Origin of the sequence: Pseudomonas sp. MWU13-2862 (assembly GCF_023242495.1) — a bacterium.
Lineage (GTDB): Bacteria > Pseudomonadota > Gammaproteobacteria > Pseudomonadales > Pseudomonadaceae > Aquipseudomonas > Aquipseudomonas gingeri_D.
Genome location: NZ_JALMEZ010000008.1, coordinates 113,908 through 226,812 on the forward strand (window position 1 = coordinate 113,908; position 112,905 = coordinate 226,812).

At 62.2% G+C, this 112,905-nt stretch carries 104 protein-coding genes and 2 pseudogenes (2 of these 106 cut by a window edge); 38 read left to right on the forward strand and 68 right to left on the reverse strand.

All coding sequences use genetic code 11. From position 1 onward, the window contains the following. The 10 genes from M5C56_RS16065 to M5C56_RS16110 all read right to left on the reverse strand — a co-directional run. Window positions 1-1,136: the 5' portion of a sigma-54 dependent transcriptional regulator gene (locus M5C56_RS16065; RefSeq protein WP_103494183.1), read on the reverse strand. It extends 190 nt beyond the left edge of the window; 1,136 of the gene's 1,326 nt are visible here — the first part of the coding sequence; it begins with the start codon at window positions 1,134-1,136; its stop codon lies off the left edge, out of view. Continuing rightward, a complete protein-coding gene (locus M5C56_RS16070) occupies window positions 1,133-3,034 on the reverse strand; it encodes an ATP-binding protein (protein WP_103494182.1) in 1,902 nt (633 codons plus the stop codon). The genes M5C56_RS16065 and M5C56_RS16070 overlap by 4 nt, the downstream gene beginning before the upstream one ends. A gap of 172 nt (window positions 3,035-3,206) precedes the next feature. Beyond that, on the reverse strand, window positions 3,207-3,941 hold the full coding sequence (locus tag M5C56_RS16075; RefSeq protein ID WP_103494181.1) for an amino acid ABC transporter ATP-binding protein: 735 nt from the start codon (window positions 3,939-3,941) through the stop codon (window positions 3,207-3,209). Continuing rightward, window positions 3,938-4,609: an ABC transporter permease subunit gene (locus tag M5C56_RS16080; protein WP_103494180.1), complete on the reverse strand. Its 672-nt coding sequence runs from the start codon at window positions 4,607-4,609 to the stop codon at window positions 3,938-3,940. The genes M5C56_RS16075 and M5C56_RS16080 overlap by 4 nt, the downstream gene beginning before the upstream one ends. Next, the gene (locus M5C56_RS16085) at window positions 4,609-5,355 is read right to left on the reverse strand and encodes an amino acid ABC transporter permease (protein ID WP_103494179.1); all 747 of its coding nucleotides are present in this window, start codon (window positions 5,353-5,355) and stop codon (window positions 4,609-4,611) included. Before M5C56_RS16085 ends, M5C56_RS16080 begins: the two co-directional genes overlap by 1 nt. 199 nt (window positions 5,356-5,554) lie before the next feature. After that, on the reverse strand, window positions 5,555-6,469 hold the full coding sequence (locus M5C56_RS16090; protein ID WP_103494178.1) for a glutamate/aspartate ABC transporter substrate-binding protein: 915 nt from the start codon (window positions 6,467-6,469) through the stop codon (window positions 5,555-5,557). 442 nt (window positions 6,470-6,911) lie between these two features. Next, window positions 6,912-8,450, reverse strand: coding sequence for a glycerol-3-phosphate dehydrogenase (glpD, locus tag M5C56_RS16095; RefSeq protein ID WP_103494177.1), 1,539 nt, complete (start codon window positions 8,448-8,450; stop codon window positions 6,912-6,914). 300 nt (window positions 8,451-8,750) lie between these two features. Then, entirely contained in the window at window positions 8,751-9,506 is a 756-nt protein-coding gene (locus M5C56_RS16100) for a DeoR/GlpR family transcriptional regulator (RefSeq protein ID WP_103494176.1), read from the reverse strand. 289 nt (window positions 9,507-9,795) lie between these two features. Next, window positions 9,796-11,301 (reverse strand): glycerol kinase GlpK, encoded by a 1,506-nt coding sequence (gene glpK / locus M5C56_RS16105; RefSeq protein WP_103494175.1) that lies wholly within the window; start codon window positions 11,299-11,301, stop codon window positions 9,796-9,798. 94 nt (window positions 11,302-11,395) lie between these two features. Next, window positions 11,396-12,247 carry an MIP/aquaporin family protein gene (locus M5C56_RS16110; protein ID WP_103494174.1) on the reverse strand — a complete coding sequence of 284 codons (852 nt, stop codon included), beginning with the start codon at window positions 12,245-12,247 and terminating at the stop codon, window positions 11,396-11,398. 372 nt (window positions 12,248-12,619) lie between these two features. Here M5C56_RS16110 and ybaK point away from each other — a divergent pair, with 372 nt between their 5' ends. Beyond that, window positions 12,620-13,090, forward strand: coding sequence for a Cys-tRNA(Pro) deacylase (ybaK, locus tag M5C56_RS16115; protein ID WP_103494173.1), 471 nt, complete (start codon window positions 12,620-12,622; stop codon window positions 13,088-13,090). Between the two features lie 13 nt (window positions 13,091-13,103). Here ybaK and M5C56_RS16120 read toward each other — a convergent pair whose 3' ends face one another. After that, complete coding sequence (locus M5C56_RS16120) at window positions 13,104-14,153, reverse strand: ABC transporter ATP-binding protein (protein ID WP_103494172.1); 1,050 nt, start codon at window positions 14,151-14,153, stop codon at window positions 13,104-13,106. Next, on the reverse strand, window positions 14,150-15,070 hold the full coding sequence (argF, locus tag M5C56_RS16125; RefSeq protein WP_103494192.1) for an ornithine carbamoyltransferase: 921 nt from the start codon (window positions 15,068-15,070) through the stop codon (window positions 14,150-14,152). The genes M5C56_RS16120 and argF overlap by 4 nt, the downstream gene beginning before the upstream one ends. Window positions 15,071-15,489: 419 nt before the next feature. Between argF and M5C56_RS16130 the strand changes: the two genes are divergently transcribed. The 3 genes from M5C56_RS16130 to grxD all read left to right on the forward strand — a co-directional run bounded on the left by M5C56_RS16130 (window position 15,490) and on the right by grxD (window position 18,472). Continuing rightward, on the forward strand, window positions 15,490-15,780 hold the full coding sequence (locus M5C56_RS16130; protein WP_103494171.1) for a hypothetical protein: 291 nt from the start codon (window positions 15,490-15,492) through the stop codon (window positions 15,778-15,780). Window positions 15,781-15,915: 135 nt separating this feature from the next. Beyond that, entirely contained in the window at window positions 15,916-18,021 is a 2,106-nt protein-coding gene (locus M5C56_RS16135; protein WP_103494170.1) for a molybdopterin oxidoreductase family protein, read from the forward strand. Between the two features lie 109 nt (window positions 18,022-18,130). Further along, the gene (gene grxD, locus M5C56_RS16140) at window positions 18,131-18,472 is read left to right on the forward strand and encodes a Grx4 family monothiol glutaredoxin (RefSeq protein WP_103494169.1); all 342 of its coding nucleotides are present in this window, start codon (window positions 18,131-18,133) and stop codon (window positions 18,470-18,472) included. A 184-nt stretch (window positions 18,473-18,656) separates the two neighbouring features. Here the strand turns inward: grxD and bfr are convergent, their stop codons facing one another. Continuing rightward, a complete protein-coding gene (bfr, locus tag M5C56_RS16145) occupies window positions 18,657-19,127 on the reverse strand; it encodes a bacterioferritin (RefSeq protein WP_103494168.1) in 471 nt (156 codons plus the stop codon). Between the two features lie 200 nt (window positions 19,128-19,327). Next, the gene (locus M5C56_RS16150) at window positions 19,328-19,546 is read right to left on the reverse strand and encodes a bacterioferritin-associated ferredoxin (RefSeq protein ID WP_103494167.1); all 219 of its coding nucleotides are present in this window, start codon (window positions 19,544-19,546) and stop codon (window positions 19,328-19,330) included. A 287-nt stretch (window positions 19,547-19,833) separates the two neighbouring features. Between M5C56_RS16150 and M5C56_RS16155 the strand changes: the two genes are divergently transcribed. Next, window positions 19,834-20,436, forward strand: coding sequence for a peroxiredoxin (locus M5C56_RS16155; protein WP_103494166.1), 603 nt, complete (start codon window positions 19,834-19,836; stop codon window positions 20,434-20,436). Between the two features lie 76 nt (window positions 20,437-20,512). Here the strand turns inward: M5C56_RS16155 and rnt are convergent, their stop codons facing one another. Both rnt and pyrC read right to left on the reverse strand, forming a co-directional pair. Next, window positions 20,513-21,190, reverse strand: a complete 678-nt coding sequence (gene rnt, locus M5C56_RS16160) for a ribonuclease T (protein WP_103494165.1) — start codon at window positions 21,188-21,190, stop codon at window positions 20,513-20,515. Continuing rightward, window positions 21,187-22,233, reverse strand: coding sequence for a dihydroorotase (gene pyrC / locus M5C56_RS16165; protein ID WP_103494164.1), 1,047 nt, complete (start codon window positions 22,231-22,233; stop codon window positions 21,187-21,189). Before pyrC ends, rnt begins: the two co-directional genes overlap by 4 nt. A gap of 158 nt (window positions 22,234-22,391) precedes the next feature. Between pyrC and M5C56_RS16170 the strand changes: the two genes are divergently transcribed. Further along, window positions 22,392-23,315 carry an OmpA family protein gene (locus tag M5C56_RS16170; protein ID WP_103494163.1) on the forward strand — a complete coding sequence of 308 codons (924 nt, stop codon included), beginning with the start codon at window positions 22,392-22,394 and terminating at the stop codon, window positions 23,313-23,315. Between the two features lie 129 nt (window positions 23,316-23,444). Continuing rightward, entirely contained in the window at window positions 23,445-24,662 is a 1,218-nt protein-coding gene (locus M5C56_RS16175) for an argininosuccinate synthase (protein WP_100944481.1), read from the forward strand. Window positions 24,663-24,725: 63 nt separating this feature from the next. On the opposite strand, the gene M5C56_RS16180 is transcribed toward M5C56_RS16175, so the two are convergent. Continuing rightward, window positions 24,726-25,268 (reverse strand): hypothetical protein, encoded by a 543-nt coding sequence (locus tag M5C56_RS16180; RefSeq protein ID WP_103494162.1) that lies wholly within the window; start codon window positions 25,266-25,268, stop codon window positions 24,726-24,728. 891 nt (window positions 25,269-26,159) lie between these two features. Here M5C56_RS16180 and M5C56_RS16185 point away from each other — a divergent pair. Next, window positions 26,160-26,786, forward strand: coding sequence for a response regulator transcription factor (locus M5C56_RS16185; protein WP_040070340.1), 627 nt, complete (start codon window positions 26,160-26,162; stop codon window positions 26,784-26,786). 187 nt (window positions 26,787-26,973) lie between these two features. Here M5C56_RS16185 and M5C56_RS16190 read toward each other — a convergent pair whose 3' ends face one another. From M5C56_RS16190 to metG, 8 genes and pseudogenes are all read right to left on the reverse strand, one after another. Further along, on the reverse strand, window positions 26,974-27,153 hold the full coding sequence (locus M5C56_RS16190; protein ID WP_100944479.1) for a hypothetical protein: 180 nt from the start codon (window positions 27,151-27,153) through the stop codon (window positions 26,974-26,976). 107 nt (window positions 27,154-27,260) lie between these two features. Then, window positions 27,261-27,899, reverse strand: a complete 639-nt coding sequence (gene nth, locus M5C56_RS16195; RefSeq protein ID WP_103494161.1) for an endonuclease III — start codon at window positions 27,897-27,899, stop codon at window positions 27,261-27,263. Continuing rightward, entirely contained in the window at window positions 27,896-28,519 is a 624-nt protein-coding gene (locus M5C56_RS16200) for an Rnf-Nqr domain containing protein (RefSeq protein WP_103494160.1), read from the reverse strand. Before M5C56_RS16200 ends, nth begins: the two co-directional genes overlap by 4 nt. Beyond that, entirely contained in the window at window positions 28,512-29,111 is a 600-nt protein-coding gene (locus tag M5C56_RS16205) for an RnfABCDGE type electron transport complex subunit G (protein ID WP_103494159.1), read from the reverse strand. The genes M5C56_RS16200 and M5C56_RS16205 overlap by 8 nt, the downstream gene beginning before the upstream one ends. Next, window positions 29,108-30,100, reverse strand: coding sequence for an RnfABCDGE type electron transport complex subunit D (locus M5C56_RS16210; protein WP_103494158.1), 993 nt, complete (start codon window positions 30,098-30,100; stop codon window positions 29,108-29,110). Before M5C56_RS16210 ends, M5C56_RS16205 begins: the two co-directional genes overlap by 4 nt. 19 nt (window positions 30,101-30,119) lie before the next feature. Further along, window positions 30,120-30,917: pseudogene (gene rsxB / locus M5C56_RS16215) on the reverse strand (electron transport complex subunit RsxB); the annotation flags it as partial. After that, window positions 30,914-31,501, reverse strand: a complete 588-nt coding sequence (locus M5C56_RS16220; RefSeq protein ID WP_103494191.1) for an Rnf-Nqr domain containing protein — start codon at window positions 31,499-31,501, stop codon at window positions 30,914-30,916. The gene M5C56_RS16220 and the pseudogene rsxB, both read right to left, overlap by 4 nt. Window positions 31,502-31,613: 112 nt before the next feature. After that, the gene (gene metG, locus M5C56_RS16225) at window positions 31,614-33,665 is read right to left on the reverse strand and encodes a methionine--tRNA ligase (RefSeq protein WP_103494156.1); all 2,052 of its coding nucleotides are present in this window, start codon (window positions 33,663-33,665) and stop codon (window positions 31,614-31,616) included. 142 nt (window positions 33,666-33,807) lie between these two features. Here metG and apbC point away from each other — a divergent pair, with 142 nt between their 5' ends. Then, a complete protein-coding gene (apbC, locus tag M5C56_RS16230) occupies window positions 33,808-34,902 on the forward strand; it encodes an iron-sulfur cluster carrier protein ApbC (RefSeq protein WP_177102760.1) in 1,095 nt (364 codons plus the stop codon). A gap of 185 nt (window positions 34,903-35,087) precedes the next feature. Here apbC and M5C56_RS16235 read toward each other — a convergent pair whose 3' ends face one another. Continuing rightward, complete coding sequence (locus M5C56_RS16235; protein ID WP_002554837.1) at window positions 35,088-35,297, reverse strand: cold-shock protein; 210 nt, start codon at window positions 35,295-35,297, stop codon at window positions 35,088-35,090. 374 nt (window positions 35,298-35,671) lie between these two features. On the opposite strand from M5C56_RS16235, the gene dcd reads away from it, so the two are divergent. From dcd to M5C56_RS16250, 3 genes are all read left to right on the forward strand, one after another. Continuing rightward, window positions 35,672-36,238, forward strand: a complete 567-nt coding sequence (gene dcd, locus M5C56_RS16240; protein WP_100944471.1) for a dCTP deaminase — start codon at window positions 35,672-35,674, stop codon at window positions 36,236-36,238. 108 nt (window positions 36,239-36,346) lie between these two features. Next, on the forward strand, window positions 36,347-36,580 hold the full coding sequence (locus tag M5C56_RS16245; protein ID WP_103498263.1) for a hypothetical protein: 234 nt from the start codon (window positions 36,347-36,349) through the stop codon (window positions 36,578-36,580). A gap of 188 nt (window positions 36,581-36,768) precedes the next feature. Continuing rightward, the gene (locus M5C56_RS16250) at window positions 36,769-37,614 is read left to right on the forward strand and encodes a transporter substrate-binding domain-containing protein (RefSeq protein ID WP_103498264.1); all 846 of its coding nucleotides are present in this window, start codon (window positions 36,769-36,771) and stop codon (window positions 37,612-37,614) included. A gap of 13 nt (window positions 37,615-37,627) precedes the next feature. On the opposite strand, the gene M5C56_RS16255 is transcribed toward M5C56_RS16250, so the two are convergent. The 6 genes from M5C56_RS16255 to M5C56_RS16280 form a co-directional block, all read right to left on the reverse strand. Beyond that, the gene (locus tag M5C56_RS16255) at window positions 37,628-38,392 is read right to left on the reverse strand and encodes an ATP-binding cassette domain-containing protein (RefSeq protein ID WP_103498265.1); all 765 of its coding nucleotides are present in this window, start codon (window positions 38,390-38,392) and stop codon (window positions 37,628-37,630) included. Window positions 38,393-38,399: 7 nt separating this feature from the next. After that, on the reverse strand, window positions 38,400-39,518 hold the full coding sequence (locus tag M5C56_RS16260; RefSeq protein ID WP_103498266.1) for a succinylglutamate desuccinylase/aspartoacylase family protein: 1,119 nt from the start codon (window positions 39,516-39,518) through the stop codon (window positions 38,400-38,402). An 11-nt stretch (window positions 39,519-39,529) separates the two neighbouring features. Then, window positions 39,530-40,240 carry an ABC transporter permease gene (locus M5C56_RS16265; RefSeq protein ID WP_100944466.1) on the reverse strand — a complete coding sequence of 237 codons (711 nt, stop codon included), beginning with the start codon at window positions 40,238-40,240 and terminating at the stop codon, window positions 39,530-39,532. After that, entirely contained in the window at window positions 40,237-40,965 is a 729-nt protein-coding gene (locus tag M5C56_RS16270) for an ABC transporter permease (RefSeq protein WP_103498267.1), read from the reverse strand. The genes M5C56_RS16265 and M5C56_RS16270 overlap by 4 nt, the downstream gene beginning before the upstream one ends. A gap of 58 nt (window positions 40,966-41,023) precedes the next feature. Then, a complete protein-coding gene (locus M5C56_RS16275) occupies window positions 41,024-41,803 on the reverse strand; it encodes a transporter substrate-binding domain-containing protein (protein ID WP_103498268.1) in 780 nt (259 codons plus the stop codon). A gap of 312 nt (window positions 41,804-42,115) precedes the next feature. Continuing rightward, entirely contained in the window at window positions 42,116-44,569 is a 2,454-nt protein-coding gene (locus tag M5C56_RS16280) for a penicillin acylase family protein (RefSeq protein ID WP_103498269.1), read from the reverse strand. Between the two features lie 122 nt (window positions 44,570-44,691). On the opposite strand from M5C56_RS16280, the gene M5C56_RS16285 reads away from it, so the two are divergent. Beyond that, the gene (locus tag M5C56_RS16285) at window positions 44,692-45,252 is read left to right on the forward strand and encodes a cysteine hydrolase family protein (protein WP_103498270.1); all 561 of its coding nucleotides are present in this window, start codon (window positions 44,692-44,694) and stop codon (window positions 45,250-45,252) included. Between the two features lie 4 nt (window positions 45,253-45,256). On the opposite strand, the gene M5C56_RS16290 is transcribed toward M5C56_RS16285, so the two are convergent. The 3 genes from M5C56_RS16290 to M5C56_RS16300 are packed head-to-tail and all read right to left on the reverse strand — an operon-like array spanning window position 45,257 to window position 48,855. Next, window positions 45,257-46,354 carry a DUF1513 domain-containing protein gene (locus M5C56_RS16290; protein WP_103498294.1) on the reverse strand — a complete coding sequence of 366 codons (1,098 nt, stop codon included), beginning with the start codon at window positions 46,352-46,354 and terminating at the stop codon, window positions 45,257-45,259. Window positions 46,355-46,356: 2 nt separating this feature from the next. Next, window positions 46,357-47,421 (reverse strand): imelysin family protein, encoded by a 1,065-nt coding sequence (locus tag M5C56_RS16295; RefSeq protein WP_103498271.1) that lies wholly within the window; start codon window positions 47,419-47,421, stop codon window positions 46,357-46,359. A 12-nt stretch (window positions 47,422-47,433) separates the two neighbouring features. Then, window positions 47,434-48,855, reverse strand: coding sequence for a di-heme oxidoredictase family protein (locus M5C56_RS16300; protein ID WP_103498272.1), 1,422 nt, complete (start codon window positions 48,853-48,855; stop codon window positions 47,434-47,436). A gap of 146 nt (window positions 48,856-49,001) precedes the next feature. On the opposite strand from M5C56_RS16300, the pseudogene M5C56_RS32490 reads away from it, so the two are divergent. Beyond that, a pseudogene (locus M5C56_RS32490) lies at window positions 49,002-49,079 on the forward strand (outer membrane lipoprotein carrier protein LolA); the annotation flags it as partial. A gap of 20 nt (window positions 49,080-49,099) precedes the next feature. On the opposite strand, the gene M5C56_RS16305 reads toward M5C56_RS32490, so the two are convergent. The 5 genes from M5C56_RS16305 to M5C56_RS16325 form a co-directional block, all read right to left on the reverse strand. Then, entirely contained in the window at window positions 49,100-50,440 is a 1,341-nt protein-coding gene (locus M5C56_RS16305; RefSeq protein WP_103498273.1) for an imelysin family protein, read from the reverse strand. A 172-nt stretch (window positions 50,441-50,612) separates the two neighbouring features. Then, window positions 50,613-52,664, reverse strand: coding sequence for a bifunctional diguanylate cyclase/phosphodiesterase (locus tag M5C56_RS16310; protein ID WP_103498274.1), 2,052 nt, complete (start codon window positions 52,662-52,664; stop codon window positions 50,613-50,615). 286 nt (window positions 52,665-52,950) lie between these two features. Next, window positions 52,951-53,547, reverse strand: coding sequence for a superoxide dismutase [Fe] (sodB, locus tag M5C56_RS16315; RefSeq protein WP_103498275.1), 597 nt, complete (start codon window positions 53,545-53,547; stop codon window positions 52,951-52,953). A gap of 179 nt (window positions 53,548-53,726) precedes the next feature. After that, window positions 53,727-54,329: a LysE/ArgO family amino acid transporter gene (locus M5C56_RS16320; protein ID WP_103498276.1), complete on the reverse strand. Its 603-nt coding sequence runs from the start codon at window positions 54,327-54,329 to the stop codon at window positions 53,727-53,729. Window positions 54,330-54,334: 5 nt separating this feature from the next. Beyond that, window positions 54,335-54,736 (reverse strand): ACT domain-containing protein, encoded by a 402-nt coding sequence (locus M5C56_RS16325; protein WP_103498295.1) that lies wholly within the window; start codon window positions 54,734-54,736, stop codon window positions 54,335-54,337. 95 nt (window positions 54,737-54,831) lie between these two features. Here M5C56_RS16325 and M5C56_RS16330 point away from each other — a divergent pair, with 95 nt between their 5' ends. The 4 genes from M5C56_RS16330 (at window position 54,832) to M5C56_RS16345 (ending at window position 58,329) form a co-directional block, all read left to right on the forward strand. After that, entirely contained in the window at window positions 54,832-55,725 is an 894-nt protein-coding gene (locus M5C56_RS16330; RefSeq protein ID WP_103498277.1) for a LysR family transcriptional regulator ArgP, read from the forward strand. A gap of 52 nt (window positions 55,726-55,777) precedes the next feature. Then, window positions 55,778-56,776 (forward strand): NAD-dependent epimerase/dehydratase family protein, encoded by a 999-nt coding sequence (locus tag M5C56_RS16335; RefSeq protein ID WP_103498278.1) that lies wholly within the window; start codon window positions 55,778-55,780, stop codon window positions 56,774-56,776. Window positions 56,777-56,890: 114 nt separating this feature from the next. Next, window positions 56,891-57,739, forward strand: coding sequence for an ATPase (locus M5C56_RS16340; protein WP_103498279.1), 849 nt, complete (start codon window positions 56,891-56,893; stop codon window positions 57,737-57,739). 260 nt (window positions 57,740-57,999) lie between these two features. Further along, complete coding sequence (locus M5C56_RS16345; RefSeq protein ID WP_103498280.1) at window positions 58,000-58,329, forward strand: hypothetical protein; 330 nt, start codon at window positions 58,000-58,002, stop codon at window positions 58,327-58,329. Between the two features lie 15 nt (window positions 58,330-58,344). On the opposite strand, the gene M5C56_RS16350 is transcribed toward M5C56_RS16345, so the two are convergent. Beyond that, entirely contained in the window at window positions 58,345-59,463 is a 1,119-nt protein-coding gene (locus M5C56_RS16350) for an enoyl-CoA hydratase/isomerase family protein (RefSeq protein ID WP_103498281.1), read from the reverse strand. A 130-nt stretch (window positions 59,464-59,593) separates the two neighbouring features. On the opposite strand from M5C56_RS16350, the gene ung reads away from it, so the two are divergent. Next, entirely contained in the window at window positions 59,594-60,286 is a 693-nt protein-coding gene (gene ung / locus M5C56_RS16355) for a uracil-DNA glycosylase (RefSeq protein ID WP_103498282.1), read from the forward strand. A 129-nt stretch (window positions 60,287-60,415) separates the two neighbouring features. Here ung and M5C56_RS16360 read toward each other — a convergent pair whose 3' ends face one another. The 3 genes from M5C56_RS16360 to M5C56_RS16370 are packed head-to-tail and all read right to left on the reverse strand — an operon-like array spanning window position 60,416 to window position 63,428. Further along, entirely contained in the window at window positions 60,416-61,930 is a 1,515-nt protein-coding gene (locus tag M5C56_RS16360) for a tripartite tricarboxylate transporter permease (RefSeq protein WP_103498283.1), read from the reverse strand. Between the two features lies 1 nt (window position 61,931). After that, a complete protein-coding gene (locus M5C56_RS16365; protein WP_103498284.1) occupies window positions 61,932-62,390 on the reverse strand; it encodes a tripartite tricarboxylate transporter TctB family protein in 459 nt (152 codons plus the stop codon). A gap of 57 nt (window positions 62,391-62,447) precedes the next feature. Continuing rightward, the gene (locus M5C56_RS16370; protein ID WP_103498285.1) at window positions 62,448-63,428 is read right to left on the reverse strand and encodes a tripartite tricarboxylate transporter substrate binding protein; all 981 of its coding nucleotides are present in this window, start codon (window positions 63,426-63,428) and stop codon (window positions 62,448-62,450) included. Between the two features lie 244 nt (window positions 63,429-63,672). Here M5C56_RS16370 and M5C56_RS16375 point away from each other — a divergent pair, with 244 nt between their 5' ends. After that, complete coding sequence (locus M5C56_RS16375) at window positions 63,673-64,344, forward strand: response regulator (RefSeq protein WP_103498286.1); 672 nt, start codon at window positions 63,673-63,675, stop codon at window positions 64,342-64,344. Then, a complete protein-coding gene (locus M5C56_RS16380; protein WP_103498287.1) occupies window positions 64,337-65,728 on the forward strand; it encodes a sensor histidine kinase in 1,392 nt (463 codons plus the stop codon). The genes M5C56_RS16375 and M5C56_RS16380 overlap by 8 nt, the downstream gene beginning before the upstream one ends. Here M5C56_RS16380 and M5C56_RS16385 read toward each other — a convergent pair. Together M5C56_RS16385 and M5C56_RS16390 are read right to left on the reverse strand one after the other, a co-directional pair. Then, window positions 65,725-66,546 (reverse strand): HDOD domain-containing protein, encoded by an 822-nt coding sequence (locus M5C56_RS16385; protein ID WP_103498288.1) that lies wholly within the window; start codon window positions 66,544-66,546, stop codon window positions 65,725-65,727. The two genes, M5C56_RS16380 and M5C56_RS16385, sit on opposite strands and share 4 nt — an antisense overlap. A gap of 23 nt (window positions 66,547-66,569) precedes the next feature. Beyond that, on the reverse strand, window positions 66,570-67,511 hold the full coding sequence (locus tag M5C56_RS16390; RefSeq protein WP_103498289.1) for a folate-binding protein YgfZ: 942 nt from the start codon (window positions 67,509-67,511) through the stop codon (window positions 66,570-66,572). 151 nt (window positions 67,512-67,662) lie between these two features. Between M5C56_RS16390 and M5C56_RS16395 the strand changes: the two genes are divergently transcribed. Together M5C56_RS16395 and M5C56_RS16400 are read left to right on the forward strand one after the other, a co-directional pair. Beyond that, on the forward strand, window positions 67,663-67,917 hold the full coding sequence (locus tag M5C56_RS16395; RefSeq protein WP_100944438.1) for a succinate dehydrogenase assembly factor 2: 255 nt from the start codon (window positions 67,663-67,665) through the stop codon (window positions 67,915-67,917). Beyond that, complete coding sequence (locus M5C56_RS16400; RefSeq protein WP_103498290.1) at window positions 67,901-68,353, forward strand: protein YgfX; 453 nt, start codon at window positions 67,901-67,903, stop codon at window positions 68,351-68,353. The genes M5C56_RS16395 and M5C56_RS16400 overlap by 17 nt, the downstream gene beginning before the upstream one ends. On the opposite strand, the gene nadB is transcribed toward M5C56_RS16400, so the two are convergent. Next, entirely contained in the window at window positions 68,322-69,938 is a 1,617-nt protein-coding gene (gene nadB, locus M5C56_RS16405; protein ID WP_103498291.1) for an L-aspartate oxidase, read from the reverse strand. The genes M5C56_RS16400 and nadB overlap by 32 nt on opposite strands. A 541-nt stretch (window positions 69,939-70,479) precedes the next feature. Here nadB and rpoE point away from each other — a divergent pair. The 4 genes from rpoE to M5C56_RS16425 all read left to right on the forward strand — a co-directional run bounded on the left by rpoE (window position 70,480) and on the right by M5C56_RS16425 (window position 74,313). Further along, complete coding sequence (rpoE, locus tag M5C56_RS16410) at window positions 70,480-71,061, forward strand: RNA polymerase sigma factor RpoE (protein ID WP_017127586.1); 582 nt, start codon at window positions 70,480-70,482, stop codon at window positions 71,059-71,061. A gap of 31 nt (window positions 71,062-71,092) precedes the next feature. Then, on the forward strand, window positions 71,093-71,686 hold the full coding sequence (locus M5C56_RS16415; protein WP_103498292.1) for an RseA family anti-sigma factor: 594 nt from the start codon (window positions 71,093-71,095) through the stop codon (window positions 71,684-71,686). An 8-nt stretch (window positions 71,687-71,694) separates the two neighbouring features. After that, window positions 71,695-72,672: a MucB/RseB C-terminal domain-containing protein gene (locus tag M5C56_RS16420; RefSeq protein ID WP_103498293.1), complete on the forward strand. Its 978-nt coding sequence runs from the start codon at window positions 71,695-71,697 to the stop codon at window positions 72,670-72,672. A gap of 207 nt (window positions 72,673-72,879) precedes the next feature. Continuing rightward, on the forward strand, window positions 72,880-74,313 hold the full coding sequence (locus tag M5C56_RS16425; RefSeq protein ID WP_247263209.1) for a DegQ family serine endoprotease: 1,434 nt from the start codon (window positions 72,880-72,882) through the stop codon (window positions 74,311-74,313). A gap of 63 nt (window positions 74,314-74,376) precedes the next feature. Here the strand turns inward: M5C56_RS16425 and M5C56_RS16430 are convergent, their stop codons facing one another. The 18 genes from M5C56_RS16430 to M5C56_RS16515 form a co-directional block, all read right to left on the reverse strand. After that, a complete protein-coding gene (locus M5C56_RS16430) occupies window positions 74,377-74,862 on the reverse strand; it encodes an RDD family protein (protein WP_103494224.1) in 486 nt (161 codons plus the stop codon). 115 nt (window positions 74,863-74,977) lie between these two features. Beyond that, on the reverse strand, window positions 74,978-75,190 hold the full coding sequence (locus tag M5C56_RS16435; RefSeq protein ID WP_003175786.1) for a cold shock domain-containing protein: 213 nt from the start codon (window positions 75,188-75,190) through the stop codon (window positions 74,978-74,980). 426 nt (window positions 75,191-75,616) lie between these two features. Further along, a complete protein-coding gene (gene gcvT, locus M5C56_RS16440) occupies window positions 75,617-76,741 on the reverse strand; it encodes a glycine cleavage system aminomethyltransferase GcvT (protein ID WP_103494223.1) in 1,125 nt (374 codons plus the stop codon). Between the two features lie 59 nt (window positions 76,742-76,800). Continuing rightward, window positions 76,801-78,177, reverse strand: a complete 1,377-nt coding sequence (locus M5C56_RS16445; RefSeq protein ID WP_103494222.1) for an L-serine ammonia-lyase — start codon at window positions 78,175-78,177, stop codon at window positions 76,801-76,803. Between the two features lie 265 nt (window positions 78,178-78,442). After that, complete coding sequence (gene gcvP / locus M5C56_RS16450; RefSeq protein WP_103494220.1) at window positions 78,443-81,292, reverse strand: aminomethyl-transferring glycine dehydrogenase; 2,850 nt, start codon at window positions 81,290-81,292, stop codon at window positions 78,443-78,445. Window positions 81,293-81,301: 9 nt separating this feature from the next. Then, the gene (gene gcvH, locus M5C56_RS16455) at window positions 81,302-81,679 is read right to left on the reverse strand and encodes a glycine cleavage system protein GcvH (RefSeq protein WP_103494219.1); all 378 of its coding nucleotides are present in this window, start codon (window positions 81,677-81,679) and stop codon (window positions 81,302-81,304) included. A 310-nt stretch (window positions 81,680-81,989) separates the two neighbouring features. Next, entirely contained in the window at window positions 81,990-83,498 is a 1,509-nt protein-coding gene (locus tag M5C56_RS16460; RefSeq protein WP_103494218.1) for a sigma-54-dependent transcriptional regulator, read from the reverse strand. 111 nt (window positions 83,499-83,609) lie between these two features. Continuing rightward, entirely contained in the window at window positions 83,610-83,969 is a 360-nt protein-coding gene (locus M5C56_RS16465; RefSeq protein ID WP_103494217.1) for a DUF5064 family protein, read from the reverse strand. A 55-nt stretch (window positions 83,970-84,024) separates the two neighbouring features. Beyond that, a complete protein-coding gene (arcC, locus tag M5C56_RS16470; RefSeq protein ID WP_103494216.1) occupies window positions 84,025-84,954 on the reverse strand; it encodes a carbamate kinase in 930 nt (309 codons plus the stop codon). Window positions 84,955-85,104: 150 nt separating this feature from the next. Then, on the reverse strand, window positions 85,105-86,115 hold the full coding sequence (locus M5C56_RS16475; RefSeq protein WP_103494215.1) for an ornithine carbamoyltransferase: 1,011 nt from the start codon (window positions 86,113-86,115) through the stop codon (window positions 85,105-85,107). Window positions 86,116-86,273: 158 nt separating this feature from the next. Then, window positions 86,274-87,530 (reverse strand): arginine deiminase, encoded by a 1,257-nt coding sequence (arcA, locus tag M5C56_RS16480; protein WP_103494214.1) that lies wholly within the window; start codon window positions 87,528-87,530, stop codon window positions 86,274-86,276. 34 nt (window positions 87,531-87,564) lie between these two features. Further along, complete coding sequence (arcD, locus tag M5C56_RS16485; protein WP_103494213.1) at window positions 87,565-88,992, reverse strand: arginine-ornithine antiporter; 1,428 nt, start codon at window positions 88,990-88,992, stop codon at window positions 87,565-87,567. A 665-nt stretch (window positions 88,993-89,657) separates the two neighbouring features. Then, the gene (locus M5C56_RS16490; protein WP_103494212.1) at window positions 89,658-91,010 is read right to left on the reverse strand and encodes a CoA transferase; all 1,353 of its coding nucleotides are present in this window, start codon (window positions 91,008-91,010) and stop codon (window positions 89,658-89,660) included. 199 nt (window positions 91,011-91,209) lie between these two features. Beyond that, on the reverse strand, window positions 91,210-91,617 hold the full coding sequence (locus M5C56_RS16495) for a YbaN family protein (RefSeq protein WP_103494211.1): 408 nt from the start codon (window positions 91,615-91,617) through the stop codon (window positions 91,210-91,212). 199 nt (window positions 91,618-91,816) lie between these two features. Beyond that, on the reverse strand, window positions 91,817-92,425 hold the full coding sequence (locus tag M5C56_RS16500; RefSeq protein ID WP_103494210.1) for a biliverdin-producing heme oxygenase: 609 nt from the start codon (window positions 92,423-92,425) through the stop codon (window positions 91,817-91,819). A gap of 114 nt (window positions 92,426-92,539) precedes the next feature. Beyond that, entirely contained in the window at window positions 92,540-95,125 is a 2,586-nt protein-coding gene (locus M5C56_RS16505) for a TonB-dependent receptor (RefSeq protein ID WP_103494209.1), read from the reverse strand. Window positions 95,126-95,243: 118 nt separating this feature from the next. Continuing rightward, window positions 95,244-96,149 carry a FecR domain-containing protein gene (locus M5C56_RS16510; RefSeq protein WP_103494208.1) on the reverse strand — a complete coding sequence of 302 codons (906 nt, stop codon included), beginning with the start codon at window positions 96,147-96,149 and terminating at the stop codon, window positions 95,244-95,246. A 164-nt stretch (window positions 96,150-96,313) separates the two neighbouring features. Then, on the reverse strand, window positions 96,314-96,832 hold the full coding sequence (locus tag M5C56_RS16515) for an RNA polymerase sigma factor (protein WP_103494207.1): 519 nt from the start codon (window positions 96,830-96,832) through the stop codon (window positions 96,314-96,316). 282 nt (window positions 96,833-97,114) lie between these two features. Here M5C56_RS16515 and M5C56_RS16520 point away from each other — a divergent pair, with 282 nt between their 5' ends. Then, entirely contained in the window at window positions 97,115-97,549 is a 435-nt protein-coding gene (locus M5C56_RS16520) for a hypothetical protein (RefSeq protein ID WP_247263208.1), read from the forward strand. Between the two features lie 312 nt (window positions 97,550-97,861). On the opposite strand, the gene M5C56_RS16525 is transcribed toward M5C56_RS16520, so the two are convergent. Together M5C56_RS16525 and gap are read right to left on the reverse strand one after the other, a co-directional pair. Next, window positions 97,862-98,326, reverse strand: coding sequence for a methylglyoxal synthase (locus M5C56_RS16525; RefSeq protein ID WP_103494225.1), 465 nt, complete (start codon window positions 98,324-98,326; stop codon window positions 97,862-97,864). 35 nt (window positions 98,327-98,361) lie between these two features. Continuing rightward, window positions 98,362-99,363, reverse strand: a complete 1,002-nt coding sequence (gap, locus tag M5C56_RS16530) for a type I glyceraldehyde-3-phosphate dehydrogenase (protein ID WP_103494206.1) — start codon at window positions 99,361-99,363, stop codon at window positions 98,362-98,364. Window positions 99,364-99,575: 212 nt separating this feature from the next. Between gap and edd the strand changes: the two genes are divergently transcribed. From edd to M5C56_RS16550, 4 genes are all read left to right on the forward strand, one after another. Next, window positions 99,576-101,402, forward strand: coding sequence for a phosphogluconate dehydratase (gene edd, locus M5C56_RS16535; protein ID WP_103494205.1), 1,827 nt, complete (start codon window positions 99,576-99,578; stop codon window positions 101,400-101,402). After that, complete coding sequence (locus M5C56_RS16540) at window positions 101,399-102,358, forward strand: glucokinase (protein ID WP_103494204.1); 960 nt, start codon at window positions 101,399-101,401, stop codon at window positions 102,356-102,358. The genes edd and M5C56_RS16540 overlap by 4 nt, the downstream gene beginning before the upstream one ends. A 216-nt stretch (window positions 102,359-102,574) precedes the next feature. After that, window positions 102,575-103,306: a response regulator transcription factor gene (locus M5C56_RS16545; RefSeq protein ID WP_100944075.1), complete on the forward strand. Its 732-nt coding sequence runs from the start codon at window positions 102,575-102,577 to the stop codon at window positions 103,304-103,306. Beyond that, complete coding sequence (locus M5C56_RS16550) at window positions 103,296-104,756, forward strand: HAMP domain-containing sensor histidine kinase (RefSeq protein ID WP_103498587.1); 1,461 nt, start codon at window positions 103,296-103,298, stop codon at window positions 104,754-104,756. The genes M5C56_RS16545 and M5C56_RS16550 overlap by 11 nt, the downstream gene beginning before the upstream one ends. Here the strand turns inward: M5C56_RS16550 and M5C56_RS16555 are convergent. After that, complete coding sequence (locus M5C56_RS16555) at window positions 104,725-105,369, reverse strand: AP2/ERF family transcription factor (protein WP_103498588.1); 645 nt, start codon at window positions 105,367-105,369, stop codon at window positions 104,725-104,727. The genes M5C56_RS16550 and M5C56_RS16555 overlap by 32 nt on opposite strands. Before the next feature lie 303 nt (window positions 105,370-105,672). On the opposite strand from M5C56_RS16555, the gene M5C56_RS16560 reads away from it, so the two are divergent. The 6 genes from M5C56_RS16560 to M5C56_RS16585 form a co-directional block, all read left to right on the forward strand. Beyond that, a complete protein-coding gene (locus tag M5C56_RS16560; RefSeq protein WP_103498589.1) occupies window positions 105,673-106,911 on the forward strand; it encodes an AGE family epimerase/isomerase in 1,239 nt (412 codons plus the stop codon). A gap of 150 nt (window positions 106,912-107,061) precedes the next feature. Then, window positions 107,062-108,348 (forward strand): ABC transporter substrate-binding protein, encoded by a 1,287-nt coding sequence (locus M5C56_RS16565; RefSeq protein WP_103498590.1) that lies wholly within the window; start codon window positions 107,062-107,064, stop codon window positions 108,346-108,348. Between the two features lie 155 nt (window positions 108,349-108,503). Further along, complete coding sequence (locus M5C56_RS16570; protein WP_103498591.1) at window positions 108,504-109,412, forward strand: sugar ABC transporter permease; 909 nt, start codon at window positions 108,504-108,506, stop codon at window positions 109,410-109,412. Continuing rightward, complete coding sequence (locus M5C56_RS16575) at window positions 109,405-110,250, forward strand: carbohydrate ABC transporter permease (RefSeq protein ID WP_103498592.1); 846 nt, start codon at window positions 109,405-109,407, stop codon at window positions 110,248-110,250. The genes M5C56_RS16570 and M5C56_RS16575 overlap by 8 nt, the downstream gene beginning before the upstream one ends. 2 nt (window positions 110,251-110,252) lie before the next feature. Then, window positions 110,253-111,413, forward strand: coding sequence for a sn-glycerol-3-phosphate ABC transporter ATP-binding protein UgpC (gene ugpC / locus M5C56_RS16580; protein ID WP_103498593.1), 1,161 nt, complete (start codon window positions 110,253-110,255; stop codon window positions 111,411-111,413). 161 nt (window positions 111,414-111,574) lie between these two features. Continuing rightward, window positions 111,575-112,905 carry the 5' portion of a carbohydrate porin gene (locus M5C56_RS16585; RefSeq protein ID WP_247263207.1) on the forward strand. The gene runs 16 nt beyond the window's last position, so only the first 1,331 of its 1,347 coding nucleotides appear in the window; its start codon is at window positions 111,575-111,577; its stop codon lies off the right edge, out of view.

Genomic DNA, 112,905 nt, shown 5'->3' on the forward strand with positions numbered 1-112,905 from the left:
GGCGGCAGGCCGAGGGCGAAGCGCTCGGCGACGTTGCGCAGTTCGCGCACATTGCCCGGCCAGTCGTGGCTCATGAGGCTGGACAAGGTCTGGTTGTCCAGCTCCGGCGCGATACGGTCGAAACGCAGGGAGGACTGCTGCAGGAAGTGTTCGAACAATTGCAGGATGTCTTCGCGCCGCTCGCGCAGGGGCGGTAGCTCCAGGGTCACCACGTTCAGCCGGTAATACAGGTCGCTGCGAAACTCGCCGGCGCGGCCCCTTTCGTCGAGGTCGAACTTGGTGGCGGCGATGACCCGGCAATCGACGACCACGCTCTGGTTCGAGCCCAGGCGTTCCAGGGTGCGCTCCTGCAAGACCCGCAGCAGTTTGATCTGCATGGGGATCGGCATGCTTTCCACTTCGTCGAGGAACAGCGTGCCGCCATGGGCATGCTCGATCTTGCCGATGCGGCGTTTGCCGGCGCCGGTAAAGGCATTGGCCTCATGGCCGAAGATCTCGCTCTCGAACAGGTTTTCCGGCAGCCCGCCGCAGTTGAGCGCGACGAACTGTTGCGACTTGCGCCGGCTGAAGTCATGCAGGCAGCGGGCGACCAGTTCCTTGCCGGTGCCGGTCTCGCCTTCGATCAGCACGTTGGCCGAGGTATCGGCGACATTGGCGATCAGTTCCCGCAGGTTCTGCATGGCCGGCGAGCGGCCGATGATCCGGCCCTCCAGCGAGTCGCGCTCGGCCAGTTGCCGGCGCAACGACCAGACTTCCCGGGCCAGGCCGCGTTGCTCCAGGGCGCGGCGGGCGACGTCCACCAGGCGCTCGGGGGAAAAGGGCTTTTCCATGAAGTCATAGGCGCCGTTGCGCATGGCGCCGACAGCCATGGAGATATCGCCGTGGCCGGTAATCAGCACCACCGGCAGGCTGCTGTCGCGAGCCTTGAGCCGGGTCAACAGCTCCAGGCCGTCGATGCCCGGCAGGCGGATGTCGCTGATGACGATTCCGGGGAAGTTGTCGCCGATCCGTGCCAGGGCTTCCTCGGCACTGCCGACGCCTTCGCTGGGGATATCTTCCAGGGACAGCGCCTGCTGGCAGCCGAGCAGGACATGGGGGTCGTCCTCGACAATCAGGACAGTGAGGTCGTTGTTCATATCGGCTCGGCCTTGGCAGGGTTGACCCGCGGTAAAGTGAGGACGAAGGCGGTACCGCCCGTGAGGGGGTGTTCGACCCCGAGGTGGCCGCCGGCCGCCGCCGCGAGGCTGGCGGAGAGGGTCAGGCCGAGGCCCAGGCCCTGTTCTCCCGGCTTGGTGGTGAAGAAGGGTTCGAACAGGTGCTTGCGCGCCTCAGGCTCGATGCCATGGCCGTTGTCGCGTACCAGCAGGCGGTATTTGCCTTCGACGAAGTCGCCTTCCAGCCACAGTTCCGGCAGCGGTTGGGCCTGCATGGCGTCGAGGGCGTTGCCGACCAGGTTGACCAGGATCTGCTCCAGGCGGGTCTGGTCGATGGCCAGTTGCACGTCGTCGAAGTCGCGATGGACTTCCAGGTGCAGGGTTTCGACCCGGCTGCCGAGGACCTGCAGGGAGGCGTCGACGGCCTTGGCCAGGCTCGACTCGCCCTTGTCGTCACCGCGCCGGGCAAAGGCGCGCAGGCTGGCGGTGATCCGGCCCATGCGGTCGATCAGGTCGTTGATGGTGCGCAGGTTGGTGCTGGCGGTGTCCAGTTCGCCGCGTTCGAGGAAACGCACGGTATTGCCGGACAGGGTGCGCAACGCGGCCAGCGGCTGGTTGAGTTCATGGGCGATGCTGGTGGACATCTGGCCGATGGCGGCCAGCTTGCCGGCCTGGACCAGTTCGTCCTGGGCGCGGCGCAGGGTTTCCTCGGCCTGGCGCCGTTCGCGGATCTGGTCCTTGAGCCGATCATTGCTGGCGCGCAGGTCGACCGTGCGCTCGGCGATCCGTCGTTCCAGCTGGCTGTTGGCTTCCTGCAGGGCTTCGCGGGCGGCCAGGCGGGTGGCGATGACCTTGCGCCGTTCGTTCCAGGCGATCAGCAGGAAGGCCACCAGGGCAAAGGCCACGGCCACCAGCATGCCCTGGTTGGCGGCTTCGCGGCGCAGGTCCTGCAAGGGGGTGAGCAGGGTGAGATGCCAGGGCGTGTCGCTCAGGCGCCGGGTCTGGGCCAGGTAGCTGACGCTGTCGCCGTCCTTGGCCAGCTCGGTGTTGGCCGGGAAGGTCAGGGTTTCGACGCCCTCGGCCAGGCGTTCGCGGGCCAGGGGTTGCAGCTCGTTCAGCGGCCACCAGTAATATTGCAGGCTGCGGGCCAGGCGTTCCTTGATCTCCGGGGTCAGCGGGCGCACGGACTTGAGGCGTCGGGCCGGGTCGCTGGAGAGGATGATGATGCCGTTCTCGTCCGTGACAAAAGCTTCCAGGCGGGCCCGTTGCCAGCGCTCTTCAAGGGCTTCGAGGCGGACCTTGATCACGGCTACGCCGATGATCTTGCCTTGTTCTTCCAGGCCGTGGGCCAGGTAATAGCCGGGTTCGCCGCTGGTGCTGCCGATCCCGTAGAAACGCCCCGGCAGACCGCGCACGGCGTCCTGGAAATAGGCGCGAAAGGACAGGTCTTCACCGAGGTAGCTGTCGGCATCGCGCCAGTTGCTGGTGGCCAATACCCGACCGCTGGTGTCCATGACATAGATGGCCCGACTGCGGCTGCGCCGGTTCAGGCCTTCGAGGTAGGCGTTGACCGCCTGGCGGTGTTCGGCGTCGGGCTCCTTGAGCAGGGCCGAGACGCTGGATTCAAGCTCCAGCAGGCTGGGCAGGTAGGTGTACTTGCTGATCTCGCTTTCGACGGTGCGGGCGTGCAGCTCCAGCTGGCGTTCGCCGTTTTCGCTGAGGGTGCGGATGCCATAGTGTTCGCTGATGCGATAGCCGGCGTAGCCCAGGCCGATCATCATCAGGATGATCAGGGGCGGCAGGAACAGTTGGCGGATCAGGCGGGGTTTCACGGCGAATGAGGGCGGCGTCGCGCGATAGAGGTTGGGGTCGCATTTCATCACGTTTGCCTTGGGTCAACCAGACCGCGTGTCTGCACGGCCATCACCTGAACCCTGTAGGAGCGAGCTTGCTCGCGATGGTGGAGCAGGCGCCATGGGGCATCAGGTACCCCGTGTTATCGTTGACGTCCATCGCGAGCAAGCTCGACTCCTACAGGGGGAGCCTGGGGTTTTAGTGCTGCAGGATCTTCTCGAGGAAATGCTGCGCACGTTCCGAACGGGCACTGATGTCGCCGAAGAACTCGTCCTTGTTGCAGTCCTCGATGATCTTGCCCTGGTCCATGAAGATCACACGGCTGGCGACCTTGCGGGCAAAGCCCATTTCGTGGGTCACGCACATCATGGTCATGCCTTCCTGGGCCAGTTGCACCATCACGTCGAGCACTTCGTTGACCATTTCCGGGTCGAGGGCCGAGGTCGGTTCGTCGAACAGCATCACCACCGGGTCCATCGCCAGGGCACGGGCAATCGCCACACGCTGTTGCTGGCCGCCGGAGAGTTGCCCCGGGTGCTTGTGGGCGTGGGCCGACAGACCGACGCGATCCAGCAGTTGCAGGCCTTTGCTGGTCGCTTCTTCCTTGCTGCGGCCGAGGACCTTGATCTGCGCGATGGTCAGGTTTTCGGTGATGGTCAGGTGCGGGAACAGCTCGAAATGCTGGAACACCATGCCGACCCGCGAACGCAGCTTCGGCAGGTTGGTCTTCGGGTCGGCGATGGAGGTGCCGTCGACCACGATGTCGCCTTTCTGGAAGGGTTCCAGGGCGTTCACGCATTTGATCAGGGTGGACTTGCCCGAGCCCGAAGGACCGCAGACCACCACCACTTCACCCTTGCTGACCTCGGTGCTGCAATCGGTCAGCACCTGGAAGTCGCCATACCACTTGTTGATGTTCTTGATAGAGATCATACGGCAAACCTTTTTTGCAGACGCTTGACCAGCAGCGAGGCGGCAAAGCTGATTGTGAAGTAGACCAGACCTGCGAAGATCAGGAATTCATTGGAACGGCCGATGATGTCGCCGCTCGAGCGCGAGGCGTTGAGGAAATCCACCAGGCCCACGGTGTAGACCAGCGACGTGTCCTGGAACAGGATGATGCTCTGCTGCAACAGCAGCGGGGTCATCTTGCGGAACGCCTGGGGCAGGATGATCAGGCGCATGGTCTGGCCATAGCTCATGCCCAGGGCCTGGGCGGCGCCCATCTGGCCCTTGGCGATCGACTGCACGCCGGCGCGGACGATTTCGCAGAAGTACGCCGCTTCGAACATCATGAAGGCCACGATGCAGGAGGCGAACGCGCCGATCGGCGTGTCTTCTCCGGTGATCCAGCGCAGGACGAAGGGTACCGCCAGGTAGAACCAGGTGATCACCAGCAGCAGCGGGATCGAGCGGAAGTAGTTGACGTAGGCACCGGCGACGTTGGCCAGCAGCTTGTTCGAAGACAAGCGCATCAAGGCCAGGAGCGTACCGATGACCAGGCCGCCGACGACACCCAGCACCATCAGCTGCAGGGTCATCAGCATGCCGTTCCAGAGACCCGGAATGGCCGGGACGATGCCACTGAAATCGAAGTCCATTATTTACCCCCCACGGAGATCAGGCCGGGCACCGCGACTTTCTTCTCGACCAGGCGCATCAGCAACATCAGGCTCATGTTCAGGGTGAAGTAGATCAGCGTCGCCAGGGTGAAGGCTTCGAACAGGTTGGCGGAGAACTCGGCGGTCTGCTTGGTCTGCGCGAGCAGTTCCATCAAGCCGATCAGCGAGGCCACGGAGGAGTTCTTGAAGACGTTGAGGAATTCCGAGGTCAGCGGCGGAATGATGATCCGGTAGGCTTGCGGCAGCAGCACGTTCCAGTAGATCTGCGGCAGCTTGAAGCCCATGGCGCGGGCCGCCGATTCCTGGCCGCGGGGCAGCGCCTGGATGCCGGTGCGGACTTGTTCGCAGACCCGGGCGGCGGTGAACAGGCCCAGGCAGACGACGACGCTCAGGTAGGCCGAGGTGGTCGGATTGAGGTCCTGTTTGTACCAGTCCTGCAGGTTTTGCGGCAGCAGATCGGGTATCAGGAAGTACCAGATGAACAGTTGCACCAGCAGCGGCACGTTGCGGAAGATTTCCACGTAGATCGTGGCAATGCCCGATACCACGCGGTTCGGTACGGTACGCATCACGCCCAGCAGCGAGCCGAGGATCAGTGCAACGATCCAGGCCACCACGGCGATGGCGATGGTCCAGCCCAGTCCGGAGATGAACCAGTCGAGATAGGTCTCGCTGCCCACACCGGTGGACTTGAAGAACACGCCCCAGTCCCAGTTGTAATTCATTCGGGTCTCCCCTCGGATCAATCAGTGGTCACGCACGTGCTTCCCGGGACTCCGCCCCGCCTGACGTGCTTCGTCAGGCACACACGTTCCGCTCGCGGTCCGAGTGTCTTTCCCATCTCAATAGAAGAAGCCAGTACAGCAGATATCAACAAACTCCCGGATATGCGTTCGTGCCACCGGGAGTTCGCTCAGAGGTGCATCAGATCTTTTTGTCCGGTGCAGGCTTGTCGTTCGGATTGGCCAGCAGGGCCTTGAGCTCGTCGCTCATCGGGAAGTTCAGGTTCAGGCCTTTTGGTGGAATCGGCTGGGTGAACCACTTGGCGTAGATCTTGTTGATCTCGCCGGACTTGTAGGTTGCGACGATGGCGTCATCCACGGCTTTCTTGAAGGCCGGGTCGTCCTTGCGGACCATGCAGCCATAGATTTCGTAGGATTGCGGGGTGCCGGTCACGGCCCAGTCATCAGGCTTCTTGGCCTTGGCCATTTCCCCGGCGAGCAGGGCGTCGTCCATCATGAAGGCTACGGCGCGGCCGCTTTCGAGCATGTTGAAGGCTTCGCCATGGTCCTTGGCGGAGATGACGTTCATGCCCATCTGCTTGTCGGCGTTCATCGCCTTGATGATGCGCTCGGACGTGGTGCCGGCGGTGGTCACGACGTTCTTGCCCTTGAGGTCGGCGAAGTCCTTGTAGGTGGAGTCTTTCTTCGACAGCAGGCGGGTGCCGATTTCGAAGATGCCGACCGAGAAGTCCACTTGCTGGCCGCGTTCGGCGTTGTTGGTGGTGGAACCACACTCGACGTCGACGGTGCCGTTCTGCACCAGCGGGATACGGGTCTGGGAAGTGACCAGGTTGTACTTGACCTTGAGGTCTGGCATGTCGAGGTCTTTCTTGATGCCTTCGACGATGGCCAGCTGGATATCGTGGGAGTAGCCCACTGGCTTGCCGGACGCATCCGCGATATAGGAGAACGGAATGGAGCTGTCGCGATGCCCGAGGGTGATGGTGCCGGACTCTTTGATCTTCTTCAGGGTGCCGGTCAGTTCAGCGGCGAAAACTGGAGTACTGATCAGAGCAACAGCGATAGCTGCGCCCAGAAGCTGGGGAACGATGCGCATCAGATGGTTTCCTCGAGATTGTTTTTCTTATGGAGTCGGTCAGCCGACTCTCGGGTACTTCGAAGCGCTCATCCGACCCCAAGGGCGGCCTGAGCATTCGGTATCGAGTGTAGAGCACGACTCATGCCAGGCTTGGGGGTGAGGTTTTAGTCATTGATTTTAAAGGGGAATCTGATTGTTTCGAGAGGTTTCGGAGCGTCTGGCGTCCGGTTTGCCGAATGGTTGGCGAAGGGCTGTTCGGAAAACCGAATGGGAAGGGGCTGTAGGAAGGGGCTTGTTTTTGAGGGGGTTGGTGATCGCAAGGGCCTCTTCGCGGGCAAGCCCTGCTCCTACAATGTGGTGTCGTACACAAAATGGGTGAACGACGATGAACTGTAGGAGCAGGGCTTGGTCCGGGCGGCGTTCCGACGAAGCTCTTGGCGGCTTTGAGACGTGCCCGAAATCAGGCCGCTTCGATCTTGCCGCGGTGCTGCTCGACCTTGTCCAGATAGTGCTGCAACTGTTGCTGCTCGGCCGCCGTGGTGAACAGGCCCAGCTTGCTGCGCCGCCACAGGATATCCACGGCCGCGCAGGCCCACTCTTCGCTGCACAGGTAATCGACTTCGCGGGTATAGAGGCCGCCACCCAGGTGTTCGCCCAGGTCGCTCAGGTTCTGCACGCCCTCCAGCAGGCGCCAGGTGCGGCTGCCGTAGGTGCTCGCCCAACGCCGGGCGATCTCGGTTGGAATCCAGTCGAAGCGGGTACGGATCTCGTGGCTCAGGGCCTGGCGCGTGGTCATGTCTTCGCCGCCGGGCAAGGTCGAGGTGGCGGTCCAGCTCGGTTTCATGTTCTTGAAGAACGGTGCCAGCTGGGCCAGCGCCGATTCGGCGAGCTTGCGGTAGGTGGTCAGCTTGCCGCCGAACACCGACAGCAGCGGGGCTTCATCGTTGCCGCCGGAGAGCGCCAGGGTGTAATCGCGAGTCACCGCCGAAGGGTTGTCGGACTCGTCGTTGCACAGCGGACGGACGCCGGAATAGCTGTGCAGGATATCGCTGCGGGCCAGCTGCTTCTTGAAGTGTGCGTTGACCACCTTGAGCAGGTAGTCGGTTTCGGCTTCGGTGATACTGACCTTGGCCGGGTCGCCCTGGTATTCGCGGTCGGTGGTGCCGATCAGGGTGAAACGGTCCAGATACGGAATGGTGAAGACGATGCGCTGGTCCTCGTTCTGCAGGATGTGCGCGTGTTCGCCTTCGTACAACCGGGGCACGATCAGGTGGCTGCCCTGGATCAGGCGGATGCCGTAGGGCGATTCCAGCTTCAGGTCGTCCTTGATGAACTTGGCGACCCAGGGGCCGGCCGCGTTGACCAGGGCCTTGGCCTGGATCGAGAAACGCACGCCATTGCCGTGTTCCATCTCCAGATGCCACAGGCCATTGCCGCGACGGGCGCTGACGCAGCGGGTGCGGGTGTGTACATGGGCGCCGTTCTCCCGCGCGGCCATGGCATTGAGCACTACCAGGCGCGCGTCGTCGACCCAGCAATCGGAGTATTCGAAACCCTTGGTGATTTCCGCCTTGAGCGCGCTGTCGGCGCCGAACTTCAGGCTTTTCGAACCGGCGAGCTTCTCGCGCTTGCCCAGGTGGTCATACAGGAACAGGCCGGCACGAATCATCCAGGCAGGACGCAGGTGCGGACGATGGGGCAGGACGAAACGCATCGGCTTGACGATATGCGGGGCCTTGGCGAGCAGCACCTCACGTTCGGCCAGGGCTTCGCGCACCAGACGGAATTCGTAGTGTTCCAGGTAACGCAGGCCACCGTGGATCAGCTTGCTGCTGGCCGAGGAGGTGTGGCTGGCCAGGTCGTCCTTTTCGCAAAGGAACACCGAGAGACCGCGACCGGCTGCGTCCGCGGCAATCCCGACACCATTGATACCACCGCCAATCACGGCGATGTCATAGAGCTCGGCAAGGGGTGGGGCAGGCAAGGTGCTGGGGTTCATCGGTGAGCCTCGCAGGGTCTTCTCTATATTTGAATTCGAACATTAATGTTCACTTTCGAAAATAGTAGCGGATAAACGTGCTCACGACCAGTCAACCCTGATTGAAAAAATCCATCAGGATAGGTGGAAAGGAAAATTATCGAACATTGTAGGGCGAGAGAGGTGGTGCGCCCTTGTTACTGTAGGAGCAGCCTGTCGACGCTCGATTGCTCGTGATGGTCGCCAACGCCAACGCGGGGTATCTGAATAATCGCGGTGCCTTTACGTCCATCGCGAGCAAGCTCGCTCCTACAAGGGGGGTCAGACCACTTCCAGGCGGATCTTGTGCTGCTGCAGCAGTTGGGCCAGCGCCGGTACGGGCGCCTGGTCGGTCACCAGGGCGTCGATCAGGGTGATGGGCCCCAGGCGAACCATGGCATTGCGCCCGAACTTGCTGGAGTCCGCGGCCAGGATGACCTTGCGCGCATTGGCGATGATCGCCTGGGAAACCCGCACTTCCTGATAATCGAAGTCCAGCAGGCTGCCGTCTTCGTCGATGCCGCTGATGCCCACCAGGGCAAAGTCGACCTTGAACTGGTTGATGAAGTCGACGCTGGCCTGGCCCACTACACCGCCGTCACGGCGCACGTTACCGCCGGCCAGCTGGACTTCGAAATCATCCTTGGCGCTGAGGATCGACGCCACGTGCAGGTTGTTGGTGATGATCTTCAAATGGTTGTGATTGAGCAGCGCCCGGGCGATGGATTCGGTGGTGGTGCCGATATTGATGAACAGCGAGGCATGATCGGGGATATGGGCGGCGATGGCTTCGGCTATGCGTTGCTTTTCATCGCGCATCTGGTCGGCGCGCATGGCGTAGGCGGTGTTTTCCACGCTGGAGTCGTAGGCCGCGCCACCGTGGTAGCGACGGAGCAGATTGGAGTCCGCCAGCTGGTTGATATCGCGGCGGATGGTTTGCGGGGTCACGACAAAAAGCTGGGCCATTTCCTCGATGCTGACATAACCGCGTTCGCGGACCAGTTCGAGGATTTGTTGCTGGCGGGGAGGCAGATTCATTGGGCGTCCTTTGGGCTGCCGTACAAATTCTTCCATCATGCCGCAGGAAGGACCTGTCTGCCACTTGCGGGGCCAATCAATCGCGGATGTGCGGTGGGGGTGTCGTACGTTGTTGCTGTTGAGGTCGCTCTTGTTTCTGCGGCCTGTTGAGCGTCGTCCGATCTCGGGAGCGCCACAAAACCTGTAGGAGCTTGGCTTGCCAGCGAAGCTTTTGGCGTCTTCAAGGACGCCTTCGCGGGCAAGCCCTGCTCCTACAGGGCCGTGTTCAGCCTAATGAACAGCGTTCGGCTTAGTTGCTTTCTTCGTGCGGTTCCCAATCGCGGGTACGGCTAACCGCTTTCTGCCAGCCGGCGTAGAGTTTTTCCTTCTCGGCCTCAGGACGCTGCGGCTCGAACTCGCGCTCGATCACCGCCTTGCCCCGCAGTTCTTCCAGGCTGCCCCAGAAACCGCACGCCAGGCCGGCCAGGTAGGCCGCGCCGAGTGCCGTGGTTTCGCGCATTTGCGGGCGCTCGACCTGGGTCCCGAGAATGTCGGCCTGGAACTGCATCAGGAAGTTGTTGGCCACCGCGCCGCCGTCCACGCGCAGGGCCTTGAGGCGTTCGCCCGAGTCCTGTTGCATGGCGTCCAGCACGTCGCGGGTCTGGTAGGCGATCGACTCCAGGGCGGCACGAATGATGTGATCCACCTTCACCCCACGGGTCAGGCCGAACAGTGCGCCACGGGCATAGGGGTCCCAGTACGGAGCGCCCAGGCCGGTGAAGGCCGGTACCAGGTACACGCCGTTGCTGTCCTTGACCTTGCTGGCGAAGTATTCGGTATCGAAGGCGTCGTTGATCAGCTTCAGTTCGTCACGCAGCCACTGGATGGTCGAGCCACCGTTGAATACCGCGCCTTCCAGGGCGTAAGCCACTTCGCCGCGAGGGCCGCAGGCGATGGTGGTGAGCATGCCGTGCTTGGAGCGGACGGCCTTGGTGCCGGTGTTCATCAGCAGGAAGCAGCCAGTGCCGTAGGTGTTTTTCGCCTGGCCCGGTTCCACGCACATCTGGCCGAACAGGGCCGCTTGCTGGTCGCCGGCGATACCGCCGATGGCGATGCCGCTCTTGGTGTGGCCGTAGATTTCCGAGGACGACTTCACTTCCGGAAGCATTTCCCGGGGAATGTCGAGGATCTCCAGCATCTTCGCATCCCATTCCAGGGAGTGGATGTTGAAGAGCATGGTGCGCGAGGCGTTGGTGTAGTCGGTGACGTGGGTCTTGCCGCCGGTGAATTTCCAGATCAGCCAGCTGTCGATGGTGCCGAACAGCAGCTCGCCGCTGCGTGCGCGTTCACGGCTGCCTTCGACGTTGTCGAGGATCCACTTCAGCTTGGTGCCGGAGAAGTACGGGTCGGTGACCAGGCCGGTGGTTTCGCGGATGTACTCTTCGTGACCGTCGCGCTTGAGCTGTTGGCAGATCTCGGTGCTGCGGCGGCACTGCCAGACGATGGCGTTGTAGATCGGACGGCCGCTGACCTTGTCCCAGACCACGGTGGTTTCACGCTGGTTGGTGATGCCGATGGCGGCGACCTGGTCGTGGTGCAGGCCGGCTTGCGCCAGGGCTTCAACCATGACCGCGCTCTGGGTGGCGAAGATTTCCATCGGGTCGTGTTCGACCCAGCCGGCTTGTGGATAGTGCTGCTGGAATTCGCGCTGGGCGGTGCCGACCACATTGGCGTCGCGATCGAAGATGATCGCCCGCGAGCTGGTCGTACCCTGATCGAGGGCAATGATGTAGTTCTTATTCTGAGTGTCGGTCATTTTCGATTGCCTTGATGAATATAGGGAAAAAAGTGCCGGGATGAGTGCCCTCAGGGAGAAGGGCGCTCACAGGGAGTGGCGTCTTGCAGGTGTTTCAGGAAGCCTGGACCTTTTTGGCCGCGGTCGCGGGTTCTTCCTGTAGCGCGGGTTGGGCGCTGGGCAGATGGCGGGCAATCATCCCGCGATACAGCACGGCGCCCAGGCAGGCACCGACAATCGGTGCAAAGATCGGAATCAGGAAGTACGGAATGTCGCGTCCGCCGGTGAAGGCGATATCACCCCAGCCGAAGAGGAAGGTCATCAGCTTGGGGCCGAAATCCCGTGCAGGGTTCATCGCAAAACCGGTCAACGGACCCATCGCGCTGCCGATCACGGCGATCAGCAGGCCGATCAGCAGGGGCGCCAGCGGGCCATTGGGCAGGCCGTTGTTGTCGTCAGTCAGGGACATAATCACGCCCATCAGGATCGCGGTGATCACCACTTCCACCAGGAACGCCTGGGCAGTGCTCAGGGCCGGGTTGGGGTAGGTGGAAAACACCGATGCCAGTTCCAGGCTGGCCTGGGAGCCGCGGATCATATGGTGGGTTTGTTCGAAATCGAAGAACAGGTTGCTGTAGAGCGTGTAAACCAACGCGGCGGCACAGAAGGCCCCGGCGACCTGGGCAAGGATGTAGAACGGCAGTTTGCGTTTATCGAAATCGGCGAACAGGCACAGCGCAATGCTCACGGCCGGGTTCAGGTGAGCGCCGGAAACGCCGGCGGTCAGGTAGATCGCCATGCTCACGCCCATGCCCCAGATGATGCTGATTTCCCACAGACCAAAGGTGGCACCCGCGACCTTGAGCGCGGCAACACAGCCGGTGCCGAAAAAGATCAACAGCGCGGTGCCGAGGAATTCGGCGATGCATTGGCCCGAGAGCGATGGTTGTTTCAAAGCGGTACTCATTGGACACCTCGATTTTTGTTGTTGTTAGACGTCCGTCCCAATGACGGACGTGGATTTGCACCGAAGCTCAGGAATCCCCATCTCTGATTTCGGCTTACCGCTCGTTGCTGCTGAGTGTAGGACTGTAATCTTCAGTTTCGAAAAAATATAGACAAGAAACGCTGATGTCAAAGGTCGAAAATGAACGATAGTCCACTTTTTGGGGAATAGCTGCGTAAATGAGGATGATTTGTATGTAGGATCAAGGTGTTTTTTACGCATTTATTGGCTCTGGTGAGCCTAGGAAAATCTTGAGGCTTGGCTTGTCATAGAGCCTTTTCGTTGCGAATAGCCTAAAATCCACGCCTGTCTTTCGAGCCGACTGGACCTGCCATGACCCCCGCATTGGACCTGCTGAAAAAAGTTCGTGCCGAACATCGCGTACACAGTTATGAACACGATCCGAAAGCCGCTTCTTATGGTCTGGAGGCCGCGGAAAAACTGGGATTGGCTCCGGCGCAGGTGTTCAAGACGCTGCTCGCCAGTACGGAAAAGGCCGAATTGCTGGTGGCGGTAGTGCCGGTCGTCGGAAGTCTGGACCTGAAGGCGCTGGCCCAGGCGGCGGGGGCCAAGAAGGTCGAGATGGCGGATCCGGCGGCGGCCCAGCGGGCCACCGGCTATCTGCTGGGTGGGATCAGCCCGCTCGGGCAGAAGAAGCGCTTGCGCACGTTTATCGACCAGAGCGCGCAGCCCTTCGCGAGTATTTTCGTCAGTGCCGGCCGTCGTGGCCTGGAAGTTGAGTTGGCGCCGGCGGTGCTGGCCGAGCATACCCAGGCGAAGTTCGCCGATATCGGCCGTGCCTGATCCCGCTCACGGTCTACGCGGCGGGCTGGAACAGCACCAGATGCTCGGCTGTCACGCGAATACCTACCGATGTTCCCGGCAGGTGATCGACGTGACTGGGGAAAATCGATTCCAGCTGGCTGCCGCTGGGCAGTTGCAGGCGATACAGGGTCGAGGCGCCGAGGAAGGTCTTGCCGAGGACCGTGGCCTTCAGCGCGCTGTCCGGGGCATGGACGATGTCATCCGGCCGTAGCAGCACATCCACTGCACCGCCCAGCGGCCAGGCGTAGGCCCGATTGCCGCGCAGCACGCCCAGTTCGGTCTGCACTGACTCCTGGCTGCTCAGTTGCCCACGAATGAAGTAGCCCTGGCCGATAAAGCTCGCGACGAAAGGCGTCTGCGGTTGGTGATAAAGGTTGTAGGGCGTATCCCACTGTTCCAGACGGCCCTCCTTGAACACACCGACCTGGTCGCTGACGGCGAAGGCTTCTTCCTGGTCGTGGGTCACCAGGATCGCGCTGGTGCCGCGCTGCTTGAGGATGTCCCGGACTTCCTGGCTGAGCTTGCGCCGCAACTCCACATCGAGGTTGGAAAACGGCTCGTCGAGCAACAGCAGTTGCGGCTCCGGCGCCAGGGCGCGGGCCAGGGCCACCCGTTGCTGCTGGCCGCCGGAGAGTTCATGGGGATAACGCTTGCCCAGTCCCTTGAGGTTGACCAGCTCGAGCATTTCCTCGGTGATCCGAGTCTTGCGCGGGTGCAGGCGAATGCCGAAGGCGATGTTGTCGGCGACGCTCAGGTGCGGAAACAGCGCGTAGTCCTGGAACACCATGCCGATCCGGCGTTTCTCCGGCGCGAGGGTGAAACCGGCGCGGGAGATGACGTCGCCCGCCAGCTGGATTTCGCCCTCGTGCACCGGCTCGAAACCGGCAATGGCTCGCAGGGTGGTGGTCTTGCCGCACCCGGACGCACCGAGCAGGCAACCGATGTCCCCGCTGTTGAGGTGCAGGTTGAGGTTCTGCACGACCCGTTGCGCTTGATAGCCGCAGGCCAGGTCATGCAGGTTCAACAGCGGCGAATGACTCATGCAGGGCGATACGCCGGCGCAACCAGGAATTCGAGCAGGGCCTTTTGTGCATGCAGGCGGTTCTCGGCCTGGTCCCAGGCGACCGAACGCGGGTCGTCGAGCAGGTCGAGGCTGATTTCCTCACCCCGGTGGGCCGGCAGGCAGTGCAGGAACAGCACCTCGGGCGCGGCCAGGTCGAGCAGTTCGCGGGTGACTTGCAGGGGCGCGAACAGGGCCAGGCGCTTGGCGGTTTCTTCTTCCTGGCCCATGGAGGTCCAGACATCGGTGCTCACCAGGTGCGCGCCGCGTACCGCTTCACGTGGATCGCGGACCAGTCGGACCCGCTCACCGGCCTGGGCCAGCAGCGCCGGGCTGGGGTCATAACCTTCGGGGCAACTGACCCGAAGCTGGAAGTCGAACTGGATGGCCGCCTCGATATAGCTGTTGCACATGTTGTTGCCGTCGCCGATCCAGGTCACGGTCTTGCCCTGGATCGAGCCGCGATGTTCGAGGAACGTCTGCATGTCGGCGAGCAACTGGCAGGGATGCAGGTCATCGGACAGGCCGTTGATCACCGGGACCCGGGAGTTGGCGGCGAACTCGGTCAGGGTGCTGTGCTTGAAGGTGCGGAGCATGACCACATCGAGCATGCGCGACAGGACGATGGCGCTGTCGCCGATCGGCTCGCCCCGGCCCAGTTGGGTGTCGCGCGGCGAGAGGAAAATCGCCTGGCCGCCCAGCTGGATCATGCCGGCTTCGAAGGAGACGCGGGTGCGCGTCGAGGATTTCTCGAAAATCATCCCGAGAATCCGACCCTTGAGTGGCTCGAAGAGTACGCCGCGGTCACGCAGGTCCTTCAGCTCGATGCCTCGACGAATCACGCTGACCAGCTCTTCGGGCGTGCAATCCATCAGGGAGAGAAAGTGCCTTGCGCTCATCATTAACTACCTTTTTGCAACAGACCGCAGATACTCAAAGCCGGGTTTTACGGAAAAACGGGCGAGACCTGCGGCGTAAGCCGCACGGGGCGACGAAATAGGGGAAGACGCGATCGTATAAGAAAATGTCGCGTGTTACCAATAGGAGGCTTAGTTTAAGGGCGGTTGAGGTCTGCATCGTCTTGCTGGGCATGACCTTTTCCCTGTCCGATACACGCCGGCCCACTGGCGACAGCGGGTCTTTGTACACTGTGCCCGGAACCCTTGGCAATCGAGGGCGACGGGCGCAGGCGGGTCCTGGTCGCTTTCTGACTGTCCGGGCGGGGTATTGGCGTGCAAGATGGCCGGTGTGGAAACATTTCCTAAACTAATCCGCTAGGTTGTAAAATGTGTCACCGCGGACACATGGAGGCTTTGGAATGGAATCGAAAGAGCAACAATTGATGGAATTGCTGAAGCTGACGGCGCAGGCACTGACCCATATGACCGCCTCCGTGACCTCGATGTCGTTCGAGTTGTTGCGCAGCGAAGATGAAGTGACCCGGGCGGCCGGTCGTCGGATGATCGATCGCATGGCGACCATCAGTTCCGGTCTCGACGAGCATTGGCGCCTGATCGGCGAGCTGACCGGGGTCCATATGGGCCAGGAGCAGCTCGAGACGATTGAGGAGATCCAGTTGCAACCTGCTCCCATGCTGCCCTCGGCCTGATTTCAGGGCTGCCATCGGCAGGCCTGATGCCCCCCGATTCACAAGATGAACGTCGCTGGCATGCTGCCCGGCGTAGGGCCATAGTTTTGTTCTCGCAACCGATCCGGGTTGCCTTGAACAAGACAGAGACTGGCCATGACCAAGACTCTCCACCACCGTGCCTGCCACCTGTGCGAGGCCATCTGCGGCCTGACCATCGAAACCACCACCACCGAAGCGTCGGTGCAGATCACCTCGATCAAGGGCGATCCGCTCGATACCTTCAGTCGCGGGCATATCTGTCCCAAGGCGGTGGCGCTGCAGGATATCCAGAACGATCCGGATCGTCTGCGCCAGCCGATGCGTCGAGTGGGCAGCGAATGGTTGCCGATCGAGTGGGATGAGGCCTTTTCCCTGGTGGCCGAACGCCTGTCGGCGATCCAGGCCCGGCATGGCCAGAATGCCGTGGCGATCTATCAGGGCAACCCCAGTGTGCACAACTATGGGTTGATGACCCACAGCAACTACTTTCTCGGCCTGTTGAAAACCCGCAATCGTTTTTCCGCGACCTCCGTCGATCAATTGCCGCACCACCTGAGCAGCCACCTGATGTATGGCCATGGCCTGTTGCTGCCGATTCCGGATATCGATCACACCGATTTCATGTTGATCCTGGGCGGCAATCCACTGGCTTCCAACGGCAGCATCATGACCGTGCCGGATGTGGAAAAGCGCCTGAAGGCGATCCAGGCCCGGGGCGGCAAAGTCGTGGTGGTCGATCCTCGGCGCAGCGAAACGGCGGCCATGGCCGACCAGCACCTGTTCGTGCGTCCGGGCGGGGATGCGGCCTTGCTGTTCGGCCTGCTCAATACCTTGTTTGCTGAAGGGCTGACGCGTGCCAGCCATTTGCCGGTGGACGGCCTCGATGAAGTGCGCCAGGCCGTGGCCGGTTTCAGCGCCGAATCCATGAGCCCGCTGTGTGCGGTGCCGGCGGCGCAGATCCGCCAGTTGGCCCGGGACTTCGCCGCGGCGGACAAGGCGGTCTGCTATGGACGGATGGGCGTCTCGACCCAGTCGTTCGGCACCTTGTGTCACTGGCTGGTGCAGTTGATCAACCTGGTGACTGGCAATCTCGATCGGGTCGGCGGGGCCTTGTGCACCGAGCCTGCGGTGGACCTGGTGGCCTCGACCTCCGGCGGCCACTTCAATCGCTGGCAGAGCCGGGTGTCCGGGCTGCCGGAGTACAGTGGCGAATTGCCGGTGTCGGCCCTGGCCGAGGAAATGCTCAGCGAAGGGGAAGGGCAGGTGCGGGCCCTGGTGACGATCGCCGGCAACCCGGTGTTGTCCACGCCCAATGGCCGGCAACTGGAGCAGGCACTGGACGGCCTGGAGTTCATGGTCAGTATCGACCTGTACATCAACGAAACCACCCGTTATGCCGACCTGATCCTGCCGTCGACCTCGGCCCTGGAAAACGATCACTACGACACCACCTTCAATATGTTCGCGGTGCGTAACATCAGCCGTTTCAACAAGGCGATCCTGGCCAAGCCTGCCGGTGCGTTGCACGACTGGGAGATTTTTGTCGGCCTGGCCAAGGCGTTTTCCAGCCTGACCGGCCAGGTGCTCAAGCCGACCATGGCCCCGGCGCAGATGATCGACATGGGCTTGCGCATGGGGCTGTATGGCGATGCCTCGTCGCACCAGCTGTCGCTCAAGACCCTGGAGGACTTTCCCCATGGCGTCGATCTCGGCGCGCTCAAGCCGAACCTGGCGCCACGCCTCAAGACGCCCGGGCAGCGGGTCCAGGCGGCACCGGCGGTGATCCTCGCCGACCTCGCTCGCTTCGCCGCGCAACAGGCACCACAAGTCGGGGAGTTGCTGATGATCGGCCGCCGGCATGTACGTAGCAATAATTCGTGGATGCACAACTATCACCGCCTGGTGAAGGGCAAGCCGCGCCATCAACTGCTGATGCACCCCGATGACCTGGCCAGCCGCAGTCTCGAGGATGGGCAGCGGGTGCAGGTCAGCTCGCGGGTCGGCATGATCGAGGTGGAGGTGCTCGCCAGCCTGGAGATGATGCCCGGCGTGGTGAGCCTGCCCCATGGTTGGGGGCATGCGCGGCCCGGGGTGAAGATGGCGATTGCCAGTGGCCAGCCGGGCTCCAGCGCCAACGACCTGACCGATGAACGCCAATTGGACGTCTTGTCTGGCAACGCGGCGCTGAACGGCGTGCCAGTCACGGTGGCGGCGGCCTGACAACGGCCATGGTGGCGGATATCGGGCAGACCGAGCACCACGCTCGGCTTTCCGTTACAATGCCTCACCGTGCCGACAACAGAGTCGGAAAGTTCAGAAGAGGTGCCTTGTGGATATCATCGAAACGATTAAAGAGCAGATTGCCAACAACACCATTCTGCTTTACATGAAAGGCTCGCCGAATGCTCCACAGTGCGGCTTTTCCGCCAAGGCCGCGCAGGCCGTGATGGGCTGTGGCGAGAAGTTCGCCTACGTGGACATCCTGCAGAATCCGGAAATCCGCGCCAACCTGCCGAAGTACGCCAACTGGCCGACGTTCCCACAACTGTGGGTCGGTGGCGAACTGGTCGGCGGCAGCGACATCATGGCGGAAATGTTCGCCAACGGTGAGTTGCAGGCCCTGGTCAAGGATGCAGCGACCAAAGCGGCAGCGGCCAAGACCGAAGCCTGAGTCGATTGCACGCAATCCTGTAGGAGCCGGCTTGCCGGCGATGACGTCCGCAAGATCGATACAAGACTTACGGGCCTCATCGCCGGCAAGCCAGTGCCTACAGGGATAGGTGTTTGTTTATTCGGCACCTGTAAAAAAGCCCCGCACTCTGAACAAGAAGGCGGGGCTTTTTAATGGGCGCTGTTTATTCGCCCATTTGCGACTGCAGGTAGTTCTCGAGACCGACTTTGTCGATCAGGCCCAGTTGGGTTTCCAGCCAGTCGATATGCTCTTCCTCGGATTCGAGGATATCCTCCAGCAGTTCGCGGCTGCCGAAGTCGCCCATGGCTTCGCAGTGGGCAATGGCCGCTTTCAGGTCGGCATGGCCGCTACGTTCGATGCGCAGGTCGCACTCGAGCATTTCCTTGGTGTGTTCGCCGATGTGCAGCTTGCCCAGGTCCTGCACGTTGGGCAGGCCCTCGAGGAACAGGATGCGCTTGATCAGCTTGTCCGCGTGCTTCATCTCGTCGATGGACTCGTGGTACTCGTGCTTGCCCAGCTTGTTCAGGCCCCAGTCTTCATACATGCGTGCGTGCAGGAAGTATTGGTTGATCGCGACCAGCTCATTGGCAAGGATCTTGTTGAGATGCTGGATGACCGTGATATCGCCTTTCATGGTGTGGACCTGTCCTGTAATAACTGACTATAAGGCAGAGTTTGATCCCGGCAACTTCGAGTGTCAAACCTAAGTTGTTGAATCATATATAAAAATTAATCGGAATAAGAATGTTTGTGTTCCGCGTCTTAGTCCTAAGCGATTGAATTACAGGCATAAAAAAACCGGACGCGAGGTCCGGCTCTTTTAAAGTTCGTTCTTTACGCGGCGGAAAATTCTACCGGGTAAGGGATCGCCGCCTGCTGGCTTTGCAGCTCGGTCAGGGTCTCGCGCACCACCTGCTTGGCCAGGCACGCACATTTGCCGCATTGGCTGGCCACGCCGGTGGCTTGTCGCACTTCGCGATAGCTGCAGCAACCTTCATAAATCGCTTCGCGGATTTGCCCATCGGTGACGCCAGTGCAGAGGCAGACATACATAAGGTGAGAACCATCGCTGATTAAGGCTCGATTGCGCTGGATCTTAATGTTAACGAGAATGATTGTCAAAGTGCTTTCGGTAAAGCTTTTGTCAGCGCGCTGCTTGTCTGACGAACGGTGTCACCGCCTTGGCGGGCGAGTTTGTAAAAAGCGTTGGGGACAGTCGAAAAACGCGGTGTATGATGGTCGGTCCTTAGGAAGGTAGGTCACGTCACAGTCTTGTCGTCTGCTTATGGCAGGCTGGGCTGGACCTTGTTCTTTACCGCATCAACACCAGGAGATATCCAATGAGCGTACTCGTAGGCAAACAAGCCCCCGACTTCACCGTCCCTGCCGTACTGGGCAATGGCGAAATCGTTGAAAGCTTCACCCTGTCCTCGGCCATCAAAGGCAAATACGGCCTGGTGTTCTTCTACCCGCTGGACTTCACCTTCGTCTGCCCGTCCGAGCTGATCGCCCTGGACCACCGCATGGACGACTTCAAGGCGCGCAACGTTGAAGTCGTGGCCGTTTCGATCGACTCGCACTTCACCCACAACGCCTGGCGCAACACCGCCATCAATGACGGCGGCATCGGCAAAGTCAAATACACCATGGCTGCCGACATGAAGCACGACATCGCCAAGGCCTACGACGTTGAGTCCGAAGGCGGCGTGGCCTTCCGTGGCGCGTTCCTGATCGACGACAAGGGCGTTGTCCGCTCGCAGATCATCAACGACCTGCCGCTGGGCCGTAACATGGAAGAACTGATTCGTCTGGTCGACGCCCTGCAATTCCACGAAGAGCACGGCGAAGTCTGCCCAGCCAACTGGAAAAAAGGCGACAAGGGCATGGACGCTTCGCCAGAAGGCGTTGCCAAGTACCTGACCGAGAACGCCGGCAAGCTGTAAGCGCCAGCTTCATGCATAAAAAAACCGGTCTTGATGACCGGTTTTTTTATGGGCGGTGATTGCTTCGTCGACCGGATCAGTCGTTGTAGTCTTCCCAGCCACCCATTTGTTTCCAGCGGTTGACGATGCCGCAGAACAGATCGGCGGTCTTCTCGGTGTCGTAGCGGGCCGAGTGGGCTTCGCGTCCGTCAAAGTCGATATCGGCCGCCTGGCAGGCCTTGGCCAATACGGTCTGACCGTAGGCGAGACCGGCGAGGGTGGCGGTGTCGAAGCTGGAGAACGGGTGGAACGGGTTGCGCTTCATGTCCAGCCGCGCCACGGCGGCGTTGAGGAAGCCCAGGTCGAAGCTGCTGTTGTGACCGACCAGGATCGCGCGTTTGCAACCGTTGGCCTTCAGGGCCTTGCGCACACCACGGAAAATGTCGGTCAGTGCGGCTTCTTCGCTGACCGCCATGCGCAGTGGGTGATCGAGCTTGATCCCGGTGAACTCCAGGGCAGCGGCTTCGATATTGGCGCCTTCGAACGGTTCGACGCGGAAGAAATAGGTGTGCTCCGGGAACACAAAGCCTTTTTCGTCCATGCCGATGGTGGTCGCGGCGATTTCCAGCAGGGCGTCGGTGGCGGCGTTGAAACCTCCGGTCTCGACATCGACGACAACCGGCAGGTAGCCACGAAAGCGTGCGGCCATCGGGTGCCGGGAACCGGTACCGCCGCCATTGCCTTCTTGTTCGTCGTCGAAATGCTCTTCACTCACAGCGTTTTCTCCAGCAGGCGCCAGCGCAGTTTTTCACCGGCGCGCAGCGGGATGACTGACAGCTCGCCGAATGGCAGGCTGGTCGGGGCGGTCCATTCTTCACGGACCAGGGTGATCTGTTCGGTGTTCGCCGGCAGGCCGTAGAAGCGCGGGCCATGCAGGCTGGCGAAACCTTCGAGCTTGTCCAGCGCATTGCGCTGTTCGAAGGCTTCGGCATACAACTCGATCGCGGCATAGGCGGTGTAGCAGCCGGCGCAACCGCAGGCGGCTTCCTTGGCGTGCTGGGCATGGGGCGCCGAGTCGGTGCCGAGGAAAAACTTCGGATTGCCGCTGGTCGCCGCCGTCAGCAGGGCTTCCTGGTGCGTGCCGCGCTTGAGGATCGGCAGGCAGTAGAAGTGCGGACGGATACCGCCCACCAGCATGTGGTTGCGGTTGTACAGCAGGTGATGGGCGGTAATGGTCGCGCCGACGTTGGCCGGGGCCTCGCTGACAAACTGCACCGCATCCGCCGTGGTGATGTGTTCGAACACCACCCTCAGGCTCGGGAAACGCTCGACGACGCGGCGCATATGCTCGTCGATGAAGAGTTTCTCGCGGTCGAACACATCGACCTCGCCACGGGTGACTTCACCGTGGATCAACAGTGGCATACCGACTTCGGCCATGGCTTCCAGGACCGGGAAGATCGTGTCGATGCGGGTCACGCCGGAGTCCGAGTTGGTGGTCGCGCCGGCCGGGTAGAGCTTGGCGGCGTGGACGAAACCACTGGCCTTGGCGGCGCGGATGTCCTCGGGCTGGGTCCGGTCGGTGAGGTAGAGCACCATCAACGGTTCGAAGCGGCTGCCGGCCGGGCGCGCAGCGAGAATACGCTGGCGATAGGCGTCGGCTTCCGCGGCGTTGCGCACCGGTGGCAGCAGGTTTGGCATGATGATGGCGCGGCCGAAGGTGCGCGCAACATCCGCGACAGTGTGGGGTAACGCAGCACCATCGCGAAGATGAATATGCCAGTCGTCGGGACGCAGCAGGGTCAGGCGGTCGGACATTGGGGATTCCAGGCGGGTCGAACTGAAGGGAATGCTACCGGAAAAGACGGCCTCAGGCACTCGCTATCAAGTTTTGCCACGGGCAACCGATACCACAGAGGTAGGGCGTGGAATCGGCATGCCTGTCTTGACGATGTAGACATTCAGTGGAGCCTCCCGTGCGCCAGCGTTATTTAGCCTTGCTCAGTATGTTCGCCAGCCTGCCCGCCATGGCCATGACTTTCCAGACCCGTCTGGAGAGCATCGAGTGGAAGGTGGAAGGGGACAAGTTCGAGTGTCGGCTGAGCCAGCCGATCACCGACTTCGGTGCCGGTGAGTTCGTGCGCCGGGCCGGCGAGCAGGTGACCTTTCGCCTGAAATCCTACAACCACGTACTCGGTGGCGGTTCGGCGACCCTGCTGGCCGCTGCGGCACCGTGGCAGCCGGGGCGCGGCGACATCAACCTGGGCTCGGTGCAGATCGGCAGTGGCGATGTGCTGTTTAACAGCTCCCAGGGCCAGGCCGGGCGTCTGGTCAGTGGCCTGATGGAGGGCCGCAGCCCGTTGGTTCGTCACTACTCCAGAGACGGTGGCGTTTCGGAAATACGCCTGCTGCCGGTGAAGTTCAGCAAGGCCTACAGCGACTACCAGGAGTGCACCGCGAAACTGCTGCCGAAGAATTTCGAGCAAGTGAAACAGGCGCAGATCGGTTTTCCCGGCACCGGCGTCGACCTCGATGCCCAGGCCAAGGCCGAGTTGCAGGTGATGCTCGACTTCATCAAGGCCGACCCGACCGTCAACCATATCGAGCTCGACGGGCACTCCGACAATGCCGGCAATCGCCTGGCCAACCGTGACCTGTCACGCCGCCGGGCGCTGGCGGTGATGGACTTCTTCAAGGCCAATGGCATCCCCGAATCGGAGATTGTCATGCGCTTCCACGGCGAACGTTATCCGCTGGTGCCGAACAACAGTGCGGCCAACCGGGCGAAGAATCGCCGGGTCAATATCCATCTGGAGCGTGTCCCGGTCGCCGAGAAGTCCGCGCCGGCTCCTGCTCCCGCGCCTGTCGCCAATGCGGCGAGTGCCGCGAAGACCTCCTGAAGCGGCTGTTTTCGTCGCCGCCTCGACATTATCTGTCGCTTTGCCGTCCTAAGCTGTCGCGCCTCTGTAAATCCACCGGTTTGAGCGTTAGAATCGACGCCTTTCCGTACAACCCCGTGGAGTGATGGCATGGCCGACGTAAACAAGGTCGTTCTGGCGTATTCCGGCGGCCTGGACACTTCGGTGATCCTCAAGTGGCTGCAGGATACTTATAACTGTGAAGTGGTGACCTTCACCGCTGACCTGGGTCAGGGCGAAGAGGTCGAACCTGCACGTGCCAAGGCGCAAGCCATGGGCGTGAAAGAGATATACATCGACGACCTGCGCGAAGAGTTCGTGCGCGATTTCGTGTTCCCGATGTTTCGTGCCAATACCGTCTACGAAGGCGAGTACCTGCTGGGTACTTCCATTGCGCGTCCGCTGATCGCCAAGCGCCTGATCGAAATCGCCAACGAAACCGGCGCCGACGCCATTTCCCACGGCGCTACCGGCAAGGGCAACGACCAGGTCCGTTTCGAACTGGGTGCCTATGCCCTCAAGCCCGGCGTGAAAGTCATTGCTCCGTGGCGTGAATGGGACCTGCTGTCCCGTGAAAAGCTGATGGATTACGCTGAAAAGCACAACATCCCGATCGAGCGTCACGGCAAGAAAAAATCCCCGTACTCGATGGATGCCAACCTGCTGCACATTTCCTATGAAGGCGGCGTGCTGGAAGACACCTGGACCGAGCACGAAGAAGACATGTGGCGTTGGACCGTCTCCCCGGAGAACGCGCCTGACAAGCCGCAGTACCTGGAACTGACCTACCGCAACGGCGATATCGTCGCGCTGGACGGCGTCGAAATGACCCCGGCCACCGTGCTGGCGACCCTGAACCGTATCGGTGGCGAACACGGTATCGGTCGTCTGGACATCGTCGAGAACCGTTATGTGGGCATGAAGTCCCGCGGCTGCTACGAAACCCCGGGCGGCACCATCATGCTGCGCGCGCACCGGGCGATCGAGTCGATCACCCTGGACCGCGAAGTCGCTCACCTGAAAGACGAGCTGATGCCCAAGTACGCCAGCCTGATCTACACCGGCTACTGGTGGAGCCCTGAGCGTCTGATGCTGCAGCAGATGATCGATGCTTCCCAGGCCCACGTGAACGGTGTGGTTCGCCTGAAGCTGTACAAGGGCAACGTCATCGTCACCGGCCGCAAGTCCGACGAGTCGCTGTTCGATGCCAACATCGCCACCTTCGAAGAAGACGGCGGCGCCTACAACCAGGCCGACGCGGCCGGCTTCATCAAGCTCAATGCGCTGCGCATGCGCATTGCGGCGAACAAAGGCCGTCGCTTGTTCTGATCGGTTGTTGCCCTGAAAAGCCCCGGCCACTGGCCGGGGCTTTTTTTTGCCGTCGGGACGGTATTATTCATCCCGATTGTCGTTGCGGTGATTGAGTTCGAAGCGGTAGTTTTTCCCGAGTTCGCAGACCTGGCGCACGGTCAGGTCGAGTTTTTGTGCGATTTCGATGGCGGTGTAACCGAGCGCGCAATAGTGCATGGCATGTCCGGCTATCGCATCCTGGGCGAACTCCGCGGTGGCGGAGTGCGACGCCCGGCATTTTCGAGTGAGGTGCAGCGAGCGGCTCTGGACGATCTTCAGACCGTTCTCCCGGGCCATGCGCTTTATCTCGTTCTTGTTCATCTTGAGCGAGTACTGCAGGGCGCAGATGCCCGCTCCTTTGGTAATCAGCTCGCGCAGCAGTTCGGTTTTGCGGGCTCTTTCCTGTTCCTCTTCCTCCGATGTGGGGGCGTGATCACCAGTGTCCGGCGGTGCTTGCTCGCAGACCGGGCCTTGCACGCGATCAATGGTGCCGCCGCGTTTGAGGAAGTCGTCTATGGCCAGATCCAGGTCAAGATCCAGAGGTTTGTGTGGGCTGAGATGCTTTTTGAAGGTGTGGTCGTTCATTATATATGGCCTGCTCGTCCGAGTCGTAGGATAGACCTTTGCTAATGTCATTCGATGTTAGGAATTGAATAAACGATTGGGTGGTGTTCGAAGGTCTTGAAGTGAGTCAGCAAGTATCGAGTTTGCAGCCCGCCAGGAAAGGATCAAGTCAGAGGGGGTTGCTTTCGGGCGATGCTTGTAGAATTGAAGGTAAGCGTTCTTGGCGGGGTGTAGTCCATTTCCTGTTCTTTTTATCGGTTGTGGATTGGCGTTTTTAAAGTGTGAGGTTTTACGGCTGTTAATGATGATGGTCAGGCGATATGGAGGTTGAACGACTCGGGGCAGATTGTGTAGGGACGCGCGAAGAGCGCATGCAAGTTGTCAAACGTTTCTGGTGACTGAGTCTTAGAATAAACATATTTTTGATAATGCGGTCTTTACTTATGTGTATGCCGGAGCGTTTTATGGCCACTTCCCGAGCCTGGCCCCGTGTGGCCCATGGGCACGGGTGTCACCTGTCCAGGCAACGAGCGCGGGGGCGCGGCCAGGGCAGGGCTTGCCACACAGGAATGCATTATTTCTTGTTGCAGAAATCCATTAGACACACCATCGCCTTGCGTTCTAATGTTTGAAACCGGCAAAACGAAGCAAGAGGATGTCGTTCTGCTGGGGCCATAATGAAACTCTTCCGGGGAGGGGTGTTTATCATGGACTGTATGGCGCCCGGACGACTGGTTGTCCTCTGAGGCGTTGCACTTTTTATGATGGTGCTTTTTTTGTAGGGCAAATCTCTGTTGTTTGTAGGGAATGTCTTTGGCTGGTACTGCCCGGTGGAGGCGCTATGCCCAGGAGGGTATGACTAGGCTATTGTGCTGACTCTGAAAATTCGAACAGCGAAAATTGGACTTGCCCATGAATAAAGTGCTGATCGTGGATGATCATCCCGTCATTCGTCTTGCTGTACGTATGCTGATGGAACGTCATGGCTACGAAGTCATTGCGGAGACGGATAACGGTGTAGATGCTTTACAGCTGGCGCGGGAACATGCGCCGGACATTGTTATACTCGATATCGGGATCCCCAAACTGGACGGGCTGGAAGTCATTGCCCGTTTAACGTCTATGGGACTTTCTTTCAAAGTTCTGGTGTTGACCTCGCAGGCCCCGGGGCATTTCTCCATGCGTTGCATGCAGGCCGGCGCCGCGGGTTATGTGTGCAAACAGCAGGACCTGACTGAAATGCTCAGTGCCATCAAGGCGGTGCTATCCGGCTACAGCTATTTCCCCAACCAGGCCTTGCACACGGTGCGCTCCAGCCTGGGGAATGCCAGCGAGGCCGATATGGTCAACCGGCTTTCCGGCCGTGAAATGATGGTGTTGCAGCAATTGGCGAGAGGGAAGAGCAACAAGGAAATTGCCGATGGCATGTTCTTGAGCAACAAGACCGTCAGTACCTACAAAACGCGTTTATTGCTCAAGCTCAATGCCCGCTCGCTGGTTGACCTGATCGAGCTGGCACAGCGCAACGGCCTGGTTTAACGGCTGGCATTTGGCAGAGGACGCTTGGAGAAGGGGGAAGGCAGCAGGGACGACAAGGAGAGCCCCTGGTATTTAGCCGGCAGGAGAGGGCCGCCGGTGCGGCATCGATGATGCTCCGTGTGAACAACGACACCTCTATAAACCGAAAAGCCTCCGCAAAGGAGGCTTTTGAGTGGGCGCATGTTAATTACAAGTCGAAATCATAATCTGCCAATTGCCTTTTCAGGCGGCGCTCTTCCAGCAGGTTATCGATGGTGCGGCGCTTGCTGAGGTTGGTTTTGGCGACTTCCACCACGGGTTCGCTGTCCTCGGTTTCGGCAGCGATGAAGTCGTCTTCTACGTCCAGTTGCTCTTTGTCGGTGCTCATAAACATAACTCCGGGCTAAGACTGCCGTTGGCGCCCCTTATATCGATAAATGCCCGTCTGGTAAAAAAGATTTTTTCAATCGCCTCATCAATAAAACCAATAGCGCCTCAATCGTCCGAGGTCTTGTCCTTGTAATCGCACAGGTCTTCGATCCGGCAACTGCCACAACGCGGTTTGCGCGCCTGGCAGACGTAACGCCCGTGGAGGATCAACCAGTGGTGGGCGTCGAGCAGGTAAGGCTTGGGTACAAACTTCATCAATTGCTTCTCGACCGCCACCACATCTTTGCCTGGCGCCAGGCCGGTGCGGTTGCTGACCCGGAAAATATGCGTGTCGACGGCCATGGTCAGCTGCCGGAACGCGGTGTTGAGCACCACATTGGCGGTCTTGCGGCCGACGCCGGGCAGGGCTTCCAGGGCCTCGCGGGTTTGCGGCACTTCGCCGCCGTGGTTTTCCACCAACAGGCGGCAGGTCTCGATCACGTTCTTGGCCTTGCTGTTGAACAGGCCGATGGTCTTGATATACGCCGACAGCCCTTCGACCCCGAGGGCGTGGATGGCTTGTGGGGTGTTGGCCACGGGATAGAGCTTGGCGGTCGCCTTGTTCACGCTGACGTCGGTGGCCTGGGCGGAGAGAATCACCGCGATCAACAGTTCAAAGGGGCTCGAGTAAGCCAGCTCGGTCTTGGGATCGGGATTGTCTTCGTGGAATCTGCGAAAGATCTCCAGGCGTTTGGCGGCGTTCATGGGGCGGTGGATTCCTTTGAAATTGAGGTTGGGCCCGGCTTGGCTGGCTGGCGCTGGCTCCAGGCCTGCCTGGCGGCCAGCAGCAGGCCCAGAAGGATAAAGGCCCCCGGCGTCAGGCTGGCCAGGTGCAGCCCGTCCTGGGTGGTCCACAGGCGTGGCAGCTCGCTCGCGCTCGGGACCAGCCAGCGCATATGATCCAGCAAGGTGCCGTTACCCAGCAGTTCTCGTAGCGTTCCCATGAGCAGCAGGCCTACCCCGAGGCTGGCGAGCAGGGTGGCGCTGGTCGTCAGGTGACGGCGCTCGAATGCTCCCAGGCGTTCCAATAGCAGGCATTGCAGGCTGATCAGGGCCGGGTAGATGCCCAGGGCCTGGTGCAGTTCCCAGGCCCAGGCCTGAAGGCCGAGCGACAGGCAACTGACCAGGGTGGCGGCGAGCAGGATGCTGCCCAGCGCGGCCAGCCCCGGGTGAATCCAGGGCTTGAGAGCCCGGCTCAACAAGCCATAGGCGCTGATCGTGATCAGGCTCAGGAGCCCGATCGAGAACGCCTTGAGCAGCGAGTCGCTGGCACCGAGCAACGGCGTCAGGACCAACGTTCCCTGGAACATCGCGGGTCTATTCATGAGCAGCTGTCCCCATGAGTGGCGCCAGGTGTTCATCGAAGTAGCGCAGGGCATCATGAATGGCGTCGACGGCGGCGCGGGAGGTGATTGTTGCGCCGGCAATCTGGTCGAATTGCCCGCCATCTTTTTTCAGTTTCCAGTCGTTATCGGGGGTATCCGCACTGGATTTGCCCAACCACTGTCGCCACCAGAGATTACCCGGGTCAGCGATTTTTGCTCCCAGCCCGGGTGTTTCCGAGTGCGACAAGGTCTTGACCCCGAGCAACCTGCCGTTGGCGCCAATCCCGATCATCAGTTCCAGCGGGCCACCGTAACCCTGGGTCCGACTTTGCAGGACAACCGCTGCCGGTTGTCCATCCTTGAGCATCAGGACGGCGCTGATCAGCAGGCTGTGGGGTTGCTGCGGCGCCTCCAGCAACAGTGGGCGGTTCTGGTATTGCCCTGGCGGCAAGACATCGAGCAGCCTGCGGTTTTCAATCGCCTCGCGTTGCTCCTGGATCCGCGGCCACGCGTGTTGCCGTGCCTGCCAGGTCAGGCCGATCCCCAGCCCGGTGATGGCCAGCAGGATAAGTGCCGAGGCGGTTCTGTTCATGCTGTCGGCTCCTTCACAGGGCTGGCCGTCAGGCGTTCCAGGGACGGTACCGCGAGGTTCATCAGCAGCACGGCAAAGGCCACGCCATCGGGGTAGCTGCCCCAGGTGCGGATCACGTAGGTCAGCGTGCCGACGCCGATGCCGAACAGCAGGCGTGCCCTGGGGCTTCTGGCGCCGGAGACCGGCTCGGTGACGATGAAAAATGCACCGAGCATGGTCGCGCCAGTCAGTAGGTGAAACAGCGGCGAGCCGTGGGAATCCGAGCCGGAACCATTCCAGAACAGCAGGCTGAGGATAAACAGGCTGCCCAGCATCCCCGCCGGCGCATGCCAACTGAAGACTTTTTGCCTGAGCAGAAAGGCGCCGCCGGCAAGAAAGGCCAGATTGAGCCATTCGCTGCCCTTGCCGCCAAAATGCCCGAACGCGGGGTTGCCGGCAAAGAGCTCGTCCATGGTCAGGCTTTTGTTGATACGCAGGGTATCGAGTGCGGTGGCCTGGACCCAGGCGTCCGGCTGCCCGTCGAGATGCACGCCGAAGACCGATTGCAGGCCGCCGAGCAGGTCCAGGCCATGGTTGATCGACCAATGGGTCATGGTGCCGGGAAAGCTGACGAGGACCAGGGCATAACCGAGCATGGCCGGATTGAATGGATTTTTCCCCACCCCGCCATACAGGTGTTTGCCCAACAGCAAGGCGCTGGCCGCCGCGGTGATGGTCAACCACCAGGGGCAATAGGGCGGCAGGGCGATGGCCAGCAGGACGGCGCTGACCAGGGCGCTGCCGTCCATCAACGCGGGGCGTACCGGACGGCGACGCAAACCGAGGGCCAGCGCTTCGGCTGCCAGCGCTGTGGTACCGGCCAGCAGCAGGTTGATCAGGATGGCCCAACCCGTGAGCCAGAGCAGCACCGCGATTCCAGGCAAGGTGGCGAGCAACACCCATTGCATGGCCTGGCGGGTGCGTTCGTCTGGCGTTTCAAGGGGCCGCATGGGCTTTCTCGGCGTCGCGCAGGGCCTGTTCCGCCGCCTCGAATTGCTCTTGCAGCAGCACCAGTTGCGCGGCCTGTTCGGCAATGGGCGGGTGGCCGAAAGCTTTCAGCGATTTGTTCAACTGCGCCCGGCTCATGGCCAGAGTGATCTTGGCTTTTTTCAGGGCCGCGTCGGCGGCCTCGGCTTTCTGCGCCTTGATCCGCGCAATGGCGTCCTGCACCGGGTTGGTCGCAACGGGCTCGGGTTGCGCCGCACGCTGCGTACGGGCCAGGCGTTCGGCCTGCTTGCGCTGTTCTTCGGCGTGCAGCCGGGCGTTACGGTTTTCGAAGCGCCGCCGGGCGCGATTGCGTTTTTCCGTGCGCGCCTGTCGTTCTTCGGTGCTGTTGGCCAGGCCGCCGACCACCGGCACGACCTGGGCGATGGGCAGCGGATGCATTTCGATGCAATCCACCGGGCAGGGCGCCACGCACAGGTCGCAGCCGGTGCACTCGTCGACGATCACGCTGTGCATCCACTTGGCCGCGCCGACAATGGCATCCACCGGGCAGGCCTGGATGCACTTGGTGCAACCGATGCACTCGGCCTCGCGGATAAACGCGACCTGGGCCGGGGCGCTGCCGCGTTCCGGATCCAGCAGCAGGACCGGCACGTGCAGCAGTTCGGCCAGGGCGGCAATGGTTTCGCCACCGCCCGGCGGGCATTTGTTGATCGCTTCGCCCTGGGCGATGCCTTCGGCGTAGGGCTTGCAGCCCGGGTGCCCGCATTTACCGCATTGGGTCTGCGGCAGCAGGGCATCGATACGTTGAATCAGGCTCATGGTTTGACCAATGCAGTTAAACCGAGGAAAGCCACGCCCATCAAACCGGCGCCGATCAGCTCGATCGGCAGGCCGCGAAAGGGTAATGGAACCTCCTCGTGGAAAGTACGTTGGCGCAGGTCGTTGAACAGGTTCAGGACCAGCCAGAAACCCAGTCCGGCACCCAGGCTGGTGAGGAGCGCCTGGGCCAGTCCCTGGTCATTGGCGGCGTTGAGCAGGCTCAAGCCGAGGATGCCGGCATTGCCCAGCAGCAGCGTTGTGAGTCCGGCAAACGGCAGGCGTGGCAGGCAGCGCGCAAGCAGGGTCAGGACCGGGCCGATCAGCAATACGCTGGTGGGCAGGAAGACGAACAGCTTGAAGGCCTCCAGGCCCTGGGGCAGCAGCACATAGTGGTAGAGGCTGTGGCTGATCAGCGTTGTGATCAGCATCAGGGTGCTGGTGGCAATTCCCAGCGCGTGGAGTGCCAGGCGTTCGCCGGCGGCGTCTGGCCTGGCCTGCAGCAGTGGATCGACGCCCAGGGGCCAGTGCAACACGAAATTGTTGAGCAGGGCTGCACTGACGAGGGGAAAAACAAAATCGATCATGATCATGCCGGATTAGCGAACAACACTGATTATCCGGCAAGGAGGGACTGCGTACCAGTTTTGCGACATCGCGGGCCATGAATGCACATGGCCCGCGAGCAGGGGCGGACGGTTACTTGATCCGCTGGCCTGGCTTGGCGCCGGTGTCCGGGCTCAGCAGGTAGATTTCTTCACCGCCGGGGCCGGCCGCCATCACCATGCCTTCGGAGATGCCGAAGCGCATTTTCCGTGGCTTGAGGTTGGCGATCATCATGGTCAGGCGACCTTCCAGTTCGGCCGGGTTCGGGTAGGCGCTCTTGATCCCGGAAAACACGTTGCGTTGCTCATCACCGATATCCAGGGTCAGGCGCAGCAGCTTGTCCGCGCCCTCGACGGCTTCGGCCTTGAGAATCAGCGCGACGCGCAGGTCGACGGCGGCAAAGGCGTCGAAGTCGATTTCCGCCGACAGCGGGTCCTTGGCCAGCTCGCCGTTGCCTTGCGGGGCGGCGCTACCGGTGTCGGTCTGGCTGGCGGTGAGGTCTTCCTTCGAGGCGTCGGTCATGGCTTGTACTTTTACCGGGTCGATACGGGTCATCAAGGGCTTGAACTCGTTCAACTGATGGTTGGCGAGCAAGGTGGCGTGATCGTTCCAGGTCAGCGGCGCGACATTCAGGAAGGCCTCGGCATCGGCGGCCAGCAGCGGCAGCACCGGCTTGAGGAAGATGATCAACTGGCGGAACAGGTTGATGCCCACGGCACAGACGGCCTGGACTTCATCCTGCTTGCCTTCCTGCTTGGCCAGGGACCAGGGTGCCTTGTCGGCGATCCAGGCGTTGGCGCGGTCGGCCAGACCCATGATTTCGCGCATGGCCCGGGCGAAATCCCGTGCCTCGTAGGCCTCGGCGATGCTCGGGGTGGCGGCGAGGAAGGCGTCGGTCAGTTCCGGCGCGGCGTTGCCGGCCACCAGCACACCGGCATTGCCCTTGTGGATAAACCCGGCGCAACGGCTGGCGATGTTGACTACCTTGCCCACCAGGTCCGAGTTGACCTTCTGCACGAAGTCTTCCAGGTTCAGGTCGAGGTCGTCGACGCCTTTGCCCAGCTTGGCCGCGTAGTAGTAACGCAGGTATTCCGGTGACAGGTGGTCCAGGTAGGTACGGGCCTTGATAAAGGTGCCGCGGGACTTGGACATTTTCTGGCCGTTGACGGTCAGGTAGCCGTGCACGTTGATCCCGGTCGGCTTGCGGTAGCCCGCGCCTTCGAGCATCGCCGGCCAGAACAGGGCGTGGAAGTTGACGATGTCCTTGCCGATGAAGTGGTACAGCTCGGTGGTGGAGTCCTTGCCCCAGAACGCGTCGAAGTCCAGTTCCGGACGCCGTGCGCAGAGGTTCTTGAAGCTGGCCATGTAGCCGATCGGCGCGTCCAGCCAGACGTAGAAATACTTGCCAGGCTCATCCGGGATCTCGAAGCCGAAATACGGCGCATCGCGGGAGATGTCCCACTGTTGCAGGCCGGCATCCAGCCATTCGGCGATCTTGTTCGCCACGGCGTCCTGCAAGGTGCCGCTGCGGGTCCAGGTTTGCAGCATGGCCTGGAAGTCCGGCAGCTTGAAGAAGAAGTGCTGGGAATCCTTGAGCACCGGCGTCGCCCCGGAAATCGCCGATTTCGGGTCTTTCAGGTCGGTCGGTGCATAGGTGGCGCCGCATTTCTCGCAGTTGTCGCCGTACTGGTCTTCGGTGCCGCATTTCGGGCAGGTGCCCTTGATGAAGCGGTCGGCCAGGAACATCTGCTTTTCCGGGTCGAAATACTGGGTGATCGAACGCGTGGCGATATGCCCGGCGTCGCGCAGGCGCAGGTAGATCTGAGTGGACAGTTCGCGGTTTTCCTCGGCGTGGGTCGAATGGAAATTATCGAACTCCACGAGGAAGTCGGCGAAGTCGCCGCTGTGCTCGACCTGGACGTTGGCGATCAACTGTTCCGGGGTGATGCCTTCCTTCTCGGCGCGCAACATGATGGCCGAGCCGTGGGCGTCGTCAGCGCAGACGTAGATGCATTGATTGCCGCGGTGCTTCTGGAAGCGCACCCACATGTCCGTCTGGACATACTCGACCATGTGGCCAAGGTGAATGGAACCATTGGCATAGGGCAGGGCGCTGGTGACGAGGATCTGGCGTGGCTCGGACATGGGGCTCGGCTACTTGAAGTGAAACGGAGATCGGCCACTATAAAGCCCCGGCGCACATAATTCACCCCTTGTGGAATGTCTCTGCGCTTCAGAACGGTTAGGATAGCTGCCTGTTTTACTCAGTCTTTTTCGGGAGTTGCCCATGAGCGCAGTCAATCGCGCAGCGGTGGAGGCCGTCCTCCGCCAGTACACCGACCCTTATCTGAACCAGGACCCGGTCAGCGCCGGCTGCGTGCGGGCCATCGATATCCAGGGTGATCGCGTAACGGTCCGGCTGGAGCTGGGTTATGCCGCCGGCCTGTTCAAGAGTGGCTGGGCGCAGATGCTGCAGATGGCCGTCGAAGGCCTGGACGGCGTGGCTTCGGCCAAGGTCGAGATCGATTGCGTGATCGCCGCGCACAAGGCCCAGGCGCAGATCCCGGGCCTGGCCAACGTGAAGAACGTGGTGGCAGTGGCCTCCGGCAAGGGCGGGGTGGGCAAGTCGACCACGGCGGCCAACCTGGCGCTGGCGCTGGCTCGCGAAGGGGCTCGGGTGGGGATTCTCGACGCCGATATCTACGGGCCGAGCCAGGGCATCATGTTCGGCGTCGCCGAAGGCACACGGCCGAAGATCAAGGACCAGAAATGGTTCGTGCCCATCGAGTCCCATGGCGTGGAAGTGATGTCCATGGCTTTCCTCACCGACGACAACACGCCGATGGTCTGGCGCGGTCCGATGGTGTCCGGGGCTTTGTTGCAATTGGTGACCCAGACCGACTGGGGCAACCTGGACTACCTGGTGATCGATATGCCGCCCGGGACTGGCGATATCCAGCTGACCCTGGCGCAGAAGGTTCCGGTGGCCGGCGCGGTGATCGTCACCACTCCCCAGGACCTGGCCTTGCTGGATGCGCGCAAGGGCGTGGAGATGTTCCGCAAAGTGAATATCCCGGTGCTGGGTGTCGTGGAGAACATGGCGGTACACATTTGTTCGAACTGCGGTCATGCCGAGCACCTGTTCGGCGAGGGCGGCGGTGAGAAGCTGGCGAGCCAATATGGTGTCGAGCTGCTGGCTTCGTTGCCGTTGTCGATGCTGATCCGTGAGCAGGCCGATGGTGGCAAGCCGACGGTGATCGCCGAGCCGGACAGCCAGATCGCCATGGTCTATCAGGAGCTGGCACGGCACGTGGGCGCGCGGATCGTGTTGCAGGAAGCGGCCAGCCAGGCGATGCCGAATATCACCATCAGCGACGATTGATGCCGTTGCGCCTCAATCGAGGCGCAGCGCGGTCCCTGTAGGAGCCAGCAAGCCGGCTCCTACAGGATTTGTGTCGTACGCTGGGTTGGCGTAGGTCCCGATACCTGGCGCAAGCTGGCAAAAACACCCGGGCACAAAAAAGCCCCGCTTTTGAGGGCGGGGCTTTTTTACTGGATCAGTACAAGTTAGATAACTTGAACTTCTTCAGCTTGCATGCCTTTCTGACCGCGGGTAGCGATGAAAGAAACCTGTTGGCCTTCTTTCAGGCTTTTGAAGCCGTCGGATTGGATTGCTTTGAAGTGTACGAACAGGTCGTCACCGGATTGTGGAGTGATGAAGCCGAAGCCTTTTTCATCGTTGAACCACTTAACGGTACCGGTTTGGCGATTAGACATTTGATGTCTCCTTGGACAAAGTTAACTGCGACTCAGGAAAAGCCCTGGCCGAGACTGAGTGCAAAGAGCAGGAAAAATTCTTGGAGATGGTTGGATCGAAATTCAACATCGTGTAGAGATTCTCAGTGACACAAGCAGCACAGTGGCGCCACCATACCCCACTTTCCGAGACGTGCCAATGGTCTTCAACAAGGTTTCGCCTATTTCGTGACTGACGGCGGCCGGTCAGGGGGACAACCCCGCTCAAATAGCCGATTTGTCAGGCAGGGGGACAGCGTCATCGCGAGAAGCGGCGTCGGCGCTTTAACCCGGCGGCGCACCCCGGTAAGATGCCGGACAGAATTTCTCCACCTCGCTATATCAGGACACCCGCCATGAGCATCAAATCGGACAAGTGGATTCGCCGCATGGCGCAAGAACACGGCATGATCGAGCCTTTCGTCGAGCGCCAGGTGCGTGGCGAAGCCGACAACCGGGTGATTTCCTTCGGTGTCTCGAGCTATGGCTACGATGTGCGCTGCGCCGACGAATTCAAGGTGTTCACCAACATCAATTCGGCGACCGTCGATCCGAAAAACTTCGACGCGGGCAGCTTCGTCGATGTGAAGAGCGACGTCTGCATCATTCCGCCCAACTCCTTCGCCCTGGCCCGCACCGTCGAATACTTCCGTATTCCGCGCAATGTGCTGACCATCTGCCTGGGCAAGAGCACCTACGCCCGTTGCGGGATCATCGTCAACGTCACGCCGCTGGAACCGGAATGGGAAGGCCACGTGACCCTGGAGTTCTCCAACACCACCACGCTGCCGGCGAAGATCTACGCCAACGAAGGCGTGGCGCAGATGTTGTTCCTGGAGTCCGACGAAGAATGCGAAGTGTCCTATAAGGACCGTGGCGGCAAGTATCAGGGCCAGCGTGGCGTGACCCTGCCGCGGACCTGACGAAGGGCGCGTCGAAACAGGGAATTCCTCGGCGCGGGTGCACTCTACTGGGTGCACTGTCCCGGTTTGTGCAAGACAGGCCGGGCTTCCACGCTCAGGAGTACCCCCATGAAGAACGATCCAAGTATCAGCGCTCAACTGGCGAAACTTGAACCCAATCAAGTGGGTCTGTTGGCCTGGTCGTTGCTGGCGCATCCCCAGGGCATGACCAGTGGCATCCCGGGTATCCCGGGGCAGCCTGATCCGGATACGCCGCAACCCTCCGAGCCCACCACGCCCACCCAGCCGCCCGATAACGGCGAGCCGCTGATTCCCGACAATACGCCGTCTCCCGACGCCTGAGCCCTGTTTTGGCCTTTCGACGGGCTTCGATCGAGCGCGACTCCTGTAGGCGCATGGCTTGCCAGCGACTTTTTTGGCGGCCTCAAGGGCCATTTCGCGGGTAAGCCATGCTCCTGCAGGACGGTGTCGACTCTCGATCATCTATACGATACAAAGCTGTGGCCAAGACCCAGAAAAAAAGGCCACCCATGACGTTTGCCATTCCCGCGTATTTTTCCCGCTGCCTGTTCGCCGGGTTGTTACTGACCGGCACTGCCATTGCCGCGCCACAGCCGCTGACCAGTAGCGCTGTTTCCCAACAGGAAGCCACCAGCAGCCGACTTGACCGTATCGTTCAGCAGGGCGTATTGCGCGTTGGCACCACCGGTGACTACAAACCGTTCAGCTACAAGAATGCGGATGGTTTTATCGGCCTGGATATCGAGCTGGCCGAAGGGCTGGCGGCATCCCTGGGGGTCAAGCTGGAACTGGTGCCGACCACCTGGCCGACGCTGATGGGCGATCTGCTGGCCGACAGGTTCGACCTGGCGATCAGCGGAATCTCGGTGAACATGGAGCGCCAGAAGCTGGCGTTTTTCTCACAGCCTTACCAGCGTGACGGCAAGACGCCGATCACCCTCTGCTCCCGGCAGCAGGACTTCCAGACCCTGGCCCAGATCGACCGGCCGAATGTCCGGGCTATCGTCAATCCCGGCGGGACCAACGAGAAGTTCGCCCGTGCCAACCTCAAGCAGGCGCAGATCCTCGTGCATCCGGACAATGTGACGATTTTCCAGCAGATCGTCGACGGCAAGGCCGACCTGATGATGACCGACGCGGTGGAGACCCGGGTGCAGCAGAAACTGCACCCCGAGCTGTGCGCGGTGCATCCGGACCAACCTTTCGATTTTTCCGAGAAGGCCGTGTTGCTGCCCCGTGACATCGTGCTCAAGCAGTATGTCGACCAGTGGCTGCACCAGGATATGGAAAGCGGCCGCTTCGCCAAGCGCCTGGAGACGTGGCTGGCCTATCCATGGCCGGCGGCGCACGGCTGAAGAGCCGTTTTGATTACTTCAGATTGCCACTGAGGAACTGCCGCAGCCGCTCGCTCTGCGGATTGCCCAACACATCGTCCGGCGCGCCCTGTTCTTCCACCAACCCCTGGTGCAGGAACAGCACCTGGCTGGAAACCTTGCGGGCGAAGCTCATTTCGTGGGTCACCATGATCATGGTCCGGCCTTCCTCGGCCAGCCCCTGGATCACCTTGAGCACTTCACCCACCAGCTCCGGGTCCAGCGCCGAGGTCGGTTCGTCGAACAGCATCACTTCCGGCTCCATCGCCAGCGCCCGGGCAATTGCCACGCGCTGCTGCTGGCCGCCAGACAGGAATGCCGGGTACTGATCGGCAACCCGCGCCGGCAGGCCGACCTTGTCCAGGTAGCGACGGGCACGGTCCTCGGCGTCTTTCTTGCTCACCCCCAGCACCCGGCGCGGGGCCATGGTGATGTTTTCCAGCACGCTCATGTGGCTCCACAGGTTGAAGTGCTGGAACACCATGGCCAGGCGGGTGCGCAGGCGCTGCAACTCGGCGTCGTCGGCGACGCGCATGCCGTGCTTGTCGCTGACCATGCGGATCGCCTGGCCGTCGAGGCTCATGGCGCCGTCATTGGGCGTTTCGAGAAAGTTGATGCAGCGCAGGAAGGTACTCTTGCCCGAGCCGCTGGCGCCGATCAGGCTGATCACGTCGCCGGTCTTGGCCTTGAGCGAGACGCCCTTGAGCACCTGGTGTTCGCCATAGCTCTTGTGCAGGCCTTCAATGGTCAGTTTGTACATGGGCACCTCAAGGAGAAAGTAGATAGCCGCTGCGATAGGCTTCGCGGCCGGCGACATGGGCAATCACCATGCCGGCCGTGGCCATGCGGCGTAGCGAGCGGGCATAGAGCAGGCCCGCCGCGCTGCAATGAACAGGGGTGACGCGGTCGCTGAGCGGGTCGATGATCTCGGCGATCAACTCTCCGGCTTCCAGGTATTGCCCCGGCACGGCGCTGAACACCAGCAGCCCGCCCAGCGGCGTGCTCACCGGCTCGACACCGGCCAGCGGCGTTGCCGGGTGCGGCAGCTCCGGCAAGGGCGCGGGCTCGCCGGCGATGGCGCCGAAGTGCGTCAGATAGTCGAGGATCGCCTGGCAGTCGAGACGTGCCTGGGGATGATTCACATCGCCCTGGCCGCGCAGTTCCACGGTCACCGAAAAACTGCCCTGGGGAATCGCGAACCGTTCGCCGAAGCGCTGGCGCAGGTCCCACCAGAGGAGGGTGAAGCATTCGTCGAACGACTGGCCGCCGGAATCGGTCGCCAGCAGGCTGGCTTGCGAGCCGATATAACGGGCCAGCGGTTCAACCTGCGGCCAGGCTTCGGGCGTGGTGTACAGATGGGCCACGGCTTCGAAGTCGCAGTGCAGGTCCAGGACCATGTCCGCGTCGCAGGCCAGTCGTTGCAACGCCAGGCGCTGGGATTGCAACTGGGTCGCCGGCACCTCCGCCGCCAGGGCGGTCTTGAGGTGGCTGCGGATCAGTTGCAGGTTGTGCGCCGGATCGTCGCTGAGTTGCTCTTCGATCTGGTTGCCGATCTCGTCACTCAGATCGACGAACCAGCGATTGAAGTTCTGCCCGCTTTCCAGCTCATAGCGCCCCAGCGGCACGTCCATCAGCACCTGTTCCAGGCCGATCGGATTGGCCACCGGTACCAGCACGATTTCGCTGCGCAGGGCGCCGGCCTGTTCCAGCTCGGCCAGGCGTTGCTTGAGGTGCCAGGCCACCAGCATGCCGGGCAGTTCGTCGGCGTGCAGGGACGACTGGATGTAGATCTTGCCCGCGGACCGCGACGGACCGAAATGAAAGCTGTGGATCTGCCGGGTCGTGCCCGGCAGGGGAGCCAGCAGCTCGTGAGTCAGATGACGCATGCTCTGGAGTCCTAGTGTGCCGGGCCGAGAAAGGCCAGCCAGCGGCGCTCGGCCAGACGGAACAGACCGACCAGGGTAAAGGTGATCGTCAGGTAGATGATCGCGGCGATACCGAACGACTGGAAAGTCATGTAGGTCGCCGAGTTGGCGTCCCGGGCGATTTTCAGGATGTCCGGGATGGTCGCGGTGAACGCCACGGTGGTGGAGTGCAGCATCAGGATCACTTCGTTGCTGTAGTAGGGCAACGAGCGGCGCAGGGCCGAGGGCATGATCACATAGGCGTAGAGCTTCCAGCCGCTCAGGCCATAGGCCTTGGCCGCCTCGACTTCACCGTGGTTCATGCTGCGGATCGCCCCGGCAAAGATCTCCGTGGTGTAGGCGCAGGTGTTCAGGGCGAAGGCCAGGATGGTGCAGTTCATCGCATCGCGGAAGAACGAGTTCAGCAGCGGCTGTTCGCGGACCGCTTCCAGGCTGTAGATCCCGGTGTAGCAGATCAGCAGTTGGATATACAGCGGCGTGCCACGGAACAGGTAGGTGTAGAACTCCACCGGCCAGCGGATGCGGCGCTTGGGCGAGACCCGGGCGATGGACAGCGGGATCGACACCAGGAAACCGAAGAAGATCGAGGCGCTGAGCAGCCACAGGGTCATGGCCAGGCCGGTGATGTGCTGGCCGTCGCTGTAGAGGAACGGCCGCCAGTATTGCTGCAGGAGTTCGATCATCGCACGGCCTCCCGGGCGCCCGCGGCGTAGCGGCGTTCCAGCCAGCGCAGGACATAGTTCGAAGCACTGGTAATAAGCAGGTAGATCAAGGCGGCGAGTACCAGGAAGTAGAACAGTTGATAAGTGCTCTTGCCCGCGTCCTGGGCAGCCTTGACCAGGTCGGCCAGGCCGATGATCGAGACCAGCGCGGTGGCCTTGAGGATCACCATCCAGTTGTTGCCGATCCCCGGCAGGGCAAAGCGCATCATTTGCGGAAAGGTCACGAAGCGGAACCGCTGGGCCCGGGTCAGGCCATAGGCGGTGGCGGCTTCAAGCTGTCCGCGTGGCACGGCGAGAATCGCACCACGGAAGGTTTCGGTGAAATAGGCACCGTAGATAAAGCCCAGGGTGATGACCCCGGCGGCAAACGGGTCAATCTCGATGTAGTCCCAGTCCATGGCATCGGTCAGGGTCGAGAGCCAGGTTTGCAGGCTGTAGAAAATCAGCAGCATCAGCACCAGGTCGGGCACCCCGCGAATCAGCGTGGTGTAGAGCTGGGCCGGAATGCGCAACAGGCTGAAGCTGGATAATTTGGCACTGGCGCCGAGCAGGCCCAGTAGCACGCTGACCAGCAGCGAGAGGATGGAGAGCTGGACGGTCATCCAGGTGCCTTGCAGCAGGATCGGGCCAAAGCCCTTCAGGCTGAAGGCCGAAAGCCCCAGAATTTGCAGGAGGTTGTCGAACATGAAAAATCAGACCTTTGGCAGTCGAAAAGGCGCCCCTCGGGCGAGGGGCGCCAAGGGATCACTTCCCGCTGTACAGGTTCAGCTCACCAAAGTTCTTCTTCTGGATTTCCGCGTACTTGCCATCTTTGTGCAGTGCTGCAATACCCTTGTCCAACAGGGCTTTCAGCTCTTTGTTGCCTTTTTTGATACCCACTGCGGTTTTAGCCGGCAGCAGCGGATCGTCGATCGGCTTGCTGACTTCGTAGCCGGCGCCCGCTGGCGACTTCAGGAAGCCCAGCTCGGCTTGCAGCATATCCTGCACCGAAGCGTCGAGACGGCCGGAGGTCAGGTCAGCGTACACCTGGTCCTGGTTGGCGTAGGCCTTGGTGGTTACACCAGCCTTGTCCAGTACGGCCTTGGCGTAGGCTTCCTGGATGGTGCCTTGCTCGTAGCCCACGGTTTTGCCCTTGAGGGACTCAGGCGTGGAGAAGTTCGCACCCTTTTTGAACACCAGGGAGGTTGGGCCGGAGAACAGCTCGTTGGAGAAGTCGATGGCCTTCTCGCGGGCTTCGGTCACGGTCATCGACGAAATCACACCGTCGAACTTGTTGGCATTCAGGCCCGGGATCATGCCGTCGAAGTCACTTTCGACCCATTTGCACTTGACCTTCAGCTCGGCACAGATGGCGTTGCCCAGATCAATGTCGAAGCCGACCAGGCTGCCGTCTGCGGCCTTGGATTCGAATGGCGCGTAGGAAGGATCGACGCCGAAGCGCAGTTCCTTGTATTCCTTGGCCATAGCGGAGCCGGCGGCCATGCAGAGAGCCAGTGCAGAAAGGGTCAGCAATGCTTTTTTCATTATTTATTCCCTAAAAACCAATATGAGCGCTTGTGGCGCACTGAGTACTGTTACTGGAACGCGTATGACCTGATAAAAGTAGCAATTTCCGAACCAGAGTCACGAACAAGTGTTTTAAAAGGCAGGAATATGGCTCCGAGCCAGCTAATCATGCCCGAAATTGGGCGGCTGAAATAAATTGCACAATATTGGTGCGTTCGCGAGTGAGAAAAGAGTGCAGTTACGCGGCGGGAAGGGTGACATCCGTAACTTTAGGAACCGACTTGCCAGCGATGAGGCCATCGCTGGCAGGCCGGACCCGGCCGTGGAGTGTTACTTGCCGGGCGTCAGGGTCAGGCGCGTGGTGCCGTAGGCCTTGTCGAAGTTCTGCTGCTGCATCGGGAAGCTGACGTACTGGGCCTTCAGCCAGCCATCGATACCGCTGGCGTAGCTCGGACTGGCCGGGTTGCCGGACTGTCCGGGGCTCTGCTGGCCGCTCATCGGTTCGATCTGGCCGAAGTCGACGATCATGCGCACCCCCGGCACCTGGGTGACGTCGAAGCTTGCGCCGCCCCAGGCATAGGCCGAGGTGTTCAGCGTGGTGTGGTCGCCGCCGGCCTGGATCGGTCCGCGAATCACCTGGCCGGCGCCGTTCTTCCAGCTATAACGGTGCAGCGTGCCCCATTGCCAGGTCTTGTGATCGCTGCCCAGCAGGCTGTCACCGGCGCTGATCGCCGCCGCCAGGCTGCGGGCCAGGATCGCCGGCTTGTCTTCCTTCTGTGGCGTGCGGCTGTCATCCCAGAACGGGCTGTCTTCGCGGCCCAGCAGGTGATCGGCCTGGGCGGAGTAGGACAGCTTGCCGTTGGCGACAAAGGCCTGCCACACCGGACCGTTTTCCGGGCCGAGCTTGTCGAGGAAGATCTGCTTCATGCTTTCCTGCAGGAACAGCTCGTACAGCGCGGCATCGGCCGAGGTCGCGCTGAGCCTGCCGTCGAACGCCATCAACCGGCTGAGGGCTTCGCGTGCCTTGCCGCGTTCGGCTTCCGGCAGGGCGTCGATGGCCTGCTTGAGCGGCAAGGCCATGCCCGGTGCTTCGAACATCTTCTTCAGCTTGTTGGCGAACGTGGTGCTCTGGTCGTATTGCATGGCGATGGTGCTGCGGCTGTCCTGCTTGCCGGCCGCGGCCAGTTCCGCCAGGCGTTCGCCGCGTTCCGGGTAGTACCAGGCGTTGGACAGTTGCATGCCGTAGCCGCGCGCCGCCGTGCGCTGGTTGGCGGTGCCCAGCCAGCCCTGGCCCGGGTCCTGGTCATAAGGGTGGAGCATCGCGTCGGCGTAGCCGTCCCAGTCGAAGCGGCTGTCCCAGCCCGGCGACGGCAACAGGCCTTCGCCTTCGCGGCGGTTGGGGAAGCGCCCGGTGACCTGCCAGCCGATATGGCTGGCGTCGGCGAAGACCATGTTCAGCGCGATGGCGCGGATTTCCCGGCTGGCATCCGAGGCTTTCTCGGCGCTCTGGGCACGGGACAGGTCGAAGAACGCATCCAGGCTCTTGTCGTCCTTGAACGAGGCGCTCTGCAGGGCCAGGCCGTAGCCGCCGGTCAAGGCAGTGTTGTCCAGTGCACTGTTGAGCAGCGGGCCGTGGCGGGTTTCGAACACCGTCTCGCGGATCGAGCGCTGGCCCTTGATGAAGTAGGTTTCGTTGCGCACGATGGCCGGCAGCCATTTGCCGTCGGCTTCGTAATAGAGCGCGTTGCCCTGGCGCTTGAGTTTTTCCAGGAACAGGTCCTGGTTGTCCCCCGGGACGGCGGCCATGCTCCAGGCCACCTTGCCGTTGAAACCGGACAGCAGCATCGGCAGGCCGGCGATCGAGGTCCCGGCGGCCCGGTACTTCGGCGCGTAAATCTGTACGTAGTTCCAGGCGGCGGGGGCGCTGGTCGGCTGTTGCAGGTCGGCGGCCAGCAGGCTCTTGCCGCTGCGGGCGCGTTGCGGGCCGATGGCCCAGTTGGTCGAGGTGCCGGAGCCGAGGATATTCAACGCGGCGACTTGCTCGGCGGCCTTGTTCAGCGCGCCGAGGCCCGAGACCTGGCTCAGGGCGATGCCCTTGAGTTTCTCGGCTTCGGCCAGGGGCAGCGGTTCGTCCGGGGCGGCCGGGGTCAACCAGGCGAGCTTGTCGACGCCGACTTTCTGCGCCAGGACCAGGCTGGCAATCTCTTGCTGCAGGTTGGCCGACAGGTTGAAGTTGAGCAGGCAGAAGATCAGCGCCGAATCTTCCGGCTTCCAGTATTCCGGCTGGTAGCCGCTGCTGGCCAGGTCCGGCGGCAGCTTGTCGCGGTAGCGGAACAGGTAGGCGTTGACGCCGCGCGCATAGACTTCGAAGAAGCGCTTGAGCCGTGGCGACGAGGCGTTGTACAACTCGCCGGCGCTTTTCTTCAGGTTGACGGCGCGCATGAATCGGTCGCTGTCGAGGGCGTCCGGGCCGTTGATTTCGGCGAGCCGGCCCTGGGCGAGCAGGCGCAGGGTGACCATCTGGGTGATGCGGTCGCTGGCGTGGACATAACCGAGGGTGAACAGCGCATCGTGAAAGCTGTTGCTTTCGATCAGCGGCATGCCGAGGCTGTTGCGGCGTACCGAGACGTTCTGTGCCAGGCCCTTGATCGGCTGTACGCCGGAGGTCGGTGGCAGGCTGTCCTGGGAGTTCCAGGTCTGGCAACCAGTCAGGCCGAGCAGGCCCGCCATGGCGGCGGCAACGCCACATTGCTTGAGAGAGAAGGAAAAGGCTGGCGAGGCCATGGCAAAGCTCCTGCGGGGGGTAGCGTCAGTAAAGGCGCTACGTTAGTGAGCAGGAGGAAGGCGCGCAAGACAGCGGGCGGGCTTATTTCGAATTTTGAGCGATAAATCGGAAGGGAAAAGGCATGAACAGGGATATCCAGGTAAACGCGGCGTTGATCCTGATCGACCAGCAGCAAGGCATTCTTCATCCGCGGCTGGGACCACGCAACAATCCCGAGGCCGAGGCGCGCATGCTTGAGCTGTTGCAACAGTGGCGTGAAACCGCGCGTCCGATTGTGCATGTCCAGCATCTGTCGCATTCGCCGGAGTCGGTGTTCTGGCCCGGACAGTCGGGAGTCGAGTTCCAGCAGCGCTTTGCGCCGGGGGAGGGCGAACGGCTGGTGCGCAAGCGGGTGCCGGATGCGTTTTGCGCGACCGGGTTGGAGGCTTGGCTGCGCGAGAGCGGTATCGAGCAGTTGGTGATTGTCGGCGTAGCGACCCATAACTCCGTGGAGGCGACCGCGCGGACGGCCGGCAACCTCGGGTTTGAGACCTGGGTGGTGGAGGATGCGTGCTACACCTTCGACAAAACCGACTATTTTGGTACGCCCCACACTGCCCAGGAGGTCCATGCCATGTCCCTGGGCAATCTGCACGGCGAGTATGCGACGGTGGTGTCCAGCCGTTTGGTGCTTGGGGTGTGATCCATCAGACCAGATGCAGATGGTTGTCCCACAGCCCGGCCGGCAGCTCCAGCGGCTGGGCTGTCAATTCCTTCTGGCGACAATCGTAGAAGCGACAGCGGCCCTGGCCAGAGGTGACCACGAAACCGTCTGCCACCGCGCCGACGCCCGCGCAGTCCGGTAATGGTGCATCCAAGCGTACGGCGCCGCTGTCCAAATCCCAGATAATGAAGCGGTTGCCCCGAGGCGCGGTCAACGCCACCAGGCGCAATTCGCTGTGCACCGCAACACTGGCGGTGTAATGCGCCATGGCCTGCAACTGTTGCTCGGCCACCGGGAAGGCGACAAAGGGCTGGCCGGGACGCTTGATCGCCAGCAACTCGGATGACTCGTGGGACGGGCCCATGAACTGTTGGCCTGCAACGATGGTGCCGTCACTGGCCACGCCCAGGTGGCGTACGCTGTTCATCTGCTGTGGCAGGGTTTCCTTGCTCAGCAGGGTGCCGTCGCGGCGCATCAGCACCAGGCTCGGCTCCATGGCATCGAGGTTCATCTCCACCCGGCTTTCTGCTTCGGTGCGAATCCCGCCGTTGGCGACGACCAGGGTCTCGCCATCGGGCATCCACGACACCTGGTGTGGGCCGATGCCATGGGTCGAAATCTCGCCACTATGAACCAGACGCTCACCTTCGAAACGATACACACCCAACAGGCCACGGCCCGGATCGGTGGTGTCATTCTCGGTGGCGTACAACCAGTCGCCGCTCCTGTGGATTACCGCATGCCCATAGAAATGCCGGTTCGGCTGCGAGGCGAGGGTCTGGAGCAGGCGGCCATCCCGCAGGTCGATCAGGTAACTCTCGGTGCCGGGACGTCGCGCGACGAACAGCGCCAGGGGCTGGCTCGGGTGGTTGATGATGTCGTGGCAACGCTGGCCGACCCGGGTGGCGAAGACCTGCGTACCGTCCAGCCGATAGCCCACGGCATAGTGCCCGCCGTCGCTGTCGTCACGGGCAGAGAGCAGCAGCGGGCTTTGGTCTTTTTGCCGGAGCAGGCGCCAGCCGCCCAGCGTCAATGCGCTGAGCAGCAGGCTGCCGAAAGTCAGGGCCTGGCGTCGCAACATCATCAATCCCCGTCGTTGGCGTTGAAGCCCAGTTGGATACCCAGCGCCTTGGCCAACTCGCCTTCGTGCAGGCGGTGGACGACGTTGAGGCTGTCGTAGAGGTCGTTGAGCTGCTGGCGCCCGGCGTCGTCGCCGAGCAGGTCGGTCAACGAACGCTTGGTACTGTCGAACAGCTTCAGGGACGCGGCGTAGGCGGCGTCGATCTTGTCCGCCAAGGCTTTTTGTTCCGCCGGCAGCAGGTTGCGCAGGCCCTTGTTGTCGACCCCGACCCAGACGGTCCGGGCGGCGGCCAGGCTGGCACGCATGCCTTGCAGTGACGACTGGCTGCGCCAGGCCTCGGCCTGGAAAGGTTGTGGGATGCCCTTGGTCTGGCGACCCATGGGCGTGCCGAGCTTTTTCTTCAGGGTATCGAGGGCGGTGACCTGGACCCGCAGCAGATCGGCGATGGCTTCGTGGGAGTCGGCGTAGCGCTGGTTGGGGAACTTGCTCATCTGCGCGAGCATGCCGTCGCTGGTTTCCCAGCGCGAGAGGATCTGTTCGGCGAGGACTTTCTGACGTTTGCCGATGGCCGTCAGCAGTGGGCAGTAGCGGGCTTTCTGTGTGCTGTCGGCCAGGTCGATCTTGCTGTCGTAGAGGATGTATTCGTAGGCCGAGAGGCCCTGGACCACGACGCTGGACTTGGCCAGGGCGTCGGCGTCGATCTGCGGCTGGGCGCTGACCAGTTGCTCGACCTGGCGGCCCACCAGGTTTTTCTTGTCCGGCCAGAACTGCACCTGCCAGGAACGATTACCCTCGGCCAATGGCCCGATCAGCAGCGGCTGCAATTCCGCCCAGGCTTTCTGCGCATGGAGGAAGTCGGCGCGGGCGGTTTCCAGGCTCTCCTTGCCTTCGCAGAAGGCCAGGGCGCTGATGGCCAACTGGCGGTCAGCGTCGACCCAGCGGCTATAGGTCGGCAGGATCACCTGCTTGGCGATCGCGGCGGAGGTCAGCGCCTGCGGGTCCTGGGGCGAGCAGGCGCCGAGGACGAGGGCGGCCAGGCTGGTGAACAACAGTTTCGGGCGGAACATGTCCGTGTCCTCTTACAAAGAATTCAGGAATGCCAGCAACGCGGCGCGTTGTTCGGCATTGAAGGACAGCACCTGCTGCTGCGCCGGCAAGGCCTCGCCGCCATGCCAGAGCACGGCTTCGAGCAGGTTGCGGGCGCGGCCGTCATGCAGGAACTGGGTGTGGCCGCTGACGGTCTGCGTCAGGCCGATGCCCCACAGCGGCGGGGTGCGCCAGTCGTTGCCGTCGGCGAGGAACTCGCTGCGCTGGTCGGCGAGGCCGGGGCCCATGTCATGCAGCAGCAGGTCGCTGTAGGGCCGGATCACCTGGTTGGCCAGCTCGGGTTCGGCGGTCGTGGCCGAGGTGGTGAACTGCGGGGTGTGACAGGCCTGGCAACCTACCTGGTAGAACAGGCTCTTGCCGGCCAGCACCTGCGCCGCGCCGACGTCACGCCGTGCCGGTACCGCGAGGTTGCGGGTGTAGAAGGTCACCAGGCGCAGGATGTTGTCGCTGACTTCCGGCTCGCCGTCCGGACCGCCGCCGTGGGGCGCTTGCAGGCAGTCGGTCTGGGTCGGCGTGCAGTCGTCGAAGGGGCGCAGGCTGGTGGTCAGGCCCATGTCGCTGGAAAACGCGTGGACGTTCTGTTGATTGATATTCGGTTGCCCGGCCTTCCAGCCGAAGCGGCCGAGGACGGTCTTGCGCTGGGCATCGTCCCAGACCCGGTTCGGCCGGCCATTGACCCCCAGCCGTTGTTGCTGCCGGGCATTGGCCAGGATCGCTTCTTCGGGAATCGCTTCGAGCAGGCCGAGGCCGATCATCGGCGGGGCGATGCGCGCGGAAAACAGCGTTTGGGGGTGCATCGGGCCGTAGCCCAGCTGGGTGATGCGCAGCGTCGGTCGGCGCAGTTCGATTTCGGTGCCGTCCTTGAAACGTATCGGCACTGCTTCGTAGTCGACCCGCACCTTGCCTTCCGGGGTGACACCGGGGATGGCCATGTCCTGCAACTGTCCGCCATAGGCGGGTTCCGGTACCACGCCCTGGCGTTCGATCAGATTGGCGTACATCGGGTTGTTGGGAATCGACAGGCGCACCAGCATCGACACCGCGTTATCCGCCCCCGGCGCCGGCGGATGGCCGCGGCCGTCCTTGATATGGCAGTTCTGGCAGGCGTTGGTATTGAACAGCGGGCCGAGGCCGTCGCGGGCTGTGGTGGTTGAAGGCGCGATGACCCAGGGGCTGCGGAAGAAACTGTTGCCGACGCTGAAGTCCAGGCGCCGTTCCGGCGAGAGGTTGGCCGAGGGTTGCGAGAAGGCATTGCGATCGTGTTTGCCCACCGTGGTGGTGCCACCGGATCGAGCTTCGCCGGGTTCGGGCTTGGTAAAGCGCGGGGCGTCGTCGCAGGCGGCCAGGCCAAGGGCCAGGAGCAGCGTCGACAGGCGAAGGGGCAGCGAGGGCATCGGTGTCCAGGGGGTGAGAGGGACCGGGCGCGAGTTTATCAGTCCCGATACAATTGAATAAGAGGGATTAGCATTTACTTGATTTATGACACTGCGTGGCTTTGTGGGGGCTGGCTTGCCCTCATGTAGGAGCGAGCTTGCTCGCGATGGTCGTCAACGATGACACGGGGCATCTGATACCCCGCGGTGCCTGGGCTACCATCGCGAGCAAGCTCGCTCCTACATGAGGGGGGACAAGGGCCGATCAGAAATCGTGATCGGCGTTATCCGGGTTCAGGTCGCTGATGCCCAGCTTGGCCGCCGCCTGCTCGATGGAACCGGTCTGCTTGACCAGCGCGGAGATGGCGTCACGCACGATCTTGTTGCCAGGCTCGTTGCCGGACGCGATCAACTGGTCGTAATGCTCACCCTTGTTGGCGTGGTCGACCATGATCTGGATCTTCGCTTCGGTGGCCTGCAGGTCGTTCTTCAGTGCTTCGTCGGTCGCCGGGTCGGCCTTGGCCACCAGGGAGGACAGGCTCGGGCCGGTCAGCTTGGTGCCGTCGACACGGGTGTATTCACCCAGGTAGACGTTGCGAATGCCCTTGGCATCGTAGAAGTGCGAGTTATGGGTGTTGTCGCTGAAGCAGTCTTGCTCGTCTTCCGGCGAGTTGGCCTCCAGCGACACCTTCATGCGCTCGCCCGCCAGTTCACCGAGGGACAGGCTGCCCATGCCGAACAGCATCTTGCGCAGGCCACTTTCCGCCGGCTCGGCTTCCAGGCTGGCGCGATAGTTGTCGGCCACACCCGGTTTCCAGTTGCCGACCATCTCTTCCAGGTCGTTGACCAGCAGTTGGGTCACGGCCTTGAGGTAGGCACGCCGACGATCGTTGTGCCCGCCAGTGGCGCCGGCACCTTCCAGGTAGTCCGAGGCCGGACGGTTGCCGGCGCCCGGGCCGGTGCCGTTCAGGTCCTGGCCCCAGAGCAGGAATTCGATGGCGTGGTAGCCGGTGGCGACGTTGGCTTCGGAGCCACCCAGCTCGTTCAGGCTGGCGAGTTTTTCCGGGGTGATCTCGCTGACATCGACCTTGTCTTCGCCGACCTGGATCTGCGGATTGGCGATGATGTTGGCGGTCGCGGCCGGATTGCCCAGGGCATGTTCGTAGGAGCTGTCGACGTAGTCGATCAGGCCTTCATCCAGGGGCCAGGCGTTCACCTGACCTTCCCAGTCGTCGATGATGGTGTTGCCGAAGCGGAACACTTCGCTTTGCAGGTACGGCACGCGGGCGGCGATCCAGGCGGCGCGGGCGGCCTTGAGGGTCTCTTCGTTCGGCTTGGCGAGGAAGGCGTCGACAGCGGCTTGCAGGTTCTTCGCGGTGGATTCGGCATCGCTGAACACGGCGAAGACGATCTCGGTGTAGTGGGCGACCACGGCCTTGGCGGCGGCTTCATCGACCTTGGCGGCGGCATCGTCGGCGGGCACCTGGGCGGCCGCGGCAGGGGCCTGGGTGGCCGCTGTGGATTTTTCCTTGTCCTTGTCGCCACAACCGGCGAGGGTGATGGCGATGGCCAACAGACTGGCGGTGGCCAGAGGCATGCGAATCATGGCGAACATCCTGCTTCGAGAGGGGGGATGGGGGCGCACGGCCCCGCAAAACCGGCACATAATGCGAAGGATTTGCATTCTGTGTAAAGGGCTTAGTGATTGAAATATTTGGTATTAAAACCCCGGTTGATCCCGGCGGATTTTGCAGGTGCGAGCTTGTTGGCCCCGAGCCTTACAAGATCGCCGCATTGCTGCGCTGTGCCTGCTTGAGATACGCCGCCAGCTCCCGGGCCGGCAGCGGCTTGCTGTAGTGGTAGCCCTGGCCCTCGTGGCAGCCTTCGGAAATGATGTAGGCCTCCTGCTCGACGGTCTCCACGCCTTCGGCGATCACCTGCATGCCGAGGCTCTTGCCCAACTGGATGATCGCCCGGACGATGGTCGCGTCGTCGTCGTCATCGAGCAGGTCCTGGACGAAGCTCTTGTCGATCTTGATCTTGTCCAGCGGCAGGCTCTTGAGATAGCTCAGCGACGAGTAGCCGGTACCGAAGTCATCGATGGCGATCAGCGCGCCGGAGCGGCGCAGGCTCAGCAGGTGCTGGGCGGCGGTGCTGATGTCTTCCATCAGGCCGGTTTCGGTGACTTCCAGTTCCAGGCTGCGCGGCGGCAGGCGGTACATCTGCAGGAGGTTGTTGACCACCCGCGGCAGCTCGGCGTGGTGCAGTTGCACGGTGGACAGGTTGACCGCCATGCGCAGGTCGCTGAAGCCCTGGTCGTGCCATTCGCGCAACTGGCGGCAGGCCTGGTCCAGCACCCATTCGCCGATGGCGATGATGGTGCCGTTCTGCTCGGCCAGGGGAATGAACAGGTCCGGCGGTACCAGGCCGTGTTCCGGGTGCTGCCAGCGGATCAGTGCCTCGACGCCCACCACCCGGTGGTCGCGGTAGCTGATCTGTGGCTGGTAGACCAGGTAGAACTGATTGCGGTTGAGGGCTTCGCGCAGGTCTTTTTCCAGTTCGCGACGGCGGCGCATTTCGCTGTCGACGCTGGCGATATAGAACTGGTAGCGGTTGCGCGAGCGGGTCTTGGCCAGGGTCATGGTCTGTTCGGCTTTCTGCAGCAGCTTCTCGGTGCTGTCGCCGTCTTCCGGGAACAAGGTGATGCCGATGGTGGCGCGCAGGCGGATTTCCTGGTGATCCAGGGCAAACGCTGCTTCCAGGTCGTCAAGGATACTCTGGGCCAGCTCGGCCGCTTCATAGGGTTGTTCGATATCGGCCTGGACCAGGGCGAACTGGTCGCCACCCAGCCGGGCCAGGGCGCCGAGGCGACCGCTGTGGGCGCGCAGGCGGTCGGCCAGGGCGAGCAACAGTTGGTCGCCGACCTGGTAGCTGAATTGTTCGTTGATGCCCTTGAAGTCGTCCAGACCCACGCAAAGTACCGCGACCCGACGTTGCAGGCGCCCGGCGTCCACCAGGATCTTGTCCAGTTGCTGTTGCAACTGCTGGCGATTGGGCAGGCCGGTGAGGAAGTCGTACTGGGCCATGCGCAGCAGGCTGTTTTCCGCTTCGTGACGCAGGTGGGTGTTGCGCTCGATGGATGCCAGCAACTGGTTGGCGGTGTTGACCCAGATGCCCAGTTCGTTCTTTTCATGGCCCTTGAGCTGCGGCAACAGGTGTTCGCTGGGGCGGTCCGGGTTGACGGTACTCAGGTGCCCGATGATCCGCGACAGCGGTTTGGTCAGCAGCCAGTGATAGACCAGGTACAGCACCAGGCCGAGGAACAAGGCCCGCAGCACGCCGGAGATGAAGATGATCACCGAGTTGACCAGGAACCCCTGGCCGTAGGTGGCGGTGTCGAGGGTGATGCTCAGGTCGCCGTAATATTCGCTGTAGGGGCCGCGACCGACCAGTTGTGTGCTGAAGGTGCTTTCCTGGCCAAGGATAGGATCGGTCAGCCAGCGGCTGGAAGTCTTTTGCAGATCGCGGGATTTTTCCGCGAGCATGGCCTCGTTGGGATGGCCGATGGAGGCCATGCGCACGGCGTCATCCTGGAACAGGCCTTCGATCACTTGCATGCCCATCTCGCGGTCGAGGCTGTAGACGGCCTGGGTCGAGGGGTCGCGGAACATATCGAGAATGCGCTGGGCATCGCTGGCCACGGCCTGCCGAGTCTTGTAGGCATCAAAGACGATCTGCGCACAGCTCAGTACGGCGCCGACAATCAGCGCCGACAGCAGCACGACCCGGAGCAACTTCACCGACAAGCTGTTCTTGAGTTCCAGCTTCAAAGGGCTATTCCTTGTTCCGTGCGGATGGCATCAAGTTGCCATGAGTATTGGCAATCCGGCCCGGTCAGTCAAAGGGACAATGCAAGCGGCGAGAACCCGTGCTCATGCTTGGCCGATCAGGTGGCTCCCGGACTCTTCAGGCCATGGAGACTGTGTCGGTCGCTCAAGCCGTCTACTTGAGGGGCTAGCGCGTCATTTTCCCGGATTATTCAGGTTAGTTCCTGTCGGCGTGGCAGGCATAAAAAAACCCGGCGAGGCCGGGTTTTTTTGCGCAGCGGGTTCAGTCTCAAGCGGTGAAGGCTTTGCCTTCGAACTGCTCGGCGACGAATTTCCAGTTCACCAGGTTCCAGAACGCCTCGACATACTTCGGACGGACGTTGCGGTAGTCGATGTAGTAGGCGTGTTCCCAGACGTCGCAGGTCAGCAGCGGGGTGTCGCCGCTGGTCAGCGGGTTGCCGGCGCCGATGGTGCTGGCCAGGGCCAGGGAGCCGTCAGCCTTTTTCACCAGCCAGCCCCAGCCGGAACCGAAGGTGCCGACGGAAGTCTTGGTGAACTCTTCCTTGAACTTGTCGAAGGAACCGAACGCGGCGTTGATGGCTTCAGCCAGCTTGCCGGTCGGTTGACCGCCGGCGTTTGGCGCCAGGCAGTTCCAGTAGAAAGTGTGGTTCCAGACCTGAGCGGCGTTGTTGAAGATGCCGCCGGAGGAAGACTTGACGATTTCTTCCAGGGTCTTGCCTTCGAACTCGGTGCCTGGCACCAGGTTGTTCAGGTTCACGACATAGGTGTTGTGGTGCTTGTCGTGGTGATACTCCAGGGTTTCCTTGGAGATGTGCGGCTGCAGGGCATCATGTGCATAAGGCAGCGGAGGCAATTCGAAAGCCATGGTGATTCTCCTAATCAGGTCAGTTGCGGTGAGCGCAAGGCCGATCACGGCGGCCATACAGGCGTGCGCCGGGGAGTTTGTACTCTTTGCGGCGCAAGACTCGGATCATAGCACCGGGGTGGCGGCTTAACCACGCAACAACTGTGTGGAATAGAGGTTCCAGAGCCTTTTGGAATAAGTCAGCCGGCGCCGATCAACTGGGCGGCGACGCTGAACATCATCACGGCCACCAGCAGGTCGAGCAGGCGCCAGGTGGCCGGGCGCGCCAGCCACGGGGCCAGCCACGCCGCGCCTAGGGCCAGGCTGAAGAACCACAGCAGCGAAGCGCTGGCGGCGCCCATCACGTAGGCGCCGGGCTCGGTCTGCTGGGCGCCGAGTGAACCGATCAGCAGCACGGTGTCGAGGTACACGTGGGGGTTGAGCAGGGTCACGGCGAGAGCGCTGAGCAGTACGGCGCGCAGTGAGCGCACGGTCTGGCCTTCGCCTTGTTGCAGGCTCTGGCGGGAAAAGGCCCGGCGCAGCGCCAGGCTGCCGTACCAGAGCAGGAAGGCCGCGCCACCCCAGCGGGCGAACGCCAGCAGCGTCGGGTTGTGTGCCAGGACGGTGGCGAGGCCGAAGACCCCCGCGGCCACCAGGATCGCATCGCAGAGTACGCACAGGGCCGCCACCGGCAGGTGGTGTTCGCGACGCAGGCTCTGGGCCAGGACAAAGGCGTTCTGTGTGCCGATCGCCATGATCAGGCCGGCGGCCACCAGCATGCCATTTAGATAGCTCTGCCACATGACGCTTACTCCCCGTGTTCGGCCAATTGCCGCAAGACCTGCAGGGCGCGTTCGGCGTCGTCGCGGCCGACGAACAGGTGGTCGTGGTAATAACCGGCGATCACGTTGCAACTGATACCGGCTTTGCCCAGGGCGCCGGCGAAAGCGGCGGTGAGGCCGACCGCTTCCAGGGCCGAGTGCACATTGAGGGTGATCCAGGCCGCCAGATAGTCGAACGGCAGGCCGAGGGCCTGGGCGTCTTCGCGACGCAGGATGACGGTCAGGCCTTCGCGTTCGCGAAAGCTGCCGATGGGCTCGCGGCCATTGAGCCGGCTGGCGTCGGTCAGGCTGCAGAAAACGTAGTCGCCCTCGTTGAGTTCGGGGCTCATGCTGCGCAGCAGCACGCTCAGGGAAGTTTCGCCGGCCATGTCGGTGTCCTTGGATAAACAGTGGATGTGGGCATTCTGCGGGGCGATGTTGTATAAGAAAAACCAATAGTGCTGATCGCCCATTAGGAAAACTGATGTTCGACTATAAATTGCTCTCCGCCCTGGCGGCCGTGGTCGAGCAGGCCGGCTTCGAACGGGCGGCCCAGGTGCTGGGGTTGTCGCAGTCGGCGATTTCCCAGCGGATCAAGTTGCTCGAAGCCCGGGTCGGCCAGCCGGTGCTGGTGCGGGCCACGCCACCGAGCCCGACCGAGATCGGCCGGCGCCTGCTCAATCATGTGCAGCAGGTGCGTCTACTTGAACGCGACCTGCAGAGCCAGGTGCCGGCGCTGGACGAGGAGGGCCTGCCGGAACGCCTGCGTATTGCCCTGAATGCCGACAGCCTGGCGACCTGGTGGGGCGAGGCGGTGGGGGATTTCTGTGCTCGTCAGCACCTGCTGCTGGACCTGGTGGTGGAAGACCAGACCGTGGGCCTCAAGCGCATGCGTGCTGGCGAGGTGGCCGCGTGTGTCTGCGCCAGCGAGCGCCCGGTGGCCGGCGCCCGCAGCGTATTGCTGGGGGCAATGCGCTATCGCGCGCTGGCCAGCCCGGCGTTTATTGCCCGGCACTTTCCCCAAGGCATCGATGCGCAGACGCTGGCCCGCACGCCGGCGCTGGTGTTCGGTCCGGACGACTTTCTGCAACACCGTTACCTGGCGGCACTGGGCGTGGAGGGTGGTTTCGAACATCATCTATGCCCCTCATCGGAAGGCTTTATCCGCCTGACCGAGGCTGGCCTGGGTTGGGGGCTGGTGCCGGAATTGCAGGTGCGCGGGCAGCTGGCCCGGGGCAGCCTGGTGGAATTGATCGCGGATAAAACCATCGATGTGCCGTTGTACTGGCATCATTGGCGCAACGGCGGGCAATTGCTCGGGCAGTTGACCGAGCACCTGGCGCGTTCGGCGGCGCAATGGCTGGTGCCTCTGGCATGATCGGCGGCGTCCAGGTAGCAGGCAGGACGAATCAAGGTATGTGGAGCAATCGATGAAAATTCTGGTTACCGGCGCAAGCGGCTTTATCGGCGGGCGCTTTGCGCGTTGCGCCCTGGAGCAGGGCCATGAGGTGCGGGTCAATGGCCGCCGGGCCGAGAGTGTCGAGCATCTGGTGCGGCGTGGCGCCGAGTTTATCCAGGGCGACCTCAGCGACCCGCAGTTGGTGCGCGAGCTGTGCCACGATGTCGAGGCCGTGGTGCATTGCGCCGGCGCGGTGGGTTTGTGGGGGCGCTACCAGGACTTCCACCAGGGCAATGTGCTGGTCACCGAGAACGTGGTCGAGGCCTGCCTCAAGCAGCAGGTCCGGCGCCTGGTGCACCTGTCGTCGCCGTCGATCTATTTCGACGGTCGTTCGCACCTGGGTTTGACCGAGGAACAGGTGCCCAAGCGCTTCAGGCATCCGTACGCCGCTACCAAGTACCTGGCCGAACAGAAGGTTTTCGGCGCCCAGGAGTTCGGCTTGGAGGTACTTGCCCTGCGTCCGCGCTTTGTCACCGGTGCCGGCGATATGAGCATCTTCCCGCGCCTGCTGAAGATGCAGCGCAAAGGCCGGCTGTCGATTGTCGGCAACGGCCTGAACAAGGTCGATTTCACCAGCGTGCACAACCTCAACGAAGCCTTGCTGAGCAGCCTGCAGGTCGGTGAATCAGCCCTGGGCAAGGCCTACAATATCAGCAACGGCACCCCCATTCCGTTGTGGGATGTGGTGAACTACGTGATGCGCCAGATGCAGGTGCCGCAGGTGACCCGCTACCGCTCCTTCGGCCTGGCCTACAGCGTCGCGGCCTTGAACGAAAGTGCCTGCGCCCTCTGGCCGGGACGCCCGGAACCGACCCTGTCGCGCCTGGGCATGCAGGTGATGAACAAGGATTTCACCCTCGACATCAGCCGCGCCAGGCATTATCTCGGATACGACCCCAAGGTCAGCCTGTGGGCGGCCCTCGACGAGTTCTGTGCCTGGTGGAAAGCCCAGGAGCCTGCGGCCGTTTAAATATTCGGTTACCACAACTGAACCGAGTTCCGGGTTCAGGGTCGATCAGAGCGGCGGGTTGGGGGGTTATACTCGCCGTATTTCGCTATCACTGCGGTTCAGAAAGGTTCCTTCATGCGTAACGATGCCAACGACGATTTCGATGATGTGCCCAGCCTGCGTGCCGATGCGGACGACCATGAGGAACATGTGGGCACCGCGCCCGTGCGTGAACGCACGCGTACCCAGGTCGCCGCCACGCCACGGCTCAAGGTCAAGGTGCCGAGCACCGGGCCGCTGTGGGCGCTGGTCGGGGCCTTGTTCATTGCCTTCGCTGGCCTTGCCTGGTGGAGTTTCCAGCAGATCAGCCTGATGGAGCAGCAACTGGTGGCGACCCAGGAAAGCTTTGCGCGTATCAGCGAGGAAGCGGCTGGGCGTTTGCAGGCGATTTCCGGGAAAGTGGTCGCCAGCGAGTCAAGCGTCAACAGCGACAGTGAAGCGCTGAAGTTGCAGATCCGTCAGCTTGAAGGCAAGTTGCTTGAGCAGGGCCGCCAGCAACAGGGCGTTGCCGGGCAGGCCACCGGCCTTGAGCAGCGGCTGCAACAGATGAGCGCGCTGACGGCGGACCAGCAGACCGCCAACACCCAGTTGCAGGCCCAGGTCAAAAGCCTGACGGCGGAACTGGCCAGCCTGAAGGCCGGCCAGGGCGACGCGGGCAAGCTCGACGCGCAGGTAAAGAGCAACGCCGCCGAGATTGCCGCCTTGAAAAAGCAGGGTAATAGCAGCGCGGCGGTCGAGCGTATCGAACAGGAACTGATCGTGCTCAAGAGCGAGCAGGACAACCGTCAGGCCGCGGGTGGGCAGGCGGGCTCCAATACGGCGGAGTTCGATGCTTTCCGTGGGCAGGTCACGCGCAATATCACCACCCTGCAGAACCAGATCCAGAACCTGCAGGAGCAGATCAGCGCCAAGCCCGGAGCATAGCGCCTGGCTTCAGGGCCTCTTCGCGGGCAAGCCCTGCTCCTACAGTTTCGTGTCGTACACAAGATTTGTATTCGACGCTGAACTGTAGGAGCAGGGCTTGCCCGCGAAGCTTTTGGCGACCACGCGGTATGGCGGGGGAATTTTTGGTTTCAGGGCACTCGCCAAGGGTTTCACGGTCTGATCAGGTGTAGGCGGGCATTGGCCCGCCTACGTCGGTCAGCGTCGCTGTCCGGCGCCCCTTAGCGGTCCAGGAGGCCGCCATGTACCCTCGAATCCTTCTCGCTGCAAGCCTGTCCCTGCTGCTGTCCGCGTGCGTGCCCTACTACGATGGTGGGGCCACCTACTACCGCTCCGATGTCTACACCGCCCCGGCCCCGGCCTATTACTACGGCGACGGCTCCTACTACCGGCGCGACTATTATGTACCCGCGCCACGCTATTACGCACCGACCTATCGCCCTTACCCGAACCGGGGTTGGGGTTGGGATCGGCATCAATGGAGCGGTGACGACCATGGCGGCCGCGGTGGTCACCGTGGCGACGGTGGCCGTGGACACGGCAACGGCAACGGCAACGGCAACGGACGCTGACCCGGGCAACTTCGATCAGTAGTCCGACAAGTCCGCCAGCGGGTGACGTCCCTCCCAGGCCTTGTGGAAGTGCGCCTCGACCACCGCTTCCGGCACGGCGGCGATATCCGGCCAATGCCAGCGCGGTTCGCCGTCCTTGTCGATCAGCCGTGCCCGCACGCCTTCGCTGAACTCCGGATGACGGCAGCAGTTGAGGCTCAGGGTGTATTCCATCTGGAACACCTGCGCCAGCGACAGGTGCCGGGCCCGGGCGATCTGTTCCCAGACCAGGTGCGCGGTCAGCGGGCAGCCTTCCTTGAGTTGCCTGGCCGCCCGGGCCAGGCGTTTGTCGGCGTCTTCGGCCAATTGCGCAATGGCCTTCCAGGCACAGTGCACATCGCTGACATCCAGCAATTCATCGATGCGATCGCGTAGCGGCAACCATTGCGCCTGCGGCTGCGGTTGCTGATCGCGGGCCTGACGCTCCAGGGCCTTGAGCAGGCTGTTGAGCTGCATCGCCGTCTGTTCCTGCCAATTGAGTTGCAACAGCCCTTCGATCAGCTCTTCCTGTTGATCGTCGGCCAGGAGCCGGTCAGCCAGGCCCAGGTCGATGGCGTCGCGTGCGTTCATCTGCGCGCCGGTCAGGCCGAGAAACAAGCCCAGCTTGCCCGGCAGTCGCGAGAGGAACCAACTGGCGCCGACATCCGGGTACAAGCCGATGCCGATCTCCGGCATCGCCAGGCGGCTGCTCGGGGTGACGATACGAATGGATGCGCCTTGCAGCAGGCCCATGCCGCCGCCGAGGACATAACCATGGGCCCAGCACAGCACCGGCTTGGGATAGGTGTGCAGGCGATAGTCGAGGCGGTACTCCGAGGCAAAGAACACGCTGGCCAGCGGAGGTACGGCGCCGGGGTGCGCCTGGCAGGCCTGGGCCAGGCTGCGCACTTCGCCGCCGGCGCAGAAAGCCCGGGCGCCGTTGCCGCGCAACAGCACGCAGGCAATGTTCGGATCCCGCGCCCAAGTCTCCAGACGTTCGTCCAGAACCTGGATCATCGGCAGGGACAGCGCGTTGAGGGTGTGTTCGGCATCCAGGGTGGCGATACCCAGGCGGGCACCGTTGATACCGGTGAGCTCTTCGAAATGCAGGTTCATCGTGACCTCGCTACTCGTTGAATGCACAGTATGATCCTTGTGTGGGAAAGTGCCGGTTCTGTCGCGGATCAATTGACAAGCGTGATGGGCTTTCCTAGTGTCCGCCCCATTGTTATTTCCGGACACGATCATGACCGACGAAGACCGCATCAAACTCGAGCCCAGCTGGAAGCAGGCGCTCCGTGAAGAGTTCGACAAGCCCTACATGAGCGAGTTGCGAGAATTTCTGCGCCAGGAGCGTGCCGCCGGCAAGGAAATCTATCCGCCGGGCCCGCTGATCTTCAATGCCATGAACACCACGCCGCTGGATCAGGTGAAGGTGGTGATCATCGGCCAGGACCCCTACCACGGCCCCGGTCAGGCCCATGGCCTGTGCTTTTCGGTGCAGCCAGGTGTTCCGGCGCCACCGTCGCTGGTCAATATCTACAAGGAATTGCAGCGCGACCTGAATATCGACATTCCCAAGCATGGCTACCTGCAAAGCTGGGCCGAGCAGGGCGTGTTGTTGCTCAACACCACCATGACCGTGGAACGCGGCATCGCCGCCTCACACGCCAATCGTGGCTGGCAGTTCTTTACCGATCGGATTATCGAGGTGGTCAGCGAGCGCCAGGACAAACTGGTGTTCCTGCTGTGGGGTGCCCATGCCCAGGGCAAGCAGAAGCTGATCGACGCGACCAAGCACCTGGTGTTGAAGTCGGTGCATCCGTCACCGTTGTCGGCCTATCGCGGGTTTATCGGTTGCGGGCATTTCAGCCGGACCAACAAGTTCCTCGAGCAGAACGGCCTGGCGCCGATTCAGTGGGCCTTGCCGCCGCTCTGACGGTCTTGCCTACCCCCTGTAGGAGCGAGCTTGCTCGCGATGGACGGGGCATCAGACTACCCGCGTTATCGTTGACCACCATCGCGAGCAAGCTCGCTCCTACAGGGAGAAGTTACAGTTCGTCAGTTCTCAAGCATTCGCCAATGCGCGGCGCTGGGCCGAACGCTTGCGCCAGATCCGCAGCAACGGCATCAGCAGCATGATCGCCGTCAGTGCCCAGACACCCGCCGTGATCGGGCTCGACCAGAGAATTTCCAGCGCACCGTTGGAAATCGACAGCGCCCGGCGCAGGTTCGACTCCATCAATCCGCCGAGGATAAAGCCGAGCAATACCGGCGACAGCGGGAAATCCAGTTTGCGCAGGATATAGCCGAAGATACCGATGCCGACCATCAGGAACAGGTCGAAGGTGGTGGCGTGGACGGCGTAGACCCCGATCGCGGTGATGATGGCGATCACCGGCACCAGCGCCCAGTTCGGCACGGCGAGGATGCGGGTGAAGATACGGATCATCGGGATATTGAGGATCACCAGCATGACGTTGGCGATAAACAATGACGCGATCAGACCCCAGACGATGTCCGGCTGCTGCTGGAACAACAGCGGGCCGGGAGTGATGTTGTACAGCGAGAGGGCGCCGATCATCACCGCCGTGGTCCCGGAACCGGGGACGCCGAGGGTCAACATCGGCACCAGGGCACCGCAGGCCGAGGCGCCGATGGCGGTTTCCGGTGCGGCGAGGCCACGTTTGTCACCTTGGCCGAAGGTGCCGCTGGCACCCGCCAGGCGTTTTTCCGTCATATAGGCCACGGCACTGGCCAGTGTCGCGCCGGCACCTGGCAACACGCCCATGATGAAACCCAGCAGGCCGCAACGGATATTCACCACGAACACCGAGGCGGCTTCCTTGAAGTTGAACATCATCCGCCCGGTAGCTTTCACCGCTTCCTGGCCGCGATGGGTCTTTTCCAGCAGCAGGAGGATTTCACTGATGGAAAACAGGCCCAGCACCAGCACCACGAACTGGATGCCGTCGGTGAGGTGGATATTGTCGCCGGTGAAACGGTACACACCGCTGTTGGCATCGATCCCGACACTCGACAGGAACAGGCCGATCAGCGCCGCGATAAAAGTCTTCAGCGGTCGGTCGCCGGCCATGCCGCCAAGGCAGACGATGGCAAAGACCATCAGCACGAAGTACTCCGCCGGACCGAAGGCAATCGCCCATTTCGCCAGCAACGGGGCGAACAGCACCATGCCGCAGGTGGCGATAAAGGCGCCGATGAACGAGCTCCAGGCCGACAGCGACAGGGCTACGCCGGCCAGGCCCTGGCGGGCCATGGGGTAGCCGTCGAGGGTGGTCATCACGGTGGAGGCTTCGCCGGGGATATTGAGCAGGATCGAGCTGATCCGCCCGCCGTATTCGCAACCCAGGTACACCGCCGCCAGCAGGATCAGCGCCGACTCCGGCGGCAGGCCGAGGGCGAAGGCAATCGGGATCAGCAGCGCCACGCCGTTGATCGGGCCCAGGCCCGGGAGCAGGCCGACGACGGTGCCGATCAGGGTCCCGCACAGCGCGGTCACCAGGTTGTAGGGGCTCAGGGCGACGCCGAAGCCCTGGCCCAGATAGCCGAAAGTATCCATGTCAGTTCTCCAGTACGTCGAGCAATCCGAGGGGCAGCGGCACGTCCATGGCTTTATCGAACAGCAGATAAAGTCCGATGCTCATCAGGCTGATGATCAGCGCGCTCGGCAACCAGCGGCCGCCGTACAGGCGCGCCATGGGGATGCCCACCAGGACACTGCTGAGGATGAAACCCAGGGATTCGAAGGTGGCGGCGAACGCCAGCAACAGCACCACGCAAACACCGATCTTGCGCAAGGTGGCAGGGTCCAGCGGCGGCTCTTCTTCGCTGTGCACGATGGGGGTGGGACGAAACAGCAGGTACAGCAAGCCCAGGCCCATCAGGCCTAGCATCAGTAGCGGGTAGGCGCGGGGGCCGACCGGTTCGTAGGAAAAAGCGGCCTGATAGGGCCAGGCCATCAATGCCAGGCCGGCGCAGGCCAGCAGCAACACGACGGCAAACAGTCGTTGTAGAAGCATGGGACGAACTCCTGTGGCGCGCCCCTTTGCAGGGGCGCGAACGCTAGGCGCGGATGATCACTGGATCAGGCCGAATTCCTTGGCCAGCACCTTGTAGTCGGCGACCTGTTTCTTCACATAGGTGTCGAGCTCGGGGCCGGTCATGGCGAAAGGGAAGAGTTCGCGCTGGTCACGCAGCTTGGCGAAGTCTTCCGAGGCCAGGAGTTTGTCGAAGGCGGCTTTCCACCAGGCGTAGTCTTCGTCACTGACCTTTGGCCCCAGGTAGAAACCGCGCACCACCGGCCAGACAATGTCGTAGCCCTGTTCCTTGGCGGTGGGGATGTTCTTCATTTCCTCTTCGTCCAGGCGCTTTTCGGCGAACACCGCCAGCAGGCGCATATCGCCGCTCTGGATATGGGGCATGGAGTCGGAAATGTCGGTGCTGCCGACCTGGATATGTCCGCCCATCAGCGCGGTGACGATTTCACCGCCGCCTTCGAGGGCCACATAGCGCAGGTCACGCGGGTTGATCCCGGCGGCCTTGGCGATCAGCGCGGTCTGCATCCAGTCCTGGCTGCCGACGGTGCCGCCGGAGCCGATGACCACCTTGCTCGGGTCGGCCTTCAGCGCCTTGACCAGGTCGTCGAGGGTTTTATACGGCGAGTCGCTTTTCACCGCGATGGCCCCGTAGCTGGTGCCGACGGCCGCCAGCCAGCGCACCGCGCCTTCGTCGAAGCGGCCGAACTTGCCTTGCGCCAGGTTCAGCAGCGAACCGCTGGACCAGGCCACGAGGGTGCCGGCATCGGCCGGGCGCTGGGCGACCACGGCGTTGTAGGCCACGGCCCCGACGCCACCGGGCATGTAGGTGACACGCATGGGTTTGCTGAGGATCTTTTCGTTGACCAGGGCACTTTGCGCCAGCTTGCAGGTCAGGTCGAAACCACCGCCGGGGGAGGCCGGGGCAATGCATTCGGGGCGTTTGGGTTCGGCGGCGCAGAGGTGTCCGGCAAACAGCAGGCAGCCGGCGGCGAGGGCGAAGGTGCGCAATGGCAACATCATGGGTGACTCCATTATTGTTCTTATTCGAACGAAAACGCATCGAGGCGTTTTCGGGTTTCCAAGGACCTGCTCCGACGGTGGTCGTCACTGTCCGTGAGGGGACTCTAATGGGTCAACCTTTCACCAGGCTTTCAGCGCAAAAGGTCCGCTGAACTCGGCCGGCGATGGCTAGCGGCGCTTTGTTTATCCGGTAGACTCCCGGCCAAAAGGGCGTTTAAGTCAGCCCGGTCGAGGTAGGAAATCCATGCGCGTGCTTCTGGTCGAAGACCATCCCCAACTGGCTGAAAGTGTTGCCCAGGCGCTCAAGAGCGCGGGCTTGACCGTGGATGTGCTGCACGATGGGGTGGCCGCCGACCTGGCCTTGAGCAGCGAGGAATACGCCGTGGCGATCCTCGACGTGGGCCTGCCGCGCCTGGACGGTTTTGAAGTCCTGGCCCGTTTGCGCGCCCGCGGCAAGAACCTGCCGGTGCTGATGCTCACCGCGCGCAGTGATGTGAAGGACCGCGTCCATGGCCTGAACCTGGGGGCCGACGATTACCTGGCCAAGCCGTTCGAACTCACTGAGCTGGAAGCACGGGTCAAGGCGCTGCTGCGCCGTAGCGTGCTCGGCGGTGAGCGCCAGCAACGTTGCGGGCCGCTGGTCTACGACCTGGACACCCGGCGTTTCAGCCTTGGCGACGAACTGCTGACCCTGACTTCGCGCGAACAAGCAGTGCTCGAGGCACTGATTGCCCGACCGGGTCGGGTGATGAGCAAGGAGCAGTTGGCCGCGCAGGTCTTCGGCCTGGACGAGGAGGCCAGCGCCGACGCCATCGAGATCTACGTGCACCGCCTGCGCAAGAAGCTCGACGGCCAGGCGGTGGTCATCGTCACCTTCCGTGGCCTCGGCTATCTGCTGGAACACCGCGATGCATAAGGCCGGCAGCCTGCGTTGGCGGCTGCTGTGGAACCTGGCGTTGTTGCTGGTGGCATTGATGCTCGCCAGCGGCTGGAGCGCTTATTACAACGGTCGCGAAGCGGCGGATACGGCCTATGACCGTACCTTGCTGGCCTCGGCGCGGACCATCGCCGCCGGCCTCTCGCAACGCGACGGCAGCCTGAGCGCCAACGTGCCCTACGTGGCCCTGGACACCTTTGCCTATGACAGCGCCGGGCGGATCTACTACCAGGTCAACGACATCCACCAGCAGTTGATTTCCGGTTACGAAAACCTCCCCGCACCGCCGCCCGGCACGCCGCGCACCGATGACTATCCGGCGCTGGCGCGCTTCTACGACGGCCAATATCGCGGGCAGAACGTGCGGGTGGTGAGCCTGCTCAAGGCGGTCAGCGAGCCGAACATGAACGGCATGGCGGAAATCCGCGTGGCCGAAACCGATGAAGCCCGGGTCAACATGGCCCGTAGCCTGATGGCTGACACCCTGCTGCGCCTGGGAATGCTGGCGGGTGGCGCGTTGCTGCTGGTGGGCTTTGCCGTGAGCGCGGCCTTGCGTCCGTTGGAGCGTTTGCGTGCGGCGGTGGAAGAGCGCCAACCGGACGATCTGCGGCCCTTGCCGCTGGTGGAGGTGCAGCATGAACTCTGGCCATTGGTGCGCTCGCTCAATCACTTCACCGAACGCCTGCGTCGGCAGTTCGAGCGCCAGGGGCAGTTTATCGCCGACGCCGCCCATGAACTGCGCACGCCGCTGGCGGCGCTCAAGGCGCGTCTTGAGCTGGGCTTGCGGGCGAACGAGCCGGCGATCTGGCGCGAGACCCTGGAAGCCACGGCCCAGGGTACCGATCGCCTGACCCATCTGGCCAATCAGTTGCTGTCGCTGGCGCGGATCGAAAATGGCGCGCGGGCGATTGCCGAGGGCGGCGCGCAGTTGCTCGATCTCAGTCAGCTGGCGCGGGAGTTGGGCATGGCGATGGCGCCGCTGGCCCATGCGCGGGGTGTGGCGTTGGCGTTGGAGGCCGACGAGCCGGTGTGGTTGCGGGGTGAGCCGACCTTGCTCAACGAGTTGTTGAGCAACCTGGTGGACAACGCCCTGGCCCATACACCGTCCGGTGGCAATGTGATCCTGCGGGTCTGCTTGCCGGCGGTGCTGGAGGTCGAGGACGACGGGCCGGGGATTCCGTTGGAGGAGCGGGGACGGGTCTTCGAGCGTTTTTACCGGCGTCATCAGCAGGGCGTCGGTGCCGGGCTGGGTTTGGCGATTGTCGGCGAGATCTGCCGGGCGCATCTGGCGCAGATCAGTCTGCACGAGGCCCAGCCCCACGGTTTGAAGGTCCGTGTGAGCTTTATCGCCGGATCAGTCTAGCGGAACATCTCCCGCGCTTCGTTGAGCTGGTCACTGAGGGCGCTGCTCTGCGCATCCAGCCCCAGCTTGATAAAGGCTTTCAAATCACCCAGGGCGATTTGCCCGAAAGGATGCGCCGTGCCCTGATGGCAAAACACACTGGCGATCTGCACCAGGCCGATATAGTCGACGCCCTTGCTGTCACGCTCCAGGTTCAGGTATTGCCCGGGCAGCTTGGCGAGCATCTCCGGAAACTCCCAGACCTTCAGCAACTCGTCGCCGAGCAATGGGTGAATGCTGTCGATCACATGATCCAGGCTCAGCGGATCGGCGAGCAACTCATAGTGGTCCTCGGCATAGGTCAGGATCGGCAGAACGCCGATCTGGTGCACGAGCCCACCCAGCGCCGCCTGGTCCGGCTTGAGCAGGGTGAAGTTGCGGCACAGCACGTAGCAGACCCCGGCGATCTCCAGGCTCTTGCGCCAGACCTCGCGCATCTTCTGTTCCACCACCTCGGAGCGGGCATGGAAAATCTGCTCCATGACCAGGCCGATGGCCAGGTTGCTGCTGTAGTTGACGCCCAGCCGGGTGATAGCCGTGTGCAGGTCGGTAACTTCATGGCTGGCCCGCAGCAACGGGCTGTTGACCACCTTGATCAGGCGCGCCGACAAGGCAGTGTCGCCACCGATCACTTTGCTCAAGGTGCTGACACTGATCTCCGGATCTTCCGCCGCCTTGCGAATCTTCAGGGCCACTTCCGGGAGGGTCGGCAGAACCAGGTCATCGTTGTCGATGGCCTTGACCAAATCCCGTTGGACCTTTTCCGCCAGCTTGTTCATTTCAATTCTCTAGGGCGGTGCGTTTAACGCTGGATTTCGCTGTCGCGGTCCAGTTGATAGGGCAAGTCCAGTAATGTCAGGGCCGGACCTTGCAAATCGCCCAGGTGCACATGACCTTCCTGCGCAGCTTCGGCTTGCAGAACGGCCAGGAGTTCAATGCCATTTTCCGCTCGGGCGGCGATCACCACTTCACCGATGGCGCTGCCATGGGAGGGAGCGAACAGCGTACTACCCGGTTCCGGCAGCTGGTCGGCCACCAGCGCCAGACGATAAAGGCGGCGCTTGAGCTTGCCCAGGTACTGCATGCGGGCGACGATTTCCTGCCCTGTATAGCAGCCTTTCTTGAAGCTTACGCCACCGACCGCCTGCAAATTGAGCATTTGTGGAATAAACAGTTCGCGGGTCTGCGGCATGACCTGGCCGATACCGGCACGCACCTGGCCGAGCAGCCAGGTGTTCAGATCGGCTTCACGCAGTTGCGCGGCCAGATGCTCGCGCACCCGGGCGGCCTGATCCGCTGGAACCCAGAGTTCGCTGCGTCCCGGGGAAACCCGCAGGGCGATCAGATTGTCCGCGCGGACCACCGCGTCGGTCTCTGTCGGCAGCTCAAGGCCCAGGCCGCGCAAGGCGGCGTCGCCGTCACCGAGGCCGAAACGGACCCAGCCGGCGCTTTCGTCGGTGAGCTTGGATTTGGAGAACACCGCGTATTTTTTCAGGTCCGCCAGTTGCGGCTCCAGCAGCTCGCCGGCCATCGCCAGCAGCACGCCGTCACCTTCGAGCAGGATACGGAAGCTCGACTGCATGCGGCCTTTTTGCGTGCAGCGGGCACCGAGGCTGGCCCGCGCGTCACTCAGGTAGTTGAGGTTGCAGGTCAGCTGGCCCTGGAGAAACTTGGCGGCGTCGGAGCCGCGGACGGCAAGAACGCCTTCGTGGGTCAGCGTGCAGAAAAAAGCGGAATCGGCCATGGGTCATCGCAGCGGAATAAAGGATGGGAGACATCATAGAGGGGCGCCTGGCAAATGGGTAGTTCACAACAGTGCCCGTGCCCCCGACCAAAGCCGACTGTCCGCACGCGCGCAGGGCTGTATACTTGCGCTCAAATTTGAGGAGCGCTCCATGGTCGAAGATGTAGAACTCAATCGCCTCTATTGGCACAGCCGGCGCGGCATGCTGGAGCTGGACGTGTTGCTGGTACCGTTCGTCAGGGAGGTGTACCCGCATCTGAGCCAGGCTGACCGCGACTGCTATCGCAACCTGCTCGAATGCGAGGACCAGGACATGTTCGGCTGGTTCATGGAGCGCTCCGAATCGGAAGATCCTGAGTTGCAGCGAATGGTTCGCATGATCCTGGATCGTGTCCAGCCCAAGTAATCTGTTCGAATGCCGCTGGCAGGCCTCACGGCTGCTGCCGGCGGTGTATCTCGGGGCCCTGGGCCTTTCGTTGGTTTCGCTTTGTCTGCTGGATATTCCGCGCTGGGCCAGTCTGTCCGGGGCTTTGCTGTGCCTGCTGCATAGCGCCTGGGTGTTGCCACGGCAGTTGCTGCTGAGCCATCCGTCGGCTTTTACCGGCTTGCGCCGTGACGAGCAGGGCTGGCAGCTGTGGAGCCAGGCCGCTGGCTGGCAACCGGTGCAGTTGTGCCGCGACAGCCTGGCCCTGCCGTGGCTGGTGCTGCTGCGTTTTCGCCTGCCGGGCGAGCGCCGGGTCCGTGCGCTGTGTGTCCCCTGGGATGCGCAGGCGCCGGATGTGCATCGGCGCCTGCGCGTACGCTTGAAGTTCAGCCGACGTAGGTGGGCGGCACCAGGATAGTGTCCAGCGCCTCGGGCAGCAGGTCCGGGTAGTCGAGGGTGTAATGCAGGCCCCGGCTTTCCTTGCGTTCCATGGCTGAACGAATCATCAGTTCGGCGACCTGGGCCAGATTGCGCAACTCGATCAGGTCGCGGCTGACCTTGTAGTTGCTGTAGAACTCATCGATCTCGTCCAGCAGCAGGCGCACGCGATGTTGCGCTCGTTGCAGGCGCTTGTTGGTGCGCACGATGCCGACGTAGTCCCACATGAAGCGCCGCAGTTCGTCCCAGTTGTGCGCGATGATCACGTCCTCGTCGGAGTCGGTCACCTGGCTCGCATCCCAGCTCGGCAGGGCGGCCGGCACGGCGATCTGCGGCAGTTGCTGGAGAATGTCCGCCGCCGCCGAGCGGGCGTAGACGAAACATTCGAGCAGCGAGTTGCTGGCCATGCGGTTGGCGCCGTGCAGGCCGGTGAAGCTGGTCTCGCCGATGGCGTACAGGCCGGGCACATCGGTACGGCCCTGTTGGTCCACCAGCACGCCGCCACAGGTGTAGTGCGCGGCGGGGACCACGGGGATCGGGCCTTTGGTGATGTCGATGGAGAATTCCAGGCAGCGTTCGTACACCGTCGGGAAGTGCGCCTTGATAAAGGCTTCGGGCTTGTGGCTGATGTCCAGATAGACGCAGTCGATACCCAGGCGCTTCATCTCATGGTCGATGGCCCGGGCCACGATGTCCCGTGGCGCCAGTTCGGCCCGTGGATCGAAGCGCGGCATGAAGCGTTCGCCGTTGGGCAGCTTCAGGTGCGCGCCTTCGCCACGCAGGGCCTCGGTGATCAGAAAACTCTTGGCCTGGGGGTGATACAGGCAGGTGGGGTGGAACTGGTTGAACTCCAGGTTCGCCACCCGGCAGCCCGAGCGCCAAGCCATGGCGATGCCGTCGCCGCAGGCACCGTCGGGGTTGCTGGTATAGAGGTAGACCTTGGCCGCGCCGCCCGAGGCGAGCACGGTGAAACGCGCGCCATAGGTGTCCACCTCGCCGGTGCCGCGGTCAAGCACGTAGGCCCCCAGGCAGCGGTCGCCGGCCAGGCCCAGGCGTTTTTCGGTGATCAGGTCGACGGCCACCCGTTGTTCCAGCAGCTCGATATTGGGCCGCCGGCGGGCTTGCTCCAGCAGGGTCTTGAAGATCGCCGCGCCGGTGGCGTCGGCGGCATGGATGATCCGTCGATGGCTATGGCCGCCCTCGCGGGTCAGGTGGAACTCGAAACCGCCGTCATCGGCACTGGCCTCTTCGTCGCGGGTAAACGGCACGCCCTGGTCGATCAGCCACTGGATGGCCTCGCGGCTGTGCTCGACGGTGAAGCGCACGGCGTCTTCGTGGCACAGGCCACCGCCGGCGTTGAGGGTGTCCTCGACGTGGGACTGCACGGTGTCGGTATCGTCGAGCACCGCGGCGACTCCGCCCTGGGCCCAGAAAGTCGAACCGTTGGCCAGGTTGCCCTTGCTCAGGACGGCAATGCGCAGATGGCTGGGCAGGGTGAGGGCCAGGCTCAGGCCGGCGGCACCGCTGCCAATCACCAGCACATCGTGTTGAAAATGTCGGCTCATCAGAAACATCCGAAAAAAGCGCCCGGGGGCAGTTGCCGGGCCCCGCCCGACAGCCCACTAGTATATGGCTGGGGGGAGCGGCACAATAGCCGGGCCTTTGTGGCATTGTGAAAGGGCTGTGGGCGCTGAGTGTGCGCCAGTCCATGCCGCCATGCATGCGCTTTTGCAGGGTAAGGCAATGATTTTTCAGCTATAACCAAGGCTCAGGCAGCCGTGGTCAGCACAGCCATTACAATGCCATTACCCGCTGGGGGTTCCGGGAACTTTTACGGGGCTCCGGGCTCCCATGCGGGGTGCCTGAAAGAAGGGGACAGCGTCGGCTTTATGCGAGGTGCCTGAGACGGCCTTCGCAAGCAGATTCGACGACCAGATTATTCACGCAGTCGGCGCTGGCCGTGCTGCGTTTTTCGTGTGTGTCCGTTCGGCGGGCCACAGGAAACTTGCTTGAAGGGGGAGAACTTTTGCCAGAAGCCCGAGTCTATGTTTGCAAGCCTGGTCAATTCGCGATGCACGCCTCCTTCAGGTCCTATGAGGAGTGTTCATGCTAACCCAGGAAGAGGATCAGCAGCTGGTCGAGCGCGTTCAACGCGGCGACAAGCGGGCATTTGATCTGCTGGTGCTGAAGTATCAGCACAAAATTCTCGGGTTGATCGTGCGATTCGTGCACGACACCCATGAAGCCCAGGACGTTGCACAGGAAGCCTTTATCAAAGCCTACCGTGCATTGGGCAATTTTCGCGGTGACAGTGCTTTTTACACCTGGCTCTACCGCATCGCCATCAACACGGCGAAGAACTACCTGGTGTCCCGCGGTCGCAGGCCACCGGACAGCGATGTGAGTTCAGAGGACGCGGAGTTCTACGACGGCGATCATGGCCTCAAGGACCTCGAGTCGCCGGAGCGTGCATTGTTGCGGGATGAGATCGAAGGCACCGTCCATCGGACCATCCAGCAATTGCCAGAAGATTTGCGTACGGCTTTAACTTTACGTGAATTCGACGGTCTGAGTTATGAGGACATTGCAGCCGTCATGCAGTGTCCGGTGGGCACCGTGCGCTCCCGGATTTTCCGCGCTCGGGAGGCCATCGATAAAGCCCTGCAGCCGTTGTTGCAGGAAACCTGAGACAGCGGCGACAGCCAAGAGAGGAACCGCCATGAGTCGTGAAGCCCTGCAGGAATCGCTGTCCGCGGTGATGGATAACGAAGCGGACGAACTGGAATTGCGTCGGGTGCTCAATGCCCTTGACGATGCCGAGACCCGTGCCACCTGGTCTCGTTACCAAATCGCCCGGGCAGTGATGCACAAGGAACTGTTGGACCCGCGCCTGGACCTGGCCTCGGCCGTTTCCGCGGCCCTGGCCGGCGAAGAAGTCCCGGCTAAAAACACTCGCGGTCCGTGGCGTACCCTCGGTCGCCTGGCCGTCGCGGCCTCGGTCACCCTGGCCGTACTGGCCGGTGTGCGTCTGTACAACCAGGATGACATTGTCGGTGCCCAACTGGCCCAGCAATCGAACCAGCCAGGCTTGGTTGCCCCTACGGCCAAAGGCCCGGCGGTGCTGGCCGGCTACACTGAAAGCAGCGACCAGTCGACCGGCCCGATGGCCAACGGCGTGCTGCAGCAAGGCCAGTCCGGCTGGCACGATCAGCGTTTGCCAGGCTACCTGCGCCAGCATGCGCAACAGGCCGCACTCAAGGGCTCTGAAAGCGCTCTGCCCTACGCCCGTGCCGCCAGCTTGGAAAACCGTTAAGGAGGATCATGCGCGCGCTACCTCTTCTAACGCTGGTGCTCAGTGGCTGGTGGGCTCTTCCAGCCCAGGCCGATGAGGCCCAGGACTGGTTGAACCGTCTTGGGCAAGCCGAGCAGCAGCAAAGCTTTCAGGGCACTTTCGTCTACGAGCGCAACGGTAGTTTTTCTACCCATGGCATCTGGCACCTGGTGCGCGATGGCAAAGTTCGTGAGCGTCTGATCCAGCTTGATGGCTCGGCACAAGAGGTTGTTCGCGTCGATGGTCATACCCAGTGCGTCAGTGGTGCGCTGGTGGCGGGGCTCGGCGATATGCCCGATTCCCATACCCGCTCCCTGGACACCCAGACCCTCAAGACCTGGTACGACATCGCCGTCGTCGGCAAGTCGCGGGTGGCCGGTCGTGCCGCCGTGGTGGTCTCGCTGACGCCGCGTGACCAGCATCGTTATGGTTTTGAACTGCATCTGGATCGTGAGACCGGCTTGCCCTTGAAGTCATTGTTGCTCAATGACAAGGGGCAGTTGCTGGAGCGTTTCCAGTTTACCGAATTGAATACCACCCAGCCTCCCGAGGAAAGCCAGGTACAGCCGAGTGCCGAGTGCAAGCCGGTGGTCCTGTTGACCAACCAGGCCCAGCCCAAGGTGCAGGCACTGGGAGCAGCGGTGGCCCAGTTGTGGCATTCGGACTGGCTACCGCCGGGTTTCGAACTGGTCAGCAGCACGGCGCGGGTCGACCCGGCCACCAAGGTCGAGGTCAGCAGCTTGATGTATGACGACGGTCTGTCGCGTTTTTCGGTGTTCCTTGAGCCCCTCAACGGTGCCACGGTAACCGACGCCCGGGCCCAGTTGGGGCCGACGGTCGCGGTGTCGCGACACCTGACCACGCCGAGCGGCGACATCATGGTCACGGTGGTGGGTGAGATTCCCATCGGTACGGCCGAACGGATTGCACTGTCCATGCGTTCCGGCAATGCGCAGGCCAAGCAGTGAGCTGCTGAATCATGGGGGCTGTGGGGGGGCTGGTGCAGAAATGTTTGGTGATCAAATTCATTTGCAAATATCCCTGAATTTTCCTATAGGTCAGAGCCCCTCAGCTCTGGCCTTGTTTGCTGTTTCCGGTCCGAAAGTCCCGGTGTTTCATGCCTGGGGCTTGCAAGGGCCTATCGCTTAATCATGCTCGTTGTTCACGGGAGCCATATGTCGATACCACGCTTGAAGTCTTATCTGTCCATTGTCGCCACCGTCCTGGTGCTCGGCCAGGCGATGACCGCCCAGGCCGCTGACTTGCCCGACTTCACCGAACTGGTGGAGCAGGCTTCGCCGGCGGTGGTCAATATCAGCACCACCCAGAAACTGCCGGATCGCAAGGTTTCCGACATGCAGGGGCTAGAAGGCCTGCCGCCGGAAATCCAGCAATTCTTCCGCGGTTTCCCGCAGCCGCGCAGTCCGAAAGGTGGTGGCGGTGGCGGCGGTCGCCAACGTGAAGCCCAGTCCCTGGGATCGGGCTTCATCATCTCCAAGGACGGCTACATCCTGACCAACAACCATGTGGTCGCCGATGCCGACGAGATCGTGGTACGCCTGGCTGATCGCAGCGAGCTCAAGGCCAAGCTGGTGGGCACCGACCCACGTTCCGACGTGGCGCTGTTGAAGATCGACGGCAAGGACCTGCCGACCCTCAAACTCGGCAAGTCCAAGGACCTGAAAGCCGGGCAGTGGGTTGTGGCCATCGGTTCGCCGTTTGGCTTTGACCATACCGTGACCCAGGGCATCGTCAGCGCCGTGGGCCGCAGTCTGCCGAACGAGAACTATGTCCCGTTCATCCAGACCGACGTGCCGATCAACCCGGGTAACTCCGGTGGCCCGCTGTTCAACCTCAAGGGTGAAGTGGTCGGGATCAACTCGCAGATCTATACCCGCTCCGGTGGCTTCATGGGGGTTTCCTTCGCGATCCCGATCGACGTGGCCATGGACGTCTCGGACCAACTGAAGGCCGGTGGCAAGGTCAGCCGTGGCTGGTTGGGCGTGGTGATCCAGGAGGTCAACAAGGACCTGGCCGAGTCGTTCGGCCTGGACAAACCGGCCGGTGCCCTGGTCGCCCAGGTGCAGGACGGTGGTCCGGCGGCCAAGGGTGGCCTGCAGGTCGGTGACGTGATCCTCAGCCTGAACGGCCAGCCGATCGAGCTGTCGGCTGACCTGCCGCATCTGGTCGGCGCGTTGAAGGCCGGTGACAAGGCGTCCCTGGAAGTGATTCGTGAAGGCAAGCGCAAGACCGTGGACCTGACGGTCGGTGCGATTCCGGACGAAGGCAAGGAAATGGATCTCGCCAAGGCCAACGGTGCCGAGCGCAGCAGCAACCGCCTGGGGATTTCCGTGGTCGAGCTGAGCGATGAGCAGAAGAAAGACAACGACCTCAAGGGTGGCGTGGTCATCAAGGATGTCCAGGACGGTCCCGCAGCCTTGATCGGCCTGCAACCGGGCGATGTGATCACCCACCTGAACAACCAGGCGATCACTAGCGCGGCGCAGTTCACCGACATTGCCAAGGCCCTGCCGAAGAATCGTTCGGTGTCCATGCGCGTACTGCGTCAGGGACGTGCCAGCTTCATTACCTTCAAATTGGCTGAATAAGCCCGACTGAAGTCGCTGTATGAAAAAGCCCGCCTCGAAACAGGCGGGCTTTTTTGCGCCGGCTTACTTGGAAGGTTTGGGCAGGCGGACCAACTGGCTGTTGGAGTAGATGTCGTGCCAGCTGCGCTTCTGCTTGTCGACCAGCGACCAGAGAAAACCCAGGCCGAAGATCCAGGAAGCAATCGATACGATAAAGCGCAGCAGCGCCTGCCAGAGACTGATGGCTGTACCGTCGGTGTTCTGTACGCGAATGCCCCAGACCTGCATGCCCAGGGTCTGGCCCTTGTAGGTCCAGAACTTGGCGAAAAAGCCGAACAGCACGAACAGCAGGATTGTCGACAGCAACGGATCGCCGTCCAGCGCCCCGGCGTCGGAGAGCTTGCGCAGTTGCTGTTCGCCGACGATCGCCATCTGCACCAGCTTGTAGATAAAAGCAGTGACGATCAGCAGCGCGGTGCACAGCAGGAAATCATAGAACATCGCGGCCAGGCGACGGCCCAGGCCGGCGGCGGGGAAATCACCCTGGGGGCTCAGCACGTGTTTTGACATGGTGGCTCTCTCCGTGAGGACTGAAAAAAGCCAGTTTACGAAATTGCGCTCATAAAAAAGCCCCTGATATCAATATCAGGGGCTTTTCATTGCAAGAAAACGGGCTCCCTGGGGATCAGGCTTCCGCTTGCACTTCATCAGCCTGCATGCCTTTCTGGCCCTGCACGGCGACGAAGGTCACTTTCTGGCCTTCTTTCAGGCTCTTGAAGCCGTTGCCCTGAATAGCGCGGAAATGGACGAACAGATCCGGACCGCTTTCTGGAGTGATAAAACCAAAACCTTTCTCGTCGTTAAACCACTTGACGGTACCGCTCTGACGTTGGGACATTTTCTTATTTCCTTGACGCTAAAATTAATGACAGTCCCTTTCATATGAAAGAGTACTGGGCTGGGTTGCAGGAAAGTAAGAGGCGTCGAACGGGTTGTAGCAAACTTCAGGCTACTGCCCAGGTCACGATTCCAAGCGACCCATGCAAACACAGTAGAGAAACTCTACGCCAACTCCGGGAGAAAAAACAAGCCCTGCGAAACCCCCAGGTTTATGGCTGTTTATGGGGGGTTGCAGGGCCTTGCAGGCGGTCGCTGGCCATCCACGTGGGTGGGCTTATTTTAGACTGTTATAACGCAAGTTCATTGACGCATATATGCACTGTTTTGTGGCGGTTGCGTGACAAGGTAGTGCACTGTTTCAACGTCGGCTTAGTTGTTACTGTAAGTATCAACAGGGGTATCGGCCCCTGTTGAGGACGCTGTATCAGCCCCTGTAGTAACGCTGTGGCACAAACGGCATTTTGCTCACCTTGAGCGGTACGCGCTTGCCACGCACGATGGCCCAGACTTCGCTGTCCAGGGCGGCCTGCGAGCTGTCTACATAGCCCATGGCCAGAGGCGCGCCGAGGGTCGGACCGAAGCCGCCGCTGCAGACATTGCCGATCACCTGGCCGTCCTGGTCGACGATTTCCGCGCCTTCGCGCACCGGTGTGCGTTCCTGCGGTAACAGGCCTACACGTTTGCGTGACACACCCTGTTGCTGCTGGGCAAAAACCGTCTCGGCACCGGGGAAACCACCGGCCCGTGCACCGTCGACGCGGCGGACCTTGGAGATCGCCCAGAGCAGGCTGGCCTCGACCGGTGTGGTCTCGCTGTTCATATCGTGCCCGTACAGGCACAGGCCGGCTTCCAGGCGCAGGGAATCGCGGGCGCCGAGGCCGATGGCCTCGACTTCGGTTTCGGCCAGCAGGCTGCGGGCCAAGGCTTCGGCGCTGGCAGCCGGTACGGAAATTTCGAAACCGTCTTCGCCGGTGTAGCCGGAGCGGCTGACGTAGCAGTCCACCCCCAGCAGGCGCACGCTGGCGAACTGCATAAAGGTCATTTTTGTCACTTCAGGGGCCAGGCGCGCCAGGACGCTGACCGCGGCCGGGCCTTGCAGGGCGAGCAGGGCGCGTTCTTCGAACAGAGGCAGGACTTCGCACAGGTGGCCCAGGTGTTTTTGCAGGTGCGCCAGGTCCTGTTCCTTGCAGGCGGCGTTGACCACCAGGAACAGTTCGTCGTTACCCAGGTTGGCGACCATCAGGTCATCGAGGATGCCACCGGCTTCGTTGGTGAACATCGCATAACGCTGCATGCCCACCGGCAGGTCGATGATATCCACCGGTACCAGGGCTTCCAGAGCCTTGGCGGCAGCGGCGCCGACCAGGCGGATCTGGCCCATGTGCGAGACATCGAACAGCCCGGCTTTTTCACGGGTGTGCTGGTGTTCTTTCATCACGCCCAACGGGTATTGCACCGGCATGTCGTAGCCGGCGAACGGCACCATGCGCGCGCCGAGTTGCAGGTGCAGGGCGTGCAGCGGGGTTTGCTTCAGGGATTCGGTGGACATTGCAGCTCCTTAAATGGGGTGTGGAGGGGATGGCCAGAACCACTCCCCTTGAATGAGGGTCAGCACTCGATGATGTTGACGGCCAGACCGCCGCGCGCGGTCTCCTTGTATTTGCTTTTCATGTCGGCGCCGGTCTGGCGCATGGTGCGAATCACCTTGTCGAGGGAGACGAAGTGCTGGCCGTCGCCGCGCAGGGCCATGCGCACGGCGTTGATGGCTTTCACCGAGCCCATGGCGTTGCGTTCGATGCACGGCACTTGCACCAGGCCGCCGATGGGGTCGCAGGTCAGGCCGAGGTTGTGTTCCATGCCGATTTCAGCGGCGTTCTCCACCTGTTGCACGGTGCCGCCGAGCACTTCGCACAAGGCCCCGGCGGCCATCGAGCAGGCCACGCCGACTTCGCCCTGGCAGCCGACTTCGGCGCCGGAGATCGAGGCGTTTTCCTTGTAGAGAATGCCGATGGCGGCGGCGGTGAGGAGGAAGCGCACCACGCCGTCTTCATTGGCACCGGCAATAAAGCGCATGTAGTAATGCAACACGGCGGGGACGATCCCGGCCGCACCATTGGTGGGCGCGGTGACCACGCGACCGCCGTTGGCGTTTTCTTCATTGACTGCCAGAGCGTAGAGGTTGACCCAGTCCAGCACCGACAGCGCATCGCGCAACGCCGCTTCCGGGTGCTTGCACAGCTGGCGATGGAGTGCCGCGGCGCGCCGCTTGACCTTCAAGCCGCCGGGCAGGATGCCTTCATTGCGGCAACCGGCGTCGACGCAGTCCTGCATCACCTGCCAGATCTTCAGCAGGCCGGCGCGGGTTTCCGCCTCCGGGCGCCAGGCGCTTTCGTTGGTCAGCATCACCTGGCTGATGGACAGGCCGTAGGTGGTGCAATGGCCGAGCAGTTCCTTGGCGCTTTTGAACGGGAAGGTCAGCGGCGTGCTGTCCTCGACGATGCGGTCGGCGCCGGCGGCGTCTTCATCGACCACGAAACCGCCGCCCACCGAGTAATACTCGCGGCTGCGGATCTGGATGCCGGCGGCGTCGAAGGCGCGGAAGATCATGCCGTTGGGGTGATAGGCCAGGGGTTTCCTGATCATCGCCAGGTGGAGTTTTTCATTGAATTCGATGGAGTGCTCGCCGAGCAGGTTCAGGCGGCCGTTACTGCGAATAGTGTGCAGGCGGGCGGCGACGGATTCTGTATCGACGGTATCCGGGTGTTCACCTTCCAGGCCCAGGAGCACGGCCTTGTCGCTGCCATGGCCTTTGCCGGTGGCGCCGAGCGAGCCGTACAGCTCGACTTTGACGCTGGTGGTCTGTGACAGCAGTTGCTCGCGCCGCAAACCCTCGACGAAACGCGCGGCTGCGCGCATCGGACCGACGGTGTGGGAGCTGGAGGGACCGATGCCGATCTTGAACAGGTCGAACACGCTCAGGGACATATGGGTTCTCCGGTTTTTTCTTTTAATTATCGGCTAAAAAACAACACGGACACTGTAAAGGTAGGGCTTGCCAGAGAAGCTTTTGGTGTTCTTGAGGGCCTCTTCGCGGGCAAGCCCTGCTCCTACAGTTCGGTGTGTTACCCAGATTCTGTAATCGACGCAGTACTGTAGGAGCAGGGCTTGCCCGCGAAGCTTTTGGCGATCTTGAGTGCTCCTTCGCAAGCAAGTCCTGCTCCTACAGGGAGGCGTTCCTTTACAACTCAGGTCAGGCGTAGTTCTCGATCGACGGGCAGGCGCAGACCAGGTTGCGGTCGCCGAACACGTTGTCGACACGCCCCACCGGCGGCCAGTACTTGCCTTCGATCAAGGACGCCACCGGGTACACCGCCTGTTCGCGGCTGTACGGGTGGAACCACTCGCCGACGATTTCCGCCGCGGTGTGCGGGGCGTTCTTCAGCGGGTTGTCGTCCTTGTCCAGGCTGCCGTTTTCCACCGCGCGGATTTCTTCGCGGATGTGGATCATGGCGTCGCAGAAGCGGTCCAGTTCTTCCTTGGATTCGCTTTCGGTCGGCTCGATCATCAGGGTGCCGGCCACCGGGAACGACATGGTCGGGGCATGGAAACCGAAGTCGATCAGACGCTTGGCGACGTCATCGACGCTGATGCCGCTGCTGTCCTTCAACGGACGCAGGTCGAGGATGCACTCGTGGGCCACCAGGCCGTTGCTGCCGCTGTAGAGCACCGGGTAGTGCTCTTCCAGGCGCCGGGCGATGTAGTTGGCATTGAGGATCGCCAACTGCGAGGCGCGCTTGAGGCCTTCGCCACCCATCATGCGGATATACATCCAGGTGATCGGCAGGATGCTTGCGCTGCCGAACGGCGCCGCGCAGACCGCGCCTTCCTTGCGCTCCATGGTGCCGTGACCCGGCAGGAACGGCGTCAGGTGCGACTTCACACCGATCGGACCGACGCCCGGGCCGCCACCGCCGTGGGGAATGCAGAAGGTCTTGTGCAGGTTCAGGTGCGATACATCGCCGCCGAACTTGCCCGGGGCGCAGAGGCCGACCATGGCGTTCATGTTGGCGCCGTCGATATACACCTGGCCGCCGTTGTCATGAATGATGCCGCAGATTTCGCGGATACCTTCCTCGAACACACCGTGGGTCGACGGGTAGGTGATCATCAGCGCGGCGAGGTGCTCGCGGTGCTCGATCGCCTTGGCCCGCAGGTCTTCGATATCGACGTTACCGCGGGCATCGCAGGCGGTGACGATCACGCGCATGCCGGCCATGTTCGCCGTGGCCGGGTTGGTACCGTGGGCCGACGACGGGATCAGGCAGATATCGCGGCGCTCGTCGCCACGGCTCTGGTGGAAGGCACGGATCGCCAGCAGGCCGGCGTATTCGCCCTGGGAACCGGCGTTCGGTTGCAGGGAAATCGCGTCGTAGCCGGTGGCGGCGCAGAGCATCGCTTCCAGCTCATCGGTCAGTTGCTGGTAGCCGGCGCTCTGCTCGGCCGGGGCGAACGGGTGCAGGGCACCGAATTCGGCCCAGGTCACCGGGATCATTTCGCTGGCGGCATTGAGCTTCATGGTGCAGGAGCCCAGCGGGATCATGGTGCGATCCAGGGCCAGGTCCTTGTCGGCCAGCTTGCGCAGGTAGCGCATCAGCTCGGTTTCCGAGTGATAACGGTTGAATATCGGGTGGCTGAGGATGGCCGACTGGCGCACCAGGGCTGCCGGGATACGGCTTTCGACCGACGCGGCCAGGACGTTGAAGTCCGGTACGGCTTTGCCGCCGGCCAGCAGTTTCCACAGGTTTTCGATATCGGCCTGGCTGGTGGTCTCGTCCAGGGACAGGCCCAGGCGCTGGGCATCCACGACGCGCAGGTTGATGCGCTGGGCGCGTGCCTGTTCGTGCAGGGCCGCGGTCTGTGCGCCGGTGTTGAGGGTCAGGGTGTCGAAGAAGTTGTCCTGCTCGACCGTCAGGCCCAGGGCGCTCAGGCCCTTGGCGAGGATCGCGGTGAAGCCGTGGATACGCTGGGCAATCTGGATCAGGCCTTTTGGACCGTGATACACCGCGTACATGCTGGCGATGTTGGCCAGCAGGACCTGGGCGGTGCAGATGTTGCTGGTGGCTTTCTCGCGACGGATATGTTGCTCGCGGGTCTGCATGGCCAGGCGCAGGGCCGGCTTGCCGAAACGGTCCACCGAGACGCCGACCAGACGGCCGGGCATGTCGCGCTTGAACGCATCGCGGGTGGAGAAGTAGGCCGCGTGCGGGCCACCGAAGCCCAGCGGGACACCAAAGCGCTGGGCGCTGCCGATGGCCACGTCGGCACCGAACTCGCCCGGCGGGGTCAGCAGGGTCAGGGCCAGCAGGTCGGCGGCGACCGCCACCAGGGCGTTGGCCGCATGGAAACGCTCGGTCAGGGCGCGGTAGTCGAACAGATCACCGTTGCTCGCCGGGTATTGCAGCAGGGCGCCGAAGAACGGGCTGACGTCGGTCAGTTGGTGTTCATCGCCCACCACCACGTTGATACCCAGGGGCTCGGCACGGGTGCGCAAGACGTCGAGGGTCTGCGGATGGCAGTGCACGGAGGCGAAGAAGGCATTGCTGCCCTTGTTCTTGCTCAGGCGCTTGCAGAAGGTCATGGCTTCGGCGGCGGCGGTGGCTTCGTCGAGCAGCGAGGCGTTGGCGATCGGCAGGCCGCTGAGGTCGCTGATCAGGGTCTGGAAATTCAGCAGCGCTTCCAGGCGACCCTGGGAGATTTCCGGTTGGTACGGGGTGTAGGCGGTGTACCAGGCGGGGTTTTCCAGGAGGTTGCGCAGGATCGGCGACGGCGTATGGCAGTTGTAGTAGCCCTGGCCGATGTAGGTCTTGAACAGCTGGTTTTTCGCGGCGATGGCCTTGATCGACGCCAGGGCGTCGGCTTCGCTTTGCCCGGCCCCGAGGTCAAGGACGCTGGTGCCCTTGATGCTGTCGGGGATCACGCTGGCGCTGAGGGCTTGCAAGGAATCGAAACCGAGGGTTTCGAGCATGGCCTGTTCGTCTGCCTGGCGCGGGCCGATATGACGGGCGATAAATTCGTTGGCGGTGCTGAGATTGACAGTCATGACGATTCCTCAGGCGTTGGCTTTGATCAGTTGGTCGTAGGCATCCTGATCCAGCAGTCTAGCGACTGCCGAGGCATCGGTTGGGCGGAAGCGGAAAAACCAGCCTTCGCCCAGGGGATCTTCGTTGACCAGCTCGGGGCTGTCTTCCAGCGCCAGGTTGAATTCGAGCACTTCACCGTCCAGGGGCATGTACACGCCGCTGGCGGCCTTGACCGATTCCACGGTGGCGGCTTCGGCGCCTTTGTCGTACTGCTGCAGTTCCGGCAGTTGCACAAACACCACGTCGCCCAGGGCGTTTTGCGCGAAAGCCGTGATGCCGACCGTGACACTGCCATCGGCTTCGGTACGCAGCCATTCGTGGTCTTCAGTAAAACGCAACTCGCTCATGGAAACTCCTAAGGGGGCCAGACTCGTCGTCAGGTGGACGCAGGGGATGCGGGATCGACGTCCCGCTGAATGGGAGTTCCCATAGCAAGTTTGTGGCCAATACTGCCCGAGGCTTGTAAATCAAGGGTTTGCGGGTTTTTTACGCACACTGGATGGCCGCGGCTGTAGCGAAATCGCTACAGTTGGAGGGCAGAAAAAAAGCCTAACAGGATCAAAGCCTTGTGCAGTGGGGATTGGCTTGAAGTGTAGCGAAATCGTTCCGCTGTAGCGCTTTCAGTACAGATGGAGGTCGCTTTTCGCGCGTGTTGCCTCAGGACTTGCCGGGAATGCCGTATTTGCGCAGGCGATGGGCAATGGCCGTATGGGAGGTCTGCAGTCGACTGGCCAGTTGCCGGGTCGAGGGATACTGCACGTAGAGCTTTTCCAGCAGGGTCTTCTCGAAATCCTCGACCGCCTGTTCCAGGCTGTCGATCTCCGGGTCGCTCTGACGTGCCACCGAGGTTCCGGCAATGTCCAGGTCGCCGATATCCACCACACTGCTCTCGCAGATCGCCGCCGCGCGGAAGATCACGTTCTGCAATTGCCGCACATTGCCCGGCCAGCGGTTGTCCAGCAACGCTGGATAGGTTCCGGGTGCCAGTCGGCAGACCGGACGCTGGATCTGCGTGCAGGCCTGCTGCATGAAATAGCGTGCCAGCAACAGGATGTCCTGGCCACGCTCGCGCAGCGGCGGGACCTCGACATTGAGCACGTTCAGCCGGTAGAACAGGTCTTCGCGAAAACTGCCTTCGCTGACCATCTTCTCCAGGTTGCGGTGGGTGGCGCTGAGAATCCGCACGTTGACCTTGACCTCGCGGTCCCCGCCGACGCGACGGAAGCTGCCGTCATTGAGAAAACGCAGCAACTTGGCTTGCAGGTATGGCGACATTTCGCCGATCTCATCGAGAAACACCGTGCCCTGGTTCGCCAGCTCCATCAGTCCCGGCTTGCCGCCGCGCTGGGCGCCGGTAAAGGCCCCGGGGGCGTAGCCGAACAATTCGCTTTCGGCGAGGTTTTCCGGCAGGGCCGCGCAGTTCAGGGCCAGGAAGGGGGCACTGTGGCGCGCACTGATGGCATGGCAGGCCCGCGCCACCAGCTCCTTGCCGGTGCCGGTTTCGCCCTGGATCAGCAGCGGTGCGTCGAGGGCCGCGACCCGCTGGGCACGGGCCTTGAGGGTACGAATCGCCGGAGACTCGCCGAGCAGCGCGTCGAAACCTTCGGCATGGTCGTGGTGCAGAGCCGACAGACGCTCGCCGATGCGGTTCGGCTGGTACAGGGTCAGCAGTGCGCCGGCATCGGTGATTGGCGTGGCGTCGAGCAGCAGGGTCTGGCCGTTGACGGTGATTTCCCGCAGCGGCAGGCGGAAACCGTTTTCCAGCAGGGTGTCCAGGAGATTGGGGTCGGCAAAGAGTTCGGCGACGCTTTCACCCGCCGGCTCGCGACCGTACAGGGCAATCAGCGCCGGGTTGGCCAGCAGCACGTGGCCGGCGCTGTCCAGGGCCAGCACCGGGTCGGTCATGGCCGCGAGCAGGGCGTCGAGTTGCAGGTGGCGGCGCTGTCCCGGGAGGATATCCACCACCGTTACCGCCTCTACGCCACGGACGCTGAACAGCGCGTCGCGCAACTCCTCGAGCACTTGCGGGCTGAGGGTCGGGGCGTCGATATAGACGTTGGGCGGAACCATCTCCACCGCATCCAGGTTGAGATTGCGTCCACCGAGCAGGGCCAGGACTTCCTGGGTGATGCCGACGCGGTCGATGAAACTGACGTGGATACGCATGGGGCGATTCGGTGTTCCGGGCGCGAGGGCGGCAATTATGCCTTGGCGTGTGGGGTTTGGTGAAATCTACCGCGTGAACGCCCCTGTCCTGTTACTGGAACGAGCCTCTGGTCAGCTCAGATGTTCAAGCTTCATCGGGTCGCCTGACTTGACGTCGAGCTTGGCCCGCACATCCTCGAACATCTCGTCGTAGTATTTGTGCAGGGAAATGATGCTGGCATTTTTCGGCATGCCGTATTTCTGCGCGATATGGCTGGCGACGCGGGCAAAGTCGAAGGCCTGGTCCTTGGGCATGAAGAACGACTCGTCGAGGGACTTGCCCTCGATGGTGCCGTGCAAGGTAAAGCGCATGCCGGTGCCTTCCTTCGGGTCCTGGGCGACTTCATAGTCGAAACTCAGGTTGTAGCTGAAATCGTCCTTGTTCAGCGCATGGCGCTCGATATGCAGGTGACCGGGCGTGAACGTGGCCATGGTGTTCTCCTTCAAGGCATGGAGTAGGGCAGACCACGGGCCTGCCCGATGGTTCTCATGAATAAGTGATGCCGGGTTGTGCCGTACTGATCCGCGTACCCGCCTTACCTTGGACTATCGCCTCGATATCCGCCAGTGAACCGATTACCGCGGCCTTGCCGGTGTGCCGGGCGAACTCGCAGGCGGCCTGGACTTTCGGGCCCATGGAGCCGGCGGCGAAACCGAGTTTTTCGAGATCGTCCGGATGGGCCTGGATAATGGCCTTCTGGGACGGCAGGCCCCAGTCGACAAAAGCGGCATTGACGTCCGTGGCGATCACCAGCAGGTCGGCCTCCAGCTGTTCGGCCAGCAGCGCCGAGCACAGGTCCTTGTCGATCACCGCTTCGATGCCCTTGAGCTTGCCGTCCTCGCCGTACATTGTCGGGATGCCGCCACCGCCGGCACAGATCACGATGCTGCCCTTGTCCAGCAGCCATTTGATCGGACGGATCTCGAAGATGCGCTTGGGTTTCGGGCTGGCGACCACGCGGCGGAATTTGTCGCCGTCCGGGGCGATGCTCCAGCCTTTTTCAGCGGCCAGTCGTTCTGCTTCGGCCTTGCTGTAGACCGGGCCGATGGGCTTGCTCGGGTGCTGGAAAGCCGGGTCCTCGGGGTCGACTTCGACCTGGGTGAGCAGGGTGGCGAAGGGCACTTCGAAGTCCAGCAGGTTGCCCAGTTCCTGTTCGATGATGTAGCCGATCATGCCTTCGGTTTCCGCGCCGAGCACGTCCAGCGGGTAGGGCGAGAGCTGGGTGTAGGCGGCCGCCTGCAACGACAGCAGGCCGACCTGCGGGCCGTTGCCGTGGGCGATGACCAACTGGTTGCCGGGGTAGATCTTGGCAATCTGTTCGGTGGCGATACGGATATTGGCGCGTTGATTGTCCGCGGTCATGGGTTCACCACGACGCAGGAGGGCGTTACCGCCCAATGCTACGACGATACGCATAAGTACTGTCCTTCCAGAGGTTGCATGAGTTCCCCTGTAGGAGCGAGCTTGCTCGCGATGGAGGTCGACGATAACGCGGGGTACCAGGTGTCACAGGGCGCCCGTGCGATTATCGCGAGCTTGCTCGCTCCTACAGGGGGAGCGCCGGTCCTAGATATCCGCCAGCGCCGACACCAGGATCGCCTTGATCGTGTGCATGCGGTTTTCCGCCTGCTCGAAGGCGATATTGGCCGGCGACTCGAACACCTCCTCGGTCACTTCAACCCCATTGGCCAGGTGCGGGTAACGCGACGCGATATCCTTGCCGACCTTGGTCTCGCTGTTGTGGAACGCCGGCAGGCAGTGCATGAACTTGACCCGGGGATTGCCCGAGGCCTTCATCATTTTTGCATTGACCTGATAGGGCATCAGTTGCTCGATACGCTCGTCCCAGGCTTCCACCGGCTCACCCATGGACACCCAGATATCGGTGTGGATGAAGTCCACGCCCTTGACCGCTTCCTGCGGGTCTTCGGTGATGGTGATGCGCGCGCCGCTTTCCTCGGCAAAGGCCTTGCACTGGGCGATGAAATCTTCATGGGGCCACAGCGCCTTCGGCGCGCCGATGCGTACGTCCATGCCGAGCTTGGCGCCGATCATCAGCAGCGAGTTGCCCATGTTGTAGCGCGCATCGCCAAGGTAGGCGTAGCTGATGTCATGCAGCGGCTTGTCGCTGTGCTCGCGCATGGTCAGGGTGTCGGCGATCATCTGTGTCGGGTGGAACTCGGCGGTCAGGCCGTTGAACACCGGCACGCCGGCGAACTTCGCCAGTTCTTCGACGATCTCCTGTTCGAAGCCCCGGTACTCGATGGCGTCGAACATCCGCCCCAGCACGCGGGCGGTGTCCTTCATGCTTTCCTTGTGGCCGATCTGCGACGACACCGGGTCGATATAGGTGACGTGGGCGCCCTGGTCATGGGCCGCGACTTCGAAGGCGCAACGGGTGCGGGTCGAGGTCTTCTCGAAGATCAGCGCGATGTTCTTGCCCTTGAGGTGCTGCTGCTCGGTGCCGGTGTACTTGGCGCGCTTGAGGTCGCGGGACAGGTCCAGCAGGTAGTGCAGCTCGCGATTGGTGTGGTGCATCAAGCTCAGCAGGCTGCGGTTACGCATATTAAAAGCCATTTCTTGGATCTCCTCGGGTATGGGTTATCCGCCTGTCCCGGTCGGGTGCCGCCGTCCTGTAGGAGCTGGGCTTGCCCGCGAAGGCGTCTTCAAGATCGCCAAAAGCTTCGCGGGCAAGCCCGGCTCCTACCAGGGGCAAGGGCAGGCTTGAATATCGGTCAGTAATCGATCGGGTCACGGATGATCGGGCAGGTCATGCAGTGACCACCGCCGCGGCCACGGCCCAGTTCGCTGGCGCTGATGGTGATGACCTCCACGCCGGCCTTGCGCAGCAGGGTGTTGGTGTAGGTGTTGCGGTCGTAGCCGATCACCACGCCGGGTTCCACGGCCACCACGTTGTTGCCGTCGTCCCACTGTTCGCGTTCGGCGGCGAAGCTGTTGCCGCCGGTTTCCACCACCCGCAGGGCCTTGAGGTTGAGGGCCTGGGCGACGGTGTCGAGGAAGTTGGTTTCTTCACGGCGGACATCGATGCCGCCAGGCTTGCTCTCGTCAGGGCGCAGGGTGAAGGCGACGATCTGGTTCACCACTTCCGGGAAGATGGTCACCAGGTCGCGGTCGCAGAAGCTGAATACGGTGTCCAGGTGCATGGCCGCGCGGGACTTCGGCAGGCCGGCAACGATCACCCGTTCCACGGCGTTGTGCTTGAACAGGTTCAGCGCCAACTGGCCGATGGCCTGGCGCGAGGAGCGTTCGCCCATGCCGATCAGCACCACGCCGTTGCCCAGGGGCATCACGTCGCCGCCTTCAAGGGTGGCGTTGCCGTGCTCCTGGTCCGGGTCGCCGTACCAGACCTGGAAGTCGGCGTTGACGAATTCCGGGTGGAATTTGTAGATGGCACTGGCCAGCAGGGTTTCCTGGCGTCGCGCCGGCCAGTACATCGGGTTGAGGGTCACGCCGCCAAAGATCCAGCAGGTGGTGTCGCGGGTGAACTGGGTATTGGGCAGCGGCGGCAGGATAAAGCTGGAGTGGCCGAGGAAGTCGCGGAACATCTCGATGGTCTTGCCGCCGAAGCTGTTCGGCAGGTCATCGGCCGAGACGCCGCCGATCAGGAACTCGGCGATCTTGCGCGGTTCCAGGCTGCGCAGCCACGAGTCGACCTCGTGGACCAGCCCCAGGCCGACCTGGTTGGCGGTGATCTTGCGTTCGAGGATCCAGTCCAGGGCTTCCTTCTGAGCGACGATATCGGTCAGCAGGTTGTGCATTTCCAGCACGTCGATATCGCGTTCGCGCATCTTGGTGACGAAGTCGAAGTGATCGCGCTTGGCCTGGGCCACCCAGATCACATCGTCGAACAGCAGCTCATCGCAGTTGTTCGGGGTCAGCCGCTGGTGCGCCAGGCCCGGTGAGCAGACCAGCACCTTGCGCAGCTTGCCGGCTTCGGAATGAACGCCGTATTTCACTTTTTCCGTGGTCATTGCAGATCCTCCAGGGAACGAAACAATCAGGGTGTCAAAGGGTCAGGAAGCCGTCGTACAGGCCATAGGCAGCCACCAGGGCGCCTATGACCACCGCGGCGAAAATCAGCTTCTCGACAGTGGTGAAAATCGCTTTGCCCAGCTCGTGCTTGGCCTTGGCGAACAGAATCACGCCGGGGGCATAGAGCAGGGCGGAGAGCAGCAGGTACTTGGTGCCGCCGGCGTACAGCAGCCAGATCGCGTAGATCAGGGCGATGGCACCGATGACCAGGTCCTTGCGGCGTTCGCCCGGGGCCTGTTCATAACTTTCGCCACGCACCGCCAGCAGCACGGCATAGGCCGCCGACCACAGGTAGGGCACCAGGATCATCGAGGTGGCGAGGTAGATCAGCGACAGGTAGGTACTGGCGGAAAACAGCGTGATGATCAGGAAGATCTGCACCATGGCGTTGGTCAGCCAGAGGGCGTTGGCCGGTACCTGGTTGGCGTTTTCGCGGCGCAGGAACTCCGGCATGGTGTGGTCCTTGGCGGCGGCGAACATGATCTCCGCGCACAGCAGCACCCAGGACAGCAGGGCGCCGAGCAGCGAGATGATCAGGCCGACGCTGATCAGCACCGCGCCCCAGTGGCCGACTACATGTTCGAGCACGGCGGCCATGGATGGGTTCTGCAGTTTCGCCAGTTCCGGCTGGGTCATGATCCCCAGGGACAGGACGTTGACCAGCACCAGGAACAGCAGCACGGTGATAAAACCGATGACCGTGGCCTTGCCCACGTCCGAGCGTTTTTCCGCGCGGGCGGAGAAGATGCTCGCGCCCTCGATGCCGATAAACACCCAGACGGTGACCAGCATCATATTGCGCACCTGGTTCATGACACTGCCCAGGCTCGGGTTCTTAAGGCCCCAGATGTCGGCGGTGAAGATATCCAGCTTGAAGGCGAACAGCGCGATCAGCACGAACAGCAGCAGCGGCACGACCTTGGCCACGGTGGTGACCAGGTTGATGAAGGCCGCTTCCTTGATTCCGCGCAGTACCAGCCAGTGCACGGCCCACAACAGCAGCGAGGCCCCGACGACGGCGGCCACGGTATTGCCTTCGCCAAACACCGGGAAGAAGTAACCCAGGGTGCTGAACAGCAGGACGAAGTAGCCGACGTTGCCCAGCCAGGCACTGATCCAGTAACCCCAGGCGGACGAGAAGCCCATATAGTCGCCGAAACCGGCCTTGGCGTAGGCGTAGACCCCACCGTCCAGGTTCGGTTTGCGATTGGCCAGGGTCTGGAACACGAAGGCCAGGGTCAACATGCCCACGGCGGTAATCGCCCAGCCAATCAATACCGCGCCGACATCGGCGCTGGCAGCCATGTTTTGCGGCAGCGAAAAGATACCGCCGCCAATCATTGAACCCACCACCAGAGCGACCAGCGCACCTAATCGCAGTTTTCCGGGTGATTCAGACATTGCATGACTCCAATCCATGGGAATTGAGGCGATAGGGTAGGCCAGGGGCAAAAACGAAAAATGATATAGATCAGATCATTGGCACATTCCGTTGTTTATGAACGACTTTTGGGGCCGCGCGGACACGCGGGCCTGCGTCTTAAGACACCTGTCCTAGAGCGGTCGAATGAGCGTTGAAAAGAATATTTCGTATTGCTGTGGAGGCTTAAACTAGACAAACCTGTGGATTGTGCAAATTTCGGACAGCGTTTTTTTAAACGCGTTCGATTTATTGGAAATAGTCCACAGAATCATCGAGTCGAACGGGTTTCATGGGCGCTATCGGTCTTGAACGACTACCTTTGTCATCCCTATCGAATAAACGTAGTGGCACATTGGATAATTAATCGAGTGAGCATTTGTTGCTTTGTTAAATATTGAAACAATTAAGTAATCAAGATGACGCATATATCAGGGACGACCTGAGAACTGCGCTTCGGCGTGGTGATGGGGTCTACGAGGGAGGAGCATTGATGCTGAATCCCCGGGGGATCCTTGAGGTGGTTGATGATCCAGAGGGCCTCTTCGCGGGCAAGCCACGCTCCTACAGTTTTGCGTGAAAACGAAATGTCATGTACGACACCAAACTGTAGGAGCGTGGCTTGCCCGCGAAAGCGGTTTCGAACTCACCACCACTGCGGCGGATGAGCCCCCAGCTTCGTAGCGGCAAAGGCCCACTGCAATGGCACCGCCCCGACCTTCAGCGGCGACAGCAAACGTTGCGCCGGGCCCCAGGACGTCTGTTCCAGCAGCGGATTCCAGTCTTGCGCCCCTGCGGGCAACAGCGCTTCGGTCCCATTGACCGCCCCCTGTTCCACCAGCAACTTCGCCGTACGGGCCAGTGACAAACGCGCCGACCCTCCCAGCCCGCTGTGCAACCGTTCGGTCAGCGCACGGATCGCCGCGGCCGCCATCAGGTAGCCGGTGGCATGGTCCAGCGCCTGCACCGGCAGTGGGACGGGCTTGTCCGCCTGTTTCCACAACATGCCGGCCTGGGCGATACCACTGCTCATCTGCACCAGGCTGTCGAAGCCCCGGCGATTGCGCCACGGGCCGCTCCAGCCGTAGGCGTTCAGGCTCACATCAATCAGCCCGGGGGCCAGGCGCTGGCGACGCCGGGCATCGTAGCCGAGCCCGTCCAGTGCATCGGCACGATAGCCGTGCAGAAGGATGTCGGCCCCGCCGAGCAAGCCTTCGAAGACCTCGCGATCAGCCGCGTCATGCAGGTTCAGGCGGGCGCAGTGCTTGCCCAGGGTCACGTCCGGGGTCAGGGCCGGCTCGTCCCAGCTCGGCGGATCGATGCGCAACACCTCGGCGCCCAGCCCTGCCAGCAGGCGGCTGGCCACGGGGCCGGCGAGTACGCGGGTCAGGTCGAGGACCTTGATGCCTGCCAATGGCCGTACCTGCGAGCCGAGCCAGGTCCGTGAACCATGGCTGTCGTGGGTGTTTCGCTGAACCAGAGGCTCGGCATTGACCGCAAGCCCTTGGGGGTGTTCCTTCCAGGCGGCCCATGAGCGCATTTGCGCGGCGCAGCCACCGGCCTCGACCACCGCCGCCTCCAGCTCGTCGGCCGCCCATTGGGCAACTTTTTCGGCCATGGCGCTGCGATCCGTCGCCAGTCCCAGGACGCGCTCGGCGGCACGGCGATGGTGCGGGGCGTTGGTGTGCAGGCGGATCCAGCCATCGGCGCTGGCGTAGTCGCCGGCAATCGGGTCCCAGGGCGGCGGGATTTCCCAGCCTGCGGGTTGTACCGCCGTGCCGAACCAGAGTGAAGCCAGGCGCCGGTCGACTTCGACGGCGGGGCGCTGCCCGTTCTGTTGCAGCAGCAGTTCGGCGACGGCCTGGCCGGCAGCGGCGAGTGTGGCGCCGGCCAGTTCGGTAACGGCAAAAGTCGAGGGTAGAACGCCGCTGCCGGTGAACAGTGGCGGCGAGAGGGGCAGGTCGAGTGCGGCTTGAATGGACGTCAATAGATCGGTCATCGAAGGCTCTCCGTGAGAAGGGCCATTGCACCTGAAATACGGGCGATTGTCGATGTCGGGTGTGGCCTCCAGACCGTCAATATATTCTTGATCCTGGCCCTGCTATTCCGATCCATGCGGTCCCTGTAGGAGCCAGCAAGCCGGCTCCTACAAGTCGGTGTTTGCCGAAAAATGCCCTCCCGCAGGAACTGACGGGGGCTCAGGACGCGTCAGGCACCGCAAGCCGCTCCGGACGCGACCAGATCCACAGGTTGCCCAGGCTCATCCCGGCGATGGCCAGGTAGATCGGCCAGCCGTGTTCGAGCATCACCAGCATCAGCGTCGCGCAGAGCAGCATGCTCACGGTGGCGCTGACCTTGGCCTTGCGGGCGATGATCTTGCCGTTGCGCCAGTTGCTCAGGATCGGGCCGAACAGCCGGTGGTTTTCCAGCCAGGCACTCAGGCGCGGCGAACTCTTGGTGGCGGCCCAGGCGGCCAGCAGAATGAACTCGGTGGTCGGCAGGCCGGGAATGACAATGGCGACCAGGCCGATACCCAGGCTGACATAGGCGAGCAGGCCGAAGAGCACGCGGGCGAGTTTGGAGGAGGAGGGTTTTGGCTGGGTCATGGTGTCAATTGTGCGGCGATGGAGTGAACGGCTCAAGCCCCGGATCCTGTGGTTGCCTGTGCAAAGGGGTGTACGCAAGATTAGGGCGCTACGCGTAACGTGTAGGAGCGAGCTTGCTCGCGATGGTCTGAAGAGCGCTGCGGTGCTCCAGTTATCCTGCGTCATCGTTGACGTCCATCGCGAGTAAGCTCGCTCCTACTCAGGCCAGCTCCGGCGCCGTGGCGTAAGCCTGTTCCAGCAACAGGGTAAAGCGTACGAACGCATCAATCGCGCCTTTCTCCGCAGCGGCTTCTTCTTTGGCACTCAGCTCCAGCCCGTCGAGGGTCCGGGTAAAGCTTTTCCAGCCCTCGGCGCGACCGCCGACCGGTTCGCCCAGGTGGCGGGCACCGAAGGTTTCGCTGAGGCCCAGGCCAACGGCGCGCTTGATCAGGAACGCGGCGCCGAGCTTGGAACCCTCGGAAACGAAGATCCAGCCCAGGGCTTCGGCCTTGCTCGGGTTCTTCACGGCACCGGCCACCGGCGCAGGTACTTCGGTGTCCAGGTCCGCCAGATCGGCCTTGGCCGCTTCCGCGCGGCAACGTTCGGCCAGGTCCGGGACGATGGCGATCAGTTCGGGATCGTTGTACAGCGACACCAACTCCGACTGGAACAGGTACTGGGCCACCACGAAACGGGCGAAATTAGCCTGGGTTTCGAACGGCGCATGGGCTTTGACCAACTGGTCGAGCCTGGCATGGGGCTCGTGGGTGATCTGGTTCAGGCGTTGCGAGCGCAGGCTCGGGCGTTGGGTGTTGTCCGGGGTGGTCATGAGCATGTCCTTGAGAATGAGAGGCACTGTCTGACGAGACGAATCAGAAGACGCGCGACAGTAAAAAAACTCACCCGGGCCCTGCAATATTCGGCTGGGTGAGGTGCGGTCCGGTCAGATATCCCAGACCAGGTTGACCGAGAAGTTGCGTCCCGGGGCGGTCAGGCGCTCGAGGTTGGCCGGGTTCAGCACACCGGCTTCGCCGACGCTGTCGTAGCCGCGTACGTCATCCCAGTTCCAGTACTTCTTGTCGGCCAGGTTGTAGAGACCGGCGTTGACGGTGATGTCATGGCTGACCTTGTAGTAGCCGGTCAGGTCCAGCAGGCCGTAGCCCGGGGTCTTGAACTGCTCGCCCTTGCCGTCCGGGGAGAAGAAGTTGCTGCTGTCGACCAGGTTCTTGCGTTGCACCAGCGTCCAGCTCAACAGGCCGCCGTAGTTGTCCTGGTCGTAGCCCAGGCCCATGACGGCGGTGAGGGGGTTGACGCTGTTGAGCGGTTGCCCCGTGTCGTTGTTGCGGCCATAGGCATAGGCCACGGAACCCTTGCTATAGAGACCCAGCGGCGCACCGAAGGCATCCAGGTTGAGGCGACCCTTGAGTTCGGCACCCTTGATGGTGGCGTGCCGGATGTTGTTGGTCTGGAAGGTCAGCTCGCTGTAGCCGGGGGCGATGGCGTCTTCGTTGATGAAGTCGCGGTACTGGTTGTAGAACACCGCCAGGTCAAACGAGCCGGCGTCGAACTTGCCGCGCAGGCCGGTCTCGTAGCTCTTGCTCTTTTCCGGTTGCAGGTTCGGGTTCGGTGCGACCTGATAGCCGGTGTTCAGGTTCTGGAAGCGACCGTACAAGGCCTTGGCCGACGGGGTGCGGAAACCTTCGGCGTACTGGCCGTACCAGGTGTACTGGTCGCTCAGGGCGTAGGTCAGGCCGAACTTGGGCGAGACGCGATGCCAGGTCTTGTTGGAACCGTCGACGGCGCCGCCGCCCGCCGCGGCGATGGTGTTGAGGAACTCCTGGGTGATATGCGGCTTGAGCTGGGTGTAGTCATAGCGCAGGCCCGGCAGGAAGGTCCATTGGTTCCAACTGATCTGGTCCTGGGCGAACAGGCTGTAGCTGTCGATGGTCGGGTCGGGGAAGTCGCTGGACTTGACCAGTCGGTCGGACGGACTGTCGGCGCCCACGGCGGTACAGCCCCGGCCCACGGCCAGGCAGACCCCGGAACCACTACGGGAACCGGTGACCTCCTGTTGCTTGAGGGTGGTGCCGTAGGTCAGCAGGTGATCGGTCGCACCGATAGTGAAGGCCTTGTCGGCCTGGGCATCGAAGACCCATTGCTTCTCTTCATAGACCGTATCGCGGCTGCGCAGGACATTACGGGTGAACGGGAAGTAGTTTTCCAGGGTGCTCTGGTCGGTCTTCGCGATCTGGTAGTTCAGGCTCAACTTGACATGATCGGCCACGGCGCTGTCCAGGCCGAAGCTGTTCTCGATGCCGAAACGTTCACGACTGATGGTGTCGTTGCCGGTGCGCGAACGGTACATGCCCAGCGGCTGGCCGACGTTGAACGGGCCGCCGACGGCGCTGCGCTGGTTGGTATCGACATCGTCCTTGTAGCGCTCATAGGTCAGGCCCAGGCGCGAGGTGTCGTTGTAGTTCCAGCCGAGCTTGGCCAACACGTTGGTGGCCCGGGCTTTCTCCGGGTTCGCGGCGGTGCGGTTCAGGCCGTTTCCGCCGGTATCGCCATAGGACTCGGTCTCACGTCCGTTGCGCTGGCTCAGGTGCAGCAAGCCGTCGAAGTCGCCGCTGCGTCCGGCGACGGTGCCGGAGGTCAGCCAACTGTTATCGGCCGAGCTGTAGCCGCTTTTCAGGCGGGCGCCGACGTCCTGGCCGGGCTTGATGATGTCCTCCGGGTCGAGGGTGTAGTAGCTCACGGCGCCGCCGATGGCGTTGCTGCCGTAGAGCACCGAGGCCGGGCCGCGTAGGATCTCCACGCGCTTGATGATTTCCGGGTCGACGTAATTGCGCTGGGTGTTGGCGTAGGGACCGTTGAAGAAACTGTCGGGAATTTCGACGCCGTCGACCTGGGTCAGGATCCGGTCGCCGTCGATACCGCGAATGTTGTAGTTGCTGATGCCGCCGCCACGCTGGCCAGCACCGCCGACCGAAACACCGGGTTCGTCACGCACCAGTTGCTTGAGGGTGTTGACGTTCTGGCGGTCGAGTTGCTGGCGGTCCTTCACCGTCACGGTGTTGGGCACCGCGTTGACGTCCTGCTCCTGGCGGGTGGCGCTGATGGTTACCTGCTCCAGGTTCAGGGTGCTGCCGCTGGCGCGTTTTTCCAGGACGATGCTGTTGTCGCCGACTTTGCGGTAGCTCAGGTTGGTGCCGACCAGCAGGCGTTCGAGGGCTTTTTCCGGCGGCAGCGCACCGCGCACGCCCGGCGAGGCCACGCCCTGGCCGAGTTCGGCGGGCAGGCCGACCTGCCAGCCGGTGATCGAGGTAAAGGCGTTGAGCGCCGAGACCAGGGGTTGTTGCGCGATCGAGAAACTGTAGTTGCCCAGGCTCCTGGCCGGTTGTTCGGCGCTACTGGCGGCCAGCACTGGCGTTGCTTGTATGCCGGCCAGCAGGACGGCGGCGGTCAGCAAGGACAAAGTGCATTGTTGCAGGCCGCCGGCGCGGGCCTTGGAGGTGAAACGAGTGGGCATCGATAGCGCTCCCGGGTGGACGAATCGTTATAGGTATTGCGTGATTCAGAGTGAGAATCAATTGCATTGGCTATAACGAGACGAATCACCTGAGGCTATCGAGTAAAAATAATTGTTCTCAGTTGAGAATCACCAGCGCCGGGTACTCCGAAACCTTGGCGGAGGTGATCTGGGCCAGGGAGCGGACCACGTCCAGGGGCTTGTCCAGACGGTAGTTGCCGGTGACGGCGACCTGGGCCAGGTGTTCGTTGTTGTTGACGATCCAGCCGGGGTAATAGCGCCGCAGTTCGGCCAGGACCTGGCCCATGGGGCAGTTTTCGAACACCAGGCGGCCCTGGACCCAGGCCAGGTCCTTCTGCGCATCGAGCTTTTCCGGGCGGCCGAAGCCATGGGGCCCGACCTTTACGCTGTTACCGGCGGAGAGACGCAGGCGCGCGCTGTCATCGAGAGTGCGCAGGTCGACATCGCCGCGCTGGACCTGCACCTGCGCCTCGCCATCGAGGTAGCGCACGGCGAAGCTGGTATCGCTGACACTGGCGCGCACTGGTCCGGCATCGATTTCCAGCGGGTGTTCGCGCTCGGCGGCAACCTCGAAGAACGCCTCGCCCTTGTACAGCCGAGCCTTGTGTTGGCGGCCGCTGAAGTTGCTGGAGAACGCTGAATTGGTGTTGAGCAGGACTTTCGAGCCGTCCTCGAGTTGCAGATGCTGGCGTTCGCCGGCCACGGTCAGGTGATCGGCCTGCAGGCGCAGGGGCAGATTGCTGTAGCTGCCGATGGCGATCAGCAGCACGGCGGCGGTGGCCAGGGGTTTCCAGTGTGGGCGCAGACGCCGCAGCAGTGACGGGCGCCGCCGTTGTTGCAGGACCTGGGCGGCGGCAAACACCGGCGGCGCGTTCCAGGCGCCGCTGGCGCGTGCATAGGCCTGGGCATGGCGCGGGTCGGTGGCCAGCCAGGTGTCGAAGGCGGCCTGCTGCTCGGCGCTCGGGCACTCCATCAGGATCAGCCAGTCCAGTGCCTGATCCATGGCTGCGTCATGGGGCACCGGCCCGGAGGGGCGCGGGTCTTGACTGTCTGTCACGGGTGTTCCTCGGCAACGTTTGCCACGGTTTGGTTCAACGATCTTATGGTTTTGCGTGATAGAGCTGTAGGACGTTTGAGCGGATTATCCACGCTATCGGGCAGCAGAGCTTAAGGGCGATCCAGGCGTTCGGCCACACCGACACAGATCGCCATGATCAGCTTGAGCTCTTTTTGCACGGTGCTCAGGGACACATCGAGCTCGTCGGCGATCTCCTGGTAGCTGTAGCCGTGGAGGCGGCTGAGGATGAAAATCTGCTGCTGGCGGGCACTCAACTGGCCGAGGCTGACGCTCAGGCGCTTGAGCATCTGCTCGGCGTGGATGGCGTCTTCCGCGGTGCTCAGGGGCGCGGCGACATTCTGCATGACGTCCAGCGGCACATCGTCCATCAGGGTGCGCGACTGGATACGCAGCGCGCGCAGATGATCCAGGGCCAGGTTGCGGGCGGTCTGGAAGACGAAGGGTTCGAGGTGATCCACCGGACGTTCGCTCAGGGCACGGGTAACCCGCAGGTAGGTTTCCTGCAGCAGGTCTTCGGCGGTGCTGGGGTTATTGACCATGCGCTGCAAGGTCCGCAGCAGCGTGACACGCTGGGCGAGGAAGACAGTATTGAAGTGGGACTGACTCACGGAAGCACCGGACCGATTTCAAGCGAATGATAATGCTTATCATCTGTCTTGTAGGTCAAGTCTTAATGTATTTCGCCGTTGGTGTCTTGCTCCTACAGAGTGGATGAGTGGATTTCGAAAATGTCTGATATTTCCTACTGTCTGCGGAGGTGGGAGAAGATTGCAGGTGCATAAGGTGAGCGCTAGATTTGGTCGTCGCTGAAAATTCAGCGATACGGGGTTTGCAGCCCGGAGTTAAGCAAAGGCGCACAACGCCGCGAAAGCGGTTTAAGGAGCGTCACCGTGACAAAGAAAACCATCTCCGATTCGCTTCTCTCTCGTAAAGCACCCAGCACAGTCGACAAAGAGAAGTATCTTCGTAAAGTCTCTGATGATCCCGCCAGTGAGACCGAACGGGGTCCGGCAAACACGCCTCGTTTACTCGATACCCTCGCGTTCACCTGCTCCAAACCGGTCATCCCCGAAGCCCCATACAAGCCCACACTATTTGCCATTCAACCGGGCATCAGTGCCCAGGATGCGTTGACCTACGTTTCGAATCTGCTCGAAACGGCGGAGCTCAATGGCGATGAAATCAGCCTGCATATCAACCCCGTCGAACGGGCGCTGTTCTGGGGCATGCTGCATTCGGTGGAAGTGGCGCGTGCGGTGGTGGATGCGCTGCTGGAAGGTTCGCGTGCAACTGATCCCGAGTCACCTTCGTTGGGCGGTCGATAGGCGAAAGCGGAAAAGTCCGCAAAGGTGCAATGTTGTTCACCCGATGGGGGCGGTTGAACACAGTCCCAGTGGGAGCGGAGCTTGTCGGATCGCCGCACCGCCGAGAAGCTTTTGGCGTTCTCACGGGCCCCTTCGCGGGCAAGCCCTGCTCCTACAGTTTTGTGTCATGTACAAAATTGCGGCACGACGACGCACTGTAGGAGCAGGGCTTGCCCGCGAAGCTTTTGACGATCTCACGGGCGCCCTCGCTGCGATGGGGTGTCCCGGCAAGCCAGGTTCCACAACGGATCGTGTTTAGTCTGCTGGCCGACGTTAACGCCGTGCCGCCAGATACGCGTTGTAATCCGGCACCCGATACTCATGGGCCTGTTCCATCATCGGGCTGCTGAGCAGGTAATCGGCGGTGCATTCGTTGCAGGCCACGGGAATATTCCACACCGCCGCGACCCGCAACAAAGCCTTGATATCCGGATCATGGGGCTGCGGCTCGAACGGATCCCAGAAGAACACCAGCATATCCACCCGCTGCTCGGCGATGCGGGCGCCCAATTGCTGGTCGCCACCCAACGGGCCGCTGATCATGCTTTCCACCGCCAACCCCAGGCGCTTGTTCAGCAACAACCCCGTGGTGCCCGTGGCCACCAGTTCATGCTGGGCCAGACGGTCTTTCTGGCGCTCGGCCCAGTCCAGCAAAAACACTTTGCAATGGTCGTGGGCCACCAGTGCGATGCGCTTGCGCGCCGCCATGGTGGCCTGGGTAAAGCTGATCCCTATCATCGGTTCCTGCTCCACGCCTGTTCCTCGTTCCGCATTTATTCGGCGTTGCACAGCGCCAGGCAGTTATCCAGCATGCGGTTGGAGAAACCCCACTCGTTGTCGTACCAGGCCAGGACCTTGAGCAGCTTGCCGCTGGCCTTGGTGTGGTTGGCGTCGAAGATCGACGACAGCGGGTTGTGGTTGAAGTCGCTGGAAACCAGCGGCAGGGTGTTGTAACCCAGGATCTTCGAGTGCTGGCTGGCTTCCTTGAGCAGGGCGTTGACTTCTTCCGCCGTGGCCTCGCGCTTGAGCTGCACGGTCAGGTCCACCAGGGACACATTGATCACCGGCACACGCACGGCCATGCCGGTCAGCTTGCCCGCCAGTTCCGGCAGCACCAGGCCTACCGCTTCGGCGGCGCCAGTCTTGCTCGGGATCATGTTCTGGGTCGCCGAACGCGCGCGGTACGGGTCGGTGTGGTAGACGTCGGTCAGGTTCTGGTCGTTGGTGTAGGCATGGATGGTGGTCATCAGGCCACTTTCGATACCCAACTCGCGGTGCAGCACCTGGGCCACCGGGGCCAGGCAGTTGGTGGTGCACGATGCGTTGGAAATGATCTGGTGCGATTGGCGCAGGATGTCATGGTTGACCCCGTACACCACGGTGGCATCGGCGCCTTTGGCCGGTGCGGAAATAATCACTTTGCGGGCGCCGGCGGTCAGGTGCGCGGCGGCCTTGGCACGGTCGGTGAACAGACCGGTGCATTCAAAAACCACGTCGATCTTCTCGGCGGCCCAGGGCAGTTCGGCCGGATTGCGGATCGCGCTGACCGAAATACGGTCACCGTTGACGGTCAGGCTTTCATTGTCGTGTTCTACGCTGGCATCAAAGGTGCCGTGAACCGTGTCGTACTTGAGCAGGTGAGCATTGATGGCGCTGTCGCCCAGGTCGTTGATGGCGACGACCTGCAGGTCCTGGCGGTAACCTTGGGTATAGAGTGCACGCAGGACGTTGCGGCCGATGCGGCCAAAACCGTTGATTGCGATTCGTAGAGTCATTTAGGGAAGCGCCTGTCATAGTTTTGTTGTTGGAATTACAAGATTATTCGCATAAAAATAGAAAACAAGCCTTTTTAGTGGCAATATTTTGTTTTATCTACAACGAGTGACCTGAATCAACAGGTCCAGATGATTGAAAAGCCCCGCCATACGAGGCTTTCGGTCAGCTTGGAACCACAGGTCGCCACATCCGTTAGCCTGGAGTTCTACACATGCATCCCCGCGTTCTTGAGGTCACCGAACGGCTTGTCGCCCGTAGCCAAGCCACTCGCCAGGCGTATCTGGCACTGATTCGCGGTGCCGCCAGTGACGGCCCGATGCGCGGCAAGCTGCAATGCGCGAATTTTGCCCACGGCGTGGCCGGGTGTGGCACCGACGACAAGCAGAACCTGCGTCTGATGAACGCCGCCAACGTGGCGATCGTTTCTTCCTATAACGACATGCTCTCCGCCCACCAGCCCTACGAAACCTATCCGCAACAGATCAAGCAGGCCTTGCGCGAGATCGGTTCGGTCGGCCAGTTCGCCGGTGGCGTGCCAGCCATGTGCGATGGCGTGACCCAGGGCGAGCCGGGCATGGAGCTGGGCATCGCCAGCCGCGAAGTGATCGCGCTGTCCACCGCCGTGGCCCTGTCCCACAACATGTTCGACGCGGCGATGATGCTCGGCATCTGCGACAAGATCGTGCCCGGCCTGTTGATGGGCGCCCTGCGCTTCGGTCATCTGCCGACCATCTTCGTGCCCGGCGGGCCGATGGTCTCGGGGATTTCCAACAAGGAAAAAGCCGATGTGCGCCAGCGTTATGCCGAAGGCAAGGCCAGCCGCGAGGAGCTGCTGGAGTCGGAAATGAAGTCCTACCACAGCCCCGGCACCTGCACCTTCTACGGCACCGCCAACACCAACCAGTTGCTGATGGAAGTCATGGGCCTGCATTTGCCGGGCTCGTCCTTCGTCAATCCGAATACCCCGCTGCGCGATGCCCTGACCCGCGAGGCGGCGCACCAGATCACCCGCCTGACCAAACAGAGCGGCAGCTTCATGCCCCTGGGTGAGATTGTAGACGAGCGTTCGCTGGTCAACTCCATCGTTGCCCTGCACGCCACCGGCGGTTCCACCAACCACACCCTGCACATGCCGGCGATTGCCCAGGCAGCCGGTATCCAGTTGACCTGGCAGGACATGGCCGACCTCTCCGAAGTGGTGCCGACCCTGTCCCACGTCTATCCGAACGGCAAGGCCGATATCAACCACTTCCAGGCGGCGGGCGGCATGGCCTTCCTGATCCGCGAACTGCTGGAAGCCGGCTTGTTGCACGAAGACGTGAATACCGTCGCCGGCCACGGCCTGAGCCGCTACACCCAGGAGCCGTTCCTGCAGGACGGTGAACTGGTATGGCGCGACGGCCCGATCGAAAGCCTCGATGAAACCATCCTGCGCCCCGTGGCTCGTGCCTTCTCCCCTGAAGGTGGCCTGCGGGTGATGGAAGGCAACCTCGGACGTGGTGTGATGAAAGTCTCCGCCGTGGCCCTGGAACACCAGATCGTCGAGGCACCGGCGGTGGTGTTCGAGGACCAGCAGGACCTGGCCGACGCGTTCAAGGCCGGCTTGCTGGAGAAGGACTTTGTCGCGGTGATGCGCTTCCAGGGGCCGCGTTCCAATGGCATGCCGGAATTGCACAAGATGACGCCGTTCCTCGGCGTGTTGCAGGACCGTGGCTTCAAGGTCGCGCTGGTCACCGACGGGCGGATGTCCGGGGCCTCGGGCAAGATTCCGGCGGCCATCCATGTCTGCCCCGAAGCCCATGTGGGTGGGGCGCTGGCGCGGGTCCGCGATGGCGACGTGATCCGCGTGGACGGGGTCAAGGGCACCTTGCGGGTGCTGGTGGACGACACCGAATTCGCCGCGCGCGCGCCTGCGATCGGCTCGTTGGGTAATAATATCGGCTGTGGCCGCGAACTCTTCGGCTTCATGCGCATGGCCTTCAGCTCGGCGGAGCAGGGCGCCAGCGCGTTCACTTCGGCCCTGGAGCACCTTGAATGAAGTTGGCGTTGGTAGGCGACATTGGCGGGACCAATGCGCGGTTCGCGTTGTGGAAGGACAATGCCCTGGATGAAGTGAAGGTCCTGGCGACCGTCGATCACAGCAGCCCCGAGGAGGCCATCAAGGTCTACCTCGACGGCCTGGGCCTGGCGCTGGGATCGGTCGGCGCCGTGTGCCTGTCGGTGGCCGGCCCGGTGGGCGGCGACGAGTTTCGTTTCACCAATAACCACTGGCGGCTGAGCCGTCGGGCGTTCTGCGAAACCTTGCAGGTCGACGAGCTGTTGCTGGTCAACGACTTTTCGGCCATGGCCCTGGGCATGACCCGCCTGGAGCCGGGTGACTACCGCGTGGTCTGCGAAGGCACGCCGGAGCCGTTGCGTCCGGCGGTGGTGATCGGTCCTGGCACCGGGCTCGGTGTCGGCACCCTGCTGCACTTGGGCGAGCAGCACTTCATGGCCTTGCCGGGGGAGGGCGGGCATGTCGACCTGCCCCTGAGCAGCGTGCGTGAAACCCAGCTCTGGCAGCATATCCACAGTGAAATCGGCCATGTCAGCGCCGAGACTGCCTTGAGTGGTGGCGGTTTGCCGCGGGTGTACCGGGCGATCTGCGCGGTGGACGGGCATGTGCCGGTGCTGGAAACTCCGGAGTCGATTACCGCTGCCGGCCTGGCCGGCGATCCGATTGCCCGGGAAGTGCTGGAGCAGTTCAGCTGCTGGCTGGGTCGGGTGGCCGGCAACAACGTGCTGACCACGGGCGCGCGCGGTGGGGTGTATATCGTCGGTGGGGTGATCCCACGGTTTGCCGACTTTTTCATCAACAGCGGTTTTGCTCGGAGCTTTGCTGACAAAGGCTGCATGAGCGATTACTTCAAGGGGATCCCGGTGTGGCTGGTGACGGCCCCGTATTCCGGGCTGATTGGCGCGGGGGTGGCGTTGCAGCAGGCTTTCGCGCACTGATCCCGTTACGTGGCGCGTTCTTCGCGGGCAAGCCCTGCTCCTACCGTACGTCGTCGTACCTAGGTTTTGTACACGACATCAAACTGTAGGAGCAGGGCTTGTCGGATCGCCGCACCGCCGCGAAAGCGTCCGGCCAGGCAACACATGCTTCACGGCTTAATCGATTAAGGCATAATCCGCATTTCAGTCCTCCCCACAACAACAAGGACGATTTCCGTGAGCGTATTCAGTAAGTCCATTCTCCTGGTCGACGACGATCAGGAAATCCGTGAATTGCTGGACACCTACCTCAGCCGTGCCGGTTTCCAGGTGCGCACCGTCGGCGATGGCGCCGGCTTTCGCCAGGCCCTCAACGATGCCCACAGCGATCTGGTGATCCTTGACGTCATGCTGCCCGACGAAGATGGTTTCAGTCTCTGCCGCTGGGTCCGCCAACACCCGCGCCAGGCCCAGGTGCCGATCATCATGCTCACCGCCAGCTCCGACGAGACTGATCGGGTCATCGGCCTGGAACTGGGGGCCGACGATTACCTGGGCAAACCCTTCAGCCCACGGGAACTGCAAGCGCGGATCAAGGCCCTGTTGCGCCGCGCGCAGTTCGGTCAGGAGCGCAACGGCAGCGAGGTGCTGGCCTTCGATGACTGGCGCCTGGACACGGTCAGCCACCGGCTGTTCCACACCGACGGCGAAGAAGTGATTCTCTCCGGCGCCGACTTCGCCCTGCTCAAGCTGTTCCTCGACCATCCCCAGGAAATCCTCGACCGCGACACCATCGGCAATGCCACCCGTGGGCGTGACCTGATGCCCCTGGACCGGATCGTCGACATGGCGGTCAGCCGCCTGCGCCAACGCCTGCGCGACACCGACAAGCCGCCGCGACTGATCCGCACCGTGCGCGGCAGCGGCTATCAGTTGGCGGCCAATGTCACCGCGGCCAATGCCCTCTGAACTGCGCCGGCGCCTGCCGGTTCCGCGCTCGCTGCTGGGGCGCATGTTGCTGCTGACCCTGTTGGCGGTGCTGATCGCCCAGACGCTGTCCAGCGTGATCTGGCTTTCGCAGTTGCGCGCGACGCAGCTCGAAGGCCTGGTCACCAGTGCCCGCAGCCTGGCCCATTCGATGACCGCCAGTGTCAGTTACCTGCGCTCGCTGCCGCTGGCCTATCGCCCGCTGGTGCTCGATCAATTGCGCAGCATGGGTGGTACGCGGTTTGTCGTGACCCTCAATGACAAGCCCCTGGATATGCGCCTGCTGCCGGCCACGCCGCGCAAGACCGCGGTGCTCGACGCCGTGCACGAGGTGCTGCGCCAGGCGCTGGGCAACGAGGTGGATATCTCGGTGCAATTCGTCAGCCCCGACGACCTGCGGATTTTCAACGGTGGCCTTAAGCTCGACGAGTTGCCGCGTTCCTGGGCCCACTATGCGCTGACCCTGGAACCGGTCAATCCGCCGGTGCTGGTGACGCAGATCCAGATGTCCCCCGGCGAATGGCTGTATATCGCCTCCCTGCTGCCCGAGCCCTACACCAGCCTGGAAGAGGAAGGCCTGCCGTCCCAGCAGGTGTGGTTTATTGTCCTGACCAGTGGCTTTCTGCTGTTATTTATCGGCCTGCTGGTGCACTGGCAGAGCCGTCCCCTCAAACGCCTGGCGCGGGCCGCGCGGGACATGTCCCTCGGCGATGCGCAGGTACGGCCGGTGGCGGAAGGCGGTGGCAGCGAAGTGGTGGAGGTGGGCCGGGCGTTCAACGCCATGCGTGAGCGTATCAGCCGTTACCTGACCGAACGCAGCCAGTTGTTCAGCGCCATCTCCCACGATCTGCGCACCCCCATCACCCGCCTGCGCCTGCGGGTCGAGCTGCTGGAGGACGAGAAGCTGCAGTACAAGTTCGGTCGCGACCTCGACGAGCTGGAGATGCTGGTCAAGGGGGCGCTGCAATGCGTGAAGGACACCGATATCCACGAGAACATCGAGCCGGTGGACCTCAACCACGCCCTCGATTGCCTGATCGAACCCTACCTGCCACCCAACGGCAACGGTCGGGTCTCGCTGGACGGTCGCGCCCACGGGGCCTTTCCCGGCAAACCGCTGGCGCTGCGACGCTGCATGGGCAACCTGATCGACAACGCCCTCAAGTATGGTGACAAGGCCCACCTGCATATCGAAGACGACGACGAAGCCTTTGTGCTGCACGTCGATGACGAAGGGCCAGGGGTGCCCGAGCAGCGCCTGGAGCAGGTGTTCGAACCGCACTTTCGCTTGTCCGGCCAGCAACAGGGCTACGGCCTCGGGCTGGGCATTGCGCGCAATATCGCCCACAGCCATGGCGGCGAAGTGAGCTTGCAGAACCTGCGCGACGGCGGGTTGCGGGTTACTTTGTACTTGCCGCGAAATGCCGACTGATCGACAGGAACGCCTGTTCCGCACTGATATTCAGCGCCGGCTCGAGCGGGTCCGGCGGAAGGATATCGGCTGAGGCCCGCACCTCCCGCGGTCGCGCCATGGCCGCGCGGATGCGGTGCTCGCGCACGCGGCTGTTGCTCTGGCTGAAGTAGCGCTGCAAGGCTTCCATCGCCTGTTCATAGGGTTCGTTGCACAACGCCAGTTGCCGTTCACGCTCACGCAGCGCCAGGCGCTTGGCCTGCTCCTCGCCGTGGCGACGCACACTGAAACTGCGGCTCAGGCAGTAGCCATGAATCCGCGTGCTGGCCCGCCAGTAGCCGGTGTTGTTGGTCTCGACCCGGATCACCCCGGGATGTCCGCTGGTGTTATGAGGCATCAGGCGCTGGCGCTCTGCATAGCTTTGCGAAGGCTGCATTTTCAGCACCAGGGCGTTGCGGTAGGACTCGGCCATGCACCGGGCCGGTTCCTCGCCACCACACTCGGCGAAGCTGAAAACACCGCCCAATTGGGCGCCGCCACGCATGACCTCGACCCTCCAGGCACACAGACCTTGTCCGTTGTAGACCGGGAAAATGCAGCATTGGCGGGGGTTGCGCAGGTGGGGGGCAACCATGGATCACACCTCCTTGGGGGCGCTTGACCGGCGCACCTGAAATGAAGAAGTGCAGCAGATTCGCCGAAGTAAAGGAGTGCTTCAATGTGGGAAAAGACGTTAGGGATCGCTCCTACATTGGAAAGGGAAACGACTTATTCAGCAATTTTCCTACCTCGCAGAGTCTGGGGCCGAAGGGACCTTCTCTGTTTTTTGTCACTGTCTGGTGACATTTGCGCGGGGCTTCGTGACCTGGCAGCGAAGAATGGCTGGCTAGAATCGCCGGATAATCGTTTGGCTCCTAACAACAAGAAAGGTACTCCGATGGACACCCTTGAACTGCCGTTCAGCAGTTGGCTCAATGCCCCGGCTCATCGTGCCTGGTTGTTGGCCGAAGGCCGGCGGCTGCTGGCGTTTGCCAAGGCTTCGCGCCTGGCCGAAGGCTTCGGCAATCTCGACGAGCACGGGCAACTGGCGGACGATGCCATGGCCGAAACCATGAACACCGCGCGCATGACCCACAGTTTCGCCATGGCCCATCTCCAGGGGATTCCCGGTTGCCTGGGGTTGGTCGATCACGGTGTCGCCGCCCTCTGGGGGCCGTTGCGCGATGCCAGCCACGGTGGTTGGTATGCGGTCCCCGATCACCGCGACGGCAACAGCGGCAAGGCTGCCTACCTGCACGCCTTTGTGGCCCTGGCCGCGAGTTCCGCGGTGGTTGCCGGCAGTGCCGATGCCCTGCGCCTGCTGGCCGAAGCGATCCGGGTGCTCGAGACGCATTTCTGGAACGAGGAGGAGGGCACCCTGCGCGAATCCTTCACCCGCGATTGGCAACAGGAAGAAGCCTATCGCGGTGCCAACAGCAATATGCACGGCACCGAGGCCTTTCTCGCCCTGGCCGATGTCACCGGTGACAGTCGCTGGCTGGATCGCGCGCTACGCATCGTCGAGCGGGTGATCCACCAGCACGCCGTGGCCAACGATTTCATGGTCATCGAACACTTCGACCGCCAGTGGCAACCCCTGCGCGAGTACAACCACGATAACCCGGCGGATGGCTTTCGCCCCTACGGCACCACGCCCGGTCATGGCTTCGAATGGGCGCGGCTGGTCCTGCACCTGGAGGCCGCGCGCCGCCAGGCCGGCTTGTTCACCCCCGATTGGTTGTTGAACGACGCCCGCGGTTTGTTTGACAGCGCCTGCCGTCATGGCTGGCACGCTGATGGCGCGGCGGGCATCGTCTACACGCTGGACTGGGCCAACCGCCCGGTGGTCCGTCAGCGCCTGCACTGGACCCATGCCGAAGCCAGCGCCACGGCCGCCGCCTTGCTCCGGCGCACCGGCGAGGCGCAGTACGAAACCTGGTATCGACGCTTCTGGGATTTTATCGATGTGCACTTCATCGACCTGGAACTGGGCAGCTGGCATCACGAACTGGATGAGCACAATCGGCCCGATGCCAAGATCTGGGGCGGCAAACCCGACCTCTATCATGCCTTTCAAGCGGTGCTGCTTCCGGGGCTGCCACTCGCCCCGAGCCTCGCGAGCGCTCTGGCCCGGTAATCCTGGGCTGATAACGGCAACGAAATTCATGTAACCATGCAGTGACATTTGCACGTCCCTTCGTTACCTGCGAAGGGCCTTGCCTTGACTAGAATCCCATGCAGCGCAAGCACCAGACTTGCATGCATAACAACAAGAAAGGTACTACAGATGAATTCGATTTCCCGCCTCGCCGCCGTCGTTTCTCTCGCCTCGTTGTTTCCCCTCAGTGCTCTTGCCGCCGATTCGAAAGGGTCCGTGGAAGTTGTCCATTGGTGGACTTCCGGTGGTGAAAAAGCCGCGGTCGATGTCCTCAAGGCTCAAGTTGAGAAAGACGGTTTCACCTGGAAAGACGGCGCTGTAGCCGGCGGCGGCGGTGCCACCGCCATGACCGTGCTGAAAAGCCGCGCCGTGGCCGGCAACCCGCCGGGCGCCGCGCAGATCAAGGGGCCGGACATCCAGGAATGGGCGTCTACCGGGCTGCTCGACACCGACGTCCTGAAGTCCGTTGCCAAAGATGAGAAATGGGACAGCCTGCTCGACAAGAAAGTCTCCGATACCGTGAAGTACGAAGGTAACTACGTCGCCGTGCCGGTGAACATCCACCGCGTCAACTGGCTGTGGATCAACCCTGCCGTCTTCAAGAAAGCCGGTATCGAAAAAGCGCCGACCACCCTCGAGGAATTCTACGCCGCCGGTGACAAGCTCAAGGCTGCGGGCTTCATCCCGCTCGCCCACGGCGGTCAGCCTTGGCAGGACAGCACCGTGTTCGAAGCGGTGGTGTTGTCGGTCATGGGCGTTGATGGCTACAAGAAAGCCCTGGTCGACCTGGACAACGCTGCGCTGACCGGTCCTGAAATGGTCAAGGCGCTGACCGAGCTGAAGAAAGTCGCGACCTACATGGACCAGGACGGCAAAGGCCAGGACTGGAACCTGGAAGCGGCCAAGGTCATCAACGGCAAGGCCGGCATGCAGATCATGGGTGACTGGGCCAAGAGCGAGTGGACAGCGGCCAAGAAAGTCGCTGGCAAGGACTACGAATGCGTAGCCTTCCCGGGCACTGACAAAGCCTTCACCTACAACATCGACTCCCTGGCGATGTTCAAGCAGAAAGACAAGGGCACCGCGGCGGGCCAGCAGGACATCGCCAAGGTCGTCCTGGGTGAAAACTTCCAGAAAATCTTCAGCATCAACAAAGGCTCGATCCCGGTTCGCAACGACATGCTCCACGAAATGGACAAGCTCGGTTTCGACGAGTGCGCCCAGAAGTCGGCCAAGGACTTCCTGGACGATGCCAAGACCGGCGGCCTGCAACCGAGCATGGCGCACAACATGGCGACCACGCTGGCCGTACAGGGTGCGTTCTTTGATGTCGTGACCAACTACATCAACGACCCGAAAGCCGATCCAGCCGATGCCGCCAAGAAACTCGGCGCGGCGGTCAAGTCCGCCAAGTAGTTTCAGCACCGCAGGTTCCCTTGCAGGAGCCGGCTTGCTGGCGATTTCGATCTGACAGTCAACATCGTCGTTGGATGAGCAATCGCAATCGCCAGCAAGCCGGCTCCTGCAGAGGATCTGCATGTAGTCCCTTTTCCCCTGTAGTGGATTTCCCCATGAGTTCTGTTGCTGTGTTCAGCAAAGCCTCGCCGTTCGATGCATTGCAGCGCTGGCTACCCAAACTGGTGCTGGCGCCCAGCATGTTTATCGTCCTGGTGGGCTTCTATGGCTACATCCTGTGGACGTTCGTACTGTCGTTCACCAACTCGACTTTCCTGCCGTCCTACAAATGGGTCGGCCTGGCGCAATACGCGCGGTTGTTCGACAACGACCGCTGGTGGGTGGCGAGCAAGAACCTGGCGCTGTTCGGCGGCTTGTTCATCGGCGTCACCCTGGTGATCGGCGTGCTGCTGGCGGTGTTCCTCGACCAGCGCATCCGGCGCGAAGGTTTTATCCGCACCATTTACCTGTACCCGATGGCGCTCTCGATGATCGTCACCGGTACCGCCTGGAAATGGTTGCTCAACCCGGGCATGGGCCTGGACAAACTGTTGCGTGACTGGGGCTGGGAAGGCTTCCGCCTGGACTGGCTGATCGACCCCGATCGCGTGGTTTATTGCCTGGTGATCGCAGCGGTCTGGCAAGCCTCGGGGTTCATCATGGCGATGTTCCTGGCCGGCCTGCGCGGTGTCGATCAATCGATCATCCGTGCCGCCCAGATCGATGGCGCGAGCCTGCCGAGGATCTACTGGAAAGTGGTGCTGCCCAGCCTGCGTCCGGTGTTCTTCAGTGCGGTGATGATCCTGGCGCACATCGCGATCAAGAGCTTCGACCTGGTGGCGGCGATGACCGCCGGTGGCCCGGGCTACTCGTCCGACCTGCCTGCCATGTTCATGTATTCCTTCACCTTCAGTCGCGGCCAGATGGGCATGGGCTCGGCCAGTGCGATTCTGATGCTCGGTGCGATTCTCGCGATCATCGTGCCTTACCTGTACTCCGAGCTGAGGACCAAGCGTAATGACTAGTCTCGCCCACAAACCGGCGATCAGCCTGAGCCGCATCGCCATCTACGCGGTGCTGATCCTCGCCGTGCTGCTCTATCTGGTACCGCTGGTGGTCATGCTGTTGACCAGCTTCAAATCACCGGAAGACATCAGCACCGGCAACCTGTTGAGCTGGCCGACGGTGATTACCGATATCGGCTGGGTCAAGGCCTGGGCCACGGTCAACGGCTACTTCTGGAACTCGATCAAGATCACCGTTCCGGCGGTGCTGATCTCCACCGCCATCGGTGCGTTGAACGGCTATGTGCTGTCGATGTGGCGCTTCCGCGGTTCGCAGTTGTTCTTCGGCCTGTTGCTGTTCGGCTGCTTCCTGCCGTTCCAGACCGTGCTGCTGCCGGCCTCGTTCACCCTCGGCAAGATGGGCCTGGCCAGTACCACCACGGGCCTGGTGTTCGTGCACATCGTTTACGGCCTGGCGTTCACCACGCTGTTCTTCCGTAACTACTACGTGAGCATTCCCGATGCGCTGGTGAAGGCGGCACGCCTGGATGGTGCGGGTTTCTTCACCATCTTCCGGATGATCATCCTGCCGATGTCGACCCCGATCATCATGGTCTGCCTGATCTGGCAGTTCACCCAGATCTGGAACGACTTCCTCTTCGGCGTGGTGTTCTCCAGCGGTGATTCGCAGCCCATCACGGTGGCGCTGAACAACCTGGTCAACACCAGTACCGGGGTCAAGGAATACAACGTTGATATGGCAGCGGCGATGATCGCCGGGCTGCCGACCCTGCTGGTCTATGTGGTCGCAGGCAAGTATTTCGTGCGCGGGCTGACGGCCGGCGCAGTCAAGGGGTAATCATGGCAACGCTCGAACTTCGCAATGTAAACAAGACCTACGGCGCCGGTTTGCCGGACACCCTGAAGAACATCGAACTGTCGATCTCGGACGGTGAGTTCCTGATCCTGGTCGGGCCTTCGGGCTGTGGCAAGTCGACGCTGATGAACTGCATCGCGGGCCTGGAGAACATCACCGGCGGCGCGATCATGATCGATGACCAGGACGTCAGCGGCATGAGCCCGAAGGATCGCGACATCGCCATGGTGTTCCAGTCCTATGCGCTGTACCCGACCATGAGCGTGCGCGAGAACATCGAGTTCGGTCTGAAAATCCGCAAGATGGCCCAGTCGGCCATCGATGAGGAAGTCGCGCGGGTCGCCAAGCTGCTGCAGATCGAACACTTGCTCAACCGCAAGCCCGGCCAGTTGTCCGGTGGTCAGCAACAGCGTGTAGCCATGGGCCGTGCCCTGGCGCGGCGGCCGAAGATCTATCTGTTCGACGAACCGCTGTCCAACCTCGACGCCAAGCTGCGGGTCGAGATGCGCACCGAAATGAAACTGATGCACCAGCGCCTGAAAACCACCACGGTCTACGTGACCCACGACCAGATCGAAGCCATGACCCTGGGCGACAAGGTGGCGGTGATGAAGGACGGCATCATCCAGCAGTTCGGCACGCCGAAGCAGATCTACAACGACCCGGCGAACCTGTTTGTCGCCAGCTTCATCGGTTCGCCGCCGATGAACTTCATCCCCCTGCGCCTGCAACGCAAGGATGGTCGCCTGCTGGCTCTGCTCGACAGCGGCCAGGCCCGTTGCGAGCTGCCGCTGGGGGTGACCGATGCCGGTCTTGAAGACCGCGAAATCATCCTCGGCATGCGCCCGGAACAGATCAGCCTGATGCAGGGCGAGCCCAATGGCTTGCCGAGCATCCGTGCCGAAGTCCAGGTGACCGAGCCGACCGGTCCGGACACCCTGGTGTTCGTCAACCTCAACGGGACCAAGGTCTGCTGCCGACTGGCACCGGACGTGGCGCCGCAGGTGGGTGAAACCCTGACCCTGCAATTCGATCCGGCCAAGGTGTTGTTGTTCGACGCCCAGACCGGTGAACGCCTGGGCGTGGTGGCCAAGCCGCAAGTCCAGGTGCATAGCGACAATGTGGCGCAATTCAAGGGCCGCTGACTGTGAAGAAGGGGCTTGCTCCCGAGGGTCGCGAAGCGGCCCTCAAACCTGAGGCCGGGATGTATCAGGAAAAGCGTCTGCCAAAGAGATTTGACGCATTACAGACGATGTAAACCACGTTCGATAAAAACCGTTAATAACAATAAGACGAGGATGTAGGGATGAAAAAGAAAAACACCAATGCCCGCCTGTTCTGCCAATTGTCGGCGGCGGCAACACTGGTCCTGGCTGCTAACGCCATGGCGGACGATGCGTTCAGCAGCAATTCCAAATGGATGACCGGTGACTGGGGCGGAGAGCGCACCAAGTTGATCGAAGAAGGTATCGACATCAAGATGGATTATGTCGGTGAGGTCGGTAGCAACCTGCATGGTGGCTACAACAACGACCATACCTCGCGTTACGCCGACCAGTTTGGTCTGGGCGTGGCGTTGGATCTGCAAAAGCTGTGGGGCTGGGATAACACCCAGGCCAAGATCCAGCTCACCAACCGTAACGGTGAGAACATCTCCAATGATCGCATCGGCGACCCACGCGCCGGCACCTTGAGCTCGTCCCAGGAAGTCGACGGTCGCGGCCATATGGTCCGTCTGACCCAGTTCTGGATCCAGCACCAGATGTTCGACAACAAGCTGGATGTGAAACTGGGTTACTTCGGTGAAGGCGAAGACTTCAACACCTTCCCGTGCGACTTCCAGAACCTGTCGTTCTGTGGCTCCCAGGTGGGTAACTATGTCAACACCTGGTACAACTGGCCCGTCGCCCAGGCTGCTATTCGCGTGAAGTACAACATCACGCCTGAGCTGTATGCGCAAATCGGTGCCTACAACCAGAACCCGTCGCAGTTGGAACACGGTAACGGCTTCAAGCTCAGCGGCAGCGGCACCAAGGGCACCGTCCTGCCGGTCGAACTGGTCTGGTCGCCGAAGGTCAACGACCTGCCGGGCGAATACCGTGTCGGTTACTACAAAAGCGCGGCTCCGGCTAATGACGTGCTCCGGGACAACAATGGTGGGGACGCCGCAACCAGCGGTCTGCCTTATCGTGTCCACAACAGCAAGCACGGTTACTGGTTCGTGGCGCAGCAGCAACTCACCAGCCACAACGGCGACGCTTCCCGCGGTCTGAACATTGCGGCGAACGCGACCTTCCACGACAAGGCCACCAACCTCGTCGACAACTACCAGTCGGTGATGTTCGTGTACAAAGGGCCGTTCGATGCGCGTCCGAAGGATGACGTCGGGATCGGTTTCGCCCGTATCCATGTCAACCAGGACGTGAGGGAAAACGCCGAGTTGGAAAACGCCGCCAATAACGTCAGCGACTACAACAACCCGCTGTACTCGCCACTGCGCGACACCGAGTTCAACACCGAAATCAACTACGGCTTCCACGTCACCAACTGGTTGACCGTACGTCCCAACCTGCAATACGTCACCCACCCGGGTGGTGTGAATCAAGTCGACAACGCTGTGGTTGCCGGCCTGAAAAT

What these genes read in the sequence shown, in the direction of transcription:
- M5C56_RS16445 (WP_103494222.1), bottom strand. Translation starts at nt 78,177, where the DNA reads ATGTCCCTGAGCGTGTTCGACCTGTTCAAGATCGGCATCGGTCCCTCC.
- M5C56_RS16220 (WP_103494191.1), bottom strand. Translation starts at nt 31,501, where the DNA reads ATGATCGATTTTGTTTTTCCCCTCGTCAGTGCAGCCCTGCTCAACAAT.
- M5C56_RS16205 (WP_103494159.1), bottom strand. Translation starts at nt 29,111, where the DNA reads ATGAACAGAACCGCCTCGGCACTTATCCTGCTGGCCATCACCGGGCTG.
- M5C56_RS16385 (WP_103498288.1), bottom strand. Translation starts at nt 66,546, where the DNA reads ATGAACAAGCTGGCGGAAAAGGTCCAACGGGATTTGGTCAAGGCCATC.
- M5C56_RS16245 (WP_103498263.1), top strand. Translation starts at nt 36,347, where the DNA reads ATGAAGAACGATCCAAGTATCAGCGCTCAACTGGCGAAACTTGAACCC.
- arcA (WP_103494214.1), bottom strand. Translation starts at nt 87,530, where the DNA reads ATGACCACGGAAAAAGTGAAATACGGCGTTCATTCCGAAGCCGGCAAG.
- gcvT (WP_103494223.1), bottom strand. Translation starts at nt 76,741, where the DNA reads ATGTCCACCGAATCCCTGAAGCAAACCCCGCTGCACGCCCTGCACCTG.
- ugpC (WP_103498593.1), top strand. Translation starts at nt 110,253, where the DNA reads ATGGCAACGCTCGAACTTCGCAATGTAAACAAGACCTACGGCGCCGGT.
- gcvH (WP_103494219.1), bottom strand. Translation starts at nt 81,679, where the DNA reads ATGAGCGAGTTGCGTTTTACTGAAGACCACGAATGGCTGCGTACCGAA.
- M5C56_RS16570 (WP_103498591.1), top strand. Translation starts at nt 108,504, where the DNA reads ATGAGTTCTGTTGCTGTGTTCAGCAAAGCCTCGCCGTTCGATGCATTG.
- M5C56_RS16370 (WP_103498285.1), bottom strand. Translation starts at nt 63,428, where the DNA reads ATGATGTTGCCATTGCGCACCTTCGCCCTCGCCGCCGGCTGCCTGCTG.
- rpoE (WP_017127586.1), top strand. Translation starts at nt 70,480, where the DNA reads ATGCTAACCCAGGAAGAGGATCAGCAGCTGGTCGAGCGCGTTCAACGC.
- gap (WP_103494206.1), bottom strand. Translation starts at nt 99,363, where the DNA reads ATGACTCTACGAATCGCAATCAACGGTTTTGGCCGCATCGGCCGCAAC.
- nth (WP_103494161.1), bottom strand. Translation starts at nt 27,899, where the DNA reads ATGAACGCCGCCAAACGCCTGGAGATCTTTCGCAGATTCCACGAAGAC.
- M5C56_RS16360 (WP_103498283.1), bottom strand. Translation starts at nt 61,930, where the DNA reads ATGGATACTTTCGGCTATCTGGGCCAGGGCTTCGGCGTCGCCCTGAGC.
- M5C56_RS16500 (WP_103494210.1), bottom strand. Translation starts at nt 92,425, where the DNA reads ATGACCACCCCGGACAACACCCAACGCCCGAGCCTGCGCTCGCAACGC.
- M5C56_RS16510 (WP_103494208.1), bottom strand. Translation starts at nt 96,149, where the DNA reads ATGGATCAGGCACTGGACTGGCTGATCCTGATGGAGTGCCCGAGCGCC.
- M5C56_RS16505 (WP_103494209.1), bottom strand. Translation starts at nt 95,125, where the DNA reads ATGCCCACTCGTTTCACCTCCAAGGCCCGCGCCGGCGGCCTGCAACAA.
- M5C56_RS16375 (WP_103498286.1), top strand. Translation starts at nt 63,673, where the DNA reads ATGCGCGTGCTTCTGGTCGAAGACCATCCCCAACTGGCTGAAAGTGTT.
- M5C56_RS16150 (WP_103494167.1), bottom strand. Translation starts at nt 19,546, where the DNA reads ATGTATGTCTGCCTCTGCACTGGCGTCACCGATGGGCAAATCCGCGAA.
- dcd (WP_100944471.1), top strand. Translation starts at nt 35,672, where the DNA reads ATGAGCATCAAATCGGACAAGTGGATTCGCCGCATGGCGCAAGAACAC.
- M5C56_RS16540 (WP_103494204.1), top strand. Translation starts at nt 101,399, where the DNA reads ATGAAGTTGGCGTTGGTAGGCGACATTGGCGGGACCAATGCGCGGTTC.
- glpK (WP_103494175.1), bottom strand. Translation starts at nt 11,301, where the DNA reads ATGACCGACACTCAGAATAAGAACTACATCATTGCCCTCGATCAGGGT.
- M5C56_RS16210 (WP_103494158.1), bottom strand. Translation starts at nt 30,100, where the DNA reads ATGCGGCCCCTTGAAACGCCAGACGAACGCACCCGCCAGGCCATGCAA.
- M5C56_RS16100 (WP_103494176.1), bottom strand. Translation starts at nt 9,506, where the DNA reads ATGAATCTGCCTCCCCGCCAGCAACAAATCCTCGAACTGGTCCGCGAA.
- arcC (WP_103494216.1), bottom strand. Translation starts at nt 84,954, where the DNA reads ATGCGTATCGTCGTAGCATTGGGCGGTAACGCCCTCCTGCGTCGTGGT.
- M5C56_RS16345 (WP_103498280.1), top strand. Translation starts at nt 58,000, where the DNA reads ATGTACCCTCGAATCCTTCTCGCTGCAAGCCTGTCCCTGCTGCTGTCC.
- M5C56_RS16560 (WP_103498589.1), top strand. Translation starts at nt 105,673, where the DNA reads ATGGACACCCTTGAACTGCCGTTCAGCAGTTGGCTCAATGCCCCGGCT.
- M5C56_RS16295 (WP_103498271.1), bottom strand. Translation starts at nt 47,421, where the DNA reads ATGTTCCGCCCGAAACTGTTGTTCACCAGCCTGGCCGCCCTCGTCCTC.
- M5C56_RS16130 (WP_103494171.1), top strand. Translation starts at nt 15,490, where the DNA reads ATGGAATCGAAAGAGCAACAATTGATGGAATTGCTGAAGCTGACGGCG.
- M5C56_RS16395 (WP_100944438.1), top strand. Translation starts at nt 67,663, where the DNA reads ATGGTCGAAGATGTAGAACTCAATCGCCTCTATTGGCACAGCCGGCGC.
- M5C56_RS16490 (WP_103494212.1), bottom strand. Translation starts at nt 91,010, where the DNA reads ATGACCGATCTATTGACGTCCATTCAAGCCGCACTCGACCTGCCCCTC.
- M5C56_RS16305 (WP_103498273.1), bottom strand. Translation starts at nt 50,440, where the DNA reads ATGATTCGCATGCCTCTGGCCACCGCCAGTCTGTTGGCCATCGCCATC.
- argF (WP_103494192.1), bottom strand. Translation starts at nt 15,070, where the DNA reads ATGAGCGCAAGGCACTTTCTCTCCCTGATGGATTGCACGCCCGAAGAG.
- M5C56_RS16280 (WP_103498269.1), bottom strand. Translation starts at nt 44,569, where the DNA reads ATGGCCTCGCCAGCCTTTTCCTTCTCTCTCAAGCAATGTGGCGTTGCC.
- ybaK (WP_103494173.1), top strand. Translation starts at nt 12,620, where the DNA reads ATGACCCCCGCATTGGACCTGCTGAAAAAAGTTCGTGCCGAACATCGC.
- M5C56_RS16430 (WP_103494224.1), bottom strand. Translation starts at nt 74,862, where the DNA reads ATGTCAAAACACGTGCTGAGCCCCCAGGGTGATTTCCCCGCCGCCGGC.
- M5C56_RS16325 (WP_103498295.1), bottom strand. Translation starts at nt 54,736, where the DNA reads ATGGCCGGCGAAACTTCCCTGAGCGTGCTGCTGCGCAGCATGAGCCCC.
- M5C56_RS16255 (WP_103498265.1), bottom strand. Translation starts at nt 38,392, where the DNA reads ATGTACAAACTGACCATTGAAGGCCTGCACAAGAGCTATGGCGAACAC.
- M5C56_RS16250 (WP_103498264.1), top strand. Translation starts at nt 36,769, where the DNA reads ATGACGTTTGCCATTCCCGCGTATTTTTCCCGCTGCCTGTTCGCCGGG.
- M5C56_RS16435 (WP_003175786.1), bottom strand. Translation starts at nt 75,190, where the DNA reads ATGTCCCAACGTCAGAGCGGTACCGTCAAGTGGTTTAACGACGAGAAA.
- M5C56_RS16565 (WP_103498590.1), top strand. Translation starts at nt 107,062, where the DNA reads ATGAATTCGATTTCCCGCCTCGCCGCCGTCGTTTCTCTCGCCTCGTTG.
- M5C56_RS16550 (WP_103498587.1), top strand. Translation starts at nt 103,296, where the DNA reads ATGCCCTCTGAACTGCGCCGGCGCCTGCCGGTTCCGCGCTCGCTGCTG.
- ung (WP_103498282.1), top strand. Translation starts at nt 59,594, where the DNA reads ATGACCGACGAAGACCGCATCAAACTCGAGCCCAGCTGGAAGCAGGCG.
- M5C56_RS16300 (WP_103498272.1), bottom strand. Translation starts at nt 48,855, where the DNA reads ATGCCCTCGCTGCCCCTTCGCCTGTCGACGCTGCTCCTGGCCCTTGGC.
- M5C56_RS16290 (WP_103498294.1), bottom strand. Translation starts at nt 46,354, where the DNA reads ATGTTGCGACGCCAGGCCCTGACTTTCGGCAGCCTGCTGCTCAGCGCA.
- M5C56_RS16350 (WP_103498281.1), bottom strand. Translation starts at nt 59,463, where the DNA reads ATGAACCTGCATTTCGAAGAGCTCACCGGTATCAACGGTGCCCGCCTG.
- M5C56_RS16190 (WP_100944479.1), bottom strand. Translation starts at nt 27,153, where the DNA reads ATGAGCACCGACAAAGAGCAACTGGACGTAGAAGACGACTTCATCGCT.
- M5C56_RS16465 (WP_103494217.1), bottom strand. Translation starts at nt 83,969, where the DNA reads ATGGCCACGTTCACGCCCGGTCACCTGCATATCGAGCGCCATGCGCTG.
- M5C56_RS16365 (WP_103498284.1), bottom strand. Translation starts at nt 62,390, where the DNA reads ATGCTTCTACAACGACTGTTTGCCGTCGTGTTGCTGCTGGCCTGCGCC.
- M5C56_RS16460 (WP_103494218.1), bottom strand. Translation starts at nt 83,498, where the DNA reads ATGCGTATCCACGTCAGTTTCATCGACCGCGTCGGCATCACCCAGGAA.
- gcvP (WP_103494220.1), bottom strand. Translation starts at nt 81,292, where the DNA reads ATGACTGTCAATCTCAGCACCGCCAACGAATTTATCGCCCGTCATATC.
- glpD (WP_103494177.1), bottom strand. Translation starts at nt 8,450, where the DNA reads ATGAACCCCAGCACCTTGCCTGCCCCACCCCTTGCCGAGCTCTATGAC.
- M5C56_RS16495 (WP_103494211.1), bottom strand. Translation starts at nt 91,617, where the DNA reads ATGACCCAGCCAAAACCCTCCTCCTCCAAACTCGCCCGCGTGCTCTTC.
- M5C56_RS16390 (WP_103498289.1), bottom strand. Translation starts at nt 67,511, where the DNA reads ATGGCCGATTCCGCTTTTTTCTGCACGCTGACCCACGAAGGCGTTCTT.
- M5C56_RS16200 (WP_103494160.1), bottom strand. Translation starts at nt 28,519, where the DNA reads ATGAATAGACCCGCGATGTTCCAGGGAACGTTGGTCCTGACGCCGTTG.
- M5C56_RS16425 (WP_247263209.1), top strand. Translation starts at nt 72,880, where the DNA reads ATGTCGATACCACGCTTGAAGTCTTATCTGTCCATTGTCGCCACCGTC.
- M5C56_RS16235 (WP_002554837.1), bottom strand. Translation starts at nt 35,297, where the DNA reads ATGTCTAATCGCCAAACCGGTACCGTTAAGTGGTTCAACGATGAAAAA.
- M5C56_RS16525 (WP_103494225.1), bottom strand. Translation starts at nt 98,326, where the DNA reads ATGATAGGGATCAGCTTTACCCAGGCCACCATGGCGGCGCGCAAGCGC.
- M5C56_RS16080 (WP_103494180.1), bottom strand. Translation starts at nt 4,609, where the DNA reads ATGGACTTCGATTTCAGTGGCATCGTCCCGGCCATTCCGGGTCTCTGG.
- M5C56_RS16075 (WP_103494181.1), bottom strand. Translation starts at nt 3,941, where the DNA reads ATGATCTCTATCAAGAACATCAACAAGTGGTATGGCGACTTCCAGGTG.
- M5C56_RS16555 (WP_103498588.1), bottom strand. Translation starts at nt 105,369, where the DNA reads ATGGTTGCCCCCCACCTGCGCAACCCCCGCCAATGCTGCATTTTCCCG.
- M5C56_RS16320 (WP_103498276.1), bottom strand. Translation starts at nt 54,329, where the DNA reads ATGTGGCAGAGCTATCTAAATGGCATGCTGGTGGCCGCCGGCCTGATC.
- M5C56_RS16575 (WP_103498592.1), top strand. Translation starts at nt 109,405, where the DNA reads ATGACTAGTCTCGCCCACAAACCGGCGATCAGCCTGAGCCGCATCGCC.
- M5C56_RS16340 (WP_103498279.1), top strand. Translation starts at nt 56,891, where the DNA reads ATGCGTAACGATGCCAACGACGATTTCGATGATGTGCCCAGCCTGCGT.
- edd (WP_103494205.1), top strand. Translation starts at nt 99,576, where the DNA reads ATGCATCCCCGCGTTCTTGAGGTCACCGAACGGCTTGTCGCCCGTAGC.
- M5C56_RS16265 (WP_100944466.1), bottom strand. Translation starts at nt 40,240, where the DNA reads ATGATCGAACTCCTGCAGCAATACTGGCGGCCGTTCCTCTACAGCGAC.
- metG (WP_103494156.1), bottom strand. Translation starts at nt 33,665, where the DNA reads ATGTCCGAGCCACGCCAGATCCTCGTCACCAGCGCCCTGCCCTATGCC.
- M5C56_RS16085 (WP_103494179.1), bottom strand. Translation starts at nt 5,355, where the DNA reads ATGAATTACAACTGGGACTGGGGCGTGTTCTTCAAGTCCACCGGTGTG.
- M5C56_RS16120 (WP_103494172.1), bottom strand. Translation starts at nt 14,153, where the DNA reads ATGAGTCATTCGCCGCTGTTGAACCTGCATGACCTGGCCTGCGGCTAT.
- pyrC (WP_103494164.1), bottom strand. Translation starts at nt 22,233, where the DNA reads ATGTCCGACCGCCTGACCCTGCTGCGTCCCGACGACTGGCATATTCAT.
- M5C56_RS16335 (WP_103498278.1), top strand. Translation starts at nt 55,778, where the DNA reads ATGAAAATTCTGGTTACCGGCGCAAGCGGCTTTATCGGCGGGCGCTTT.
- M5C56_RS16090 (WP_103494178.1), bottom strand. Translation starts at nt 6,469, where the DNA reads ATGCGCATCGTTCCCCAGCTTCTGGGCGCAGCTATCGCTGTTGCTCTG.
- M5C56_RS16415 (WP_103498292.1), top strand. Translation starts at nt 71,093, where the DNA reads ATGAGTCGTGAAGCCCTGCAGGAATCGCTGTCCGCGGTGATGGATAAC.
- M5C56_RS16275 (WP_103498268.1), bottom strand. Translation starts at nt 41,803, where the DNA reads ATGAAAAAAGCATTGCTGACCCTTTCTGCACTGGCTCTCTGCATGGCC.
- M5C56_RS16260 (WP_103498266.1), bottom strand. Translation starts at nt 39,518, where the DNA reads ATGCGTCATCTGACTCACGAGCTGCTGGCTCCCCTGCCGGGCACGACC.
- M5C56_RS16185 (WP_040070340.1), top strand. Translation starts at nt 26,160, where the DNA reads ATGAATAAAGTGCTGATCGTGGATGATCATCCCGTCATTCGTCTTGCT.
- M5C56_RS16330 (WP_103498277.1), top strand. Translation starts at nt 54,832, where the DNA reads ATGTTCGACTATAAATTGCTCTCCGCCCTGGCGGCCGTGGTCGAGCAG.
- nadB (WP_103498291.1), bottom strand. Translation starts at nt 69,938, where the DNA reads ATGAGCCGACATTTTCAACACGATGTGCTGGTGATTGGCAGCGGTGCC.
- M5C56_RS16175 (WP_100944481.1), top strand. Translation starts at nt 23,445, where the DNA reads ATGGCCGACGTAAACAAGGTCGTTCTGGCGTATTCCGGCGGCCTGGAC.
- M5C56_RS16110 (WP_103494174.1), bottom strand. Translation starts at nt 12,247, where the DNA reads ATGAGTACCGCTTTGAAACAACCATCGCTCTCGGGCCAATGCATCGCC.
- M5C56_RS16070 (WP_103494182.1), bottom strand. Translation starts at nt 3,034, where the DNA reads ATGAAATGCGACCCCAACCTCTATCGCGCGACGCCGCCCTCATTCGCC.
- M5C56_RS16285 (WP_103498270.1), top strand. Translation starts at nt 44,692, where the DNA reads ATGAACAGGGATATCCAGGTAAACGCGGCGTTGATCCTGATCGACCAG.
- M5C56_RS16135 (WP_103494170.1), top strand. Translation starts at nt 15,916, where the DNA reads ATGACCAAGACTCTCCACCACCGTGCCTGCCACCTGTGCGAGGCCATC.
- apbC (WP_177102760.1), top strand. Translation starts at nt 33,808, where the DNA reads ATGAGCGCAGTCAATCGCGCAGCGGTGGAGGCCGTCCTCCGCCAGTAC.
- arcD (WP_103494213.1), bottom strand. Translation starts at nt 88,992, where the DNA reads ATGTCTGAATCACCCGGAAAACTGCGATTAGGTGCGCTGGTCGCTCTG.
- M5C56_RS16180 (WP_103494162.1), bottom strand. Translation starts at nt 25,268, where the DNA reads ATGAACGACCACACCTTCAAAAAGCATCTCAGCCCACACAAACCTCTG.
- sodB (WP_103498275.1), bottom strand. Translation starts at nt 53,547, where the DNA reads ATGGCTTTCGAATTGCCTCCGCTGCCTTATGCACATGATGCCCTGCAG.
- M5C56_RS16475 (WP_103494215.1), bottom strand. Translation starts at nt 86,115, where the DNA reads ATGGCTTTTAATATGCGTAACCGCAGCCTGCTGAGCTTGATGCACCAC.
- M5C56_RS16420 (WP_103498293.1), top strand. Translation starts at nt 71,695, where the DNA reads ATGCGCGCGCTACCTCTTCTAACGCTGGTGCTCAGTGGCTGGTGGGCT.
- M5C56_RS16270 (WP_103498267.1), bottom strand. Translation starts at nt 40,965, where the DNA reads ATGTTCGACAACCTCCTGCAAATTCTGGGGCTTTCGGCCTTCAGCCTG.
- M5C56_RS16155 (WP_103494166.1), top strand. Translation starts at nt 19,834, where the DNA reads ATGAGCGTACTCGTAGGCAAACAAGCCCCCGACTTCACCGTCCCTGCC.
- M5C56_RS16380 (WP_103498287.1), top strand. Translation starts at nt 64,337, where the DNA reads ATGCATAAGGCCGGCAGCCTGCGTTGGCGGCTGCTGTGGAACCTGGCG.
- bfr (WP_103494168.1), bottom strand. Translation starts at nt 19,127, where the DNA reads ATGAAAGGCGATATCACGGTCATCCAGCATCTCAACAAGATCCTTGCC.